Source organism: Herbidospora cretacea, from assembly GCF_001570605.1.
GTDB lineage: Bacteria > Actinomycetota > Actinomycetes > Streptosporangiales > Streptosporangiaceae > Herbidospora > Herbidospora cretacea.
On sequence record NZ_BBXG01000001.1, the window covers coordinates 1 to 115343 of the forward strand.

A 115343-nucleotide genomic window follows, 5' to 3' on the forward strand; every position below is an offset into this window, starting at 1 on the left:
GCCAGCACGCGGTCGGCCAGCTCGCGGACGGCGCCGGCGCCGCCCTCCTGGGTCAGCACGACGCGGGCGGCCCTGAGCACCTGGGCGTGGGAGCCGGGCACCGCGACCGGCCAGCCGACCAGCGACATGCAGCCGAGGTCGTTGACGTCGTTGCCGACGTAGGCGACCCGCTCGGGGTCGAGGCCCTCGATGGACAGCCAGTCGGCCAGCGCGTTGGCCTTGGCCGACAGGCCCTGCAGCACCGGCACGCCGAGCTTGCGGGCGCGGGCGGCGACGACGGGGTTCTGCTCGGTCGACAGCACCAGCACCTTCACCCCGGCGCGGGTCAGCAGCGAGACCCCCATGCCGTCGGCGCGGGAGACCGCGACCATCTCGCGGCCCTCGGAGTCGACGAACGCGCGGTCGTCGGTGTGGACGCCGTCGAAGTCGGTGACCACGGCGTCGACGTCGATCGGCAGCGGCTCGTCGACCACGTGGGCGAGCGCGCGCACGATCTCGAGGTCTTCGGGGGTGTCGACCTCGTGGGCGGTCACGCTCCTGACCGGCTGCACGGCGACGGTGCCGAAGAAGCGGTGCCCGGCCTCCTTGAAGCCCTCGGCGCGCATCACGTAGAAGGCGCCGGTCTCCCGGAAGTGGGGCTCGCGGTCCTGGCGGCGCGGGCGGGTGGCCGGGTCGTGGTTGATGCCGGCGCCGCCCTCCGTCCAGAGGAACTCGTAGGTCTCCAGGCCGGAGAACACGACGTCGGCCTCGCCCGACAGCACCCGCGCGACGGCGGCGTCGATGTCGGCCGGGTCGATGAAGACGCTGGTCGCCTGCACGAACACCACGACCTCCGGCGTCGCGCCGAGCGCGTCCAGGGCGTGGAGCACGGCCGACTCGCTGGAGGCGGTCGCGCCGGCGATCTCGGCGGGACGGTCGACGATCTGCGCGCCCGCGGCCTCGGCGGCGGCGGCGATCCCCTGATGGTCGGTGCTGACGACCACGGTGTCGACGGACTCGGCGCGGACCAGCGCGCTGACCGCCCGGGCGACCAGGGGGATCCCCCCGACGCGCTCCAGGTTCTTCAGCGGCACGCCCACCGAACCACCACGGGCGGGGACAACGGCCAAGACTCGCACGGGTCAACTCCTCAAAGGGTGGTAACCCCCCAGGTGGGGGTCCCAGGAAACCTAGTCACGAGTGTGACCAGAATGGGGCGGATGAGCTTAACGGTTATGGTCGGGCACGTTAACTTTGTGTGCCAAGCGCCTGGCATTGATCTTTTTGAACGCTCTGACCTGCGGCTTTCGCGTGGCGATTTGGAGGCTATCGCATGACAGAGTATGTCGTTTACCCCGCAATCCAAGCACCTATCCAAATGATCAAACTTAAGATAGAAGTCACATATGCGACGACTATTGCTGGTTGTGTGTTTACCTCTGGTTCTTCTGCCGGCCGCATGCTCCGACGCCCCTCAGGAAAGGCAGGCCCCGGTGACGACCGCGCTCACCCCCCGCATCGCCGACAGGACACCGCTGGACGACCGGCAGGACGCCCTGACGATCGCCTCCGCCGCGCTCGGCCGCGACGCGCAGGTGCGGGTGCTCAAACCGGCGGGCTGGACCGAGGGGTCGACCGGCTGGCCGGTCCTCTACCTGCTGCACGGCTGCTGCGAGCCCACCGGTGACACCTGGCTGACCAAGGGCGACGCCGCGCGGGTGACGGAGCGGCTGAGGGCCGTCGTGGTGGTCCCCGAGGGCGGCTCCGACGGCTGGTACGCCGACTGGCTCGACGGCCCGGCCTGGGAGACCTTCCACATGAAGGAGGTCCGCTCCCTCGTGGAGGACCTCTACGGCGTGGGGGAGCGGCGCGCCGTCGCGGGCCTGTCGATGGGCGGCCACGGCGCGTTCGGCTACGCCGCCCGCAACCCGGGCGTGTTCGAGGCGGCGGCGGCGTTCTCGGGCGTGCTCGACATCCGCATGGACGTGCCGGGGTTCTCCTCGTTCCTGCGCGACAACGGCGCCGAGCCGGACAAGCTGTGGGGCCCGCTCCCGGATCGCGAGGACAACTGGCGCGCCCACAACCCCGCCGACCTCGCGACCAAGCTCACGGGCCTGCGTCTCTACGTGTCGGCGGGCGACGGCGAGCCGGGCGAGCTCGACTCGGGCGGCGGCACCGACTTCGGCGAACAGTCGATTCTGCGGCAGAGCCAGCGCTTCGTCCGCGCGGCGAGAATCGCCGGGCTGAAAGTCGAGACGGATTTCTACGGCCACGGCCACCACGACTGGCCCTACTGGACGCGTGCGCTGGAGCGCGCCCTTCCCCTTCTCCTGCCGGAGGCGTGAGGCCGTAAGCCTCAGCGTCCCGGGCCTTCGCCTCCCGCCACGACATAGTGGCGGGGGGTGATCGCCGCCATTCGTCCCGGGAGCAGCCGCAGGCATTCCGTGTGCAGTTCTCCGGGCGTCAGCGCCGATTCCGCCCGGCAGACGAGGTCCCGATCGACCGATGCCGCTATTGCGCCCGCGTCGGTGACGAGTCGTGTCACTTCGGGTAATGACACCCATTGTCCGTCGGTGAACACCCAGGAATCGTCGCGCTCGATCGGTGCAATTCCTGATATTTCGGAAATGTCGTCGGCATTTCCGTCCGCGGCGGCGATCAATACTTTCGCGATGCCCTCACCGAGCGAAAAGGCGTCGTCCCGGGGCAGAACTCGGGGGTCGGCCCACAAGGTCAGATCCAATTCGCCGTGCAGCCGGTGCACCCACAGCGCCGTCCGGCACGGCAGGGTCGCCTCCGGCAGCCAGACCGCCCGCACCTCGTCGCCGGAGGTGGCCGGGCGGCCGGTCCGCCCGGTGCCGCTCATGTCGTTGAAGACCAGGTCGCGGGCGAAGAACAGGCCCCGGTCGCGCTGCACCCGTTCCATGATCGAGATCAGCGCGTCCGCGTCGAACCTGCTGTTCTGGTACGCCCCCAGCGCCGCCCCCCGCATCCCGGCCAGGACCTCCCCGAAATCGCGGGAGACGGGCACCGGGACGAGCGCGTCCTGGGCCAGCGGCCCCACGTACGACCGCAGGTCGGGCCGGAACCGGTTGGCCGAGATCGACAGCACCCCGGTCAGCGGCACCCCGCCGCGCACTCCGGCCAGCGCCGCGTAGGCGGCGAGCACGGCGGACGACGCGCTGACGCCCGTCCGGGCCGCGATCCTGGTCAGCGCGCGGGCCGCCCCGGCCGAGCGCACCCGGAGCCGGGGCAGCCGCCACTCGTGCCCGGCGTCGTCGACGGAGACCGCCAGGGTGGAGCGCGGCACCCGGGTCAGCGCGCCCTCCCAGTAGCGCAGCGCGGCCCCGGCCCGCTTCCGCCCGGCCGCCGACGTCTCGGCCAGCGCCACGTCGACCGGCTGCGGCGCGGTGACGGCCTCGAGCGGCTTGCCCACCACGATGTCGTCCCAGTCGGCCAGCAGCACGGCCAGCCCGGCCGCGTCGGCGGCGCTGTGGGTGGTCACCAGCGTCACCTGGTCGCCGGCCACCCCCACGCGCAGGGGCAGCTCGTTCTCCAGGTCGAACCGGACCGTGTGGTCGGCCGCCGCGCCCACGTGGACCTCGCCGGAGCCGTGCACGCGCTGCACGTCGCCGTGGAAGGTGGTGCGCAGCGACTCGTGCCGGGTCACCAGGGCCAGCACCGCCTCCTCCACCGGGACCCCGGCCGGGAGCGGGCGGACCACCCGGTAGTTCATGTGCTCCGGCGGGTCGGTGCGGACGCAGCGGACCATGTTGGCCTGGCCGTGCGTCAGCGGCCCCTCCCGGGAGGGCAGCCCGGAGAAATTCACTGGGAAGATCACTCCTGCCTCCCGTGGACGAGGGCGGCGGCCTCCTCGTCGGAGAGCTCGTCCAGCTCGGCGACGATCAGCTCCTCGACGGCGGCGGCGAGCCGCTCGACCGTGGGGGCGTCGAAGATCACCCTGATCGGCACCTCGACCCCCGTGATCGCCCGGATCCGGGCCAGCGCGCGGGCCGCGAGCAGCGAGTGGCCGCCGATGGCGAAGAAGTCGTCCAGGGCGCCGACCCCGGTGAGGCCGAGCACCTCCCCGTACACCTCCGCGACGAGGGCCTCGGCGTCGCCGCGCGGTTCGACGTGCCCGAGCGAGCCGCCCGCGTCGGGCGCGGGCAGGCCGCGCTTGTCGACCTTGCCGTGGGGGGTGAGCGGCAGCGCGTCCAGCCACATCCAGACCGAGGGGACCAGGTACGACGGCAGCGCCGCCGCCACCCACTCCCCGAGGTCGGCGGGGTCCGTCCGGGTGCCGGTGACGTAGGCGACCAGCCGGTCGGCGTCGGCGACCACGACGGCCCCGGTGACCGCCGGGTGGGCGGTCAGCCGCATCTCGATCTCGGCCGGCTCGACCCGGTGGCCGCGGACCTTGACCTGGTCGTCGGCCCGGCCGAGGAACTCCAGCCGCCCGTCGGCCAGGAACCGGGCCCGGTCGCCGGTCCGGTAGACCCGGCCGTGCCCGGTGGGCCGGAACCTCTCGGCGGTCAGCGCCGGCTGGTTCAGGTAGCCGTCGGCCAGCCCCGCGCCGCCCAGGCAGAGCTCGCCGGGCATCCCCGGCGGCACCGGCTGGCCCTGGCCGTCGAGGACCAGCGCGACCACCCCGCCGACGGGCCGCCCGATCGACGGCCGGTCCTCACCGGTGACGTCGCCGGCGGTGGCGATGATCGTGCCCTCGGTCGGGCCGTAGGTGTTCACCAGCCGCACCGTGTCGCCGAACCGGGCCCGCCAGCGCGCCACGGCGGCCCCGCTCAGCTCCTCGCCGCCGAGGATGACCAGCCGCAGCCGGGGCGGCCAGTCGACGTCGAGGGTGACCAGCTCGTGGAAGTAGGCCGTGGGCAGGTCGAGCACCGTCACGTCGCGCCCGCGCGGCGAGGCCAGGAACGCCGGCAGCGTCAGCGGCCCGCCGGGCAGCAGTTCGAGGGTGGCCCCGGCGGCCAGCGCCGGGTAGATCTCCTCGGCGTGGGTGTCGAAGGAGTAGGCCGCGAACTGCACCACGTGGTCGTCGGGCGTCAGCTCGTACGCCTCCCGCATCCACGCCACCCGCGCCGCCAGCGCCTGATGGCCGACCACGACCCCCTTCGGCGTCCCGGTGGACCCTGAGGTGAACAGCACGTAGGCCGCGTCCTCGTGGCTCCCTCCGGCCGCCTCCTCGCGCAGGAACGCCTTGCGCGCCTCCGGCAGCGCCGGATCGACCGGCAGGTAGGCCGCCCCGGAGGCCCACGCGCCCAGCAGGGCCCCGATCCCCTCGGGGGTCCGGTCGAGGCCGACCTCCCGGATCGTGCGGCCGTTCTCGTGGACGGCGATCGGCAGCTCCCCGTAGGCGACGGTGCGCCCGTCGGTCCGGACGGCCACCGCGTCGGGCCGTTCGGCGATCTGCCGGGCGATCATCGCGGGGACCCGTTCGGGGTCGGGCAGCTCGGGGCCGCGCCCGGCCCGGTCGAGGAACTCCCGGTCGGCCTCGGTGAGCAGCGGCAGCTCCGACAGGCGGCGCGCGGGGTCGGCGATGACGCCGCGCAGCAGCGTCTCCAGCCGCGCGGCCAGGCCCTGGGCCGTCGAGGCGTCGTAGAGGAGCGTGTCGTACTCCAGCTGGACGAGCAGGCCCTCGGGGTCCTGCCAGGCCTCCAGCAGCAGGTCGAACTTGGCCTGGGCGTGGCCGCTCGGCAGGTCGCCGACGGTCAGCCCGGCGAAGGGGCGCGGCACCCGGCCGGTCTCGTGGGTGTGCAGGATCGCCATGGTCTGGAAGACGGGGGTGCGGGTCAGGTCGCGCTCCAGCTTCAGCTCGGCGACCAGCTTCTCGAACGGCACGCCCCGGTGCTGGAAGGCGTCCAGGACGGCCGTCCGGGTCTTCAGCAGCAGCTCGGGGAAGAGCGGGTCGCCGGACAGGTCGCCGCGCAGGACCAGGATGTCGGTCAGGTAGCCGATCACCGATTCGAGCGCGACGGTGTCGCGTCCGGCGTTGGAGGTGCCGACGAGGATGTCGGTGCCGCCGGTGTGCCGGGCCAGCGTCGTCTGGTAGGCGGCCAGCAGCGTCATGAACAGCGTCACCCGGTGGTCCCGCGCCAGCGCGACCAGCTTCTCGGTCTCGGCCAGGCCGAGCCGGAACGACACGAGCGCGCCCGGCCCGGCGGCCCCGGTGCGCGGCCGGTCGGGGTGCAGGTCGAGCGGGGTCGGCCCGGCGAGCTGCCGCCGCCAGTAGTCGACCGCCTTGACCCCGTCGCGGGCCCGCTGCCACACCGCGACGTCGCCGAACTGGAGCGGCACCGGCGGCAGGGGGACGCCGGAGTAGGCGTCGGCGAGCTCGTCGAGCAGGATGTTCAGCGACACCCCGTCGCCGGTGATGTGGTGGGCGACCACGCAGAGCACGTGCCCGTCGGGCACCTCGACCACGGTGACCCGGATCGCCGGTCCGGCGGTGAGGTCGAACGGGGTGTTCACCCGGTCGGCCACCGGACGGGCGGGGTCGTCGGCGCTGATCCACTCGATGACGGGGGTGACGTCCTGGATCTCCACGACCGGCTCGCCGTCGACGGCCGGGAAGCTGGTCCGCAGGATCTCGTGCCGCGAGGCGACCGTGGTGAGCGCGTCCTGGAGCCGTGAGCGGTCGAGGTCGCCCCGCAGATGCCGGACCAGCCACATGTTGAACCCGGCGTCGGTGTCCGGGTGGAGCCGGTTGAGGAACCAGAGGCGCTCCTGCCCGGCCGACAGCGGCGGCGTCGTCCCGGCGGGACGCGGCTGCGGCACGTGGTCGACCTTCGGGCGGGCCCCGTCGACCTGGGCGGCCAGCCCGGCGACGGTCGGGTGGAGGAACACCGTGCTCACCGGCAGCCGGACCGGCAGCCGGGCGATCACCCGGGTGGCCAGCAGCGAGTGGCCGCCGAGCGCGAAGAAGTCGTCGTCGCCCCCCGGCATGGGGGTCTTCAGCACGTCCGCGAACACCTTGGCGACCAGCCGCTCGGTCCGCGTCTTCAGCATCCGGGACGGCGCGGTGGTCACCTCGGCCTTCGGCAGCGCCTTGCGGTCGACCTTCCCGTTCGGCGTCAGCGGCAGCGCGCCGAGCACCACGACCCGGCTCGGCACCATGTAGCCCGGGAGGACCTTGGCGGCCTCGTCGCGGACCTTCGCGGCGTCACCGGTCACGAACGCGACGATCGTGTCGTCCTGGACGGCCGCGACCGCCTGGCCGACCCCCTCGATCGACTCCAGCACGGTCTCGATCTCGCCGAGCTCGATGCGGTGGCCCCGGAGCTTGACCTGGTTGTCGGTCCGCCCGAGGAACTCCAGGGTCCCGTCGGCCAGCACCCGGACCAGGTCGCCGGTCCGGTAGAACCGGTCGGGCGTGAACCGCTCGGCGGTCAGCTCCGGCCGGTCGTGGTAGCCCGTGGCCACCCCGAGCCCGCCGATGCGCAGCTCGCCGGGCACCCCGACGGGCGCGAGGTCCTCACCGGCGACGACGCGGATCACCGTGCCGGGCGTCGGGCGGCCGATGCTGATCGCCTCGGCGTCGCGGGGGACGTCCCAGGTGGTCGAGTAGATGGTCGTCTCGGTGGGGCCGTAGCCGTTGATCAGCCGGTGGGTGCGGGCGGTCAGCTCCTTCGCCAGCTTGGGCGGCAGCGGCTCCCCGGCGGTGATCGCGGTGACCGGCGGCCATTCGGCGGTCAGCAGCACCCGCCACCCCGACGGCGTGGCCTGCACGTGGGTGACCCCGTGGTCGCGGATCAGGTCGGCGACGACCTGGGCGTCGCGGGCGTCCTCGGCGAAGACCACCCGCCCGCCGGTGATCAGCGGCAGGAACAGCTCCACCGCCGAGATGTCGAACGCGGTGCTCGTCAGCGCCAGCCAGACGTCGTCGGGCGTCGACCCCACGATGTCCCGCATGCCCAGCAGCAGGTTGGCCAGCGCCGGGTGCGGGACCACCACGCCCTTCGGCAGACCGGTTGACCCGGAGGTGTAGAGAATGTAAGCGGGCGCGTCAGAGGTGGTCGGAGTGAAGTCGGTCTCCGGGACGGCGAGATCCTCGTCGCGCAGGACGGCCTCCGCGCCTGAATCTTTCAGAATGTATTCAACGCGCGCCTGCGGATAGGCCGGGTCGACCGGGAGATAGGCGGCCCCGGCGAGGTGCGCCGCGAGCATCGCCACGATCGTCTGGACGCCGCGCGAGGTCCGGATCGCCACCAGTCTCACCGGCGGCAGCGACGCGGCGACCGACTTCGCCCACCGGAGCAGTTCGTCGTAGGTGACGTCGTCGACGGCGAGCGCGTGCGGCGTCCGCGCGGCCTGCTCGGCGAACAGGGACGTCCAGGTGGCGACCTCGTGGCCGGGGGCGCCGCGGCCCTGCTCGACCAGCCAGGCCCGCTCGCCGTCGGGCAGCAGGTTCACCGCGCCGAGCGGCCGGGCGGGGTCGGAGAGGAGGCCGCCCAGGAAGGCGCGGAACCGGTCGGCCATCCTGCGGGCCGTGGCCTCGGTGAACAGGTCGGCGCTGTAGATGAGCGAGCCGGTCATCGAGCCGTCGGCGTTGGGCCACAGGTCGAGCGACAGGTCGCAGCGGGCGCCGGCGTACCCGCTGACGAACGCCTCCGCGTCGAGACCGGGCAGGGGGCTCGCGATCGCGTCGGCGGTGTAGTTGTGCAGGGCGAACATGGTCTGGAAGACCGGGGTGCGGCTCAGGTCGCGGGGGAGGCCGAGGTCGGCGATCACGCGTTCCAGCGGGACGTCGGCGTGTGACATGGCCTCGATCACCGCCCGCCGGGTCGCCTTCACGGCGTCGGCGAACGTGCCCGCCGGGGCTAATCGGAGCGGGAGCATGCTGGTCAGGTGGCCGATGACGTGTTCCTGGCTGACGTCGACGCGCCGGGAGACCGGCGTGCCGACGCAGAAGTCGTCCTGGCCCGAGTGCCGGGCCAGGAACGCCGCGAACGCGGCCAGGTGGACCATGAACGGGGTGGCCCGCATGCTCCGGGCCGTCTCGGCGGCCTTCGCGACCAGTTCCGGCGGGAGCTCGACGAGCACCTCGCCGCCCCGCCCGCCGCGCCGCGCCGGGCGGGGCAGGTCGGTGGGCAGGTCGAGCACCGGGACGCCGCGCAGCCGCTCGGACCACCAGCCGGCGTCGCTCTCGGGAGCCCTCTCCACCTGCGGATTCACCGGTGGGAGCGCTCCAGAACCGCTGTAGGCGTCGGCCAGCTCGCGGGCCAGGATCCCCACCGACAGGCCGTCGGCGATGATGTGGTGCAGCGCGATCGCCAGCACGTGGTCATGGTCGTCCAGCTTGATCAGCACGACCTCGACCGGCGGCTTCGAGAGGTCCATCGCCGTGTTGGAGAGCGTCCGCACGATCGCCTCGGCCTCCTCGACGCCGGCCGCCGTGACCTGCGTGATCGGCACCGGCCCCGGGGGCAGCACCTCGGCCGCCGCGGTGGGGAAGCGGGTGCGCAGGCTCTCCTGCCGGGACGCCGCGGTCTCGAACGCCCGCGCCAGCCGCGCCGGGTCGAGGGGGCCGCGCAGCCGGTAGGCGTGGCACGTCGTGTAGGACGGGTCTGCTGGGTCGAGCTGGTGCAGGAACCACAGGCGTTCCTGCCCGGGGGAGAGGGCGCGAGCCAAGGGGAGAACCGCCAAACTAAAACTGGAAAGTTTGCTTACAGTTAGCGCGATCGGCGCCAGTGAACCACGCCGACGGAGGGCCCGACAAGCCCACGTTTCAGTCATTGTGTGCACGTGGCGGCCGTGCGAGACTGACGATCTCCGCTTAACTGTAAAGACTATTTACAGTAAGGGAAATTGACAAACCGTCGTCGGAAGAGTCATTTCGTGAGCACACTGTCGGCCGACAAGAAGGCCCTCCTCGCCCAGCGCTTACGACGCCGGGAGGAGACCCGGGTGATACCCCCGCGCGACCCGGCCGCGCCCCTCGTGCTCTCCCCGGCCCAGGAGCGATTGTGGTTCCTGGAGCAGTACCGGCCGGGCACCACCACCTACACCGTCCCGCTGACCGTCCGCCTTCAGGGCGACCTCGACGACGCGGTGCTCGAAGACGCCTTCCACCGGGTCGCGGCCCGGCACGAGGTGTTCCGCACCCGCTTCGCCGCCGACGACGAGGGCGTTCCGGTGGTCACCCTGCGGCCCGAGGCCGGCGCGGAGTTCCTGCTCCGGGACGCCGGGTCCGAGGACGAGGCCCGGGAGATCATCGAGACGGCGCTGAAGCGGCCGTTCGACCTGGAGCACGGCCCGCTGCTGCGCGCCCTGGTGGTCCGGCTCTCGCCGGCCGACCGGGTCCTGCTGCTGGCCGCCCACCACCTGGTCACCGACGGCTGGTCGCACGACATCGTGCTGTCGGAGCTGCTCGCCCTGGCCAAGGGCGACGCGCTGAAGCCCGCGCCGCAGGTCGCCTACGCCGACTACGCCGTCTGGCAGCGCGACCGCGACCACACCCGGGACGTCGCCCACTGGCGCGAGCACCTGGCCGGCGTCCCGGTGCTCGACCTGCCGACCGACCGGCCGCGCCCGCCCGAGATGGGCCACGCCGGGGCCATGTACGAGATCCCGGTGGACGTCGCCATCGCCCGCGACGGCACCGTGACCCCCTACATGGTCCTGCTGGCCGCCTTTCAGGTCCTCCTCGGCCGCTACACCGGCCAGGACGACTTCGCCGTCGCCTCCCCGAGCGCCGGCCGGAGCGTTCCCGAGCTCGACGACGTGGCCGGGATGTTCGTCAACACCCTGGCCATGCGGGCCGACCTCGCGGGCGACCCGACGTTCACCGAGCTGGTGGCCCGGGTCCGCGACCGCGCCCTCGACGCCTACGCCCACCAGGAGCTCCCGTTCGACCGCCTCGTCCAGGAGCTGGAGGTCGAGCGCGACGTCTCCCGCTCGCCGATCGCCCAGGTGACGATGGCGCTGCAGAACTGGCGCCAGGGCCTCGACGGCCACGGCCTGACCCTGACCCCGTTCCGGGTCGAGGCCGGGGTGAGCCGCTTCGACCTGTCGCTCTACCTGTACGAGCGGCCGGGCGGCTACTGGGCCCAGTTCGCGTACAACACCGACCTGTTCGACCGCGCCACGATCGAGCGCTTCGCCGGCCACTTCTCGGCCCTGCTGGCGCAGGTCGTCGCCGACCCGGGCCGCCCGATCTCGGCCTACCCCCTCCCGGCCGGGGAGGCGCTCGCCTTCTCCGACGGCGGCCCGGTCTCCCGGGCCGGGAACCTGCTGCACGACGTGGTCGACGGCCCCGCCGACCGGGTCGCGATCCGCTGCGACGGCGTCGACCTCACCTACGGCGACCTGGCGGACCGTTCCGACGCCCTGGCCGCCCGATTACGCGACCTGGGCGCCGGACGCGACTCCCGGGTCGCCGTCTGCCTGGAGCAGTCGGCCGAGATCGCGGTCGCCATCCTGGGCGTCCTGAAGGCGGGAGCCGCCTATGTGCCGCTTGACCCGGCGCAGCCCGACGACCGCCTCGCCTATCTCGTGGACGACGCCGGCATCGACGTCGCCGTCACCCGGCGCGACCTGCCCGGCGTCACGCACACGGTCACCCCCGGCGAACGCGGCCTCGCCGCGCTGCCCGAGGTCTCCGAGACCGACCTCGCCTACGTCATCTACACCTCCGGCACCACCGGCCGCCCCAAGGGCGTGGCGGTGCAGCACCGGCAGATCCTCACCTATCTCTCGGGCGTCCGCGAACGCCTGGCCCCCAAGGACCACGGCTCCTACGCCCTCCTCCAGTCGCTCAGCTTCGACTTCGGGATCACCGTCTTCTACCTGTCGCTGATGACCGGCGGCACGCTGACCCTGCTCAACCCGCGCCTGGCCGCCGACGAGCTCGCGGTGACCCTCCGGGACAGCGACTACCTGAAGATCACCCCGTCCCACCTGGCGTCGCTGCTGCCCGAGGCCGACGTCCTGCCCAGGGAACTGCTCCTGCTCGGCGGCGAGGCCTCGCCCGCGGAGTGGGCCGCGAGCCTGCGCAGGCCGGGCCTGCGCGTGGTCAACCACTACGGCCCCACCGAGGCCACGGTCGGCGTCACCACCCACGACGTCCACGACGACGAGAAGGGCCTGCTGCCGATCGGCCGCCCGCTGCCCGGCGCCCGCGTCCACGTCCTCGACCCGGCCGGGAACCCGTGCCCGGTCGGCGTCCCGGGGGAGATCCACCTCGGCGGCGACCGGCTCGCGCGCGGCTACCTGAACCGGCCCGCGCTGACCGCCGAGAAGTTCGTGCCCGACCCGTCCGGCGAACCCGGCGCCCGGATGTACCGGACCGGCGACCTCGGCCGCTGGCTGCCCTCCGGCGAACTCCAGTTCCTCGGCCGCCGCGACCTCCAGGTGAAGGTCCGCGGCTACCGGGTGGAGCTCGCCGAGATCGAGATCGTCCTGGCCGACCGCGAGGGGGTCGCCCAGGCCGTCGTGGAACTGCGCGACGACCGCCTCGTCGCCTACCTGGTCGGCGAATCCCGCGACCTGCGCGCCGAACTGGCCGACCTGCTGCCCGACTACATGATCCCCTCGCGGTACGTCTGGCTCGACGCCCTCCCGCTCAAGTCCCACGGCAAGGTCGACCGCGCCGCCCTGCCCGACCCCGGCACCGACCGCCAGGCCGAGTCGGTCTACGTCCCCCCGGCGAACGCCCTGGAACAGGCCATCGCCGACGTCTGGGCCGCCGTGCTCAACGTCGACCAGGTCGGCGCCGAGGACGACTTCTTCGCCCTCGGCGGCCACTCGCTGCTGGCCGCCCAGGTCGTGGCCAAGCTCCGCCGCGTCACCGAGCGCCCGGTGACGATCATGGACATCTTCAAGCACCGCACGGTCCGCGCCCTCGCCGCCCGCACGGACGACGGCCCCCGCCGCCTCCTGCACCGCCTCACCCCGCCCCGGCGCACCACCACGAACCTGGTCTGCGTCCCCTACGGCGGCGGCAGCGCCGCGATCTACCAGCCCCTCGCCGACGCGCTCCCCGAGCACGTCGCCCTCTACTCCGTCGCCGTCCCCGGCCAGGAGTGGGGCCTCGACGAGGAGGGGCGGCCGATCCCCGAGGTCGCCGACGAGTGCGCCAGGGAGATCCTGGAGCGCGTCCCCGGCCCGATCGCCCTCTACGGGCACTGCGGCCTGGGCGTCATGCTCGCCGTGGAGATCACCCGCCGCCTGGAGGCGGCCGGGCGCGAGGTCGAGGTCCTGCACCTCGGTGGCGTCTTCCCCTTCTCCCGCCCCGGCTCGCTGGCCGGGCGGGTGCGCACCATGGCCGAGAAGATGCGCTCCGACCGGATGTGGGCCAACGGCCTCATCGCCGCCGGTCTCGACGTCGAGGAGCTCGACGACGACCAGCTCAGGGCCATCATCAAGAACCGCCGCGAGGGCACCCGCGAGGCCGAGGCCTACTTCACGAGGCTCTGGTCGGAGACCGGCGGACCGGTGATCAACGCCCCCATCGTCGCCGTCGTCGGCGAGCGCGACCCGGCCACCGAGTTCTACCAGGAACGCTTCCGCGAATGGCTGCGGCTGGCCCCGGCCAGCTCGTGCGTCGTGCTCGACGAGGCCGGGCACTTCTTCCTCAAGCACCGCGCCGAGGAGCTCGCCGAGATCGTCACCACCCGCGAGGTCGTGCCCCGGACCGACGAGAGCACCTGGTGGACCCAGGCCACCTCCGCCGAGCCGGTCGCCGACGAGGGCCCCAAGCCCAGCATGAAGCGGTTCGGCGCGGTCGCCGCCGGTCAGCTGATCTCGATCATCGGCTCGGCCCTCACCGAGTTCGCCGTGCCGCTGTGGATCTACGTCACCACCGGCTCGCTGGTCAACTTCGCGCTGTTCTCCGTCATCGGCCTGCTCCCCGGCATGCTGGTCGCCCCGTTCGCGGGCGTGATCGTCGACCGGTACGACCGCCGCAAGGTCATGCTCGCCGGAGACGTCGGGGCCTGGTCCACCCAGCTCGCCCTGGGCGTGCTGCTGTGGACGGGGAACCTGGAGATCTGGGCGATCTACCCGCTGCTGGCGGCCCTGTCGGTCGCGCTGACCTTCCAGCGGCTCGCCTACGGGGCGTCGATCCCGCAGCTCGTGCCGAAACGGCTGCTCGGGCACGCCAACGGCGTCGTCCAGATGGTCACCGGGTCGGCCCAGCTCATCGTGCCGCTGATCGCCGCCGGGCTGATGGCCACCATCGGGCTGGAGGGCATCCTCGTCATCGACGTCGCCAGCTACACCTTCGCGATCGTCTCGGTGCTGCTGGTCAGATTCCCGCGCACGATGGGCCTGCGCCGCCGCGAGACCATCTGGGCCGAGATGGTGGGCGGGTTCCGCTACACCTGGTTCAACCGCAGCTTCCGCGCCATGCTGCTGTTCTTCGCCGGCCTCAACGTCTTCCTGTCGCCGCTGTTCCTGCTGCTCAGCCCGCTCGTGCTGGCCTTCGGCGGCAACGACCTCGACGACGTCGGGCGGGTGTCGTTCGCGGGCGGCGTCGGCGTGCTGCTCGGCGGGCTGGCCGTGGCGCTGTGGGGCGGCCCGCGCCGGCACCGGATGCGCGGCATGCTGCTGGCCACCCTCGGCCTGGCGGTCTTCTGCGCCGTCACCGGCCTCCAGCAGAACCTCGTGGTGATCGCGATCGGCGCGTTCGGCATGTCCCTGGCGCTGACCGTCGTCAACGGCGTCTACGCCACGATCATCCAGGTGAAGGTGCCCCAGCGCTTCCACGGCCGGGTCATCGCCCTGAACACCCTGGTGGCCTGGTCGACCCTGCCGCTGGCCTTCGGCGTGGTCGCGCCCTTCGGCTCGGAGATCATGGAGAACCTCGTCGACGGCCCGAAGGGCGCCGGAATCGCGTTCCTGTACGTCGTCTTCGCCGCCGCCATCGCCCTCATCGCCCTCGTGGCGCTGCGGATCCCGCGACTGGCCCGGTTCGACACCGACGTGCCCGACGCCCCGCCGGACGACCTCATAGGTCTTCAGGCGGTGGCGGACCGGCGAGAGGCAGCCGCATCACGAACCTGACGCCCTGGGCGTCGGACTCCACGCTGACCGTCCCGTAGTGGGCCTCGACGACCTCGCGGGCGATGGCCAGCCCCAGCCCGGTGCCGCCGCGCATCCGGCTGCGGGCCGTGTCGAGCCGGGTGAACCGCTCGAAGATGCGCTCGTGGTCGGCCTGCGGGATGCCGTCGCCGTCGTTGCCCACCGTCAGCACGGCCTGGTCGCCCTCGGTGACCAGGCTGACGGTGACCTCGCTGGCGGCGTGGCGGTCGGCGTTGTCGAGCAGCTCGCCGAAGGCCCGCGCGAGCTGCGGCTCGATCGCCTCGACGACCACGCCCGGTTCCAGGCGCAGCTTCCTCGGCATGCGCTCGGAGCTGGGCTTGATCCGCGCGCCGACCAGCCCGGCCAGGTCGACCCGCTCCCGCACGTTGGCGTCGGCCGAGCCCACCCTGGCCAGGAACAGCAGGTCGGTGACGATCGCCTCCAGCCGGTCGGTGTCGCGCAGCGCCGCCTCGATCGCCTCCGGCATGTCCTCGACGTGCAGCCGCCCGCTCTCCAGCTGGGCCCGGATCCCCGCGATGGGGGTGCGCAGCTCGTGGGAGGCGTCGGCGGCGAACTGCCGCTGCTGCTCGACCGCCCGCTGCATGCGGCCCAGCGTGGCGTTGGCGGTCCGGGCCAGTTTGGCGATCTCGTCGTTCCCCGGCGGGATCGGCACCCGCCGGGACAGGTCGCGGGCGGTGATCTCGGCCAGCTCGTTGGTGATGTCCTCCACCGGCCGCAGGGTGCGGCCGGTGATCCGCCAGGCCAGCCAGCCGATCAGCGCGGTCAGCAGCGCCACCTGCAGGGTGATCGCCAGGGCCAGGCTGCGGGTGGTCAGGAAGCTGGGGGCCTCGCGGGCGGCGTACACGACCTCGCTGTTGGGGTCGGGGGTGGCTCTTATACCGACACCGTAGACACAGTTCTTGTCGGGCAGCGGGCAGGAGGTGAAGCGGATGATGCGGTTGTCCGGGGCCGGCCAGACGGCGGTGACCGGCGGCAGGTCGCGCGCCGGGTTGCTCGACTCGATCACCCGGCCGCCGGGGGCGACGATCTGGACGTACACGATCCCGTCGCGGATCGGGATCGGGGTCGGCACCGTGCCCATGCGGATCTCGGCCGAGACCTGCGAGGCGACGTTCTGGCTCGACTCGAAGATGTTGTCGATCACCAGCCTGCGCGTGATCATGTTGCCGCCGACGCCGACCGGGATAAGGATCAGCAGCGCCAGGCCCACCGCGACGAGGGTGAGGCGTGCGCGAATCGATCGGGTCCGCAGCCAGGGGAGGGACATCCCTTGAGGCTACTCACCGTGATCTCATCACGCCGCCCCGGCAACACCAAAGGTCGGCCAAGCCCGATCCGTGATTCGGTCTCCGCTTTAAGCTGGACATCCTTCTGGAACATGGCCGAAACCTGACTACGCCAGTGTGGTGGTCTGCGGGAATGAGAGGAGGCTGGTCATGCTGCTGCGTCTTCGGGTGTCGCTGCCCGATCGGCCGGGAGTGCTCGGCCAGGTGGCCAGGGCCTTCGGGGTGATGGGGGCCGACATCCTCCAGGTGACCGTGCTCGAACGGGAGGCCGGACGGGCGATCGACGACTTCACGGTGTCGTGGTCGGCGGTGTTCAGCGCCGACGAACTGCGTGAGCGCATCGGCGTCGTGCCCGGCGTCAAGGTCGAGGCGGCCTGGCCGACCCGGGAGGCGCCCGGCGCCAACCCCGACTACGACCTGCTCGGCCACGTCGCCGCCGAACCGGCGCGGGCCGTGCTGACCCTGGTCGACGCGGTGCCCGACCTGGTCAGCGCCGAATGGGCGGTCGCGGTCGACGCCCAGTCGGGCGACGTCGTCCACGGGAGCTGGCAGGCCCCCGAGACCATCCACGCCACCCGCCTCACCGCGCCGCGCGCGACGACCTTCAGCGAGGGCACGCTCCACCTGCTCAGCGTGCCGATCGGCGACCTCCACCTGATCGTGGCGCGGCGGCAGGGCCCCGCCTTCCACCGGGCCGAACAGGACAAGGTCACCCGGCTGGTGAACGTCGTCGCGGTGCTCGCCCACGCCGGGGTGGGCCGTTGACCTACCTTCGGGGCGGGTCGATGCGCGCGCCGGTGTGCGTGAACAGCATCAGCCGCGAGACGTCGACGGCCACCCGGGCGTGCTCGCCCGCGCGCCACGACGGCCGGGCCCCGAGCCGGACGATCAGGTCGGCCCGCCGGTGTGACCCGAGCCCGTTGGGGCCGGGCTGCGGCCCCGACGGCGTCTCGTCGGCCTCGATGTCGGAGTTGAACAGCCGCCGCATCATCGACCGGGCCCTGCTGTGGCCGTTCGCGCCGTTGGCGAGGGCGAACCGGGGGTCGGGCGGCTCGGGCACGTGCACCGACGGGATCCCGGCCTCGACATAGGCCAGCCACTCGTGGCCGTGGTATTCGAGCGTCCGCACCCGGCCCATGAACACCGGGCCCTCCATGCCGTCGGGCATCGGCGCGAGGGCGTCGGGGCGGATGCCGACGATGATCTGGCTGCCGGTGTGCTGTGACACAGCGTAAGCGCGTGGATCGGTCCACGGGATTGTGATCTGGTGCGTTCCGAAGTCCAGCAGGATGTACTGGTTCTGAGGTGTACGCACCGTAGCCGCCAGCAGGTTGAGCTGCTGCGAGCTGAGGAACGCCGCGGTGAACGCGGTCGCCGGGTCGTTGTAGACCTGGGCCGGGGTGCCGATGTCCTGGAGCACGCCCCGGTTCATGATCGCGATCCGGTCGGCCAGGGTGAGGGCCTCGATCTGGTCGTGCGTCACGTACACGGTGGTGACGCCGAGGGCCCGGACGAGGGAGGAGATCTCCATGCGGAGCTCGGTGCGCATGCCGGCGTCGAGGTTCGAGAGGGGTTCGTCCATCAGGAAGAGCTTCGGCTGACGCACTATCGCCCTGCCCATCGCCACCCGCTGGCGCTGGCCACCCGAGAGCGTTCCAGGCCGGCGGTCCAGGGTCTCGTCGATGTGCAGCGCCTTCGACAGCTCCGTGACGCGGTCGCGCACCAGCTGCGGGTCGGCCTTGGCGATCTCCAACGGGAAGGACAGGTTCCCGCGAACGGTCCGGTGGGGATAGAGCGCGCCGTTCTGGAACACCATGGCCACGTCACGGTCGCGGGGCGCCAGATGGTTGGCGATCTTCCCGTCCAGCCACAGGTCGCCGTCGGTGATGTCCTCCAGGCCGGCGATCATGCGGAGCAACGTCGATTTTCCGCAACCCGAAGGGCCCAGTAACACCAGCAACTCGCCGTCCTCGGCGCGCAGGTTCATCCGGTCCACGGCCAGAAATCCGCCTGGGTAGACCTTGGTGACGTTGTCGAGGACGACTTGGCTCATAGGTTCTCGTTCCCTTCCGGGCGCGCAGTGCCCGGAGCCCGCCATCTGGGTGATTGATGAGGTAGTACATCGCGTGGGCACGGTCCATGTCCATACATGTTGTGAAAAATGGGAGGCCCGGGGGTTACGGGGGTGTTGCCGGGACCTGCGATGACCCAATGAAACGGGAGTGCCCCCGTGTTACGGGAGGCCCGAAAACCGGCCTGCCAGCCGGACTCCGCGTCGCCGAGCTTGCGGAACTTCCTGCGGCTTTTCATCACTCTGTCGGGCATCGGCTGACATTTCCCTAAACACCACCATGAAAGCTTCATTTGACTTCCGGGCCTGACAAGGGCGGATCAATGGTGAGCGGCCTGCTTTCCGCAATGCGAAGAACAGGTGAAGTAGCGTTCCTGGCCCGATCGCCGCCCGGCGGTGAGGATACGCGCATGAACAACGCCCGGCTCGCCGACATCGCGGTGCAGGCAGGGGTCAGTGAGGCGACCGTGAGCCGCGTGCTCAACGGCAAGGCGGGGGTCTCCCCGTCCACCCGGCAGGCCGTCCTCACCGCCCTCGACTTCATGGGGTACGAACGCCCGCTCCGATTACGCCAGCGCAGCAACGGCCTGATCGGGCTGGTCACCCCCGAGCTGGACAACCCGGTCTTCCCGGCCTTCGCCCAGGCCGTCGAGAAGGCCCTCGGCCAGCACGGATACACCCCCGTCCTGTGCACCCAGCTCTCCGGCGGCGCGCCCGAGGACGAGTTCACCGAGATGCTCATCGACCGGGGCGTCAGCGGCATCGTCTTCATCTCCGGCCTGCACGCCGACGCGACCGCCCGGATGGACCGCTACACCCGGATGACCGACCGGGGCCTGCCGATCGTCCTCGTCGACGGCTACAACGACACCATCCAGGCGCCCTTCATCTCCCCGGACGACCGCCTGGCCACCCGGCTGGCCGTGCGCCACCTGGTCGACCTCGGCCACGAGCGCATCGGCCTGGCCCTGGGCCAGAAGAGGTTCGTGCCGGCGCTGCGCAAGATCGAGGCCTTCCGCCAGGTCATGACGAAGAACGTCGACGACCTGATCGAACACAGCCTGGCCACCGTCGAGGGCGGCCAGGCGGCGGCCGGCGCCCTGTTCGACCGGGGCTGCACCGCCGTCTTCTGCGCCAGCGACCTGATGGCGCTCGGCGCGATCAGGGCCGCCCGCGAACGCGGGCTGAACGTGCCCGGCCACGTCTCGGTCGTCGGGTTCGACGACTCCCCGCTGATCCCGTTCACCGATCCGCCGCTGACGACCGTGCGCAAGCCCATCCGCGCCATGGCCTCGGCGGCGGTGGAGACCCTGCTGGAGATCGTCGAGGGGGCGCCGTCCAAGAACCTGGAGCTGGTCTTCCAGCCGGAGCTGGTGGTCCGCCGCTCGACCGGCGGCAGACACGGCAAATGAGAACGAAGGGCCCGTGACGTCCTGGGTTCGGTGTCACGGGCCCCCGTTTCCATGTCCGTGGTTCCGGGTTTCGGGCGCGGGCATGGTCGCCGGCTTCGGCCGAGGGAGGATGGCCTGGCCGGCGAAGCTGTCAGCGGAGAGCGGCGGCCTCCGCGGCGAGTTTCTCGATGACGGCGTAGTCACCGGCGGCCAGCGCGTCGGCCGGCGTGAGCCAGGTGCCGCCGACGCAGCCGACGTTGGGCAGCGCGAGGTAGTCGGGCGCGGTCGCCAGGCGGATGCCGCCGGTGGGGCAGAAGCGCACCTCGGGCAGCGGCCCGCCCAGCGCCTTGAGATAGGGGACGCCCCCGGCCGGCTCGGCCGGGAAGAACTTCATCTCGCGCAGGCCGCGTTCGAACAGCTCCATGACCTCGGTCGCCGTCGCCACGCCGGGCAGGAACGGCACTCCGGAGGAGGTCATCGCGTCGATCAGCGCCGCCGGGGAGCCCGGGGAGACCAGGAACCTCGACCCGGCCTCGACCGCGGCCTCGACGTCGGCGGGGCGGCGGACCGTTCCGGCGCCCACGACCGCGCCCTCGACCTCGGCGGCGATCCGGCGGATCGACTCGAGCCCGGCCTCGGTGCGCAGGGTGACCTCGATGACCGGCAGGCCGCCCGCCACGAGGGCGCGGGCCATCGGCACGGCGGTCGCGACGTCGTCGATCACGACGACGGGGACCACGGGGGCGAGGTCGAGGAGGGAACTCATACGTACTCCACACTAGTGGCCCGCTGCTGGAGCCAGGCGGCCGCACCCGTCAGTGCGGGCTGCTCGGCGACGATCAGCGAGGTGGCGATGGCGGTCAGGTAGTCGGAGAGGGCGGGGCCGGTCAGTTCGAACCGGGCCCGGAAGTCGCTGTCGCGGACCCGGTCGACGATCCGGGGCAGCACGCCGCCGCCCAGGTAGACGCCGCCGCGCGCGCCCAGCGTGAGGGCGACGTTGCCGGCGAACCCGCCGAGCAGGGCCAGGAAGACCTCGATCGTCTCGCGGCACACGGCGTCGTCGCCCGCCACGATCTCCGAGGCGCTCTTGCGGGTGGCCTTGATGCCGCGTACGAGAGAAAGACCCCGGTGGAGCCGGGGCAGCCCCGAGCCCGAGAGCAGGTGCTCGGCGTCGACGTAGGGCAGGCCGTCGCCGCGGAGGGCCTTGACGATCTCGAACTCCAGGTCGGTCACCGCCGGGACGGAGACGTGCCCGCCCTCGCCCGGCACCGGCACCCAGCCGTCACCGGCCGGCACCAGCCCGGCCACGCCCAGACCCGTGCCGGGCCCGAGCACCGCCTTCACCATCCCGGCCGAGGGGGAGGGCCCGCCCAGCGGCACCAGGTCGTCGCCCGCCAGGTGGGGCAGCGAGATGGCCAGCGCCTCGAAGTCGTTGAGCACGGCGGCCTGCGGGATGCCCAGGTCGGCGATCGATCCGGACCAGGACCCGTTCGTCAGCGTGTAGCGGTCGCCCTTGACCGGCCCGGCGATGGCCACGCACACGGCCCCCGGCCGCACCCCATCCGCGTGGTCGGCCAGATAGGCCGCGACGGCGTCCGGCAGACCGGGGTGTTCGGCCACGTTGAGGACGGCCACCGCCTCCGGCGCCGCACCCGGCCCGGAGACGATTCCAAAACGTGCGTTGGTGCCGCCGATGTCGGCGACGAGCCAGGGGTAGCTCACTTAGAACCCTCCGAAGATGCTGGCACCGCGTTCTGCGGGTCCAACCGTACGACGGAAGGCGGCAAAAAGCTCGCGTCCGGTTCCCACCCATTTGTCATCCGATTTCGCGGCGCCGTCGGGGGTCCGGCCGTTCAGGTCGGTCAGCGCGTCCAGGGTCCCGGCGGCCGAGTCGAGCCTGATGGGGTCACCGTCCCTGATCAGCGCGATCGCGCCTCCCTTGGCGGCTTCGGGCGACAGGTGGATGGCGGCGGGGACCTTGCCGGACGCGCCCGACATGCGACCGTCTGTGACGATTGCCACCTTCTGTCCACGGTCCAGCAGCACCGCCAGCGGCGGGGTGAGCTTGTGCAGCTCCGGCATGCCGTTGGCGCTCGGGCCCTGGTAGCGGACCACCGCGACGAAGTCCTGCCCGTCGAGATCGCCCTGCTCGAAGGCGCGCAGCAGGTCGAGCTGGTCGTCGAACACCTTCGCGGGCGCCTCGATCACCAGGTGCTCGGGCTTGACCGCCGACACCTTCGAGACGGCCCGGCCGAGGTTGCCGTCGACCATGTGGATGCCGCCGTCGGGCGAGAAAGGTTCATCGGCGGGGCGCAGCACCGACAGGTCGCCGCTGCCCTCGGCCCGCTCGGCCCAGACCAGCTCGCCCTCCTTGAACTCCGGCGCCGACCGGTAGAGGTCCAGCCCCCGCCCGGCCACGGTCAGCACGTCGGAGTGGAGCAGCCCGGCGTCCAGCAGCGTGCCGATGAACACCTGCATGCCGCCCGCGTCCTGGAAGTGGTTCACGTCGGCTTCCCCGTTGGGGTACATCCGGGTCAGCAGCGGGACGACCTTCGACAGCGCCGCCATGTCGTCCCAGGTCAGCGTGATCCCGGCGGCGTTCGCCATGGCGACCAGGTGCATGGTGTGGTTGGTCGACCCGCCCGAGGCCAGCAGCGCGACGACGGCGTTGACGACCGACTTCTCGTCGACGACGTGGCCGATCGGGGTGTACTCGTCGCCGTGGGCGGTCAGCTCCACCACCCGCCGCGCGGCGGCGGCGGTGAGGGCCTGGCGCAGCTCGGTGCGCGGGTTGACGAAGGTCGCACCCGGCAGGTGCAGGCCCATGACCTCCATCAGGAGCTGGTTGGAGTTGGCGGTGCCGTAGAAGGTGCAGGTGCCGGGGGAGTGGTAGCTGCGCGCCTCGGCGTCGAGCATCTCGGCGCGGTCGATCTTGCCCTCGGCGAACGCCTGGCGGGCCCGCGCCTTGGTCTTGTTCGGCAGGCCCGAGCGCATCGGCCCGGCCGGCACGAAGATCGCGGGCAGGTGGCCGAACCGCAGCGCCCCGATGAACAGGCCGGGCACGATCTTGTCGCAGACCCCCAGCAGCAGCGAGGCGTCGAACATGTCGTGGGAGAGGGCGATGGCCGTCGACATCGCGATCACGTCGCGGCTGTAGAGAGACAGCTCCATGCCCGCCCGGCCCTGGGTCACCCCGTCGCACATGGCCGGCACGCCCCCGGCGACCTGCGCGACACCCCCGGCCGCGCGCACCGCCTTCTTCAGCTCCGGCGGGTAGCTCTCGTACGGCTGGTGCGCCGACAGCATGTCGTTGTACGACGTCACGATCGCCACGCCCGGCCGCGTGGCGGCCCGGAGCAGCGGCTTGTCGTCCTCGGCGGCGGCGAACCCGTGGGCCAGGTTGGCGCAGCCCAGGTGGCCCCGTGCGGGCCCCCGTCGGCGCAGCTCGGCCGCGTCGGCGTCCACACGGGAAAGGTAGGCGGTGCGGGACTCCCGGCTGCGCTCGACGATGCGGTGGGTGACCTCGGCTACGGCCGGGTGTGTCATAACGTCCCCTCCTCAATACGGACAAGCAGGACATTAGCTTGAACTTTGGGTATTCATCAAGCTGACTTTTGTAACTTAGAATGAATAAGTAGGTGAACTTCGGTCAACCCCTATGCTTGAGGCGATGCCACGTATGTCACGGATTGCCACCACCGGTGAGGTGCTCCAGCTCGTCCGCAGCGGCGAGGCCACGACCCGGGCCGAGATCGGCCGGGTCACCGCCCTGTCGCGTCCCGCGGTCACCCATCGCGTCAACGAGCTGCTGCAACGCGGCCTGATCGTGGAGGACGCCGAGGGCCCGTCGACCGGCGGCCGGCCCCCGGTGCGGCTGCGGTTCAACGCCGCCGGAGGCGTCGTGGCGGTGGCGTCCCTGGGCGCCAGCCGCACCCAGATCGCCCTGTGCGACCTGGCCGGCGATGTGATCGAACGCACAGACCTGGTGATCGACGTCGAGGAGGGCCCCGACGCGGTGCTCGGCCTCGTCATGGACACGTGGGAGAAGCTGCTCGGCGACCGCGGCCCGGTCGTCGGCGTCGGCCTGGGCGTGCCCGCCACCGTCGAGTACGCCCGGGGCCGCACCGAGTCGGCCCGCGTGATGGCGTCGTGGACCGGCGTGGAGATCCCGCCGCTGATCGCCGCCCGCTTCCCGGTCCCGGTCCTGGTCGACAACGACGTCAACGTGATCGCGATGGGCGAGCACCGGGGCGTCTACCCCGGCGAGCGCGACCTGCTGTTCGTGAAGGTCTCCACTCGCATCGGGGCCGGGGTCGTCTCCAGCGGGAGCGTCATGCGCGGCGCGCTCGGCGCGGCCGGCGAAATCGGCCACATCCCGGTCCGCGACGGCGGCGGCGTCCTGTGCCGCTGCGGCAACCTCGACTGCGTCGACTCGGTCGCCAGCGGCACCGCCATCCTGGGCGAACTGCGGAGCCGGGGCCGCGACGTGCTCTCCCTCGCCGACGTGACCGCCCTGGTCCGCGCCGGCGACGCCGAGACGATGGCCGTCGTCCGCCAGGCCGGCCGGTGGCTCGGCGAGGTCATCGCGAGCGCCGTCAACCTGCTCAACCCGTCGGTCGTCGTCCTGGGCGGCGACGTGGCCGAGATGTTCCAGCCCCTCGTCTCCGGCGTCCGCGAGGTCGTCTACCAGCGCTCCACCCAGCTGGCGACCCGCAGCCTCAAGATCGAGCGCAGCCGCCTGGGCCCCGGAGCGGGCATCACCGGCTGCGCGCTGCTGGTCATCGACCGCATCCTGGACCCGGACGCGATCTGACGGCGACCTGTTCTTGATCAGGGCGAGTGAGAATCCGAGCATGAAACGCTTACTGATCACCGCCCTGGTGGCGGTCGTCGTCTTACCCGTGACCCCGGCCGAGGCCGCCGCCGATCCGGTGGCCATGGTGAAGAAGCAGGTGGGCGCCGGGCGGGGGGTGGCGTTCGTCGACACCACCTCGCTCGTGACCTCGGTCACCGAGAAGTTCGTCGTGCGCAAGGGCCGGCTTCAGTTCGGGCGCGGGGGACGGGTCGCCGCCTCCGACATCGGCGTGGAGCTGTTCGGGCCGGTGCCCGACCGCAATCCGGAGATCCTGACGCCCGGCCGGGCCATCATGATCGGGACGACGACCTACACCAAGGGGCTCGGCTTCGCGGTGCCCGCCGGGAAGACGTGGTTCGTCGAGAAGAAGGGCGGCACGCCCAGCGGGAGCTCCACGATCTTCGGCCAGCTCGTCAACCCCGGTGAGCCGGCGACGCTCAAGGCGCTGCTCGGCCGCGCCAAGCGGTCGGGTCGCGTGTACACCGGGACGATCGACCTGTCCGAACTGCACGCCGTCTCGCCCTGGTTCCGCCTGTCCGCCAGCCGGAGCGTGTTCCTGTCCGGGGCGCACCTGCGCTTCGCGCTCACGCTCGACGCCCGCTCTCTCCCCAAGCGCCTGGTGACGGACCTCAACGGGGGATACCTCTACCACAGCCACGACTGGGACCGAGTGGACATCCACACCGTCACCACGTACTCCGCCTGGGGGAAGAAGGTCTCGATCAAGGCGCCCCCGGCGGCCACGGTCTCCAACGTCCTGTCCAAGGAGTGACGCCACCCGTCAGTGGGCGCAGACCAGGCAGGCCAGGGCTTGTTCCAGGGCCTCCGGGGTCGCGGCCGGGGACGGCCACGGCAGTCTGACCAGGCGGTCGCGGCCCGCGCGGACGGTGGCGCCGTAGCGGTCGAGCTCCCACAGCCAGGCGTCCGGGGCGGGCTCGCCCGTCAGCTTCTCGACGGCCGCGACCAGTTGGGCGCGGTGGGCACTGTTGACGTGGTGGAGCATGCGTTCGGCCTGGTCGAGCAGCGGGTCGGGGTCGGCGTCGAGGTAGTCGTCGGAGTCCAGGACGCCTGACTCGGTGCCGGTCAGGTAGACGACGTCGGCCACGTCGACGCGGAGCAGCCGGGGGGCTCGGCCGGTGTTCTCGATGACGGCGAACAGGTCCTCGTCGGGGCAGCGTTCGGCGATGGCGATCGCCGTCTCGCGCACCTCGTGGCCGGGGACCGTGGAGGCCCAGCCGCGGATCTTCAGCATGCCCCGGGCGCGCTCGGTCTCGCCCAGGCTGCGGGTGGCGACCAGGTCGACGGTGACGGCCAGGTCGTCGCGGCAGCCGTACAGGACCTCGCCGGGTTTGACCAGCAGGACCGGGCGGCCCTGGGCGTCGACGCCGCCGCGCGCCGGGAGCGCCTTGAGCTCGGAACCGGCCACCGCGACGTGCGTCGGGGCGGCCGTGGCGGCCAGCGTCCGGACGCGTTCGGCGATCGGGGGAGCCGAGACGGGCTGGGTCATCGTGACTCTCCTTCTGGTCTGTTAAGGTAAGGCTTACCTTAATAAGGGTTACCTAACCACAGAGGAGTGCGCGTGCGCTACACGGGTCCGAAGGTGCGGTTGTCTCGGCGGGCGGGCGTCCCGCTGACCCGCAAGGCCGTGAAGTACTTCGAGGCGCGGCCCTACCCGCCCGGGGAGCACGGCCGGAAGACCAACCGCCGCAACGTCGGCGACTACGGCATGCGGCTGATGGAGAAGCAGAAGCTCCGCTGGTACTACGACGTGTCCGAGCGCCAGCTCCGCCGCTACTGGGACCTGGCCGTGCGCCGCCCCGGCCGCTCGGGCGAGGAACTGCTGGCCATCCTGGAGACCCGCCTCGCCTCGGTCGTCATGCGCTCCGGCCTGGCCGCCTCGATCTACGCGGCCCGCCAGTACGTCAACCACGGCCACATCACCGTCGACGGCCGCAAGGTCGACATCCCCAGCTACCTCGTGAAGCCCGGCCAGGTCATCGGCGTGCGCGGCAGGTCACGCCAGATGCAGCCGTTCGTGGCCGCCGCCGAGGGGACCTACGCCGACGACCGCCCGGCCGCCTACCTGTCGGTCGACCTGAAGGAGCTCACGGTCACGCTGGTGTCGGCCCCGACGCGCGAGCAGATCGCCGTCCCCGTCGACGAGCAACTCGTCGTGGAGCACTACTCTCGTTAGCCTTTGGCGAGCGTGCAAGCTGGGGAGACGGCTACCTGATTCCCTTCTGGGGCGTCATCGGGCCGTCGCCTGGGGCCTTCTGCGGGCGGGGGTCAGGTAGGGTCTTCGGTGATCTCGATGACGTGAAGCGGGTTCTCCAGGGCCCTCGACGGCCCTTTCCACTTCTCGGCGTTGACGGTCAGGATGGGGCAGACGCTCGCGTCGGCGATGGCGGCCACGTGCGCGTCCCAGGGATCCAGGCCGGTCGCGGCGATGACGCGGGCGAGAATAAACGCCTGCTCAACGTTTTGGAGCGGCGCGACCGTGACCACGTCCAGGTTGGCCACTCCGGCAAGGAGGTCCTCGGCGTCGGCGCTGTGGTGCAGCGTCGTCCCGACCCCTGCCAGGGCCAGAGCGGGGACGACGAGCGGCTGCCCACGGTCGTCACTGCGTTGCAGGAGGGTGATGAGCTCGGTCTCGCCTCGGGCGACCTCATCCAGGACGCTGAGGTCCAGGATCAGGGGGGTGGGGACGTGGGTCACGCGGCACCGGCGGTCGGGAAGCCGTGTTCGCGCATCTGCCGGTCGACTGAGGCCATCATCCGGTCGACCTTCTCCAGGATGTCCGGGTTGGCGGCGGCCTCGTCGAGCTTGTCCTGCCACGCCTTGGACGCTCGCAGGTCGCGGGCGTGGAGTGAGGCCAGCGCCGCCGAGACGACCGCGCTGACCGACGCGGCGCGGCCGGTCTGGACCATGCGTTCGGCAAAGGCGTTCAGGGCCGGGTCCACCGTGACGGTGATCCGCTTCTTCGTTTCACTCATACAAAAATCATACGGTTGGTGATCGCCTGCCACCAGCAGTTCCCGCACAATCGGCACTGCCGTTGGATCTGGAGTCGCCAGATCCAACGGTTGTATCGCCTGTGGGATGCTCGAATCGGATGTTCCAGACTCTTTCGTCATCCAGGTCCACCACGAGAATGCCCTGTCCGATCTACCCAGAGCGTGCTGTCGCTGGGGCAGAGTGCAGGCGCAGTGCTCTCGTTAGCCTTTGGCCGGGGATCGCCGTATTTCCCAGGGTCCCCGGGCATTCGTACGATCGCGATTACGCTCGCCTGCTGTTCCTGTTCCGCTTCCCCCGGGGGCAAAAACGGTGCGTGAGCGTGTCCGGTACATCATCGAGTCCAAGCGGTTCCAGCAGGCGATCATCGCCGTCATCCTGCTCAACTCGGCCACCCTCGGCGTGGAGACCTCCGCCGACGCGATGGCCCGCTACGGCGACCTGCTCCACCTCATCGACCGCGTCTCCCTGGTCATCTTCGTCGTGGAACTGGCCGCGCGGCTCTACGTCCAGCGCGGCCGGTTCCCCCGCGACCCGTGGAACGTCTTCGACTCCATCGTCGTGGCGGTCTCGCTCATGCCGGCGGCGGGCGGCCTGACCGTGCTCCGGTCGCTGCGGGTGCTGCGGGCGCTCCGGCTCGTCTCGGCCGTGCCGAGCCTGCGCCGGGTGGTGTCCGCGCTGCTCACCGCCGTTCCCGGCGTCGCCTCGATCGCGGCCCTGCTGGGCCTGGTCCTGTACGTCGCCGCGGTGATGGGCACCCGCATGTACGGCCACGTCGCCCCCGACTACTTCGGGAACCTCCAGACGTCGCTGTTCACCCTGTTCCAGATCATGACCGGCGACGGCTGGTCCGACATCACCCGCCAGGTCATGACGGTCTACCCGTCGGCCTGGATCTTCTTCGTCTGCTTCGTGCTGATCTGCACGTTCGTCGTGGTGAACCTGTTCATCGCGGTCGTGGTGAGCGCGATGGACGAGGAGGAGGTCGAGGTCAGCGAGCGGATCCTGGCCGAGCTGGCCGAGCTCAGGGAAGAGGTCAGGTCGCTCCGCGAGCCAGCAGGCGCCCCGTGATCTGGGGGAACCAGACCTGCCATCCGGCGACGGCGAGCAGGCCCAGCACCAGACCCCAGCCGGGCAGCGGCAGCAGGCCCAGCACGACCGGGCCGGCCACGGCGGGCAGCGTCCAGCCGAGCAGCCAGCCGACCGGAGGCCGCGCCGCCGCCGCGATGATCCCCGACGTGAGGAAGTAGACGATCGTCCCGCCGCAGAGGGTCCACCTCACCGCCTCCTCCAGGTGGCCCTCCGGATGGGCGACCAGTGCCCCGAGCCCCGCCGCGATGGCCGCGATCCCGGCGGTCATCGCGAAGTGGCCGGGCAGCGTGATCCGGGGCTTCATGTTGTGGACGGGGGTGGCCGAGGCCCCGTAGCGGAGGGTCAGCCACCAGAAGCAGACCAGCAGCCCGAAGCCCGCCATGGCCGACACGATCAGCGGCCGGGTCCACTCGATCTCCGAGGTGGACACCACCACCTGCATCACCGCCTCGCCGAGCACGATGATGACGAACAGGCCGAGCCGCTCGGCGAGGTGACGCTCGTTGAGCCGCGCCGGTTCCGGCAGCGTGAACGGCCTCCTGACCCGCCCGCGCGTCGCCGACCGCTGCCGGTGCTCCTCGAAGCGCCGGTTCATCCGGTTGAGCCGCTCCTCGCTGTCGCCGCTGCGCAGGAACGAGATGACCAGGTCGAGCGCGATGCCGATGCCCCACAGCCAATAGCGGGTGGGCGGGTGGTGCGCCCAGATCGAGATCACCCAGGGCGCCAGCCCGGCGCCGTTCTGCGCCGCGGGCCAGCCGCCGAAGAACGTGTTGGTGGAGCCCCAGGTCGAGGTGGCCAGGAGGCGGCAGTAGACGTAGGCGATGGCGAACGCGGTGCCGTGCGCCCCCGTGGCCTCCGGCACGCTCGCCGCCATGACCGCGATCCCGAACATCGCCGCGAGCATGGCCCGCTGACGGGTCTTCTCGCCCGCGACGTTGGCGTAGAGCGTGAAGGAGGTCCAGACGCTCCAGATGGCGTAGTAGAGGCCCAGGAACAGCAGCACCCGTTGCGGGTCGAGCGGGTGTTCGGGCGTGGGATGCAGGATGTGGGCCAGCTGCGCGACGGCCACCACGATGATCAGATCGAAGAACAGCTCAAGCCAGCTGGCGTGCCGCTCACCGGATTCCACCTCAGACACGGACAGGAATGTACGCGTGAGACCCGAGATGTCCTAACCGATGCCCAGGAGCCTCAGCTGCCTCGCGAGGGGTTCCGCGCCCCGGCGGTTGTCGATCTCCACGTGGGGCACCACCGGCGGCTCGTCGACCTTGATCGCCCGCAGGTAGCCGTCGAAGGCGGCCAGCTTGCCGCGGTCGCGCTCCAGGCCCCGGGCGACGATCCGTTCGCGCAGGGTGGCGGCGTCGGACCGCACCCAGAGCAGCCGGATGTCGCCGCCGCCGAGCTCCTCGGCCCACTCGTCCCACCGGGTCTTGCTGTGGACCTGGCTGGTGAAGGGGCCGCTCAGCAGCACGGGCGTGCCGTGGCGCCGGATCTCCCGTGCGGTGGCGGTCATACCGTCGTATTCGTACCTCTTTATATGGACGTCGTACCAGGGTCCCTCGCGCTCGCCCTCGTCACGCCCGGCGGCGGCCAGGATGCCGCTCACCATGCCGCCGTACATCGTGTCCTTGTCGAGCAGCGCCGGGACCGGATCGAGGCGGGCCAGCAGGGCCTCGCACAGGGTGGTCTTGCCGGACCCCGGGGGGCCCGCCACGATCCAGCAGGTCATCGATCGTTCCTCGGCGGCCCCATCGGCTCGATCTTCGGGTCGGCCCAGGGGCCGCCCATCGCCTCAGGGGTGGCGGTCAGCCGGTTGGCGGCCATGGCGCTCACCCGCAGGCCGAACAGGCCGTGGTCGGGATCGATCGCGACCAGGCCGTAGCCGGCGTCGACTTCCTCGTTCTTCAGCCGCAGTTCGCGCAGCGCCATGTCCATGGTGGCGCCGCGCGGCAGCCGTACCGTGATCAGTACCATCAGACCATCACTCCGCTCGCCCTCGCCCGCAGGGCCTCGACGATGCCGGGCACGTTCACGACTCCGTATCCGTAGTCGTAGTCATACCCCAGCACACCGCGATCATCGGCACTTCTCATCAGCAAAGTGCGCAAATGGGATGGTGACAGGACCGTGGACGGCACCCGCGACCGGATCGCCGCCACGACCCCGGCCGCGACCGGGCAGGCCGCGCTGGTGCCCGAGTCGGGCTCGCCCGGCCCGAAGGCCCCCGACCCGGCGAAATGGGTGTAGGCCGCCAGGTCGGGCTTCATCTCGGCCAGCCGCCCGGGGCCCTGGGAGGAGTAGCCGACCCGCTCGCCGGTGACGTCGACCCCGGCCACCGACAGCACCGAGGGGTGGGAGTTGGCGCCGGAGATCGGCCGGTCGGGGTAGGCGCAGCGGCCGTCGGGGCACTCCCGGCCGCAGTTCCCGGCGGCGAACAGGATGTCCGCCCCGGCGGCGGCCAGCGAGCCGACGATCAGGTTGAACGGGTGGGCGGCGTTGTCGGAGTAGTTGCCGGGGTGGCCGGGCGGGAAGTCCCACTCGGGGGAGAAGGAGCCCCAGGAGTTGGTCACCACCAGGGCCCGGGACTCGGCGGGCTGGGCGTCGAGGACGGTCCGCAGGTGGGCGAAGGCGGCCATCGCGTCGGACAGCAGGCCGTCGAGCGCCGATCCGCCGGGACGGCGGGACAGCAGCACCGGGATGTCGATCACCGACGCCTTCGGGGCGGCGATCAGCGCGTCGAACGCGCACATCGAGCCGTGGTCGACGTCGTAGGCGCCCGGCCGCCCGGAGACGCCGTCGGGCTTCCAGCTCCGCTCCCGGTCGAGGACGAAGTCGCGGCCCAGGGCCGCCGTCACATGGCGCTGGTTCACCCCGGTGTCGGTGACGGCCAGGGCGACCCCCGAGCCGTCGTACCCCTCGGCGTGGAGCCTCTCGACGGCGAGCAGCCGCTCCACGTCGCGCCAGTCGCCGACGGGACCGTCGCCGCCGCAGGTCAGCGAGGTCTGGATCACCGGGTCGGCGAACACGCCGACCACCCCGGCCCGGCCCGGCAGCAGGGCCAGCCGCGTCGACACCTCGTCGTCGGCGATCTCGCCCCGGACCAGCACCGACGCGTCACGGGGCGCCATCGAGAAGATCAGCGGCTGGTTCAGCGACAGCGGGTCGCCGCCCGCGCGGGCCGGGATCGGCCGGGGCACCGCGACCGGGGTGAAGGCAGGGTCGAGCAGCACGCCGGGGAGCCCGTTGACGACATCGCCGGCCGTGGCGGTCACGGCCGGGTCGGCGACCGCCGCGACCACGTCGGGGGAGAGGCGGAGCTGGACGAGCACGCGCATGGGGCAGGTTCCATCCGGTGAGGGGAGTCGACGCCCCTTAATCTCGCGTACGGCCGCCACCGGGTCCACCCTACGAACACCGGCCAATCCCCTCCGTAACCGCCGAAACCAGGGGCGCGGTACGACGATCTAACTTCCCGGCCTGTGCAGCACGACGAAGCCGTCCGCGCTGAAGACGATCCGGTATCCGTCGGCCTGGCGGGCCGACACCGCCCGTCCCTGGTCGGCGGCGCTCCGCCACGGATAGGTCCACTGCGAGAGGTCGGCCACCACCCAGGGCGCGCTCCGGGACCCCGGCTCCCAGAGCAGCACGGTCGTCCGGTGGGTCATCATCGGCCCGATGTGGTTGGCCGCCTCGACCACCGCGCCGTCGGGGACCCGGCCCATGGCCTCGTGGGCCGCCGCGGCGCGCGGGTACCTGTCGTAGAAGCCGGGGTCGGCGAGCTGGTCGAAGGCGAAGCGGGGGATCTGGGTGACCGCGACGGCCGCCACCGCGACCGCCCACGTGGTCATCGCGGCGCCGCTCGCCGGGACGCGCCTCAGCAGGCGCGCGGCGCTGTCGGCCCCGGCGCAGAAGACGATCACCACGACGAAGGCGTTGTAGTGGTGGTCCCACGACCACCAGAGGCTGTAGTCGGAGACGAGCCGCTCCAGCACCATCGGGGCCGCCGCGAGGATCAGCGGGGAGAACAGGCACAGGAACAGGGTCAGCCAGCAGAGCAGCACCAGCGTGTCGATCTTCATGGCGTCGCCGAACACCAGGTGGAGGGTGTGGAGAGGGTCGCGGACCAGCGTCCACAGCGCCGCCGGGAGCGAGTCGCCCAGGTGGTCGTAGCGCCAGTGGTTGTCGTCGGAGCCGCCCGCCAGCGGGATCAGCACCCCCCGGACCAGCGCGAGCCCGCCGATCCCCGCCGCCGCGACGATCGCGCCGTCGAGCCGGCGGCGCGACAGGGCCAGCGCGGCCCCGAAGCCGATCAGCATGAGGCCCATGTCCTCCTTGACGAGGAGCAGCCCGCACGCCGCCAGGTAGGCGGGCAGCCGCCGGCCCGCGTCGAAGCGCTCGATCATGACCGCGCTCAGCAACGGCACGAACATGACCTCGTGGACGTCGAAGTTGACCGCCTGCGCCACCGGCCACGACACCGCGTAGGCGCCGGCGACGAGATAGGCGGCGGCCACCCCGAGCCTCCTGCGCGCGAACAGCCACAGGGAGGGGATCGCCGCGGCGAACAGGACCGCCTGGCAGACGATCAGGGTGCGCGGCCCGTCGGCGATCCAGTAGAAGGGCGAGAGCAGCGCGTAGACGGGGGAGAAGTGGTCGGCCAGTTGCAGGGTCTCCGGCCCGAGGCCCTTGGACACCCCGACCGAGGGCGTGTACGGCGCCCCGAACGACGCGTAGCCCCGCACCGCCTGGTCGACGATCACCATGTCGAAGGTGGTCGCCCGGAAGGTCGCGAACCGCACCAGTCCCAACACCGCGTAGACCACCGCCGCCACCCAGGCCATCGACCCGACCCCGAGCCGGTGGGTGGTCAGATGGCGGGTGAGCGGGAGGAACACCCTCACATCGTCCCAGAGCCCGGACAGGAAAAAGCCCGTCCGCCTGGCCTCCGGGTGGCACATCCCCGTGGCGCCGAGGTCGGCGAGTTCGGCGCCACGAAGAACCGGAAGGCCAGGCGGACGGGAGTCCTGGGGTGTCCTAGGCCAGCGTGCTGAGAGTGGTGGGTGGTATCTCCACGGTTGTCGGGTTGGCCAGGACACGGTCGACCACGACCCCGGCCGCGCCGCGCGAGGCGGCGCCGAAGCCCAGGTCGGAGGCGACGAAGGTGCAGCGGGCGACGGAGCCGGTGACCCCGAGGCGGGCGAGCTCCGCCTGGGCGCGCGGGAGGATGTGCCCTTCCAGCCGCGCGAAGAAGCCGCCGACGACGATGACCCGGGGGTTGAAGAGCCGGACGAGGGTGGCCGAGCCGCGGCCCAGCCAGCGGCCGACCTCCGCCAGGGCGTGGTCGACCTGGGGGTCGCCCTGCGCCAGACGGCGTTCGATCTCGCTCAGGCGCTCCTCGGGGTCGCGGACGATGCCGTCACGCACCCCGTAGGCGTGGTCGGGGGTGACCATGCGGACCAGCGCGGCCAGGCCGACCTTGGTCTCCCAGCAGCCGATCCGGCCGCAGCCGCACCGCTCGCCGGAGGAGTCGACCATGACGTGGCCCACTTCGCCGGCGAAGCCGTCGGCGCCGCCGAGGAGGCGACCGCCGGCGATGATGCCGCCGCCGACGCCGACCTCACCGGTCAGGTAGACCATGTCGGCCGAGCCGGAGGCCACGCCGTTGGTGAACTCGGCCAGCGCCGCCAGGTTGGCGTCGTTGGCGACGGTGACCGGGACGCCGGGGGCGACCTCCCAGAGGCGCTCGGCGACCGGGACGCCGTACCAGCCGAGGTTGGGGGCGACGTGGACGACGCCGTTGGTGCCGTCTATGAGGCCGGGCACCGCGACCGTTATCCCGGCGACGCGGACGCCGAGCATGTGGAGCTCGGCTATCGCGTCGCGGGCGACCCGGGCCAGCTCGTCGAGCGAGGCCTCGGGCTCGCAGCCCATCGCGTCGAAGCCGACGCGCCGGTCCACCAGGACGCGGCCCGCCAGGTCGGTGGCGAAGGCGGCGATGTAGTCGACGTTGATCTCCAGCCCGAGGGCGCCGACCCCGGCGCCGTCGAGGGCCAGCGCCAGGCCGGGGCGGCCGACGGAGCCGGCGTACTGGGGGCCCATCTCGCGGATCAGGCCGCGCGCTCGTAATTCGCCGACGAGGCTGGTGACGGTGGCCTTGTTCAGTCCGGTCTCGGCGGCCACCGCGGAGCGCGACCGGGGGCCGTGCTCCTTCAGGTGGCGCAGCACGAGCGACAGGTTCGACCGGCGGATCATGGTCTGGTCCACGGGAACGCCGGTGGAGCCGTTCCTGCCGAGGGCGGGGCCAGAAGTCAGTCGCACGTCTTGCACCCCGTCGTTCCGCTCGTGACCGTTCGTCTCGAATTAATTTGCATGCCTTGCCGAATTAAATGTCCCTGACGGGTGTGCCACAAGTGTCGAACCGCTTCGCCTTGCATTACAGTTTCGTAACGTGGAACACTCGCCCGGTCGGTGGTAACCGAGGGCTGTACACCAGGATGACGGGTGTGTTAGAAATCGGTAAATTCCGTCAACGAGCACGCAAAACCTAGACGGATCGGCGAATGTCGATGACGTGGCACCGTCTCGTCTTTCGGCGGCACGACCGGCAGAACCAGTTGTGAATGAGGGCACAAGCGCGGCGGCGCGCGCCTTGCCTGACTGAATCCCCAGGTCAGGAAGGACCACCCCCCACATGACTCGACCTCACCTGCGGTCGCGGGCGTTACGCGCCCTGACCGCGATCATGGTGACGATGGGCGTTGTCGCGGCGCCCCAGAGCGCATACGCGGCAGACATCCCAGCATCGGACTATCAGCAGATCGCGCTCGCCACCGGACCTGGCGAGCTCGGCGAGGCGATGTCCCTGGCCGTCCTGCCGAACCGCTCGGTGCTGCACACCGCGCGCGGCGGCCAGGTGCGGATCACCGACGTCAACGGCAACACCTCCCTCGCGGGCACCCTCAACGTGTACACGCACGACGAAGAGGGCCTCCAGGGCGTGGCGGTCGACCCCGGCTTCGCCACCAACCGGTACGTCTGGCTCTACTACTCGCCCCGGCTGAGCACCCCCGACGGCGACGCCCCGACCACGGGTGACCAGAGCACCTGGAACACCTGGAAGGGCCAGTTCTACCTGTCGCGGTTCACCCTGAACACCAACAACACCCTGAACATGGCCAGTGAAGTGGTCGTGCTGCGGGTGGACAACGACCGCGGCCAGTGCTGCCACGCGGGCGGTGACATCGACTTCGACGCGGCCGGCAACCTCTACCTGACCACGGGCGACGACACCAACCCGTTCGAGTCGAACAGCTACACCCCGATCGACGAGCGCACCAACCGCAATCCGCAGTTCGACGCGCAGCGCTCCTCGGGCAACACCAACGACCTGCGTGGCAAGGTGCTCCGCATCAAGCCACAGGCCAACGGGACCTACACGATCCCGTCGGGCAACCTCTTCGCCCCGGGCACCGCGAACACCCGTCCCGAGATCTACGCGATGGGCCTGCGCAACCCGTTCCGGATGAGCGTCGACAAGGCGACCGGCATCGTCTACCTGGGCGACTACGGCCCGGACGCCGGTTCCAGCGACGCCAACCGGGGGCCGAGCGGCCAGGTCGAGTTCAACCGCATCGCCTCGGCGGGCAACTACGGCTGGCCCTACTGCACCGGCAACAACACCACGGCCGAGACCTACAACGAGTTCACCTTCCCGAGCGGCCCGTCGCAGGCCAAGTACAACTGCGCGGGGCAGCCGACCAACAACTCCTTCCGCAACACCGGCCTGCAGACCCTCCCGCAGCCGCGCCCGGCCTGGATCCGCTACGGCGGCGACGCGGGCTCCCCGGCGGAGTTCGGCGGCGGCTCGGAGTCCCCGATGGGCGGCCCCGTCTACCGGTACGACGCGAGCAGCACCTCCCCGGTCAAGTTCCCGCAGTCGCTCGACGGCCGCTTCTTCGCCGGCGAGTACGGCCGCCGCTGGATCAAGGCCATCGAGGTGACCTCCTCGGGCGGCGTGGGTGAGATCAGCGGGTTCCCGTGGACCGGCACCCAGGTCATGGACATGGCCTTCGGCCCCGACGGCGCCCTCTACGTCCTCGACTACGGCACCGGCTCGGGCAACCAGGCCCTTTACCGCATCGAGTACATCGGCGGCGCCAACCGCAACCCCGTGGCCAAGGCCGCCGGATCCCCGACCTCCGGTGTCGCCCCGCTCGCGGTGACCTTCTCCTCGGCCGGCTCGTCCGACCCCGAGGGCTCGGCGCTGACCTACTCGTGGAACTTCGGCGACGGCACCACCTCCACGGCGGCCAACCCGACCAAGACGTACACCACCAACGGCACCTACAACGTGACGCTGACGGTGCGCGACTCCGGCGGGCTGACCGGCACGGCCAACGTGACGATCACGGTCGGCAACACCGCCCCGACGGTGAACCTGCAGACCCCGCTGAGCGGCCAGCTGTTCAGCTTCGGCGACACGATCCCCTACACGATCTCCGTCAGCGACCCGCAGGACGGCACGATCGACTGCACCAAGGTGAAGTTCACCTACTTCCTCGGCCACGACAGCCACTCGCACCAGATCACCTCGAAGCAGGGCTGCTCCGGCACGATCACCGTCCCGACCGACGGTGAGCACGACGCCGCCGCCAACATCTACGGCGTCTTCACCGCCGAGTACACCGACAACGGCGGCCTGACCACCACGGTCACCCGCACCCTCCAGCCCCGGCACCGCCAGGGCGAGCACTGGGGCGCCCAGAACGGCGTCCAGACCGCCCAGCACGCGGCGGCCGAGGGCGGCACCACGGTCGGGTTCGTCGACAACAACGACTGGATCTCCTTCACGCCGTACAACCTGACCGGCGCGACCTCGCTCACGGCCCGGGTCTCCTCCGGCGGCGTCGGCGGCACCCTCGAAGTGCGCGCGGGCTCGGCGACCGGCACCCTGCTGGGCACCGCCACGGTGGCCAACACCGGGAGCTGGGACACCTTCGCCGACGTGACGGCCAACCTGAGCAACGTGCCGACCTCGTCGACGACCGTGTTCTTCGTCTTCAAGGGCGCCACCGGCCAGGGCAACCTGTTCGACCTCGACGCGTTCACCTTCAACGGCGGCACCTCCAACCCGCCGGCGGGGACAATCGAGGGCGAGGCGTTCACGTCGAACTCCGGCGTTCAGACCGCGGCCCACGCCGCAGCTTCTGGCGGTCTGACCGTGGGTTACATCGACAACGGCGACTGGGCGGGCTACTCGCAGGTGAGCACGTCCGGGAAGACCTCCTTCACGGCGCGCGTCTCCTCGGGCGGTCCCGGCGGCACCATCACGATCCGCTCCGGCAGCCAGACCGGGACGGTCCTCGGCACGGTCGCCGTCCCGAACACCGGCAGCTTCGACACCTTCGCCAACGTCTCCACCTCGCTCAGCGGCTCGGGCACCGGCGCGCTGTTCCTCACCTTCACCGGCGGGTCGGGCGCGCTGTTCGACATCGACACGTTCTCGCTCGGCAGCACCCCGCCGCCGGGCACGACGGTCGAGGGCGAGGCGTTCACCTCCACCTCCGGCGTGCAGCAGGCCACCCACACCCCGGCCTCGGGCGGGCTGACCGCCGGGCACATTGAGAACGGCGACTGGGCGGCCTACAACCAGGTCACCGTGAACGGCGCCACCCGCATCACCGTCAAGTACTCCTCGGCCGGACCCGGCGGGACCATCGAGGTCCGCGCCGGATCGGCCACCGGCACCCTGCTCGGCACGGTGGCGATCCCGCCCACCGGCGGCTGGGAGACCTTCGCGACGACCTCGGCCAACCTGACCGCCGGTTCCGCGACGGGCCAGGTCGTGCTCCGGTTCACCGGCGGCTCGGGCGCCCTGTTCGACGTCGACACCTTCACCATCCAGAAGTGAGGTGAGTCCATGAAGCGCTTACTGATGGGCGCGGTCGCCGCGGCGGCCGTCGTCGCCGCCACGCTCGTGCCGACGGCGGCCAACGCCGCCGACCCGGCCTACCAGGTGCTCGTCTTCTCCAAGACGGCGGGCTTCCGGCACGACTCCATCCCGCAGGGCATCGCGGCGATCCAGTCGATCGGCTCGGCCAACAACTTCACCGTCACCGCGACGGAGGACGCCGCGGCGTTCACCGCCTCGAACCTGGCCAACTACAAGGCCGTGGTCTTCCTGAGCACGACGGGTGACGTGCTGAACGGCACCCAGCAGACCGCGTTCGAGAACTACATCAACGGTGGCGGCGGCTACGTGGGCATCCACGCCGCGGCCGACACCGAGTACGACTGGGCCTACTACGGCAACCTGGTCGGCGCCTGGTTCCAGAGCCACCCGGCCATCCAGACCGCGACCGTCCGCACGGAGGACCGGGCCCACGCGGCCACGGCCCACCTGGGCGCGACCTGGTCCCGGTCGGACGAGTGGTACTCCTACCGCACCAACCCGCGCAGCAGCGTCAAGGTCCTCCAGAACCTCGACGAGGGCAGCTACTCGGGCGGCGGGATGGGCGACCACCCCATCACCTGGTGCAAGAACATCAGCAACGGCCGCAGCTTCTACACCGGCCTCGGCCACACCCAGGCCACCTACGGCGAGGCCAACTTCCGGACGCTGCTCCTCGGCGGCATCCGGTACGCGGCCGGCTGGGCCAAGCAGGACTGCCGCGTCGAGACCGGCTACACGCCGATCTACAACGGCTCCACCACCGGCTGGTCGCAGGCCGGTCCGGGCAGCTTCACCAACTCCGACGCGACCCTGAAGTCGACCGGGGGCCTGGGCCTGCTCTGGTACTCGGCCAAGGAGTACGGCTCGTACTCGCTGAAGCTCGACTGGAAGGCCGACGGCGACGACAACTCCGGCGTGTTCGTCGGGTTCCCGTCGTCCACCGACCCGAACTCGGCGATCAACAACGGCTACGAGATCCAGATCGACGCCACCGACACCTCCGACAAGACGACCGGTTCCGTCTACGGCTTCCAGTCGGCGAACCTCGCCGCCCGCGACGCCGCGCTCAACCCCCCGGGCGAGTGGAACGGGTACGAGATCCTCGTCGAGGGCGAGCGGCTGCGCGTCTACCTGAACGGCCGCCTGATCAACGACTTCACCAACACGGTGGCCAACCGGTCGCTGGCGCAGGGCTACATCGGCCTGCAGAACCACGGCACCGGTGACGACGTGTCGTTCCGGAACGTCCGCATCAAGGAACTGGGCGGCAACCCGCCCCAGCAGCCGGCCACGATCGAGGCCGAGTCGTACACCTCGAACTCGGGGGTCCAGCCCGCCGGTCACGCCACCGCCAGCGGCGGCACCACCGTCGGCTACATCGACAACGGCGACTGGGTCGGTTACGGCAACTTCTCCACCGCCGGGAAGAACAGCTTCTCCGCGCGGGTCTCCTCGGGCGGCCCCGGCGGCACCATCACGATCCGGGCGGGCTCCCAGACCGGCACGGTGCTGGGCACGGTCAACGTGCCGAACACCGGCAGCTGGGACACCTTCCAGACCGTCACCACCTCGCTGAACAGCAACGCCTCCGGGCCGCTGTTCCTCACGTTCAGCGGCGGCTCCGGCGCCCTGCTCGACGTCGACACCATCACCCTGGCCACCGGCTCCACGCCGACGCAGACCACGGTCCAGGGCGAGGCGTTCACGTCGCAGTCGGGCGTCCAGACGGCCGCGCACGGCCCCGCCGTCGGCGGGACCACGCTCGGCTTCATCGACAACGGCGACTGGGCCGGCTACAACCAGGTCACCGCCAACGGCGCCACCCGCGTCACGGTGCGCTACTCCTCCGGCGGACCGGGCGGCACCATCGAGGTCCGCGCGGGCTCCCAGACCGGCACCGTGATCGGCACCCTGTCGATCCCGAACACCGGCAGCTGGGACACCTTCCAGTCGGTCTCCGCGAACCTCACGAGCTCGGCCTCCGGGGCGATCTTCCTGAGGTTCACCGGCGGATCCGGCTCCCTCTTCGACGTCGACCAGTTCACGATCGAGAAGTAGCCGCTCCTGACGAGATGACGAAGGCCCCCCGGGAACTGTCCCGGGGGGCCTTTCGCCGTCTGGCACAGACATCCGCAGCCTGTCCTTTGGCTTCCGATCTTCGCGGTCGCACCGTTCAGCGGCCAGGGGCCTTTGTGTGCAGAACGGGTTATGTCTGCTTCGGGTGTGCCTGCCGGCGGTGGCGCCGCGGGACGAGTGCATCCTCTGGGGTGATCAGAGCTGTGCGCCGGCGCTTCTCGTGATCGGAATTGTCGTGATCGGTCGCTACCCTGTGGTCTCCGCTCATCAAGGGGAGAAATATGAGTCCGGTCACACCCGAGATGATCAACTATTACGTACAGCTCCTCAAGGACCTGAATCAGCTGGATCCCTATATCAACAACGCGATGTTCTGGATGGTGGTCCGAGGGCGGACAGAGCCCCTCACGGTCACTGATGTCGCGCGTCGGCTGGAGGTCGACCTCGACACGGCAATTCCCCGCACGGTGCTGGAGCCAGGGCGGGAGGAGGTCGTCGTTCTGGAACAGAGCGACGACGGTGTGGTCGTGCTGGGGTCCAACGCCTACATCGGCGATCCCGGCATCTGGGCCCGCCTGACCGAGAATGCGCAGGCGTGGGGTTTCTGGTGGCTGGTCAACAATGCCAACAGCTTGTTCTACGCCGCTGACGGCAAACTCATCACCGAGATGAACGTCTTCCATCCCAGCCCTGCGGAATGTACGGGCCGGAATACACGGGCACTGGACGATCACCTCGGTGCGATCAGGGCGCTCGTGGCACAAAGGGAGGCTGATGACCGGGCAGGGGCATTCGACGCTCCCCCCTATCCCAGATATCCGAACTTCCAGACCGCCCTGGCAACCGTGGAAGCGATGACAGGCGTTCGGTTGGACCTCGACCGGTTTACCCGAAAGCAACTGTCCATCCAAGCCCGCGGCCTGTAGTCGTCCCTCAGCGGCCTTGCTGCCGCCCGGTCGAGGGTCTTCAGTGGTCGGGTGTTGAATTGAGCGGCGACGGCGTCGAGGTTCTCGCGGGTGTGGACCGATAGGTCGGCGCCCATGGTGAAGTCGCTGATCATCGCCATGGACGCGGCACGGCGGGGCTGGCGCTGCTGGGCTAGGCGGCGGGGCCTGCGCATCGTGCGGCCGGTGCGCGGCGCCCGGGTCAGCTCGCGGCGCAGTTCACCGCGGCCGACCTTGCTCGGTCTGGGGTCCGGTCGCCGCGCGTCGGCTCGGGGCTGGTCCGCGTGTGGCCGGTACCGGGTGTTCATGGGATCCCGGTCGCGGCGGATCTTCGGCTGATGGTTGAGGGCGCACGGCCGCGCTCGGGACGCGGCAAAAGGAGGCACCGTCGGTCGTTTGACCGGCGGTGCCCCCTTCTTGTGTGACGTGTTCGGTTTCCAGCCGCTCCCGACGATCTGGCACGCTTCTAGAAGCCGCAGAGCTCCGCGAGGGACTTGTCCTCGGTCGCCTGCGAGTTGGGGGTCGGGACCTGCGTCGGCCTGGCCGCCGTCGGGGTCGGCGACGGGCTCGGCCGGGCCGGGCCGCTGCCGCTCGGCGAGGCGGTCACGCCCGCCTGGACGGGGGCCACGGCGCCGTTCGACTTGCGGATGGCCTGCGCCACCATCTTGTGGATCTTGGCCCAGTCGGCGCTACCCGGCCAGATCTGCGGCGGCACGAACTGGGTGCTGGTGATCTTGGCGTTCTTCACCTTCATGCCGAGCGTCACCAGGTGCTCCAGCAGCGGGCGGGGGATGTCGGTCCGGAAGAGCCGCTTCGCCGCCGACACGATCTTCGTGAAGTTGGCCAGCACGACCGGGGGCGACGCCTGCTGGGCCAGCGCGCCGATGACGCAGCGCTGGCGGCCCATCCGGGAGAAGTCGTCGCTGCCGACGCGGGAGCGGCCGTACCAGAGGACCTGCTCGCCGTTCAGGACGCGCTTGCCCGCCGCGATGGTCCCGGCGGTGCCGTAGACGCCGCCGTACTTGATGTCGGTCTGCACGTTGATCTCCAGGCCGCCGATGGCGTCGACCAGCGCGGCGAAGCCGTACATGTCGACCATGGCGTAGTAGTCGACGTGCAGGCCCAAGGTGGTGCTGATGGCGTCCTTGAGGGCGGCCGGGCCGCGTACCCCCAGGTTCGGGTAGTCCTCGGCGTACTGCCAGACCTCGTTCAGCAGGCCGCCGTTGGGCAGTTCGGCGCGGAAGCCGTTGGGGAACTGCCGGTTGAGCGGGCTGTTCTTGCTGAAGTGGACGTGCTGGAGGTTGCGCGGCAGCGCGAACAGGACCGTGTTGCCGGTCTGGATGTTGACGCTGGCCACCTGCATCGAGTCGGTCCGCACGCCGACCCGGTTGCCGGCCGCGTCGCCGCCGATGAGCAGGAAGTTGACCCGTTTCTTGCCGTTCCACGGGTCCTCGGCCTTGATGGGCACGGCGGTCGGGTTGCCCGCCTCGGCGTCGGAGGGGAAGCTCTCCAGTAGGTCCTGCGCGGCGTTGACCGTGGTCGCCGCGAACGCGAAGGGGGCCATCACCGCGACGCACAGCGCGCCCACGGCGATGCCCGACACGATCTGCCCCCGCTGCGGCAGCCGGTCGGGCTGCAGCGTGACGTAGGACATGAGCACCAGCCCGAACCACGCCACCGCGAGCACGGCCGACCCGACCAGGGCGGTCGTCAGCGTGCTCTCCCGGACGGCCGAGCCGACGTTGCCCAGGATCCCGAGGCCGAACACGACGGCCGCGACGAGGACGACGCCGAACGTGGCGAGGAAGATGTAGCCCTGCTTGCGCCGCCCGCTGCGCAGGTGCGCCGCGCCCGGCACGATCGCCGACACGGCGGTCCAGCCGATGACGCCGCCGGTGGTCAGCGGACGCCCGAACTGCGGCGCGCGGCCCCCCTTGCCGGGGCCCGCGGGCCTGGCGGGGCCGCCGGGCCGCTGGGGCGGCAGGGGAGCGGGCTTGCGCGGCGGTCCCGGCCGGGTGACCTCGTCGTCGGCGACCCGCTGCTCGGCCGGCGGACCCTGCACGGCCGGCGCGGGCGTGAACTGCGGCCCGGAGGCCGCGGCGCCCGAGTGCACGACCGTGTCGGGGCGGGCCGAGGCGCGCGGGCCGGCGTTCTTGGGGACCGGGTCGGGCTGCGGCCCGGCGGTCTTCGGGATCGCGGCGAAGGACCCGGTCTGCGGAGGCTCCGACGGACCCGAGGCCTGCGCGGGCTCGGTAGGCGGTTCTGCGGTCTTCTGCGGCTCTTCGGATGTTTCGTCAGCCGCCCCGCCGGGGAAGTCCTCGGAAGACTTCTGGGGGCGCTTACGGGTGCGTCTCTGACGTGACTCGTCTCCCGCGGCTCCCCCACGACCCATGGTCGACCGCTCCTCTGCTCGTTCTTGCCCCTGCGATGCCCAGGGATTCTAGCCCTCAAATCTGGACAACACTGAACACATCCGGAAAGAAGGCCTTGTCTAGGAGACGGCGTTCGCGGGCATCGCCCACGTGTTGCACTGATGCGTCCGCTGCTTCTGCCACCCCTGCCGGAACCACACCCCGTTGTTGGGCGGCGATCCGTGGTCGCGCGGCCAGCCGGGCTGGTCGCCGACGTTGCTCCAGAACGCGAACAGGTCGTCGCGCCGTCCGGCCGGAACGGGATAGGTCGGCGCGACCGCGCGCATGAACATCCCCGCGAAGCAGTTGGCCTGGAGTTCGAGCCGCCTGCTGAGCGCGAGCCGCTGACTCTCCGACGCCGACGCCAGCGTCCGCTCCCAGCGCGCCTGCGCGAGGCCGGTGAGCTGCTGCACGTGGTGGCCGTACTCGTGGCCCATCATCGCCGTGTAGGTGCCGTGCCAGGCGGAGAAGCTCGCGTACCCCGCGGCCTCGCCGTTGCCGTTCGCCATCGCCTTGGTGGAGGCGTAGACGGACATCGTGCGGGGGCAGTAGTAGGGCGCGGCGCTGTTGGACTGGGGGAAGTCCCCGCACGGCCCGCGGCCCTTGCCCGCCGCGATGACCCACTTCGGCCGCTCGAACGGGATGCCGACCTTCTCCAGCGCGGTCTTCCAGGCCTGGTCCATGCACTTGGCGGTCCGCAGGATGTGTGCCTTGATCTGGGCGTGCACGAACACGTTCGCGCCGCCGCCCCGGCAGCGGGTGCGGGGGAGGGGACCGGCCGCGTAGACGGTGTTCGATTTGAGCGAGGTGTTGAGCGGGGCCTTCTTCTGGGGCGCGCGGGTGGGCTCACCGGTGGGGCGGGCGCCGTCCCGCAGCGTCGTGACGACCGGCTCCCGCGAGGTCGCGCGGTCGCTCAGCGAGGCGCCGACGACGAGCACCGTGAACACGACGGCGATCAGCCCGAGGACGCCGCCGAGGATCGCCCCCGCGCTCGACTTGCGGCGCGGCTGCCACTGGTGAGGTAACTGGCGGGGCGGTCCGTAGGGTCCGGCGGGCGGGAGCCGCGTGCCGGGCGGGTACGGGTGCGGGGCAGGGTACCTCTGCGGGGGCTGTGGCGGGCCTCCTGAACCGTATGGGTGCCGCCCGGGAGGCGGCGGATACGGCTGGCCCATCTCTTTGACCCCCTTGGTTGAGAATGGGCAGAACAATACTGATTTCACACTCGTCACGGATGTCGCACCAGTCGGGCACGGCGCGTAATCATCCGAGGTGATCTCTGCGATGTTCCGGATTCGGACGGGTCGTCTGCCCTAGCGTCTTTGGCATGAATCTGCAACAGCTCCGCTATGTGGTAGCCACCGCAGAGCACCGCACCATGACCGACGCCGCACGGTCCCTCTACATCGCGCAGCCCGCGTTATCCCGCGCCATCCGGGACCTGGAACGCGAGCTCGGGATGACACTCTTCGCCCGCTCCGGGCGAGGGGTGGTCGTGACCGCGCAGGGACGCCGGGTCGTCAAGCTCGCCCGGGAGGCGCTCGACGCCGTCCGGGAGATCGAGGCGCTCGCGACCCAGTCGCACACCTCGGGTGCGGAACTGCGCATCGCGTCGACGCCGAGCCTGGAACCGGGGCTCGCGGGTCGCCTTCTGCCCGCCTATGTGGCGGAGCATCCTGGAATCCGCGTGCACATCGTCCGCTGCGACGGGCGGGAGAGCGTCGTCACCGCCGTCCGCGAGCAGCGGGCCGACCTCGGCCTGACCGATCTGCCGGTGCCCACCGACCTGGTCAGTCATCCGCTGGAGCGGCAGGAGATCGTGCTGATCTCGCCGCCCGGCCTCGACCTGCCCGACCCGGTGCCGATGAGCAGGCTCAACGGCATGCGGCTGGTGCTGCCCGGCCAGGGCAGCCCGCGCCGCCGGGAGTTCGACCAGATCTTCAGCTCGTACGGTGTCCGCCCCATCCCCGCGGTGGAGTCGGACGAGAGGGCCAAGTGGCTCCCGGCCGTGCGCGAGGGTCAGGCCTCGCTCCTGTGGTACCGCGGCATGGCCGAGCAGGCGGCCCGCGCCGGTCTGGTCGTGCGCTCGCTCGACCCGGCTCCCCGGAAGATCATCGCGATCGTGCACGCCCGCAAGCGGCTGCCCGCGACCGCGCTCGACTTCGTCACCCTCGCAGAAGGAGGATCCGCCGCTTAAAGGCTTGGACCGTTCCAAATCCGACTTGTCGGATTAGTGGGCCGGACCTGTGGGGGAACTTCTGGATCGGCCATTTCCCGAAGCACCACCGCAGTCCTGGCGACGGCGCGGAGCGAGACGCGGGCGGCCGCAGGCCGCCCGTGGCTCGCGCTGTGAACCTGCCCAAAAGAAGTAGGCTCCTTGGCGATGTCTACTCTGCGCCTTCGCGGCCGTGTGTTCGGTCCCGGCGACCACGCGATCATGGCCGTGGTCAACCGCACGCCCGACTCCTTCTACGACCGAGGCGCGACCTACGGTTTCGAGGCCGCCCTCGACGCCGCCTCCCGGCAGATCGCCGAGGGCGCCGACATCGTGGACATCGGCGGCGTGAAAGCGGGGCCCGGCGACGACGTCGACGTGGCGGAGGAGATCCGCCGGGTCGCCGACCTCGTGGCGGCCGTCCGCGCCCGCCACGACGACGTGATCATCAGCGTCGACACCTGGCGCGCCGAGGTCGGCGAGGTCGTCGCGGCGGCCGGCGCCGACCTGCTCAACGACACCTGGGGCGGCGTCGACCCCGGCCTGGCCGACGTGGCCGCCAGGCACGGCATCGGCCTGGTCTGCGCCCACGCCGGACGCGTCGAGCCGCGCACCCGCCCCCATCGGATCGCCTACGACGACGTGGTGGGCGACGTGGTGGCGTACACGACCGACCTCGCGGAGAAGGCGCTCGCCGCCGGGGTGGCGCGCGACCGGATCCTGATCGACCCCGCCCACGACTTCGGCAAGAACACCTACCACTCCCTGGAGCTCAGCCGCCGCCTCGACGAGATGGTCGCGACCGGCTGGCCGGTCCTGGTGGCCGTCTCCAACAAGGACTTCGTCGGCGAGACCCTCGGCGGCCTCCCCGTCGACCGGCGCCACGCGGGCACCCTCGCGACCCTGGCGATCTCGGCGCTCCAGGGCGCGCGGGTCTTCCGGGTCCACGACGCGGCGTCGGCCCGCAAGGTCCTGGACACCGTCAGCCGTACATCACCGACAGGAACCTGACCAGGATCGCCTCCCTGGTCTTGGCCGGGAGGGCGTCGAGGACCGCGTTGACGGCGGCCATCTCGGGCTGGTCGCGGGAGGTCAGGTCGATGCCGACCGAGGCGGCCAGTTCCACGAAGGTGGGGTCGTCGAGTTCGTCCAGGTTGAGTGAGGCGATCAGTTCGGGGAGGCCCTCGGGGACGAGCGCCGGGCCCTTCTGGCGGGCGGCCTCGGCCGACTCGGCGATCACGGCGAGCATCGCGTCGACCCGCTCCAGCGTCACGCCGGTCACGGTGATGTGGATGTTGGCGGGGATCCCGGCGTAGGAGAGCTGGGGCTGGAGGAACCAGCCGCGCCTGCGCGCCTCGTCGGCGAGCACGAACACGTCGACCTCGGGCGAGCCCGCAATCGCGACCAGGGCGGCCTGCGGGTCGCCGAGCACCCGCAGCCCGGGGATCTTCGCGGCGCCCTCGGCGATCCGGCGGGTGGCCTCCAGGGTGGTCCGGCCCAGTTCGATGTAGCCCTCGCGGCCCAGCGCGTGGAGGGTGCCCCAGGCGCCGCCGAGCGGCCCGGCCGAGCGGGAGCTCTGCACGGTGGCGTTGATGATCGTGTAGCCGGGCCAGCCGGCCGAGGCGAAGTAGGCCTTGCGGCGCAGTGCGGCGTCCTTGAACAGCAGCACGGACGCGCCCTTGGGGGCGTACCCGAACTTGTGCAGGTCGCAGGAGATCGACGTGACACCCGGCACGGACAGGTCGAACGGCGGCACCTCGGCCCCGGCCTCCCGCAGCCACGGCAGCAGCCAGCCGCCGACGCACGCGTCGACGTGGCAGGGGATGCCGCGCGCGGCGGCCAGGGCCGCGACCTGCTCGACGGGGTCGATGACGCCCTGCGGGTAGGAGGGCGCCGAGACGACCACGAGCACCGTCTGCTGGGTGATCGCGGCCTCCATCAGGGCCGGGTCGACGGTGAAGGTCTCCAGATCGACCGGGACGGCGACCACCTCGACCCCGAGGTAGTGGGCGGCCTTGTGGAAGGCCGGATGCGCGGTGACCGGAACGACCATCTGGGGGCGCTCGATCCCGGCGGCGTCCCGGGCGGCCTTGACGGCCAGCATGATCGACTCGGTGCCGCCGCTGGTGAAGATCCCCGGCGCGCCGGGCTGGCCGAGCTCGGCCGCGACCGCCCCGACCACGTCCTTCTCCAGGGCGACCATGCTCGGGAACGCCGTCGGGTCGAGCATGTTGACCTCGAGCATCCCGGCGTAGACGGCCGCGCCGGCCTCGTGGACCTCGGGACGGCCGGTGTCGTACACGTACGCGGTGACCTGCCCGCCCCGGACGGGGAGGTCGGCCTCCTGTGCCTCGGCCAGCCGGGCGAGCAGTTCCTCAGCGGCCACGCCGCGGTGGGGGAGCATGCGATCACTTTACGGAACCCCACGCGTATCACGTGAGAAGGTGGCACCCAGGGCACAGCGGACAATTGTCCGTTCCGACGACAGATGGGACCTGTTTCATGCGAGTGGCAGCCTTCGTTGCCGGCCTCTTAGCCGTGCTGGTGGCGGCTCCGCCCGCCGTCGCCTCGACGGCCCCCAAATATCCGACCTCGTTCTCCCTGCCGGACGGCTTCACGCCCGAGGGCATCGCGATCGACGAGGGACGCTCGGCCTACTTCGGCTCCCGCACGACCGGGGCGATCTACAAGGCCGACCTGCGCACCGGGCAGGGCAAGGTGATCAACGAGGGGCCGGGCACGCCGTCCCTGGGCCTGAAGGTCAAGCGGAACCGGCTGTTCGTGGCGGGCGGCACCGCCGGGACCGCCCGGGTGCTCGACGCGCGGACCGGGAAACTGCTGAAGAGCTACACGCTGGCGACCGGCAACTCGTTCGTGAACGACGTCGTGCTGACCCGCGACGCGGCCTACTTCACCGACTCGACCAATCCGGTCCTCTACCGGCTCGACCTGCGCCGGTGGGGCCGTCTCCCCGCCGAGGCCGTCACGATCCCGCTGACCGGCGACATCGCCTACACGACCGGCATCAACGTCAACGGGATCGAGCAGACGCCCGACGGCAAGGGGCTGCTGCTGATCCAGTCGAACACCGGGAAGCTGTTCCGGGCCGACAAGAAGACCGGCGCGACCAAGCAGGTCGACCTCGGGACCGAGCTGCTGACCAACGGCGACGGGCTGCTCCTGGAGGGGCGCAAGCTGGTCGTCGTCCAGAACTTCCTGAACACGGTGACCTGGGTCGGCCTCGACCGCCGGGCGACGAAGGGCGCCGTCGACCGCAAGGTGACCGACCCGAGGTTCGACGTCCCGACGACGGTCGCCGCCTTCCGCGACCGCCTCTACCTGCCGAACGGCCGCTTCAGCACGCCCCCGACCCCGACGACGCCCTACACCGTCGTGGCCATCGACCGCCACTGACGCACGATGGGGGCATGGCGACCGACGTAGCCGCGACCGTCTGCGACTGGGAGGACGACCTCCGCCGCGCGGGCCGGGCCGCTCCCGCCGAGCTCTCGATGATGTTCCGCGTGGGCGCGCCGGCGCTGGCCCTGGCCTTCACGGCCGGGGCGGTGCCGGCCGCCGCGCTCGCCCCCCGGCCGCAGATCCCGGTGATCGTGCTGGTCCTGGTCTCGGCGGCGCCGTGGTGCCGCTGGCTGGTCAAGGGGGACGACGGGCCGACGTGGTGGTTCGCGGCGGCGGTGCTGGCGCCGCTGGGGGCCGCCGCGCTGATCGGGCCGGGCAGCCCGGTCGCGTCGCTGCTGATGCTGGCGGTCGGGCTGCTGCTGGTGGCGCTGAACGTCGGGTTCGCGCCGTTCCCCCTGGCCGCCGCGGTCACCGGGGCGACCTACCTGACGACGCTCCTCGTCGTGGTCGTCCTCGAACCGGTCGTCGTGGTGGCCGCCCACCTCGGGTTCGCCCTCACATTGGCCGCCGCCTACGCCGTGCGGGTCTGCCACGACTCCAGCCGCCTGGTCGCCCAGGCCCTGGAGGCGCTGGCCCTCCAGCGGGCCGCCGACCAGCGGCGGATCATGGCGCAGGACGTCCACGACGTCGTCGGGCACACCCTCGCCGTCACCATGCTCCACATCACCGCCGCCCGGATGGCGGTCAGACGCGACCACGCCGCCGACGCCCTCGAAGCGCTCGAAGAGGCCGAGCGGCACGGCCGGGCGAGCCTGGCCGACCTGCGGCGGCTGGTGAAGGTGCTGCGGTCGGGGGAGGAGACGCCGGGCGGGCCGCAGCCGGGGCTCGCCGACGTCGAGGCCCTGGTCGACAGCTTCCGGGGCGCCGTCGATCTCACCTTCTCCCTCGACGGGCCGGCGGTCGTCGATCCGGGGGCGGAGCTGGCGGCGTACCGGATCATTCAGGAAGCCCTGGCCAACGCGGTCCGGCACGGAACCGGGACGGCCCGGGTGTCGCTGACCCTGGCCGGTGGCGAACTGGTCGTGGAGGTCGGCAACCCCGTGGGGAGCGTGCGGGACGACGGGCCGGGGAGCGGGCTCGCGGGCATGCGCGAACGCGCCTCGGCCGCCGGGGGCGAGTGCGCCGCCGGGATGCGCGACGGGGAGTGGCTCGTGTCGGCGAGGATCCCGGCATGATCTCCGTGCTGCTGGTCGACGACCAGCCCCTGGTACGCGCCGGCCTGCGCCGCATCCTCGAACCCGAGGGGACCTTCACGATCGCGGGCGAGTGCGACGACGGCGACCAGGTCGCCGACGCGGTCGCCCGCTGGAAGCCCGACGTGGTCGTGATGGACGTCAGGATGCGCCGGGTCGACGGCGCGGAGGCGACCCGGCGGCTGGCCGGGGCCGCGCCGGTCCTCATCCTCACGACCTTCGACGACGACGGCACCGTGGCCGCCGCCCTGGGCGCGGGCGCGGCCGGGTTCATCCTCAAGGACGCGCCGGGCGAGGACATCGTCCGGGCCGTCACGATGGTCGCCGAGGGCGGGTCGTGGCTGGACCCCCAGGTGGCCGGGCCGGTGCTGACCGCCTTCCGGCGGGTGGCTCTCAAGGACCAGAAGGGCCGTTCGGCGGCGGAGCGGCTGACCCAGCGCGAACGCGACGTCCTGGCCCGGATCGCCCGGGGCGCCACCAACGCCGAGACGGCGGCGGCCCTGCACATCTCCGAGGCGACGGTGAAGACCCACCTGGGCAACATCCTCACGAAGCTCGACCTCAGGGACCGCCCGGCCGTCATCGTGTACGCCCACGACCACGGCCTGGCCTGATCACCACCAGATCGTCGCGAGCCAGACCTCGACCGCCGCGAGCACGATCAGCGTGACGTTCAGCCCGGTCTCCCGGACCTCGCCCCGCGACAGGTGCAGCCCAGTGGCCAGGACCTGGAGCACCGTGAACCCGATCGCGGCGGCGAGCGCCAGGCCGGGCAGGATCCCGGTGAGCGGCGGCAGCACGAGCCCGGCCGCCCCGAGGACCTCCATCACGCCGATCGCCCGGACCATCGGCATCGGGACGGTGTCGACCCAGCCCATCATGGGCGCGAGCCGTTCCTTGCTCTGGACGACCTTCTTGCCCCCCGCGTAGAGGTAGAACAGGCCCAGCAGTCCGGCGACGATCCAGTAGGCGATGGTCACGGCGTTCCTCCCTTGGCAGCGCCAGGCCATGATGGAGGAGCGCCGGACGCCGTACAAAAGGAACATCGGTGTGCGCAAGTAACCGGGAGTGGCCGTGTCACAGCACGAGAAGACCTGTCTGATCAGGGGAGACGCCGGTCGGACGGTCCGCGCCATCCTCGACCGCATCGGCGGCAGGTGGACCCTGCTGATCGTCGCCACCCTCCACGGGAGGCGGCTGCGCTTCGGCGAGCTGCGGCAGCACATCCCCGGCATCTCGCAGCGGATGCTGTCGCTGAGCCTGCGCCACCTCGAACGCGACGGGCTCGTCACCCGCACGGCCCACGCCGAGGTGCCGCCCCGGGTGGAGTACGAGCTCACGCCGATGGGCCAGAGCCTGATCGTCCCGGCGGTCACCCTGGCCGAGTGGGCGGCCGAGCACAACCCCGGCATCGAACGCAGCCAGACAGCCTACGACTCCCGGTCAGACCGGTAGCCGGACCGTCGCCCGCAGGCCAGGGCCCGCGTCGTCGAGGACGATCGTGCCGCCGTGGGCCTCGACGACCTCACGGGCGATGGCCAGGCCCAGGCCCGTCCCGCCGTCGTCGCGGGCCCGCGCGCTGTCCAGGCGGGTGAAGCGGTCGAAGACCCGTTCCCGGTCCTCCTCGGGGATCCCCGGCCCGTCGTCGGTCACGGTGATCACCGCCTGCGGGCCGGCCTTCCAGAGGCCCACGGCGACCTTGTCGTGGGCGTGCCGGACCGCGTTGTCGATCAGGTTGACCAGCACCCGGCCCAGGTCCATCTCCGCCCCGATCACGACCACCGCCTCGGCGGGGATGTCGGCGTCCAGGCCGTAGCGGGAGGCGGTCCGGGTCACCAGCCGGCCCAGCTCGACCGGTTCGTGGCGCAGCGCCCGGCCCTCGTCGAGGCGCGCCAGCGCCAGCAGGTCCTCGGCCAGCTTCGACAGGCGCAGCGTGTCCTCCAGCACGCCCTCGGCCGTCTCGCGCCAGTCCTGGCCGTCGGGGTGGCTGAGCGCCACTTCGAGCTGGAGGCGCATGCTCGCCAGGGGGCTGCGCAGCTCGTGGGCGGCGTCGCTGACCAGGGCGCGCTGGCGGGCCCCGGCCTCGTCCAGGCGGGCCAGCATGTCGTTCAGCGTCATCGCCAGGGAGTGGACCTCGTCGTCGGCCTCGGGCACCGGCAGCCGCCGCGACGCCGACGAGCCGGTGATCTCGGTCGCGCCGCGCCGCAGCGCGCCGATGGGGCTCAGGGTCTGCCCGATGATCATCCACGACGCCCCGGCGAGCAGCACCAGCAGCAGCGGGGTGCCCAGCAGCAGCACGTGGCCGGTCGCCTTCAGGGACCGTTCGACCTCGCTGAAGGAGCGGGCCGCCAGCACCGTCACGCCGTTGTCCGCGCTCATCACGGTGACCCGCAGCACGGCGGGGATCCCGTAGGGCCGCCCGTCGAGGAACTGGGGCTTCCCTGACTCGACCGCGCTCCTCCTCGGCGCGGCGGGCAGCAGCGGGACCGTGCGATCGGTGGACGGCGTCGCCGAGGTGATCCGCCCGTTCCTGTCGATGACCTGCACGATCGTCGCCTTCGTCGGCACGATCTCCCCGTCGAGCCGCCCGGCGTCGGACAGCGCCACGATCTCCCGGGCCCGCGAGGTCACCTCGTCGTCGATCGTGGTGATCAGCGACCGGCCCAGGACGTTCACGAACACCCACGCCGCCGCGCCCAGCCCGACGGCGAGCGCGGCGGTGGCCATCAGGGTCAACCGGACCCGCAGGCTGCGCCGCCGCCACCACCGGAACGGGTTAACCGCCATCGCTGGCCAGCCGGTATCCCGCGCCCCGGACCGTCTGCACGGCCCCCCGGCCGAAGGGCGCGTCGATCTTGCGGCGCAGGTAGCCCACGTAGACCTCGACCACGTTGGGGTCGGTGTCGTAGGTGTCCCAGACGTGTTCCAGGATCTCGGCCTTGGAGACCACCTCGTCCGGATGGCGCAGCAGGAACTCCAGCAGCGCGAACTCGCGGGGGGTCAGGTCGACCGTCTTCTCGCCGCGCCGCACCAGCCGCCGCGCCGGGTCGAGGGTCAGGTCGCCGGCCCGCAGCACCGAGGGCCGCCGTCCGCCGCCGCGCCGCAGCAGCGCCCGGAGCCGGGCGACCAGGACGACGTAGGAGAACGGCTTGGTGAGGTAGTCGTCGGCCCCCAGGTCGAGGCCGTCGGCCATGTCGTACTCGCCGTCCTTGGCCGACAGCATCAGGACCGGCACCCAGTTCTCCGCCTCCCGCAGGCGCTTGCAAACGTTGTAGCCCGACAGGCGGGGCAGCATGATGTCGAGCACGACGATGTCGTACTCCCCGGTCGAGGCCAGGTGGAGGCCCTCTTCGCCGTCGTGGGCCAGGTCCACGGCGAAACCCTCGGCGCGCAGGCCCCGCTGCAGGGCCGCCGCCATCCTTCGTTCGTCCTCCACCACCAGAACGCGCATTTCCCCATTTTGCGGGTTGTGGGCTGTGACGTGGCTGAGAGGAGTCTCAGCAGGTCTCAGCCTCGCCTCAGGGCCGGTTGCGCATGGTGGGTGCACGTCCATCAGATTGGAGTGCATGAGATGTCCACGAGAGCACGCGCCGTGAGGTGGGGGGTCCCGGCCGCCGCGATCCTGGCCGTGGCGGGCGCCATCGGGGCGGGCCCCGTCATCGCGGCGGTCCAGGGGGACCCGCAGCTGCCGGAGCTGACCGCCGACCAGCTGCTCACCGAGGTCGCCACCCGGTGGGGCGGGGCGGGCGCCGCGCCGCCGATGTCCGGCACGATCGTCGAGACCGCCTCCCTCGGCATCCCCGGCCTCCCGGCCGTGCCGGGCGGCACCAGCCCGCTGGCGCTGCTGTCGGGGTCCCACGAGCTCAAGGTCTGGTACGGCTCCGCCGACCAGTTCCGCCTGGCGATCCCCGGGACCATGAGTGAGCAGAACCTGATCCACAACAAGGGCGAGACCTGGTGGTGGGACAGCGCCGCCAACACCGCCACGAAGATCAAACTCCCGGCCGAGGCGACGGCCCCCGCCCCCGCGCCCCTCCCGACCGCCGTGACCCCGCCCGACGCGGCCCGCATGGCCCTGGCCATGGCCGAGTCCGACACGGCCGTCAGCGTGGGCAACGACGCCACGGTGGCCGGGCGGGCGGCGTACGAGCTGGTCCTGGCGCCGAAGGCGGCGGAGTCGCTGGTCCGGGACGTGCGGCTGGCCGTCGACGGCGAGACGCTGGTGCCGCTGCGGGTCCAGATCTACGCCAAGGGCGCCGCCGAACCGGCCTTCGAGGTCGGCTTCGACTCCATCACCTTCGCCAGGCCCGCGCCGGAGAACTTCACCTTCACCCCGCCCGCCGGGGCGACCGTCACGGAAGGCGACCTGCCCGCGCTCACCCGGCAGCGCCCCCAGATGCCCGCCGGCGGCGACCCCGCCGTCACGGGCAAGGGCTGGACCTCGGTCGTCACGCTGCCCTTCGACGCGGCCAAGCTCAAGGACAACCCGATCCTGGCCGGGGCCAAGCAGGTCGAGGGCGGCAGGGTGATCACCACCAAGCTGGTCTCCGCCCTCATCACCGACGACGGCCGCCTCCTGGTCGGCGCGGTCACCCCCGAGACCCTGGAGAAGGCCGCCGGATGAACGCTCCCGCGATAGCCACGCGGGGCCTGACGAAACGCTTCCCGGGAGGTCAGGTCGCCGTCGACGGCGTCGACCTGGCCGTCCCCGGCGGTTCCGTGTACGGCTTCCTCGGCCCCAACGGATCAGGCAAGACCACCACGATCCGCATGCTGCTCGGCCTGGTCACCCCGACCGAGGGCACGAGCACCCTGTTCGGCGGCCCCGCCCGCGCCGCCCTGACGAGGGTGGGCGCACTGGTCGAGGGCCCGGCCTTCTACCCCTGGCTGACCGGCGCCGCCAACCTCCACCGGCTCGACGCCGCCAACCCGGTCGCCGACCCGTCCTCGGCGAAGCGGCGCGTGGCGGAGTCGCTCGACCGGGTGGGCCTCACGGCGGCGGCCGGCAAACGCTACAAGGCCTACTCACTGGGCATGCGCCAGCGCCTGGCCATCGCCGGCACCCTGCTGAGCCGCCGCGACCTGCTGATCCTCGATGAGCCGACCAACGGCCTCGACCCCCAGGGCACCCGCGAGGTCCGCGGCCTGATCAAGGACGTCGCCGCCGGCGGCACGACCGTGTTCGTGTCCTCCCATTTGCTGGCCGAGGTCGAGCAGATGTGCACCCACATCGGCGTGATGCGCACCGGCCGCCTGGTCGCCCAGGGCTCTCTGGGGGAGCTGAGGTCGGGTTCGTCCCCCCGCGTCGAGGTGGAGACCTCTGACGTGACGGCCGCAGCGTCGGCGCTGACCGGCCTCGGGCTGGAGAACGTGGCCTCCGCGCCGGGCCGCGTCGGCGCGGAGATCGGCACGCTGGCCCCCGAACACGTCAGCGACCTGCTGTTCAAGGCGGGGGTGTCGATCCGCGGCTTCCAGGTGATCAGGCCCAGCCTGGAGGACGTCTTCGTCGGCCTGACGGGGGAGGGCTTCGATGTCGACTCATGAACAGACGTTCGCCACGCCACCGAACGTGGAGGACAGCCCGCCGACCGGTCCACGTGGCAGGCCGGCCACCGAAGCGGGGTCAGAAAGGGTCTCGGGCGAAAGGGCCCTGGTCCCGGCAGGAAGCTCGGTAAGGGGTACCGGGGCGTCGGAGGGCGAGACGGGCCCGGGGGAGGTGGTTCCGGTTCCGACCGGAGACCTCGCGATGTCCGATGCGGGGGTGCCGGGCCACGAAACGGTGTCCGGCGAAATGCCGGCCGGGGGGCCGGGAAGCGGCATGGCGAGGTCCGGTGCGGGGGCCCGGGCGGCGGCGTGGGGGGCGACGCTTCGGCTGCTGCGGTCCGAGCTGGGGCTGATCTTCCGGAGGCCGCGTACCGTGGCGATGCTCACGGTCGTGGCGGTGGTGCCGGTGCTCTGTGGGGTCGCCATCCGGCTCGTGGGGGGTGACGGTGAGGCGATCATGGCGCAGGTGGCCGGGAACGGGCTGGCGCTCGGCTATGTCGCGTTCTCGGTCATGGTGCCGCTGATCCTGCCGCTGGTCGTCGCGGTCGTGGCGGGGGACGCCCTCGCGGGGGAGGCCGGGCTCGGGACGCTGCGCTACCTGCTCACCGCGCCGGCCGGGCGCACCCGGCTGCTGGGGGTGAAGTTCACCGGGATGGCCCTCTTCGCGCTGGCCACCTCGCTCGTCGTCGTGGTCTCCGCGCTGGTCACCGGGCTGCTGCTGTTCCCGGTCGGGCCGGTGACCCTGCTCTCCGGGACGACCGTGCCGCTGCTCGACGGGCTGCTCAGGATCGGCCTGATCGCGCTCTACGTCACGCTCGGCATGGTCGCGCTCGGCACGCTCGCCCTGGCGGTGTCGGCGTTCACCGACACCGCCATCGGGGCGATCGTCGCGTCGATCGTGGTGATCCTGGTCAGCCAGGTCCTGGCGCTCGTGCCGCAGCTCGACGCCGTCTCGCCCTTCCTGCTGCCCACGTGGTTCCAGCGGTTCGACGGGGCGCTCCGCGAACCGCTGGCCACGGGGGACATGGGTCAGGGGGTGCTGGCCTTCGCCGCGTACATCGCGATCTTCGGGTCGATCGCGTGGGCGCGGTTCACCTCCAAGGACGTCACCGCTTAGGCGGCAGGCTTGCGGCGCAGGGCCGCGATGGCGACGCCCACCCCGGCGAGGCCGACGACGACGCCGATCCCGCCGATGAGGCGGGCGGTGCCGTCGGCGCCGCCGGAGGCGTCGTCGTGGGCGGCGGCCACGGGGGAGGCGGCCACGGCCGGGGCGGTCGCCGGGGCGGAGGCGGCCGGGCTGGCGGCGGCGTGGTGGTCGTCACCCTCGGCCGGGGTCAGCTTCAGGGTGGGGACGGGGTGTTCGGCCTCGCCGCCGTCGGTCTTCGGCTCGTCCTTCCACTCGACGACCTCGCCGCTGCTGTAGGTCTGCTTGGTCGGGAAGTAGAGGTGGTCGGTCGTGGTGGGCAGGCCGCCGAGGGAGACCTCGAACTCCTGGAACTCGCCCGGCTTCACCTCGCCGCCCGACCAGGTGATCTTGGTGACGGCCTCGGTGATCTCGCCGTACTGGGACTGGACCGGGGTGGGCAGCTTGCCCTCGGTGACCTCGGCCTTCCAGCCGGGGACGGGCTTGACCGAGACGAACGGCAGCGGGGCGTCGACCGGGAAGGTGACCTCGATCTTGGTGGTCGAGGCGTCGTCGCGCTCGTTGGGGACGCGGAAGGCGACCTTGCTGAAGCTGCCCTGCGCCACGGAACCGGGCTGGATGGTGACGTGGGCCAGGGCGGGGAGGGCGAAGCCGAGCGTGAGGGCGGTCGCGGTCGCGGTGATCGTGAGGGCGCGGCGGATGATGGACATGACGAAGACTCCACTGGTCTCGCGGAAGGGAAGAGGGGACGGGTCTACAGCCCGGCCAGTGGAGGGCCTCGCCTGATGACGGCGTGCCGGAGGGGGCGTACAGAGGAGAAGGGGACGGCGGTCGCGCGGACCCGCACCTGACGCGGCAGCGCCGGAACCCGCGGCGCGGCGAGCACCCGCCAGGCGCCCACACCGAGCCGCCGCAGCACCGCCCACAGGGCGGCCTCGCCCCGGGCGAGCCACCAGGCGGCCACCAGCGAGGCGGTCAGGTGGGCCAGGATCATCCCGACCGACACCCCGAGCCCGCCGTGCCCGTGGTCGGGATCGATCAGCACCCGCGCGGTCTGCCCTTCGGTGAAGAGCTCGTGCAGCAGGGCCTGCATCCCGACCAGCAGCCCGGCGATCACGCCATGAGACCGCTCCCGGCCCGCCAGCGCGCAGGCCCCGGCGAACACCCCGGCCATCCCGAGACCGAGCGCGCCGAGCGCGGGCCCGTCACCCCCGCCGGCCTGGTGGCCGACAGCGGCGAGCGCGACACAGACGGCGGCGAAGGCGGCGGACCGGGCCAGCCGCAACCCGGGCCCGGCGGAGCGGCTCCGGCCGCGATCGTTCGTGATCGGGGGCCGGCCGACTCGTGGGCGATGGCCACGATCGTCCGCATGCGTCACCGGCGTGACGGCGGTGATCGGATGGCTCTTCGGCATGGCGGCCACATCTTCTCACGCTTTCACGCGGTGTCACCCTCACGCCCGAATCGATCCCGTCAGGAGCAGTGCGATATTTCGGTTTTTGTCGCTAATGTGGCCGCGCGAACCAAGAACGTTTTCGAGGTGGGTGACATGCGGCACTTCTTCGGGCTGCTGGTCGGGATCGTCGTCGCCGCCGCGCTGCTGTTCGGCGGGGGGTGGGCCTCGCGGGAGTCGCTGCGGGGATCCGTCAGCGACGTCGACCCCATCCGGGACAACCGCATGCTGATCGCGCTGGGGATCATGGCCGTCGTCGGTCTCCTCCTCGGGCTGGTGATCGCCGGCCGGATCTCGCCGCTCGCCACGTTCGTGCCGTCGATGGTGCTGCTGGCCTGGACGGTCGTGTACGCCATCGACGTCTCCCGCGCCACCAGCCTGGCCCCCACCGGCGCCTCCCTCCAGAAGGAGATCGCCGAGGCCGGCCAGGGGATGCTCGCGCTGCTGTCCTCCGGGGTCTACGGCCTGGTGGGGATCGCCCTGTTCGTGCCGGTGCTCATGCCGTCACGGTGGGCGGGTCCGCATCGGGAGTACGACGAGGAGTACGAGGAGCAGCCGGAGTACTACTGAGGTAGAGGTGGGCCACCACGTCCTCGATCGACTCCTGGCCGGGGACCAGCGCCCGCAGCTCCGCCACGCTCCCGTCGAAGGCCAGCCGGCCGTGGTCGATCAGCAGCACCCTCCGGCAGAGCCGTTCGATGTCGCCCAGGTCGTGGGTGGTCAGCAGCACCGTCGTGCCGCGTTCGGCGTTCAGCCGGGCCAGGAACGACCGGACCTCCGCCTTGGCCACCACATCGAGCCCGATCGTCGGCTCGTCGAGGACCAGCACCTCGGGGTCGTGCAGCAGCGCGGCGGTGATGTCGCCGCGCATCCGCTGGCCCAGGCTGAGCTGCCGGACCGGCGTCCGCAGGAACGGGGCCAGCTCCAGCACCTCGGTCAGTTCGGCGAGCCGCTGCCGGAACCGGTTCCGATCTACTTTGTAAAGGAGCCGGACCAGTTCAAAGCTGTCCCGCAGCGGCAGGTCCCACCAGAGCGTCGTCCGCTGGCCGAAGACCACCCCGATCCGCCGCGCCAGCGCCTTGCGCTGCCTCGTCGGGTCGAGCCCGGCGACCAGGGCCCGGCCGTGGGTGGGCGTGAGGATGCCCGTGAGCATCTTGATCGTGGTCGACTTCCCGGCGCCGTTGGGGCCCAGGCAGCCGACGAACTCCCCGGCCCCGACCCGGAAGGATAGGTCGCGGACGGCCGGGACGAGCGTGCCGCGCACCTTGAAGTCGCGGCCCAGCGAGATGGTCTCGATCATCAGCTTCCCGTCGATCGGTAGCGGCGGATGCCCGCCCGCCAGGCCAGCGCGGCGCAGCCCGCCAGCAGCAGGGCGGCCAGGGGCGCGGCGAAGCGGAACCAGGCCGGCAGGCCGAGGGGGTCGGGCCGGTCCAGGACGTACAGGGCGGGCTGCCAGTTGACGAAGGCCAGCGGGACGATGAAGGTCACCGCGCGGACGAGCTGATCGCCGTAGACCGACAGGGGATACTGCGTCAGCGTGACCCCGCCGTAGGTGAAGGCGTTGGCGATCTCGGGGGCGTCGACCAGGAGGAACTGGAGCGCGGCCCCGAGCGTGAACACCGCCGTGAAGATCACCACGCCGGTGAGGATCATCAGCGGCACCATCCACGCCCGCGACCACGGCACGACCGGCAGCGCCAGGCTGAGCACGATCACCGCCTGGGCCAGCCGGCCGATCCGGTGGGCGCCGAAGCCGTCGGCGGCCATCTGGACGAACGGGGAGACCGGCCGGATCAGCATGGTGTCGAAGGTCCCGGCCTTGATGTGCTGGCTGAGGCGTTCGATGTTGCCGAAAAGCGTGTCGGCGACGGCGAAGGCGACGCCGCCGGTGCCGTACAGGAACATGACCTCGCGGAGCGAGAAGCCGCCCAGGGTGGTGACGTGGAGGAAGACGATGCCGATGGCGACGGCGTCGAGGGCGTTGATCGCGAACGAGCTGACGATCGAGACGGCGAACGAGGTCCGGTATTGGGCGGAGGCGCGGGCCCACGTCCAGGCCAGCAGCAGGTAGCTACCCACCCTGCACCACCACCTTGCGGCGGGCCGCGACGGTGAGGAGCGCGCCGAGGCCCATCAGGGCCACCGCCCAGAGAAGCTGGAACCCCAGCGCCTGGAGAGGTGGTTCGGCGCCGAGCCACACGTCGGCCGGGACCTGGACCATCGCCGCGAACGGCAGCGCCTCGGCGACCGTGCGCAGCCAGCCGGGGAACAGCCCGAGGGGGAGCACCATCCCGCTGAAGAACATGGTCAGCAGGGCCGACAGGGTGTGGATCCCCCGGTCGTCGGTGGTCCAGCAGGACGTGAGCGTGACGAGGTAGCGCCAGCCGAAGCTGACCACGACGCCCAGCGCGAAGGACAGCGGGAACCAGGGGGAGACCGGCGCGACCATCGTGAACAGGGCCGCTCCGATGATCGTGGGCGGCAGGCTGCGCGCCAGGGTCAGGTAGGCGGCCCGGCCGAGGTCCTCGGCGAGGCTCCAGGCCAGCAGGGGAGCCGGTCTGACCAGGTCGAACGCGATGTCGCCCGACCGGATGCGGTCACCGAACGACAGGCCCCGGCCGAACACCTGCATGGGGCCGATGAAGGCCTGGGTGAGGAAGCAGAAGGTCACGGCCTCCGCGAGGGTGTATCCGGCGAGGCCGGGGCGGGCCTCCCAGAGGGCGATCAGGACGTATGCCCGCAAAACGCCGAAGACGGTGTTGGTGAAGGCTCCGGCGAGCGCGGCGGCGAGATAGGTGCTGTGCCGGCGGAAGCCGTATTGGAATAGGCGCAGGTAGAGGACGAAGGCGGCCACCTCCCGCCCTGGATCGTAACCCTGGAATTCACCCCTGCCGATCTACGTAACCCCTGTGTAACATCCTGGGTTACCTAACTAGGCATAAGGGAACGAAACGGACAAGGAGGTTCCGCATGAACGCTGAGATCGATGGAGACGTTCGCCCGGAATACCCTTTGAGCTGGCAGGCCATCGCGGCGAACGGGCTGATGATGGGCACGATGAAGCCCATCTCCGCCGTGCTTCTCCGCACGACCACGAGCATGGTCCTGACCAACCGGTTGATCCAGCTGAGCGGACGCCTGCCCAGCATGGTCCCGGCCACCGTTTCGATCGAACAGGAGTCCTTCGGCGCCTGCTCGGGCGAGTGGGTCCGGGGATCCGGGCACCCCGACTCTGACCTGAGCGAGCTCGACGAGGACAAGGTGGTGCTCTACCTCCACGGGGGCGGCTACTTCTTCTGCTCCCCGGTCACCCACCGGCCGATCACCTGGCGTCTGTCGGCCGTGACCGGGCGGCCCGTGCTGGCGCTCGACTACCGGCAGGGGCCCCAGCACAAGCTGGCCGAGTCGCTCGCCGACGCCATGGACGCCTACCGGGCGCTGCTCGACCGGGGATACCCGCCGGAGGGGATCATCTTGGCGGGTGACTCAGCCGGCGGACATCTCACGCTGGCCACGCTGCTCTCCCTGCGGGACAACGGGCTGCCGCTTCCGGCGGCGGCCATTGTTCTGTCTCCGTGGGCCGATCTGAGCGACGAGCGCAAGAAGGCCAACCGCTGGGCCGACCCGATGCTGTCGGCCGGCCGGGTGGAGTGGCTGTCGCGGCGCTGGACCGAGGGCCTGGACAACCGCGACCCGCTGGTGTCGCCGGTCTTCGGCGACTACACGGGCCTGCCGCCGCTGATGATCGTCACCAGCACGACCGAGGTGCTCCGCGAGGAGGCCCACCGGGTCGCCGAACGGGCCCGTGCCGACGGAGTGCCCGTACGGTATGAAGAGTGGCGGAAGATGCCCCACGTCTTCGCCATCCTGGCCGACATCGTCCCGGAGGCCCGGGAGGTCTTCCCGCACATGGGGACCTTCGTCGAGGCGGTCGAGGCGGCGGCCAAGGAACGCAGCGGCGACACCGCCGCCGCGTGACGGTGGTGACTGTTGATACCGCTGTGACCTGCGGATAGTTACCCCCGGGTCCCATTGAGCTAACCCGTTATGCCGCTTCTGTTCAGTTGGAGGCGCGGACCGTTCCATCCGGCCACAGTGTCCTGTGCGTACTTCTTTGATCGGAGAGGTAACTTCCGGATGGCACGAGGCGGAACGGGCCCCCAGAACGGCATGCCCCCCGGCGTGCGGCCGCTGACGGTGGGAGACCCGGTCATCATTGGCCGATATCTGCTGCTCGGCCGTCTCGGCACCGGCGGCATGGGCGTGGTCTATCTCGCGGAGCCGCCCGAGGGCGGCCTGGTGGCGTTGAAGACCCCCCACCCGATGCACCTCTCCGACGCGACCTTACGCGCCCGGTTCACCGAGGAGATCGAGTTCTCCCGCCGCGTGGTCCCCTTCTGCACCGCCGCCGTGATCGAGGACGGCAGCGACCACGACCGCCCCTACCTGGTCACCGAGTACATCGCCGGGCCCGGCCTCGCGCAGGTCGTGTCCGCGCGCGGCCCCCTGACCCCCGATCTGGCCTACGGCGTCGCCCTCGGCACGGCCGCCGCGCTGGTGGCCACCCACGACGCCGGGCTCGTCCACCGCGATCTGAAGCCGGGGAACGTGCTGCTCTCCCCGAGCGGCCCGTTCGTGATCGACTTCGGCATCGCCCGCGACCTCGACACGCTGGTCGCGCACACCCAGGCGGGGCAGATCATGGGCAGCCCCGGCTGGGTCGCGCCCGAGCGGCTGACCGGCGGCCCGGCGATCCCCGCCTCCGACGTGTTCGCCTGGGGCTGCCTGGTGGCCTTCGCCTCGACCGGCTACCACCCGTTCGGCGCGGGCGAGGCCGAGGTCGTGATGCGCCGCATCCTGCTGGAGGAGCCCCGGATCGCGGCCGTCCCCAAACTGCTCTGGGACACCGTCAACGCCGCCCTGCGCAAGGAGCCCGCCGAACGCCCCGACGCCGCCGAGCTGCTCTCGGCGCTGCTGGCCGCCGGAGGGGTCGGCCTCCCGCCGGACGCGCGGGTCGCGGTCGCGGAGGTCATGGACGAGATCTGGCAGCCGGTGCCCTATCCGAAGGGCCGGGTCAAGGAGGTCTCCAAGGCCGTCGCGGTCGCCGAGACCGGCGCGAGGGGCCGCCGCCGCCGGTCCGGCTCGGCCACCCAGCACGCCGGATACGCCGCCCTGGCCACGGTCACCATCGCGGCCTTCACGGTCGTGGCGGCCACCAGCTCCCCGGCCGGGGGAGTCCAGACCGCCGAGCCGCCGCCGGCGGTGCCGATGGTCGTGCTGCCCAACGAGGAGGGCGCCTCCCCGGAGGTGCTCGGCACGTCCCGGCCGCCGATCGAGGGCGAGGTCCCGCCGGGCGGCGAGACCAGCCCGGAGGTCACGGTGACCACGACCCGGACGATCACCCCGTCGTGGCCGGTCGGCGAGGACCCGTGGGGCACGTCCTTCCCCTCGCCCCCGCCGGGCGGGGGCTGGACCCAGGGCCCGCCGGACAACCCGGGCCCGACGACCACGCCGACCCGGACCCAGCGGCCGCCGACCCAGCGCCCGACTCCGACCGGCGGCATCACGACGGAACCGCAGTGGGGCGACGAGGAGTCCCCGCAGCCGTCGGAGAGCCCCTCGCCGTCCCCGTCGCCGAGCCCGTCGCCGAGCCCGTCCCCCTCGCCGTCCGGCGCGTGATCGCGGGGTCCTAGTGGAACTGGTCCTCCTCTGTCGAGCCGCGCAGGGCGGTGGTCGAGGAGTCGGGTGAGATGGCCGTGCTGACCAGGTCGAAGTAGCCGGTGCCGACCTCGCGCTGGTGCTTGGTGGCGGTGTAGCCGCGCTTCTCGGCGGCGAACTCGGCCTCCTGGAGGCCCACGTAGGCGGTCATGCCCTCTTCGGCGTAGCCCTTGGCCAGGTCGAACATGCCGTAGTTCAGCGAGTGGAAGCCGGCCAGGGTGATGAACTGGAACTTGTAGCCCATGTGGCCGAGCTCGCGCTGGAACTTGGCGATCGTGGAGTCGTCCAGATGCTTGCGCCAGTTGAACGACGGCGAGCAGTTGTAGGCCAGCATCTGGTCGGGGTAGCGGTCCTTGATCGCCTCGGCGAAGCGGCGGGCGACGTCCAGGTCCGGCGTGGCCGTCTCCATCCAGAGCAGGTCGCTGTACGGCGCGTAGGCCAGCCCCCGCGCGATGCAGGGCTCGACGCCGTTGCGCACATGGTAGAAGCCCTCGGCGGACCGTTCCCCGGTGGTGTAGGCGCGGTCGCGCTCGTCGACGTCGCTGGTCAGCAGGGTCGCGGCCTGGGCGTCGGTCCGCGCGATGACCAGAGTGGAGACGCCGCAGACGTCGGCCGCCAGGCGCGCCGCGTTGAGCGTCTTGACGTGCTGCGAGGTCGGGATGAGGACCTTCCCGCCGAGGTGGCCGCACTTCTTCTCGGAGGCGAGCTGGTCCTCCCAGTGGACGCCCGCCGCGCCGGCCGCGATCATGCCCTTCATCAGCTCGAAGGCGTTGAGCACGCCGCCGAACCCGGCCTCGGCGTCGGCCACGATGGGCGCCAGCCAGTGGGGCGCGTCCTCGACGCCCTCGGCCCAGGTGATCTGGTCGGCGCGCAGCAGCGCGTTGTTGATCCGCCGGACCACGGCCGGCACCGAGTTGGCCGGGTAGAGGCTCTGGTCGGGGTAGGTGTGCCCGCCGAGGTTGGCGTCGGCGGCGACCTGCCAGCCGGACAGGTAGATGGCGTTGAGACCGGCCCTGACCTGCTGGACCGCCTGGTTGCCCGTCAGGGCGCCGAGGGCGTTGACGTAGTCCTCGGTGTGCAGGAGGTCCCAGAGGCGCTTGGCGCCGAGGCGGGCGAGGGTGTACTGCTCCTGGACGGATCCGCGCAGCCGCACGACGTCGTCCGGGGTGTAGGTGCGGTCGATGCTGGACCACCGAGGATTGGTGTCCCAGTCATGGCGCAGCTCGGCGGCGGCTGACCTGAGGCGTTCCGACATCATCTTCCCGTCACTCCCTTGTTGCGTTGGGTCGTCACCTGGGGGTGCTTGTTTCGAGTTTGTGTTGATGTCAAGAGACACGACAAGCCGATATGTCTAGAAATATGGCCAATTCTTCGCGGGAGCGGAATCTGGTGCCCAGATTGACGTGAGAAGAAACATCGAATTTTCTGTTTGGACTAGACCAATCGATGTGAGCTGAGTCACTGGCCCTGGAAGATGTCCCGAAATTTCGCATACGCTGACAAGATGCCCTCCGTACTCAGCGAAGAACCGCTGTCTTTGACGCAGGAGATCGACCTGCTCGCGTTCGGGCAGCGCCTCAAGCACCTCCGCCGTCAGCGCGGGCTGACCCTCTCCGACCTCGGCGAACGGGTCGGCCGGGCGCCCAGCCAGCTCTCCCTGCTGGAGAACGGCAAGCGGGAACCCAAACTGTCGTTGCTGAAGTCACTCGCCGCGGCGCTGGGCGTCCCGGTCGAGGAACTGCTCCGCCGGCAGGCCCCCAACCGCCGCGCCCAGCTGGAGATCGCCCTGGAGGAGGCCCAGCGCGACCCCATCTACACCTCGCTCGGCCTGGCCAAGCTGAAGGTCTCCGCACGCGTCCCCAACGACGTGCTCGAACACATCCTCGGGCTGTACGACGAACTCAAGGCCCGCCAGGCCAAGGGCACCGCCACCCCGGAGGAGGCCCGCGCCGCCAACGCCGAGCTGCGCCGCAAGCAGCGCGAGGCCGGGAACTACTTCGAGGACATCGAGCGCGCCGCCGCCGAGGCCCTGCTGGCGGTCGGCTACCGCTCCGGCGCCCTGTCGCAGAGCACCATCCAGGCCTTGGTCGCCTACTACGGCTTCACCGTCCACTCCGCCCCCGACCTGCCCCGGTCGGCCCGCTCGGTGACCGACCTGCGCAACCACCGCATCTACCTCAAGCACGAGCAGCTCGGCATGCACACCCCGCGCACCGTCCTGCTCCAGACCATCGGCCACATCGCGCTGGGCCACCACAAGCCGCGCGACTTCGCCGACTTCCTCCGCCAGCGCGTGGAGGCCAACTACTTCGCCGCGGCCGTCCTGGTCCCCGAGGCCGCCGCCGCCCCCTTCCTCCAGGAGGCCAAGCGCGACCGCGCCCTGTCGGTCGAGGACCTGCGGGACGTCTTCGCCGTCTCCTACGAGATGGCCGCCCACCGCTTCACCAACCTGGCCACCCACCACCTCGACCTGGTCTGCCACTTCGTCCGCAACGACGCCGGGGGGATCATCTACAAGGCGTACGAGAACGACGGGATCATCTTCCCGGCCGACGAGCAGGGCGCGATCGAGGGCCAGCGGCTGTGCCAGCAGTGGTCGGGCCGCCAGGTGTTCCGCTCGCCCGACCGCTACTCGGTCTACCACCAGTACAGCGACGGGCCCACCGGCACCCACTTCTGTGTCGCCCACGTCGACCCCTCCCACGAGAAGGACTTCGCGATCACCCTGGGCGTGCCGTTCCGCGAGTCGCGCTGGTTCCGGGGCCGCGAGACCACCCGGCGGACCAAGTCGAACTGCCCCAACGGCGACTGCTGCCGGCGTCCCCCGGCCGAGCTGGTGCAGCGCTGGGAGGGGTTCGCCTTCCCCTCGGCCCGCGCGAACTCCCACGTCCTGGCCGCGCTCCCGCCCGGTTCGTTCCCCGGTGTCGACGAGGTCGACGTGTACGCGTTCCTGGAACGCCACGCCGCCGATTAGAACGGTCACGCCACCCCATAAGGTGTGTCCGTGACGTTCAGGGGGGAGGGCGGGCGTGCTGCCTGAGGTGCTGGCGTGGTCGGGCAGCCGATCGTCGTCGGCGTCCGACTGGCCCCTGTCCACGGTGCTCGCCGCCAAGGGGGCCACGACGATCAGCGTCGTCCTCCCGGCCAGGAACGAGCGCGAGACGGTCGGCGAGATCGTCGCGGCGATCCGGCGCGACCTGCCCGGCCTGGTCGACGAGCTCGTGGTGATCGACTCCCGCTCGACCGACGACACGGCCGCCGTGGCGTCGCGGGCGGGCGCGCGGGTGATCGCCCAGGACGAGATCCTGCCCGACCTGAAGCCGCTCGACGGCAAGGGCGAGGCCCTCTGGAAGTCGCTCGCGGTCACCACCGGTGACCTGCTGGTCTTCATCGACTCCGACCTGCGCGAGTTCGAGACCTCCTTCGTGACCGGCCTGCTGGGGCCCCTGCTGGCCGACCCGACGGTGGCGTACGTGAAGGGCTGCTACGACCGCCCGTTCGGCGCCGAGCAGACCGGCGGCGGCCGGGTGACCGAGCTGGTCGCCCGCCCCCTCATCAACCTCCACTGGCCCGAGCTGGCCGGCTTCGTCCAGCCGCTGTCGGGGGAGTACGCCGGCCGCCGGACCGCCCTCGAACGGGTCCCGTTCGTGACCGGCTACGGCGTGGAGCTGGGCCTGCTCATCGACCTGCTGGACCTGTGCGGCCTCGACGCGCTCGCCCAGGTCGACCTCGGCCGCCGGGTCCACTCCCACCAGTCGACCGAGGCCCTCGGCGGGATGGCCGCGCAGATCATGCAGACCGCCTGGTCCCGCCTGACCGGGGTGCCGCTGGGGCGCAGCCAGCTGCGGCTGACCCAGTTCCGGCGCTCGGCCTCGGGGCACGAACCGGTCGAACACGATGTCTCCGTGGCCCAGCGACCTCCGATGGCGAGCGTTCTATCCTGAGCTGGTGCCAGCTGACTGGTTCCACACGATCACGCCGCAGCCTCACCCCCTGACGCTGGACGAATACCGCCTGCTGCCCGGCGACCTGCGGATCGAGATCATCGACGGCTACGTCGCCCACCGGCCCGACCCCTCGCCCGGCCACCAGGCCGCCGCCCGGGGACTGGCCGACCTGCTGGAGAAGCACGCCCGCGAGGCGATGAACCGGGGCTACGGCTGCCTGACCGTCAACACCTCCGTCGACCTGTGGCTGCGCGATCTGCCGCTGCACGTCCGGCGGCCCGACGTCGCGCTGTTCCGCTGCCTGAACGGCGACGGCACACTGCGCCCCGTCGACGTGGTGCTCGTCGCGGAGATCGTCGAGGCCGGGTCGGAGACCACTGACACCTGCGACAAACACACCGAATACGCACGGGCCGGGATCCTGCACTACTGGATCGTGCGGCTCGACTCGGGCGGGATCGCCCTGATCGAGCGTTATCGGCTGGATCCGGCGACGATGGCGTACCGGCACATCGGCACGCTCATGCGCGACGAGGGCGGCTCGCCCGAGATCAGCGCGCCGATCGCGATGGTCATCGACTGGCCGGAGCTCCCAGGGTCGACGCCAGCTGGGCCGGGCTGAGCCGGGCCGAGCCCATGTAGTACAGGACCGTTCCCCGCGCCAGTTCGGCGTCCCAGGGCGGGTTGACCAGCAGCGTCGCGCCGTCACGGGCGGCCAGCAGGGTCGCGCCGTGGTGGCGGCCCAAAGCGGTCTGGCAGTGTTCGACCGTCACCGGGCCGACGGTGAGCCGGACCGAGTAGGTGTCGGCGCCGCCGTGGGTCATGAGCTGGGCGTAGAGGTCGCTGATCCCCGGATCCTTGAGCTCCTCGGTGATCATGTGCGGGGTGTGCCACTGCACGCAGCGGACCTGGTCGCTGACGTACCGGACGTGCCTGACCCGCGACAGGTCGCGCAGCGCCACCACCAGATGGGCGGCGGTGATGACGTGGTCGGCGGTCAGCGCGACGGCGAGCGCCTCGTTGTCGTCCCGCGCGTCGACCAGGACGCTGTGCGCCTTGTGGACGCCCGCTCTTCGCAGGGTCCCCTCGTCGGCCAGGTCGCCCCGGACGAAGTCCACGTCCTTCTCGGGCATCGGGTGGGTCCGGGTCTCGTCCCAGGCGCAGACGACCACCTTCGTCCCGTCGGCCGACAGTTCGTCGACCATCGTCTCGGTACGCCCCGGGCTGTAGCCCAGCAGCACGACGTGCCCGGACAGGTGGACGGTGACCGAGCCGTGCATGCGGCGTCCCCTCGTTCGTTCGATCCGGGTGGCGAGGCGGGTGAACAGCGTCGTCAGCGCGGCGATGCCGCCGACGATCACGTAGACGCCCACGGCGTGGCCCGCCGGCGACTTGGGGAACAGGTCGCCGTAGCCCACGGTCGAGGTGGTCACGACGAACCACCACCAGAAATTGCCCGGCGAGGTGATGTCGGCGCCTGGTTCGGCCATCGTCATCAGGGGCCAGCTCGTCAGGAACACCACGGCCAGCACGAGCACGGGTGTCCACCAGGTGCTGATCCGGGCCAGCAGCCGCGCGATGAAGATCGGCATATGAAACCCCATTCCGGTGCAGGTCACCTTATATGGGGACAAGCCGAAAATGGAGGAGCCGCGGGCCTTCCGGCGGCGCCCGGAAGACCCACGGCTCAGATCGTGGTGGTGCGGTCGGCTACGGGTACGAGACCACCTTCGCGGGGATGGTCGCCGTGCCCTGCGCGGGGCCGCCGGTGGTGTTGATGACGTGGTTGATGATGCCGTTGCCGCCGAGCGAGACGCCCAGGAGGCTGTGGAACTTCACCGTGGACCTGATCGGCACCTCGAAGACCCGGTCGACCTGGATGGTCGGGTCGACGTTGAAGTAGACGTAGGAGCCCATGCCCCAGCCCTCGTGGACCTGGACGTTGTCGCCCACCTTGTAGGCGGCCCAGCCCTTGACGGTGCCGTTCATGTAGGCGGCCTGGTTCGGCGGGTCGTAGGCCTTCTCGTTCTGGAAGAAGATCGTCCGGCCGCGCTCGCCGTACCACTCGACGTCGTACTTGCGGTAGTGCTCGACGAACAAGCCGGTGGCCAGCACGTCGTCACCGTTCACGATCAGGCCGGTCTCGGCCGTGTTGACGTTCCAGCCGATGCCCTCGCCGTGGTCGCCGCGCCACAGCCAGGTGTGGTCGATGATCACGTCGTCGCTGTTGACGATCACGCTGGTCTCGGCGTTGCCCGCGAAGGCGCCGCCGATGCGGACGAACACGTCCTGCAGCGTGGTCGGGTTGGCGGCGTGGTCGGCCGAGGAGCCGGTCGGGCCGACCTCGATGAGGACGGGGGACTTCTGCGGACCGGCGTCGATCAGGAAGCCCGCGAGGCGGACGCCGTCCACATCGGCGACCTTGACGGCCACCGAGGCGTTCTCCGGGATGATCGTCGCCAGGCCGAGGCCCAGGACGACGGTGTTGGCCCGGGTGATGTTGATGGGCGCGCTGATCCGGTAGATGCCGGGGGTGATCAGCAGGTTCAGGCCCTGGGCGAGGGCGGCGTTGATGCGGGCCGCCGAGTCGCCGGGCTTGGCGACGTAGAACTGCGACAGCGGCAGCGAGGTGCCGGGGGTCGCGCCGTTCGCCCAGCTCTGGCCGCGGGCGTTGGTCCGCAGCGAGGGCAGGAAGACCCGGTAGGCGCCCGAGCCGTCGACGTACAGATACGGCTTCTCACGGCTGATCGGGGTGTTCTGCAGCGTCGTGTAGACCGGCTCGGGGAAGCCGTTGGCGGGAGCTCCTGCCACGCCCGAGAAGACCATGTTCCACACGCCGTTGGTCCAGCCGCCGATGGTGGAGTCGCGGGTGTACCACTGCTGCTGCGAGTAGGGCCCGACGGTGCCGTCGACGCGCGAGTCGGCGATGTAGCCGCCGGACGCCCAGCCGTAGCCGGTGGGGGCGAGGTTCAGGCCGCCCTTGATCCACATGCGCCGGAACGGCGCCGCCTGCGACACGGCCCACTGGTTGGTGCCGCCGGTCGGCTGCACCGACAGGTTCTCGGTGGAGCGCCAGAAGTTCTGGGTGGCGTTGCCGCCGAACCAGCCGGCGTCGACGGTGATGCCGCCGTTGATCGTCACGTCGCCGGGGTTCTGGCCCAGGCCGTAGATCGAGGTGTAGAACCCGACCCTGGCGTTGACGTTGTAGGTGCCCGGCTTGAACAGGAAGGCGTGCCGGCCGGTGCCGAACTGCGCCGACTCCTGCTGCGTGAACACCGAGTCGAGCTGGCTCTGGATGGTGGCCGTCGGCGTCGAGGGGTCGTAGACGTGGACGTTCGATCCAAGGTCCCCGCCGCCCTGGATCGGGCCGCCCGGGTCACCCGGGTCCACGGGACCGCTTCCGGTGTAGACGGCGACCTCCCAGAGTGAGTAGCCATAGCCGGTGGCGCGGGCTGTGCCGTTCACTCTGACGTAGCGGCCGTTGCCCGTCACGGTGTGCGACTGCACGCCGCCGGTCGAGCCGGTCACCGACTTGAGGGTGGTCCAGGTCGTGCCGTTGGTCGACGACTGGAGCTGGAACGCGGAGGCGTACGCGCCCTCCCAGCGCAGGTCGATCTTGCAGATGTCGACGGCGGAGCCGAGGTCCACCTGCACCCACTGCGGGTCGGCCGCCTGGCTCGACCAGCGGGTGGCGTTGTTGCCGTCGAACGCGGCCGAGGCCGGGAACCCGGCGCCCTGCAGCGAGGAGGCGGTGGCGGGCTTGTTCAGCGCCGCGTTGGTCGTCCCGCAGGTCCCGCCGCTGGAGCCGTCCGGCCCGAAGACCTGGAACTCCCACAGCGAGTATCCCCACCCGGTGGCCCGGGTGACGCCCTGCATCCGGACATAGCGGTAGGTCCCGCTCACCGCGTAGGTGTCGGTCCCGCCGTCACCTCCGGTGACGTTCTGGACATCGGTCCAGGTGGTCCCGTTGGTGGAACCCTGGATCTTGTACGCGCTCCCGTACGCGCCCTCCCACAGGAGGGTCACCCGGTTGATCGCCTGCGCCGATCCGAGGTCGACCTGGAGCCATTGGTCGTTGGTGTAGAGGCTGGACCAGCGGGTGGCGGTGTTGCCGTCGACGGCCGCCGAGGCCGGCGTCCCGCCGTTCTCGGCGGATGATGACGTCGCGGTTTTGCCCTGCGAGAGCAGGACGTCGGCGAAGGCTGGGCCGGCCGGTAAGGCGACCAGCGTGGCGGCCACGACCGCCGCCGCCGTGCCCCAGGCGGCCAGCCTGGACAGACCTCTCATGCGTGTTCTCCACGTGAAGGGGGGTGTGAAGGGTCTTTCTCAATGCCTTATTTCGATCCTTGATTTAACTTAACGGGAACATGGACGTCAAGGGGTAGCCTGTGGCGATGACGACCTTCAACCCTGAATTGCCCGCCGAGATCCGAGACGTCCGGGAGTGGGTCCACGCGTTCGCCCGGGACGTCGTCCGCCCAGCTGGGACGGTGTGGGACGAACGCGAGGAGACCCCGTGGCCGGTGCTCCAGGAGGCGGCCAAGATCGGCCTCTATTCGATGGATTTCTTCGCCACGCAGTGGTTCGAGGAGAGCGGCCTCGGCCTGCCGGTCGCCTTCGAGGAGCTGTTCTGGGGCGACGCGGGGATCGGGCTTTCCCTCACCGCCACCGGCCTGGCCGCCGCCGCCCTTTCGGCGAACGGGACCGACGAACAGGTGGGAACCTGGCTGCCGGTGATGTTCGGGACACCTGACGACGTGGCCGTCGGCGCCTTCTGCGCCTCCGAGCCGGACGCCGGATCGGACATCGGGGCCATCCGGACCCGGGCCGAGCTGCTCCCCTCCGGTGACTTCCGCCTGAACGGGACCAAGACGTGGGTGTCGAACGGCGGCATCGCGGCGGTCCACATCGTCGTGGCGACCGTGGACCCGTCACTGGGGGCGCGCGGGCAGGTGACGTTCGTCGTACCGCCGGGAACCCCCGGGTTCTCGCAGGGTCAGAAGTTCAGGAAGCACGGCATCCGCGCGTCGCACACCGCAGAAGTCGTCCTGGACGACGTGGTGCTGCCCGCCTCCTGCCTGCTGGGCGGGGTCGACAAGATGGAGGAACGCCTGGCGCGGGCCCGGTCGGGTCAGAGGTCGGGCGGACAGGCCGCGCTGCGGACCTTCGAGGCGACCCGGCCCGTGGTCGCGTCGATGGCGGTCGGGATCGCGCGGGCCGCCTTCGAATACGCGCGCGACTACGCGGGGGAGCGGCGGCAGTTCGGCCGGGCCATCGGGGAGAACCAGGCGGTGGCGTTCCTGCTCGCCGACATGGCCACCCGGATCGAGATGGCGCGGCTGATGACGTGGAAGGCGGCCTGGATGGGGCGGCAGGGGGCCGGGTTCTCCCTGGCCGAGGGGTCGATGTCGAAGCTGGTGGCGGGCGAGACGGCGGTGTGGGTGACCGAGCAGGCCATCCAGGTGCTCGGCGGGGCCGGGTACACGCGCGACCATCCGGTGGAGCGGTTCCACCGGGACGCCAAGATCTTCACCATCTTCGAAGGGACGTCGGAGATCCAGCGGCTGATCATCTCGCGCGCGGTGACGGGCCTGGCGGTCCGCTAGCCGTTGCCGGAGTCGTAGATCAGCCACCGCTCGGCCGGGTCGTCGCGGCCCAGCCAGTAACTCCGGCCCTTTGGGCCGCTCGGCGTGTCCGGGGTCTCGTGCTGCCGTCGCAGGTCGAACAGGACGCCGACGTTGACGACGTCCCGGAACCTTCCCCGGGGATCGCGATCCTCGCTCACGCCGACGATCGTGACGTTGTCCACGGTCCAGTCGCAGCGGATGCTTCTGGTGAGTTCCGCGAATTCCGGCGTCGAGAGGTCTTCCATCCGCTCGGCGTCATGGGCGTTGACGGCGGCCAGGTAGGCGGTGACGGTCCGGTCGGGCGGGTCGGCCGGTGAGGGGATCGCGATGGGGGACGCCGTCTGCGGACAGTTCTCGGCGCATCCGGTGACCCCCAGAACGGACCCGAGAACCAGCGCCAGACCGATGCGGACGGGTCGGTCTGTTCGCCTTCCGCCGGCCCTCACGCGGCGACGCGGCCCGCGAGGCGTTCGTAACGCTGTTTGGCGGCCTGGGGGGAGCCCAGGCCAAGGGCGTCGGCGATCGCCTGCCAGGTCAGCCCGCGCCCGCGCGCGACCAGCAGGAGGCTGGCCTCCAGTTGGTCCATTTCGCCTCTGACCAGGGGCATCAGGGTGAGCGCCGCGGTGAGGTCGGAGGCGTCGACCTCCGGTTCGCCGGGGTCGGGGGCCGCCGTGCCGGCGGCCAGCATGGTGACGAGGCGGACCGCTTCGTGGGGGCCGAGGACCGAGGGGTGGACCTGGCGGGAGCGCTGGGTATCGGTGGCGGCGTGGCGGGTGGCGATGTGGAAGAGAGAGTCGTACACGTCTGCCATCTTGGGCTATTCAACGGAATGTTGTCAACAGAATGTTGAAGATCGGTGAGGAGGTGTACGACCTCACTTGTCGGGCACCCGGGTGGTTATGGGTGAGAACCGTGGCATCAACGGCGAGAGCGAGATCGTGGCCGAGAGATCGGGCGCGGAGACGGAGACCCCCGAGCACCCCATTCCCCGGGACCTCGAACCGTTGACCGACCCGGAGACCGACCCGGACACGGACGAGGAAGCTGGCGAGGAGGCTGGCGAGGACTCCGACATGCCCGAACCCGAGCCCGAGGTCGGCCCCGCCTCCTGACCGATCGTGGAACACGGGATGTTCCAGCTATGAGCTCAGTGACTGGCCGTCGGCGACGTGCGAGCAAATGAGGTCCCCGTCGTGCATCGCTGACCGACCTCGGAAAACGGCGCCCCCGTTCGCCGATACGAACGGGCACGACTGTCATCCCCAGACCCATGGCTGCGGTCCGAGCCCGAGTAGCGCGGCCTTCCGAAGCGGTGTCGTGGTCAGGCCACGACGGCCAGCAGGGTGGTCGCGGCCTCGGTGAGTTCCGGGTCGCCGCTCGTCGTGGCTCTGCGGCGTGCCTCCTCAACGGGGATCCCACGGGTGGCCAGACGCCAGAAAGTGTCCTGGTCCATGGTGACCTCGGCCGCCGGTTCACCGGCTCCCATCCGCCACCGGCCGTCCCGCCGCACCGCCGACCACGCGCGTGCGCCGACCTTCAGCGCGACGGAGGCGCCGTCGGGTCGTGCGAGATCCCTGAGGGTGAAGGGCAGCGCCCGGGCGAAGGTGTCGACGACCGGGTCGGTGAGCTCCCGCGCCCCCGGGCGGCCCACCGCGTCGCGGATCTGCTGCTGGTGCACCCAGAACTCGGTGAACTCCCGGGCCACGTCCAGCCACGCCGGGCTCGGCACGTCCGTCGCCGCCCACGAGACGTCCAGGTCGGCGGGGGTGTCGAGGTCTTTCCGGTGCCAGTACGCGTCCAGCTGGACCCCCAGGTGCCGGATCAGATCCGTCACGACCGCCGACGAGAAGGCGCGGGCCGCTTGCACGAATTCGTCGTTCACCCGCGCAAGAAACGTCGGCAGGGTCTCACCCTCACGAAAGCCGCTTCCATGATGGCCGTCGCGGCTGCCCGACAGGCGGCGGCCGTAGTCGTGGAGGACATGGGCCGCGATGTCATGGACCGTCCATCCCGGGCAGACGGTCGGGCGGGTCCAATCGGCGGGGGACAGCCCTTCGAGCAGGTCCAGCAGCAGCCGTCGCTCGACGGGGAACAGGTGGCGAACGTCGATGGGGTCCCCGAAGATCGTCATGTGCCCAGCTTAGGACGGCCTGCTCTGTCGACTCGGGGACGGACCCGTGCTCCGGCCGAAGGAGTTCGCGCTCTATCCCGACGGGCCCGGCTCGGTTCTCCTGCGGCTGATGCGCAACCGGAACCTGGGCGGACCGGTACGGCCCAGACCTTCCAGGTGTGCACCGGGCGGTGCCTGGCCGCCTCCACCTACGGCGGCGTGGGACGTGCGCCGGCTCACGGCGGCCCAGCTCGGCCGCGTCAGCGCCTTCGCCGCTACGGCTTCGCCCGGACCGGCAGGATGACGGCCGAAGGACGCCGGGGATCGTGGAAGACCTGCTGGTCGGCGGCTCTGAGGGTGGTCGCGGTGGCGCGGGGCTCGCCGGTGCCCGGGTTGCGGTTGTAGCGGGGGAACGCCCCGCTGGAGACCTGGACGCGGATGCGGTGCCCCCGCCTGAACAGGTACGCGGTCGGCCAGAGGTCCACCGAGGCGGCGGTGACCTCGTCGGCGCCGTTCAGGCTGATCAGGCCGTCGCACACGTTGAACGAGCGGCCCTTCTCGTCGACGTCGCACAGCCGGGCGAACACGTCGGCGTGCGGCAGGCTCGACCGGAAGAAGATCTCGGCTCTGATCTCACCGATGACCTCGACGTCTTCGGTGAGTGGCGGGGTCGTGTAGGTCAGCACGTCGCCGCGCGCTTCGAGGGCCGCGTTGTCGACCCGGCCCGCCTTCTGGCCGAAGACCATCCGGACACCGCCCACGGCGGGGGTGGGGTCGGCGGGGTCGTACCGATAGCCGTCGGGTGGGGACTCGGCGGGTTCCTCGGGGGACAGGCCCGCGCCGGGCTGGAGGTGGAACCTCGTCGGTTCGTATCCCGGTGGCGGCCAAGACGGGAAGTCGCGCCAGCGCTCCTCGCCCATGACGTAGAGGCGGACCGGGGCGCGTTCGGGCGGGGTCTCCCCCCGGGCCAGGGCCAGTCCGAAGGTGAGGGTCTCCTCGATGAGCGTCTCGCCGACGCCGGGGGAGGAGTGGGTCCAGGGGCCGACGGTGAGGCGGGCGCCGGTGAGGGCGCGGAAGTCGCGGAGCTGGCCGGGCAGGAAGATGTCGTACCAGCCGCCGACGGTGCTGACCGGCACCCGGATGTCGGCGACGCGGTGCCGGTGGTCGAGTTTCTCCCAGAAGGGGTCGTCGGCGTCGTACACGAGGATGTTCTGGATGTAGTCGCTCGGGTGGGAGCGGTTCAGGGGGAGGGTGCGGAGGGCGCGCTGCGTCTTCCGGGAGCCGAGCAGCATGCGCAGCAGGGCGAAGCGCCGCTCCTGGCCGTCGACCATGACGCCCCACGAGAACGGCGTCTCCAGCGAGAACCCGTCGGCGCGCAGGAACTCCCGGGTCAACGCCGACTCGGAGACGCCCGGGATCATGGCCTTGACCTGGGGCGGCAGCGAATCGGCCACCGACCACTGGGTGAATCCGAGGTAGCTCATGCCGTACAGGACCATCGCATCTCCGAACCACGGCTGCGCGACGACCCACTCCAGCGTGTCGAGGCCGTCGTCGCGCTCGCGCCGCAGCGGGTCGAACGGGCCGTCCGACCCGAAGGTCCCCCGCGTGCTCTGTACGAGAACCTGGAAACCGCCCTTGACCAGTGGTCCGGCCATCATGCGGGCGGTGAGGGCCCGGCCGTAGGGCGACCGCATCAGCACGGTCGGCAGGCCGTCGCCGCCGGTCGTGGGCGTCCACCGGTCGGCCAGCAGCACCGCTCCGTCGCGCATCGGGATGCGCAGGTCACGCTCGATCCTGTGATTCGCCACGTCAATTCCCGCATTCTCTGGTTCGCGGGCCATAAATGGCCGGAATTGATTGTAACTTTCATCGACATATTTGACGGTGGTTGGGGCTGATCGTAGCGTTCGGTCATCGCCTGTGCGCGCCTCTTGGAAATGCGCGCACTTCCTGACAGGAGAGGCCCATGACAGAACGACGTGCCCGTCGGCGCCTGACCGCGTTTCTGCTGGCCGCCCTATTCGGTGCGCTCACCTTCACGCCCCCCGCCCATGCGGCCACCAGCTGCGAGCTGTCGTTCAAGGCCAACTGGCGGGGGATGGTCGGCACGCAGCACCTGTGGCAGGTCGACACGAAGTTCCACAACATCGGCACGGCCGCGTCGACCAACTGGGACGCGGTCATCGGCTTCGCCTATTCCCAGGGCGCGACCCTTCAGCGCTTCTGGAACATCAAGAGGTTGTCGACGTATCAGTGGGTTCCCGCGTCGTGGAACAAAGTCATCCCCGCGGGCCAGAGCGCGACCTTCGGGTTTGAAATCCTCGTGCCGAATGAGACTCTCTCGCCGCTGCCCACCGCCGTCGGGTGTTCCATCACCTATTAGTTCCGCCGCGCTTTTCTCCAGGCGGCGCAGAATTCGGGCAGCGAGTTGTGGCGTTCGGCCGGGTCGGGGTGGCAGGCGCGGGTGACCACCTCCCGCAGAGGGCCTCGGAGGTGCTCGCTGAAGAAGATCTGGGCGGTGCGGCCCATGGTGAACACGCTGGTGCGCTGGTCGATGAGGGCGCCCCGGATGAACTCCTCCGGGGCCATGAAGCGGGAGGAGCCGAACATGCGGCCCATCTCGTTGCGGGAGGGCCCGGGGCGGTAGTGGTCCAGGTCGATCAGGGACAGCCGGTGGGTGGTGAAGTCGTACAGCAGACAGCCGTCGTAGAAGTCCCCGGCCACCTCTCCTGCCCCGCCGAGCAGGTCGTGGACGTCGACGATCGTGTCCAGAGCGGCTAGGAGGCGGTCGCTGCGCAGGCTCCGGAAGCGCTGGAACGAGGAGGCCGGGTCGTCGCGCTGGCCGCGGGGGACTCCGACCAGTTCTCCGGCGGCCCAGTCGTAGACGAGCATCGGGCCGTGGGCGGAGTCGATGACGGCACGGAGGGCCGGCAGAGCGGGGTGCCGGTGGGTCCGGGCGAGGCGGACCGCGTTGTGGAGCAGGTCGACGCGCTGCGCGTGGTCGAGGAAGGGGGTGTGGTCGGGGTGTCCGGCGGTCTTCACGAAGTAGCGCTCGCCGCCGACGGCGACGCCGTAGGAGACGTTGCCGGAGTCCTGCCGGTCGAAGCGGGCGAAGATCGTTCCCAGCCGGTCGAGGTGGTTTTCCGGAGGCTCATCGGTGAGAGCGGGCGTCCACACGGGACCATTGTGATCGGCATGAACGGTGGCCGGCCGGCGAGGCGCTGCCCTCCTTGATCGGCCGGGCCGAACGGGTGATCACGGAGGCACGTGAAGCGCTCTCGATGGCGCCTCACGTGCCCTCAGCGGCAGCCATGAGGGACGAGGTGAGGCCGACCCTCACACCTCCCTTTCCGGATGGCCGCCTGGGATCGGTCCCGCCCCCTCGTCGCGGCCGGCGAACTCGCGCAGCCCTTTGGGGGAGTGGGCGCCCCGCAGGCCGGCCTCGCGCATGAGGCGTTCGATGCGCTTGTGGTTGACCTTCTCGCCGAGCCTGAGCCGTAAATACGCGTGGACGCGCGGTGAGCCGTAGCTTCCGCGCGAGTCGGCATGTATCTGACGGATCAGCTCCATGAGGTGTCCGTCGCGCAGTTCGCGCGGTGACTCCGGCCGTTTGAGCCATTCGTAATAGCCCGATGTCGATACCCGGAGCACCCGGCAGGCCGTCGCCACCGGAACGTGGTCGGCGGCGAGTGCGCGGATCAGCCCGTAGATCACTCCGGCTGGACGCTTGCCCAGAGCGAGATGCGCCGCGCGCTGGAGAATGTCGTTGTCCCTCCGCAACTGCCTGATGCCGCGGCGGAGTTCGGCCAGTTGGCCGGCGGTGCCGGGTCGCGGGTCGGCGCCGTCCTCCTGCAGCCATTTCTGCAGGCACGATCGGCTGATGCCCAGGTCTTCGGCGAGCCGGACGAGTGGTTTGTCGCCCTGGCGCGCGAGCTCGACCGCGTGGCGGCGGAACTCGGGAGGATGCGGGGAGGGCATGCGGGACGTACCTCTCTGGTGATCAAAGCTTCAGGTCACGTGTCCGGAGGACGGGGAAGAACCCCCGCTCCCGTCGCCTCATGGCGCCGCCGGGAAGGCCGTGCCGGGTGATCCAAGAGCGGCGTCCGGCCGCCAGAGCCAGTTCTGCCGGGTGTACAGCGGCCGCAACCCGGCCCTGATCATGTTGTTCAGCGACGGGTTGACCCCGCCCGTCGCCGGTTGGCCGGTCTCGGCGACCAGCCAGCGGCAGCCGGCGTTCGCGGCCTCTTTGGCGCGGATCGCCAGCAGAGCCGACTGAGCCCCGCGGTTGCGGTACTCGGGCAGGGTCGAGCCGCTGTTCAGAGAGCCGACCTCGCCGTGCACGAACAGATTGGCGCCGGCCACCATACGATCGCCGTCCCAGACGGCGAAGGGCCGGGTGTCCGGGTGCTCCACCCCGGCCGCGAGCATCTCCGCGATGCCCTTCTCCGGCATGTCGAAGCCGCGGGTCACGACAGACGCCCACTCCTGGGCGTCGCCGGGGGCGACGGGTCCGACGCGCAGGCCGGTCGCGCCGGGGCTGAAGTCGTCGATCGGGCACCACAGTTTGACTATCCGGCCGCCCTCCCGCAGCTGGTGCGTGGCACGGATGTCGTCCCAGTCGGACGGCAGGACAGACGGGGCGAACTGGAGAGTCGCGCCGGTGCTGCCCTCGCCGCGGTAGAAGTCCAGGATCCGATCGACGAGTGCGGCGGTCACCGGCTCCTCGAAGCCGAACCCCAGGGCCTTGCTCCAGAAGTCCGTCGGGTCCTCGCGCATCGACAGGGCGACGCCTCCGCCGATACGCGTGGTCGTGATGCCGAGTTCGGTCCGCACGGACAGCGGAGCGTTCGCCTGATAGAGGTACATGAACTCCGCCTCGGTGCCTTCGGCCAGGGCGGTCTGCTTCAGAGACAACGTGATCTTCCCCGTTGGATGTGCGTTGTGGAACCTGACGGAAGCAAGACGCGACGACCGAGGCGGAAAGTTCGATTTCCGGCTACCCGGGTTCCGGGGCTTTCCGGCGGGGCAGCGGATGGAACAGCCGAAGCTTGTGGACGCGGCCTCCCACCAGGTGGTTCACCCAGACGACCGTGGGCGGGCAGTGGAAGGGGTCGTCGGGCGGGCTGATGAGCTGGTTCTCCCAGATGACCACGTCACGGCCGATCACGACGTCGGCGACGCGCTGTCGCACGCCGATGTTCAGGTCGCGGTTCATCGCCCCCACCAGGTAGTCGAAGCCTGTCGTGACCAGGCCCTTCATCATGGTGATCTCCACGTCGGGCAGGCAGAGGTCGGCCAGCGCCTGTCCGAACGAGCCTTCGCGGGCGGCCCGCATCGTCTCCTCGGCCTGTCTGCGGGACCGCTGGATCGGGGCCGTCATGTCGTCGTGGGGCAGGTCCGCCGTGGCCAGCAGTGCTTCCGACAGCTTGGTCCGCGCCTGGCTGAGCCGGCTGCGCACCGTGCCGACGGGGATGCCGCACACCTGCGCGATGTCCTCGTAGGAGGTGATGTCGGTGAAGTAGCGCAGCATCGTCACCAGACGCAGGCGCGGTGACAGCTCGTCCAGGGCGTGCCAGACCCAGTCCCGCTGGGCGCAGTGGTTCAGCAGTCCCTCAGGGTCGCGATCAAGGCGAGTAAGGAGCAACGGCTCGACTTCCTCGACGGGTACGGGCCTCGTCGTGCGCATCTGTGTCAGGCAGGCCGTGCGGACGATCGCCCGCAGCCATGGCTTCAGGGCAGCGGGATCGCGCAGATCTCCGATGCGGCGCAACGCGATCAGGACGGCTTCCTGGACGGCGTCCTCGGCGTCAGGACAGTATCCGAGGATGTTGAACGCCACCGCCCGCATGTCCGCCTGATGTGTGGCCAGCAACAGACCGAGCGCGTGCACATCGCCGGATTGGGCCTCGCGGACGAGGTCTGTCTCGGCGGGTGAGGCGTTCTTCATGCTTTCAGGCTATTCACACCGTGTGACTACGTTCGACGCCTGCCTGTCATCATCGCAGGTCGTGGGCGGTGTGTGAGTAAAAGTACACACTCGCGGTGGTCCGCCGTCCGCTACGCGGGTTCAGGCGGCTTGCGGCGGCACGGCCGGGGCACCTCGACTTCCGGTGAAGTGCCCCGGCGCTGCACGATCTACCAGCGAGGGCCGGAATGGAGCTGGCCGCGGACCGCTCCGTCGGGGAACTGGGCGGTGTGCAGGTTGGCGTACCAGTTCTTCGGCTTGCTCTTGATCTGCTTGAGCAGGCTGCTCTTGACGCTGACCGAACCCGTGGCGGTGTTGCCGTGGATGTGGCCGTTGGACAGCAGGTCGATGACGACGGGACCGTTCACGCCCGCCTTGCCCTTGTGGATGTGGAAGGCGGTGGGCTTGGCGGTCTTCTTCCACCGCACGATGAAGTAGAGACGGCTGCCGCTGATCCGGAACTTGGCGACGGCCAGGCCGTCCCGGTCGTTGACCTTCTTGCCGGGTTCGCGCACCTCGTTCCGGCCGAGGAGGGTGGCGGAGTAGTAGTGACTGCCGCCCGAGCTGACCGTAGAGGAGACGGTGAGGCTCCGGGTGGCAGCGGTCGAGGGCGTCGCGGTCACCGCGCCGATGGTCACCGCCGCGACCGTTGCCGCCGTTACCGCGCTACCGACCGCGCGCCACGACATCCGTCCGCCACGCACCGGCTTACCTGAATTCATCATGGCCTCTCTTCGCTGTTCCGTCGAATCTGTTTGACGCTGCCGACAGCAAGGATGACGATAGCGGTATTGGTGTCGATGAATTGACCAAAAGCGTGTGATCAATGCCATTCGGCTTGCGTGGATGATTGCGTATTCGCAGCTCAGGGCCCATGAGAAGCTCACCTGTGCGGTTGGGGAAAAGAGTGTCGGAAGATGCGATGATCATCGGATTCCGATGTTCGGAAAGCCATTCTTCCCCCCTTTCTCCGGACACCTTTCCTGAGGTCACTCGAAGGCGAGTTCTCGCGGGAAAGGGTAAATGCCGATGTCGGCACAAGGGCTTTGAACACGTGCTGCGCCCTCACTGCGGGCATTCGGTGTCCGGCACGTGCCGGCTGCGCCGGTTCCCGCGTGAAGAAGGCCGGGAATCTCACCAGGTGCTCGTGTCGGTCTGTCGTGACACTCCGACGCCGCGAGGGATGCGTGGAGGGAGATCGAGCCCCATGGATACCCGGGTTCGGCCCGCCGACTGCACGAGGTCTTTCATCGCTGTCCAGGGTGAAGGCATGCCGGGAGGCCCGGCGCCGTTCACGCGCCGGGCCACCGGGTGTCGCTTCGCCCGCCGGATCGCGGGGCGCGGTAGGCCGCCTGGTTCAGGCGAGGGCGATGGTGTCGCCGTCGACCTTCTGGTCAGGGATGTCGGAGGTCTTGGCGAGGACGACGCCGGGCTTCGCACCGGCGGAAACCGTGGGGGCACCGGTGGCCGTGGAGGTGTGGCCGCCGCAGGCTGCCAGCGCGGTCATCCGGCCGGCGCCTCCCGTACCCAGGAGAACGGCCCGTCGTGAGGCCGGACGCTGCGCGTGATCTCCCGTGGGCCCGCCTCAGTGTCGGCCGACACGAGCGGGGGTGGCTGTGCCGTGGACGCGCTTGGCGTGCGAGGCGTACAGGCGAGGAGCCACCAGCGGCATGACCAGCCGGGCCAGGAGCGGTGCGTGGGAGAGGACTGCCCTGACCACTTCGGGGTCGCCCTCGTACATGGTCATGCCGAGGACGAGCGGAAGATCCTTCTTGGAGCTCTTCGAAAGGCTGTGCTCGCCGAGTTGAGCCCATTCGGCGGCGGTGACGACCTTCTCGGCGAGCGGAAGGATCTCGTTCTCCTCCGTGGACATGTGTTCCAGCAGCCGGTCGAACAGCACCTGGAAGGCCCCGGCGAGGGCTTCGCCGTTCCGGGTCGTGGACTTCCAGGCCGGCAGCAGCATGTTCACCAGTTCGAGGGCGGCCTCGATCCCGTGGTGCTGTTCCTCCATCGTCGGCACGATGGCCAAGGCCTGGGCGCCGCCGCGATCGAGGAGGAGCGGCCACAGAATGACGTCCTCACCCTCATGGTGCAGATGCAGGACGTGACAGAGCCGCTCGGCATGTCTCGCGACGACCGCGGAGCGTGCGGTGTCACCTGACGCCACGTCCCGGACGAGCCGGGGGAGGAGCTCGAACTCCCGGTGCATCATCGTGTGCACCATGTACATGTCTCGTACGTCGGCCATGGGCTCGTTCACTGCGACCTCATCGAATCGTTCTTGTGGACATTCCTGGCCGGCCGCAGAAGACCAGGCACAGGATCTGGAATTTCTCGTACTTCCCGACGGACGTCGCGCGCGCCCGGAGCATGGCGTAACCGTCGCCTGAATAATTCAGTTCGGCGGACGCGTACTTCTTGTTGGCCAGGGACCTGATGGTGCAGTTGAAGCCGTCCGTCGCGCACGAGACGTCGAATGAACGGCAGACCTCTCGCGCTTGCCGAGGGAGTCATGCTCAGCACGAGCGCCCCGGCCGCCATCGTCGTGACGAGTGCGAAGGAAATCCCTGGTTTTCATGTCCCTGCTTCCGTGGTCTCCGTGTTCCGCTCCTGCCGGAGCGGGCCTCGCCACGCTGGTGGGCGAGGGGAGCCAGTTCCCGGGCATCAAGATGCAGCCGTCACAGCGAAAAGTTCGATATCCCGGAGACGAGTTCCGGAGAGCTGTCACCAGCGCGGGGAAGCCCGTCACGGTCGAGGCATCGGGCTGGACCGCCTGTTCAGCGCCAGCACCGATCCCGGGTGGTGACGTGGCTGGGCGGCGACTCCTCCACCTACGACGCCGGAGAGCGACTGGCGACGCGGATGGTTGGCGGCAAGGCCGGGACGGTCAGTGGTGAGCCGACCAAGGCGACAGCCGACAGGTACACCACGATGGTGTGCGACGGAGGACGAGTCGCCCCGGCTGGATCGTCGGGTGACGGCTACATGGAAATGCCCCGGCTATGAGATGTCACGACTGAGGAATCCCGGGTGTTCAGATGGTTCATGGCGGAGAGGGCATCAGGAAAAACCTCGCTGACATGGCGCGGGCAGGTTCCTCGTCTACACATCTGATCGATTGGCTGAGGAATCTGTGAATGGCTCGATGAGGGCGGAGGACGATCTTTGACGTGGGAACTCTCAGGCTGAACTGCTGAGGTCGTCGACGCAGCGGCTGCCCATAACCGACGGAGAGAGACTAGGTGGATACAGAGACAGAGCGCATCCTGGCCCGTGCCGGATGGAAGCCGGGTCGCCAGGTCGACACGTCGGCCTGGCTGAGTCGCCTGGAGGCGGACGGCTTCGTCATGCACGACGCGGCAGAAAGGTTCCTCCGGGAGTTCGGCGGCCTCGTCGTGCCGCATGGCGGACCGGGGATTTCCCCGGGTTCGGGAGGAAGCGGCCGAATCGGAAAGGCTCTCCGTCGCGTGCGCGCCGTCCACGAAGGTGGGCGGGTCGACGAAAGTGTGGCCTGAGGTCGCCCAAGAGGATCGCAGACCCGATGACAGGAAACAGCGCCCCGGCCGGTGGCGAGGGCGCTGTGACCTGAAACGTCAGAACGATCCCGAGGTCGTCCCTCCCGATCCGCTCACCGGTGCGGTGAACACCGTGTTCCCGCCCGGTTCCCAGGCGTCAGCCGTGTCCGGGAACCCGGCCTCCTGCCGTTTCACGCACTTCCACTCGACGGACACCCCAGGCGGCAGCTTGGAGACGGTCCCCGTCCACGTCGGATAAGCGGTAGGCGACAGCTTCACCGCGCTAGCCACCGACCAGGAACCGAGCTGCGGCACGTTCCCCACCGCGTACACCGACTGCCCGGAGACAGTCGTCCCGGCAGCGCAACTGAACGTCATGGAAGACGGCGTCTGCCCGATGGTGAACGCAAACGTCTTGGCAGTCCCGACAGCCACAGACGCCGACTTGGCGACGATGACCCCACCGCCGGCGTTGTACCACCCGCTGGAAGCGGCGTCGAACGCGGCTTTGGACGAGTACTGAGTCAAAGCAGACCCGTTCAACGTCACGGCGCTGGCCTGCGTGTCCGCCACCAGTTCCACCACGTTCGACCGCGACGCCACAGCTCCCGTATACGTCCCGGAAGAGGCCGCAACCGTTACGGTCGCCACCGACCCGGAAAGCGACTGACTCAGAGAAGTGGTCCGCACCGAACCGGTCTTGTAGCCCGTCGTAGCCCCGTCATCCTCGTAAAGGGTGAAAGAACTTGCGCTCGGCGAAGCGTAGACCCGCGCGATCAGCTCGTTCCGGGAAGAGGCGTCGGTCCGCTTCCCGAGGACGTTCATGGTCTTGTCGTCCACGAACATCTTGGGAATGATCGCCCCGGCCCGCGCAAATGTCGGCAGCCGGAATTCACCGTTCACCCACAACGGCCGGTCGTTGAACCACTGCCCGGTCGACACGAGCTTCTCGCCGGTCGCGTAGTCATACCAGGTCCCCGCAGGCAGGTACATGTTCCGCGACCGCTCGTCCTCCCCGGCCACCACCCCCACCAGCAGGTCCTTGCCGATCATCTTCTGGTGGCCCATCTCCCGGACGGCGGCGTCGTTCTGGTAGTGGTAGACCAGCGGCGGGACGACGGGCTCCCCGGTCAGGTAGGCCCGATGCGCAAGCGAGTAGTAATAGGGCGTCAGTTCATACCGCCGCCGCAGGTTCCCGAGGTTGCTCGCCACGTCCCCGATCGAGTCGGGCGAGGTCGCCGCGCAGTTGCACAGGTTCTCCGTGTGCGGGCGCAGCGGCACGTCGAACCACGCCCCGTTGGCGAACCACTGGGTGTAGAGCTCGTCCAGGTCGGAGTCCAGCATCTCCCGCCGGAACCCGCCGATGTCGGAGCCGTAGTAGTCGATGCCGGACATCGACATGTGCATCTGGGCGTTCTGCTGCTGCGCCAGCGCCGTCAGCTTCGACCCGATGTCGGCCGACCACATGGCCACGCCGTGCCGTTGCATGCCGCCTGCGCCCGACCGCGCGAGCATGAACGGCCGCTTGCTTCCGGACGAGGTGTAGTTCCGCGCGATGCTCTCGGCCCACTTCAGGTTGTAGACGTTGTGGTAGTCCGCGTGCGCGTGCTTCCCGGGCAGCACGCCGGACGTCCAGTCGGCGGCGTCGTACATCTCCGGTTCGCCCAGGTCCAGCCAGTGGCCCAGGATGCCCTGGGTGCTGAGGGCGGCGCGCTTGAGGCCGTGCCAGTAGTCGCCGGCCGCGTTCTGCGTCCAGTCGATCATCCCGCCGCGGCCCCACCAGTCGTTGGTGGTCAGGTACGTCGGCGCGCACGAGGAACAGCCCGCCCGCACCAGGTAGCCCCGCGAGGCCATGTCGGCGTGCTCGGGGCGGTTCTTGCCGATGTACGACTCCTCGATCGTCATCAGCCCGACGCCCTGGTTCGTGGCGTAGTCGGCGATCTTGGTGGAAGGTGAAGGGAAATCACCGGTGTCCCACGTCAGCGACCCCATCAAGGTGTTGTCCGACCCGGCGGTCACCCCGCCGAACCACGGCAGGTCGAGCACGAACCCGTCCACCGGGAACTTGGCCGTCCGCAGGCCGGCGAGGCGGGTGTCGATCTCGGCCCAGTTGTCGTAGCCGAACTCCGACACCCACAGGCCGAACGCCTTCTTCGGCGGCACCGGCGGCCTGCCGGTCAGCTCCAGGTAGTCCTTGCGCAGGTCGGGGAGGTCGGGGCCGGTCATCGTGTACCAGCGGATCTGGTCGCCCCAGGTGTCGATGGTCCACGGGTCGCCGCCCAGGTTCCACTCCTGCTTGTAGACGTGGTCGAGGAACAGGCCGTAGTTCAGGTTGGACGCCCCCACCGCGAACAGCACCGGGATCTGGGTGTTCCCGACCGGGCCGTTGTCGGGGTCCCAGACCATGGCGTTGCCGTAGGCGCCGCCGGGGGAGCGGGTGCGGCCGACCCAGTCGCCGTCGGCGCTGCCGCCGGTGAAGAACTGCTGGCCGAGCCCGTACGCGTGCTGGACGGAGCTCTTCGTCACCGAGAGCCCCTTCCACGCTTGCGCAAGATTTCTCGGGCAGGCCTCGTACAGCAGCCGGGTGGGGTCGGAGACTTTCACGCACAGCGTGCCGGAGGTGACCTCCACTTTCATGGACGCCGTCGTGATGACGTTCCCGACCTGACTGAAGCTCGACGGGCCGGTGTAGTCGGTCTTGAGCACCTGCGGCGTCGTGAAGATCGGCGACCCCGTGCCGGGGCTGGTGCCCTGGGCCAGTTCGAAGTGGACCAGGTCGTCGTCGAGGAACTCGGCGATCAGGTAGGTCGACCCGCTGGTGAACTGCACCCGCTGCACGGCGGCCTGCGCGGGCAGGGCGACGAGGAAACTGCCGATCAACACCGCCAGGAACACGAGACGTCTCATGGCCGCGCCACCACCAGGTTGTCGAGGTTGATGCCGTTCGACGCGTATTCGATCTTCACCGACCGAGCTCCGGCCGTGAGGTTCGTGGTCAGCGTCGCCGTGCCCCAGGTGTCCCAGTTCGCCAGGGCCGGCAGGTTGAGCGTTCCCGCCGACACCCCGTCTACGTAGACGGTCCGCGTCGAGGCGACGGTGGTCGAGTAGCGGAACTTGAGCTGGTGGCTGCCGGTCGCGTCGGCCCGCACCGCGAACGTCACCGAGTCGCCCGATGAGGCGAACCCGTCGACGAACCCGGTCCCGGTGTACCCGGTGTGGTTGGTGTTGGTCGAGACGCCTGCCCCGGCGGCGAACTCCGCCTCGTAGGCGGCCTTGTCCACCCCGTTCAGGGTGACCGACCGCGCCGACGCGCTGGAGGCCAGCTTCACGTACGTGAGCTGCTGCACCGGATCCCACCACCAGCCCTCCGAGGCCGACTGGAGCGCGGCCAGCGAGGCCCGCGCGGTCGCGCCGGTCACCGACGACGGCTGGGTGGAGGCCACCTGAAGCGTCGACGTGGTGGTCAGCGCCGGCACCGAGACGCCGACGGTGTGGGAGGCCCAGTTCTCCGCCACAGAGAGGGTCCGGGACAGCCCGGCCGAGTCCTCGAAGTACGAGTACGACGAGTTGCCCGACGGATAGACGCGGAACACCAGGTTCGCGTACGAGGAGACGCTGTTGGAGATGTTCCCGCCCAGCTCGTAGGCGGCGTTCAGGTTGAGCGGGATGATCGCCCCGGCGCGGGCGTACACGGGGATGGTGTCCAGTCCGGCGTTGTAGGTCTTCGTCCCGGGCCCGGTGAACCGGCCGCCGTTCCACAGGTCGTACCACTCACCCGCGGGCAGGTACACGTTCTTGGACGTCGCCCCCGCCGTGGTGATCGGCGCGACCAGCAACTGGGGGCCGAACATGTACTGCTGGTCGAGCGCGGCGGCCGTCGCGTCGGCGGGATAGGCGTAGCTCATCGCCCGCATCATCGGCGCGCCCGTCAGCGACGACGACTTCGCCTCGGTGTACAGGTAGGGGATCAGGTTCATCCGCACGTTCGCGAACTTGCGGAAATAGGGGATCACGTTCGTGTTCCCGGTCCGCGCCTGCACGTTCCACGGCGTCCGCGCCTCGGAGACGCCGGGGTTGGCCGTCTCCGAGTGATACTGCATGACCGGCGAGAACGCCGCCTGGGCGGCCGAGCGGAGGTAGAGCTCCGCGCTCGGGAAGCCGCCCGTGAAACCGGCCAGGTCCCACGCGGTGTACGGCACCCCCGACTGCCCGGCCGACAGCTGCGCCCTGACCGCCTCCTGGAAGGCGGGGAACGAGGAGTTCTGGTCGCCGGCCCAGAAGATCGAGGTCGACTGCGCCCCGGCGGTGCCGGCCCGGCTGAAGATCGTCGAGTCGGGCTTCTTGCCCTTCACGTACGTGTTGTAGGCCGACAGGTAGGAGTTCGGGTAGGCGTTGTGCATCTCGTCGCCCTTGCGGCCGTCGGCGAAGCCGACCCCGCGTCCGAAGATCGCCTCAGAGCCGTCGGTCTTGAAGCCGTCGATGCCGACGTCGTCCATCAGGTAGTCGCGCTTGCTCATCCACCAGGTCCGCGCGGCGGCCGAGGTGAAGTCGGGCACCATGCTGTCGCCGAACCACTGCCCGGTCGGCACCCGGTAGGGCGAGCCGCCCGGCTGGGTGGCGACGTAGCCCTGCGCCTGCGCGTAGGCCTTGTCGTTGAGGTGCTGCTGCGGCGCGGTCGACGGGTTGGTGTCGAAGTTCTCCTTGAACACCGGGATCTGCCAGAGGATGACCTTGATGCCCTTGGAGTGGGCGTCGTCCACCATCGCCTTGGGGTTGCTCCACGCCGTCCCGGCCGGGAACGTCAGATCGCTCAGCGCGAGTTTCCCGCTGCCCGGTTTGGGGGTGTACGTCGCCCCGTGCCAGACGTAGAACGTCGCCTCGTCGCTCCACTGCTCCAGCACGATCGCCGAATGCGGGATGTCGTTGGTCCCCGGCTTGGCCAGCTCGGCCGTGACCTCCGCCTGGGTGTTCCACTCGTTGGCCGACATCCACAGCCCGAACGCCCACTTCGGCGGCAGCTGCGGGCGGCCGGTCACCGCCGTGTAGTCGTCGACGATGTCGGCGGGCGTGCCCGCGAAGAAGTGGTAGTCGAGCGTCGAGTTCAGCGCCCCGCCGGTGTCGACGGAGAAACCGGCCAGGTCGCTCAGGTGGGTGTTCAGGTTGAAGATGGAATAGCGCGTCGAGGGGATGTAGACGCCGTAACCGGCGGAGTTCAGGAAGAACGGCGTCGACAGGTAGGTGCGCCGCCACGACCCCTGGTCGCGATACTGGTTGTAGACGTAGTTGTGCACGTCGGTGCCGCGCTGGTCGAGCCGGTCGTACCGTTCGCCGAAGCCCTCGAACCGCTCTCCGGCGGGGGAGAGGAAGTGGTCTTCGATCTTCGTGACCGTGGAGACGCCGTCGCTGGCCCACCCGATGTTCCGGAACACCGCCGGGTCGTACTGCCGCGTGATCAGCGTCGTCCCGTCGCCCTTGTAGACCGACAGGCGGTAGGGCGTCTTCTGGATCTTCAGCACCAGCGAGGACGTCGAGATCTGCAACGTCGACGCCGAGTTGGTGACCGTGTAACCGGACACGCCGGTGATGTTCAGCCCGCTGCCGGAGGGCGCGATCTGGGTCCGGAACCGGTCGAGGGCGGGGAACGCGAAGCGGATCTTCGGGGTGAACGACCCCGCCGAGTCGCCGGTCGTCACGTCGACCGAGGTCCCGTTGTTCACGTAGGAGACGACGTTCGTGACGGTCGACCACGACGTCACCTTGAACGTGAACGGGCCCACGCTGCGCTGCCCCGAGCCGTTGACGTCGGCGTTGATCGTGTACGAGATGGCGTCGCCCCGCGCGAACGAGCCCATCGGGATGCGCCAGTAGGTGTTGTTGCCCTGGTTGTAGTCCCAGGCCGCCCCGATCGGGGTCTGGGCGACGCCGTTCTTGGTCCAGGTGATCCAGACGGTCTGCCCCGGCTCGATCGGCCAGGTCGTGGCCTTGAGGGTGACGGCCTCCCCGGCCATCGGGTCGCGGGGAGAGCGCTCGGTCGGCTCGGTGGAGTAGAGGTCGTCGATGCCGGTCGGGTTGTGGTGGACGCCGTCGAGAGCGGCTGCGGGAAGGGCGTGGAACATCGTGGCGAGCAGAGCCAGGACCACGACGGTGACGCCCGAGCGTAACCGGATCACAGGAACACTCCTCTCAAACGCGGCCAGTGCTCGGAGGCACAGAGCACCGGAGGACGCTCGATGGGCGCGGGAAGGGTGACCTCCCGCCCACCGGGCAGCACCTCGCCGGTCCACACGTCCACCCACTCACCGGAAGGCAGGTAGGCGGCGATCTCGGTGGCGCCGGGGGTGGTGACGGGGACGACGAGCAGCGCGTCGCCCAGCTTGAACTGCAGGGGGTGGGACCACAACTCGCGTTCCATGTGGTCGAAGAACAGACCCCGCATGAGGGGCTTGCCGCCGCTCACCGCCACCGCCGCCTGCTCGGTCAGGTAGGGCACCAGACGCTCCCTGAGCTGCGCGAACTCGCGGAAGATCGGGATGACCGCCGGATCGCCGGTCTGTTCGGCGATGTTCCAGGGCGTGCGGTCGCGGATGGGGGTGCGGTGGTGGTTGAACTCGGAGTGGTACTGCATGATCGGCATGAACGCCGAGGTCCCGGCCGCGCGCAGGTAGAGCTCGGCGGTGGGCAGGTCGCCGGAGAAGCCGGCCAGGTCCCAGCCCCAGTAGACGATCCCGCACGCCGAGGCGGTGATCCCGGCGCGGATCGAGGCCTCGAAGGCCGTCCACGTCGAGTCCTCGTCGCCGGCCCAGAACGCGCCGTGCGGCTGCGAACCGGTGAAACCGGCCCGGCTGAAGGTGACCGGAGCCTTGCCGTGACGGCGCAGCAGGTCGCCGAAGGCACGGGCGTAGTGCACGGGGAACAGGCCGTTGCCGTCGTCGCCGCGCCTGCCGTCGGCGTAGCGGAGGTCGTGGCCCCAGGCGTGTTCGCCGCCGTCGGTCTTGAAGCCGTCGACGCCCAGCTCGGAGACGAGGTAGGCCCGTTTGGCGGTCCACCAGTCGCGGACCTCCGGCGAGGACAGGTCGGGCATCAGCGCCAGCGGGAACCACCAGCCTCGGTTCCGGTAGGGCCTGCCGTCCGCCTCGCGGACGCCGTAACCCTTGTCGACGAGCTGTTTCGCGTCGACGGCGGCCTGGTGGCGCGGGTGGGGGCGCATTTTCTGGAGCGGGATCTGCCAGAGCAGGACCTTGACGTCCCGGGAGTGCAGCTCGTCGATCATGCCCTTGGGGTCGGGCCACGGCCCGTCGGCGGGGAAGGTGTAGTCGGCCAGCGTGTGCGGCTCCTCGGAGGGTTCGTAGACCGCGCCCCGGAAGGCGGTGAAGGTCGACTCGTCCGACCAGGCCTCGATGACCAGCGCGCCCACGGGGATGTCGTGCTCGCGGTGCTTGTCCATCTCGTGGAGCACCCGGGCCTGGGTGTTCCACTCGTTGCCGCTGGCCCACAGCCGGAACACCCACGACGGCAGCTCGGTGGGACGCCCCACTTCGTCAAGGAACTGCGTCAGCACTGCGGCGGGTTCGCCGTCGTAGAAGGCGATCTCCAGGTGGTCGCCGGAGATCTCGGCCTCGATGGTCAGCAGGTCGCCTTCGCTGGAATACCAGGTGCGCCGTGACGTGCGCACATGAAAACCCCACGACGAGTCGCCCACGACGAAGGCGAAGGGCATCGGCAGGTACGTCCGGTTCGCCGCCCCCTGCCCCTTGTACTGCTCGAACACGACGGCGTCGAGGTCGTTGCCCCGCTGGTCGACCGCGTTGAACCGCTCCCCGAACCCGACCAGATGATCGTCAGGGGACAGCCGGACCGCGAACCGGGCGCGGAGTGGCCCGTCCGCGTCGACCAGCCACTCGACCGATCCGGGCACCACCCGGTCGGTCCCGCTGACGCCGATCTTCCCGGGGACCCACCGCGCCGCCGACACCTCGAACCACCGGGTGGTACGCCCCGGCTCCCGGAACCGGTAGCGGTAGCGCTCCCCGAACGCCAGCGGGCCCGTCGTCACCGTCCACGACCCGGTGGCGGCGCGGGCCGCCTTGGCCTGGGCGGCGGCCAGGTGCCCGCCGTCGGTGACGACCAGTCCCTCATTCGCGTACAGGGGCGTCATGGGCAGCTCGGCGCCGTCCCACTCGCAGACGACCTCGGTGGCCGACGACCTCACCCGCAGCTCGACGGCCTCACCGTCGAGGGGGACCAGGGGAACCCGCTGGTCCTCGGAGACGGCGTAGGGGTGGCCCGAACCGAAGGGACGATGACGGATCAAAGTTCGGCTCCCAGCATCAGGTACATGCCGTGCGACCACAGCAGGGGGGTGGCGACCGGCCCCCAGCGGCGCAGCCACTCGTCATGGCGGTCGGGGAAGAGCAGCACGTCGGAGACCTGCTCGGGGAGGTCGCCGTTGGGCAGCGCCTGGGCGGCCATCCAGTCGAGGTAGCGGCGGGCCTCCTCGGGCCGCCCGGCCGCCGCGTGGTTCAGCCCGAGGAACCCGGCCAGCAGCACCCACCGGCCGCCGCCGTAGAAGGTGTCGGCGCGGTAGCGGTACACGCCGCCGTCGACGGAGAGCTGCCGCTCGACCTCGGCGACGGTCGCGACGGCCACCGGGTGGTCGGGGGCGTACAGACCGAAGGGGGCGACGCACGCCAGCAGGCTGCCGTCGACCTCGTCGGACCCCAGCCATTTGCGCAGGTGGCCCCGGTCGGAGACGCCCTCGGCGGCGATCAGCGCCTCGATGCCGCCGATCGCCTCCTTCACCTCGGCGTCGGCGACCCCGAGCGAGACGGCGGCCCGCAGCCCGGCGTGGACCGCGCCGAGCGTGGCCACGTGGCGCTGCTCGACGTGCTCCTCCCACCAGTCGTAGCAGGGGCTGTCCCAGAACGCCGCCAGGTAGCGCGACGTCACCCGGACGGCCTCCATCGGGACGTCCAGGGAGTGGCGCCGGGCGTGCTCGGCGAGCTGCCACAGCCACGTGCCGTAGCCGTCGAGCTGGTGGTCCCACCACTCGTCGGTGCCGTCGGCGCCGTCCAGGGTGAACCGGGTCGGCAGCATCTCCCCAGGTGAGAGAGGCCCGTGGCGGCGGGAGATCAGGTCGTCGACCTGCGCGGTGCGCGCGGTGACGACCCGCGCGCACCACTCGTGGAAGGCGGTGACCGAGGCCTCCTCGCCCGCCCGGGACATGCCCTCGGCGATGAACGCGCCATCGCGAAGCCAGGCATATCCGGCATAGGCCGAGAAGGTCGGGCACGCCGGGTAGGCCCCCGAGGGCGACTGATTCTCGCGGATCACCTGGACACTGCGAGACATCAAGTCGATCATGCTGGTTCTCTCCTAGCCGAGAAGGGCGTCGACCTTGGACGCGGCTTCGGTCAGGGCCTCTTCGACCGACTTGCGGCCGGCCGCGGCCTCGGTGAGCTCCTGGGTGACGGCGTCCTGCATCTCCTGCTGGCGGGCGATGACCGGCGGCAGCGCGATGCTCTTGAGCGAGTCGAAGACCGCCTGGCGGTTGGCCGGGACCGGGTCCTTCAGGTAGCCCGCCAGCACCGACTGGTCGGAGACCGGCGGGAGCTCCCACGAGCTGGCGATCCGGGTGGTCGCCGCGACGTTCGAGCCGCTAAGGAACTTGGCCCAGGCGTACGCCTCACGCGGGTGCTTCGTCGTGGCCGAGGCGGCGACCGAGTTGTGGAAGACGGCGCTGGCCTTCTGGGTGTCGCCGGGCTCGACGACGACGTCCCACTGGAACGGCACGTCCTTCAGCCCGGCGAACTGCCAGATGCCGTTGTGCCACATCGCGAGCTTGCCCGACTTGAAAAGGTTGGTGTCGTAGTCGGCGGTGCCGCCGATCTCGGCCTCGGTCGGCATGGTCTTGCCGACCTTGTCGACCAGCCACTTCGCCGCCTTGACGCCCTCGGGGCTGTTGAAGGTCGACTTGCCGCCGCCCATGAACTCGCCGCCGGCCTGCTTGAGCGCCTTGTAGAACTCGAAGAAGGTGACCGGCTGGAAGTCGCCGAAGACGCCCTTCGCGGTCAGCTTCTCGGCCGCGGCCTTCTCGTCCTCCCAGGTCCAGTCGGCGGTGGGCAGCGGGACGCCGGCCTTCTCGAACAGGTCCTTGTTGTAGAGCAGGACGACGGTGGAGAACGATGCCGGGAGCGCGAACTGCTTGCCCTCGTGCTTGAAGGCGTTCAGCGACTCGGGGGCGTAACCGGAGGTGTCGGTGTCGCCGCCCGCCGTGCCCAGGTCGAGCAGGCTGCCCGCGCCGGCGTAGGTGACGAAGTTCTCGTAGTTGAGCTCGAAGGTGTCGGGGGCGGTCTGGCCCGCGATGCTGGTCTGGAGCTTGGTGAAGTACTGGTCGTAGGGGGCCGTCTCGACCTGCACGTCCACCGTGGGGTTCTCCTTCTCGAACGCCGCCACGATCGTGTCGAGGTCCTTCACGTGGTCGGGGGCGGCGGAGAAGGTGAAGTAGCGGAGGGTGACCTTGCCGCCTGCGGCGGGCTCTTCCGTACGGGTCGCCGACCCCTGCGAGCAGGCGGTGGCGAGCAGGGCGGTGATCAGGGCCGCCGCGGCGACCCGGGCTGATCCGGCCATGGTTGTTCCTTTGTTTCGGGGGGTTATTTGAGGCCTGACTGGGCCACGGAGGCGATGACGTGCTTCTGGGCGAACAGGTAGAGGATGAGGATCGGGACGACGCTGACCACCGACCCGGCCATCACGACGTTCCACTCGGTGGTGAACTGGCCGTGCAGGTTGGCCAGCCCGAGGGGGAGCGTCATGAACTCGGGCGACCTGATGATCACCAGCGGCCACAGGTAGCTGTTCCAGCTCGCCATGAAGCCGAAGATCGCGAATGTGGCGAGGGCGGGCCTGATCAGCGGCAGCACGACCAGCGCGAAGATCCGGAAGTGCCCGGCGCCGTCGAGCACGGCCGCCTCGTCGAACTCCTTGGGCACCTGCTGGACGGCCTGGCGCAGCAGGAACACCCCGAACGCCGAGGCGATCGTGGGGGCCAGGACCGCGAAGTAGGTGTCGGTCAGGTTGAACGTGCGCATCTCGATGAACAGCGGCACGACCAGCACCTGGAGCGGCACCATCAGCGTGGCCAGGTAGACCGCGAACAGCGCGCCCCGGCCGGGGAAGGGCAGCCGGGCGAAGGCGTAGGCGGCCATCGAGCTGGTGACCAGCTGGAACACGGTCGAGGCGACGGCGATCCAGAGGCTGTTGAACATGATCCGCCAGAACGGCATGGTCTCCAGCAGCCGCGCGTAGCCGTCGAGGGTGGCGTTGTCGGGCGTGAAGTCGGGCGGCGTCTGCAGGACGGTCCCCGCCGGGGTCAGCGAGGTGATCACCGCCCAGGCGAACGGGAACAGCATGACCAGGGCGCCCAGCCCCACCAGCAGGTATTTCAGCGACCTAGCCATAGTTCACCCACCGGCGCTGGCCCCGGACCTGGACGAGCGTGACCACCAGCACGACCGCGAACAGCAGCCACGACAGGGCGGACGCCTCACCGGCGCGGCCGTATTTGAAGGTCAGGTTGTAGACCTGCTCGACGACGACCTGGGTCGCGCCGGCCGGTCCGCCGCCGGTCATGACATGGACCTGGTCGAAGACCTGGAACCCGTTGATCAGCGAGATGACGACGACGAAGAACGTGCTGGGGGACAGCAGCGGCAGCGTGATCCGGCGGAACCGCTGCCAGGCGTTCGCGCCGTCGACCCGGGCGGCCTCGATGTACTCCTTCGGGATGGCCTGGAGCCCGGCCAGCAGGATGATCATCACGAAGCCGAGGTCCTTCCAGGCCGAGGCGAGGATGATCGAGGGCATCGCCCAGTCGGGGTCGGTCCACCACCCCGGCCCTTGGAGGCCGACCAGGCCGATCGCCCAGTTGACGATCCCCGACGCCGGGTTGAGCAGCCACTTCCACAGCAGCGCCACGACCACCCACGACGTGACGACCGGCAGGAAGTAGATCGCCCGGAAGATGTCGCGGCCCTTCATGGCCCGGTTGAGCAGCATCGCCAGGCCGAGGCCCCCGGCGTAGACGAGGGGGAGGTATCCGGCGATGAAGTAGAGGGTGTGGCCGAACGCGGCGCGGGTCTCCTCGCTGCCGAGAAGATAGGCGTAGTTGTCCAGGCCGACCCACTTCATCGGCGTGATGAGGTTCCACTCGTGCAGCGACGTCCAGAGCGAACCGGCCATCGGGATCAGGGTGAAGAGCAGGAGCGGGACCGCGCTGGGGAGCAGGAAGACGGCGACCGTGAGGGCGTAGCGGAGGCGCTTCCTCGGCGGGCGGACCGGCTGCTTGGCGGCGGTCTGCGGAGGGGCCTCGGTGAGGGTCACCGGACACCTCCCCGCCGGGCTGCGGCCCGGGACATCGTCTTTTCGTGCGTCATGAGCTCGCCCCGATCAGCCGGGCGCGCACCATCCGGCCCTGCTCCCCGGCCGCGCCCTCGGTGTCGAAGGGGGTCGCGAGCACCAGCGCCGCCGCGCCCTGGGCCCAGGAGGTGTCGTCCCAGCTCTCGACCTCGATCTCGATGTCGCGGCGGCCCGGCATGAGCTGGCGGCGGACCGCTTTGTCGAAGCCGTCGCGCCAGTAGGGCCAGTGGGCCGTGCCCTCGCCGAGGACCACGACCACCTCGGGGTCGACGACGTTTATCAAGCCCGCCGTCGCCCGGCCGAGGATCGTACCGGCCTCGGCGAAGACCTCGCGGGCGCGGGGATCGGACCCGGCCAGGGCGCCCAGTTCGTCGACCGTCATCACGTCGAGGCCGCGTTCGCGGGCCGAGGTCACCAGGCCGGCCGCGCCGACGACGGCCTCCAGGCACCCGTACGCCCCGCAGCCGCACAGCGGTCCGTCCACAGCGACCGGGACGTGCCCGAACTCGCCGGCGCCGCCGCGCGCGCCCCGGTAGACCCGGCCGTCGGCGACGATCGCGGCGCCGACGCCGCGCCCTATGGTCAGAACGAGGAAGTCGCGGTGGGTGCGGCCCCGGCCGTAGAGGCGCTCGGCCACGGCCAGCGCGTTGACGTCGTTCTCCAGCAGGACGGGAAGCTTGAGGCGGCGGCGGAGGCGGTCGCCGACCGGCATGGCCTGCCAGCCGAGAGTGGGGGCGTTGCAGGTTCCGACGGCCTGGTCGTCGACGCTGCCGGGGACGCAGACCCCGACGCCGAGCAGGGGAGGGACCTGGTCCAGCACGCCGGCGACGGCCTCGGCCAGCTCGCCGAGCGCGTCGGGGGAGGAGGGGTCGAAGGGGCTCTCCCAGGAGCCGAGGACCTCGCCGTCGAGGCGGACCTCGACGATGACCAGGTGCTCGGCGGTCACCTTCACGCCGAGCGCGCGCCCGGCCGAGCCGACGAGGCCGAGGCGCTGGGCGGGGCGTCCGCCCCGGGACGGCTGGAGGTCGAGTTCCTCCAGCATGCCCGCCGCCATGAGGGCCTTGGTGAGCTGGGTGACGGTCGCGGGGGAGAGGTCGAGCTCCTTGGCCAGCTCGGTGCGGCTGAGCGGCCCGACCGTGCCGAGCAGGGCGAGGATCGCCGTCCGGGTGAGGTCACCTCGATCGGTCGCAGCCATCGGGCTCACTTTCTTTATTGGTAAAGTTAGTCCCGAAATATGGCTGCTCAGCAAGGTACTGTCAAGACTCCGAAACCAGATCGAAACCTGTTCAGTGGCGGGTGCAGGGACGCACGACGGCGATCGGGCAGCGGGCGTGCCGGAGCACCCGGCGGCTGACCGACCCCATGACGGTCGACCCGGCCCGGCCTCGGCCGTGGGAGCCCACCACGACCAGGTCGGCCTCGCGGGAGGCGTCGACCAGCGCCTCGACCGGGTGCGCGGTGCGCAGGTCGTCGAAGACCGGCAGGGCCGGATAGCGCGTGCGGTGCCGGGCGAGCTGGTGGGTGGCCACCGCCCGCTGGCCCGCGCGGACGGCGTCGACGTCGATCGTGATCTCCGGGGCGTAGCCGTGCGACGGGAGGGTCCAGGCGTTCAGGGCGCGGATCCCGGCGTTGTACCGGCTGGCGTGCTCGAAGGCGTAGGAGATCGGGTCCTGGCAGTCGGCCGCCTCGTCCAGGCCGATCACGACCTCGCCGACGCGGCGGCGGGGCCGGTCGCGGACGATCACGACCGGGCCGGCGGCGTGCCCGGCGAGCTGCATGCTGACCGATCCCAGAATGCTCCCGGCGGTCCTGGCCATGCCCCGGCTGCCGAGCACCAGCGCGGCCGACTCGTCGGCCATCCTGCGCAGCACGTCGGCCGGCCGGCCCTCGGCGTTCTCCAGCCGCATCCCGAGCCCGGGGCTCCGGTCGCGCGCGGTCTTCTCGGCCTCGGTCAGGATCCGGGAGGCCAGGTCCGCGAACTGGTCGTCGAGCGCGGAGGCGTCGACGAGCCGGTACGGGTACCGGTCGATCACGTGGACGATGCGCAGCATCGCCCCCCGGCGGGCCGCGTCGTCGGCGGCCCACTCGACGGCGGCCAGCGACGGCGGCGAGCCGTCGACACCGACTGTTACATCCCTCATGACTCCCCCTTGGGTTTCGCCCTGTCCTCCATGACAACGCTTGAGCTGGGCAAATACCCAGGGTCGAAAGTCCCTAATAGGACAAAGAGGGACTTTGGTCCCTACCTGGCCAGAAAAGGGATGCATAGGTTGAAGACATGATTCGTGTCTTCCTTGTGGACGATCATGAAGTCGTGCGGCGCGGTGTGGCGGCCCTGCTGGAGGCCGAGGACGACATCCGCGTCGTGGGCGAGGCCGGATCGGTCGCGGCGGCGATCACGCGCATCCCCGCGCTCCGGCCCGACGTGGCGGTCCTGGACGTCCGCCTGCCCGACGGCAACGGCGTGGACGTCTGCCGCGAGGTCCGCAGCGCCGTCCCCGAGCTGCCGTGCCTGATGCTGACCTCCTATGCCGACGACGACGCCCTGTTCCAGGCCGTGATGGCCGGGGCCTCGGGCTACGTCCTGAAGCAGATCCACGGATCCGACCTGGTGGGCGCGGTGCGCGCGGTGGCGGGCGGCCGGTCGCTGCTCGACCCGAAGGCGACCACGACCATGCTGCGGCGGCTGCGGGAGGGGACCGCCCGCCGCGACCCGCTCGCGGCCCTGACCGACCAGGAGCGCCGGATCCTGGAGCACATCGGCGAGGGCATGACGAACCGGCAGATCGGCGACCAGATGTTCCTGGCCGAGAAGACGGTCAAGAACCACGTCTCCCGGCTGCTGGGCAAACTCGGCATGCAGCGCCGGACCCAGGTGGCCGTCTACGCCGCCCGGATGCAGTCGGACGGTGTCTAGCTGAGGGGGACCTGCCACAGCAGGTGGGTCCCGCAGCCCTCGCGGGGGGCGGCCTCGAAACGGCCGCCGAGCATCTTCGCGCGCTGCTCCAGATTCCGCAGTCCGCTGCGCCGCCCGTGGGCCGGCAGGCCGACGCCGTCGTCGTCGACGGTCAGGACCACCTCGTCGCCCGCCTCCAGTGACACCTCGACCCGGTTGGCCGCGGCGTGCCGGACCACGTTCGACAGCGCCTCGCGCAGGACCGCCAGCACCTGGTCGCCGATCTCCTCGGGCACGCCGTAGTCGAGCTGCCCGTCCAGCCGCAGCACCGGCCGGAACCCCAGGTCCCCGTACGTCTTGTCGATCAGCTCCGCCACCCGGGAGCGCAGCCCCGACTCGTCCGGCCCCAGCGGGCCCTGGAGGGCGAAGATCGTCGCCCGGATCTGCCGGATGGTCGCGTCGAGCTCGTCCACCGAATGGCGCACCCGGGCCGCCGCCTCGGGGTGCTCCACCAGCCGGACCGTGCTCATCAGGGTCATCGCCACCGCGAACAGCCGCTGGATCACCACGTCGTGCAGGTCCTTGGCGATGCGGTCGCGGTCCTCCAGCAGGTTGATCCGCTCGGCGTCGCGCCGCGTCTCGGCCAGTTCCAGGGCCACGGTGGCCTGGGCCGCGAAGGACGTGAGCATCTCCATCGACGACGCGCCGAACGGGATCCGGCCCGGCCGCTTCCCCAGGCCGAGGACGCCGCGCACCGATCCGGCCGAGCCCAGGGGGATGGCGGCGGCCGGCCCGATGGGCAGGCCCCGGATGGTCTCGTACCCGGCGGCGGTCATGTCGGTGACGAAAAGGGCCTCTCCGGTCTTGTAGGCCTTGCCCGCCAGGGACGTGTCGAGTCCGACCTCGCCGCCGATCAGCTCGCCGATCCCTTCGGCGACCAGCGCCCGGAGCGAGGTGCCGCCCTCGACCGGGAAGAACACCAGGGCGGTGTCGGAGTCGGCCATCTCCTTGATCCGCTTGGCCACCTGGGCCAGGACGTCTCCGGGCCCGGCTCCGGAGAGCAGGCTCGTGGTCACGTCGGCGGTGGCCTGCAGCCAGAGTTCCCGGCGGCGGGTCTCCTCGTACAGGCGGGCGTTCTCGATCGCCACGCCCGCCGCGGTGGCCAGGGCGACGACGACGGCCTCGTCCTCCTCGTCGAACTCGCCGCCGCCGCGCTTCTCGGTCAGGTAGAGGTTGCCGAAGACCTCGTCGCGGACCCGCAGCGGCACGCCCAGGAAGGATCCCATCGGGGGGTGCCCGTCGGGGAAGCCTTGGGACTCGTCGTGGTCGGCGATCCGCGACAGCCGCAGCGGTCTCGGCTCCTTGATGAGCTGGCCCAGCACGCCCAGGCCGTGGGGCCAGTGCTCGATCCGGGCGATCTCCTGCTCGCTGAGGCCGACGGGGAGGAACTCCACCAGCGTGTGTTCGTCGCCGATCACGCCGAGGGCGCCGTAACTGGCGTCCACGAGGCGGGTGGCGGTCTCGACGATGCGCCGCAGCACCGTCTCCAGTTCGAGGTCGCCGCCGATGAGGACCACGGCCTCCAGCAGGGTGTGGACCCGGTCGCGGGTGGCGAGCACGGCGTCGAGTCTCGTCTGGAGCTCCGAGAGGAGTTCGTCCAGCCGCATGCTTGGAATCAATGGACGGGACATAATCCCATCCTGCTTCCCTTATATGGACATATCGCCCAATCTTGGGTCAGTAGATCCATTGAACCGAGGGGCCCAGCCGATGGGCGGTCCAACCGACCGTCAAGCCACGTCGAGGTCCGATCTTGCGCCGCCGCCCCCGGGGAGGGATCTTGCTGGGGTAACCCGATCTTCCTGAGGAGACCCCACGATGCTGCCTCTCCACCTGCGCCGCCAGGGATTCGAGCCCGATCCCGAGCTGACCGCCGTCCGCGAGCAGGAGGGCCTGACGCGGGTGCCCACCCCCTACGGCCGCGACGCCTGGCTGGTCACCCGCTACGACGACGTGCGTGACGTGCTCAGGAACGCCGAGCTGTTCAGTTACGGCCACGGGATCAACATCCCGCCGATGAACGAGGAGCAGACCAGACGCCTGAAGGCGGGCGCGCTGCTGATGATGGACCCGCCCGACCACACCCGCTTACGCCGCATGCTCACCCCCGAGTTCACCATGCGCCGCATCCGCCGCCTGGAACCCCGGGTCCGCGAGATCGTGGCCGCCCACCTCGACGAGATGGAGCGCACCGGTCCTCCCGCCGACCTGGTCGCCGGGTTCGCCACCCCGATCCCGTCGCTGGTCATCTGCGAGCTCCTCGGCGTCCCCTACGCCGACCGCGACGGCTTCCAGGCCCGCAGCCGCGCGGCCCTCGACTTCAACCTGGCCCCGGAGGCGCGCGGCCGGGCGCAGGTGGAGTCGTCCGCCTACATGGGCGAACTGGTCGCCCGCGCCCGCGTCGAACCGGGCGACGACCTGCTCGGCATGCTGGTCAGGGAGCAGGGCGACGACGTGACCGACGTCGAGCTGATCGGCCTGGGCGGCCTGCTGCTGCTCGCCGGGCACGAGACCACCGCCAGCATGATCGGCCTGGGCACCCTGGCCCTGCTCCGCCACCCCGACCAGCTCGCCACGTTCCGCGAGGACCCCGCCAGGGTCGACGGCATGGTCGAGGAACTGCTCCGCTGGCTCACGATCATCCACGCGGGCGCCGTCAAGGTCGCCACCGCCGACACCGAGCTCGCCGGGGTGAAGATCGCCAAGGGCGACGCGGTCGTGGTCTCCCTCCCCGCCGCCAACCGCGACCCCGCCCTCACCGAGAACCCCGACGTCTTCGACGTCACCCGCCCCGAGGTGGCCCACGTGGCCTTCGGCTACGGCGCCCACCACTGCATCGGCGCGCCGCTGGCCCGTATGGAGATGCGCATCGCCTTCCCCGCCCTCTTCGACCGCTTCCCGGACCTGCGCGAGGCGGGCGAGCCGGAATTCCGCTCCTTCAACGCGGTCTACGGCCTCACGAAGTTCCCGGTGGCGTGGTAAAAGCCTCTTTCTCCGTTACGGCTCCGCCCACCACGGCCCCGCCCGCCGTCGCCGGCGCGGGCGGCGGCCCGGCGCTCCTCAGCCGCTCGGGCGGGCGCCGTCACCGGGGGACGCGGGCCGTCTCGACCCAGACGGGCGGCGGCGGGGCGTCCAGGCCGATCAGGGCGGCGATCAGGCGGCAGGACTCCGGCTCGGCCGGCCACGGCGTGTGCCCGTCCGTCAGGACGATCACCACGTTGGGCCGGTCGGGCCCGGCCAGGGCGGCGGCGATGCCCACCCGCATGTCGGTGCCTCCGCCGCCCGCCAGCGTCACCTGGTCGGCGGAGGTCACCCGCGAGACGGCGTGGACGTCGGCGTCGCAGGCCAGCACCGTCACCCGGTTGCCGTGCACGCCGACCTCCCGGAGCACCCCGGTCACCTCGGCCAGCGCCGCCGCCAGCTCGTCGTCGCCCATCGACCCCGACGTGTCGACCACGATCGCCACCCGGGGCAGCGGACGCCGCAGGCTCGGCAGCACCACCCCGCGCATGGCCGCCGACCGGCGCGAGGGGCGGCGGTAGGTGTAGTCGACCGCGCCGCCCGCCCAGGCGACCGCCTCCCGGACCGCCCCGGTCAGCACCTGCCGCCAGTCGACGACCGGTTCGAGCACCTGCTCGGCCCAGCGCCGCCACCCCTCCGGCAGGGTGCCCCGGCCGCGCCGGTGGGCCCGCATCGCCTCGGCGGTGTGCCGCCGCAACGACTCGGCCTCGACCGGCCCCACCACGGGCGCGCCCCCGGCGACCTCCCACGGCGAGGGCCTGCCGTGGGCCCCGGAGCCGCAGTCGAGAAGGTGGTCGTGCGGCGGCAGGGCCGGCACGTACTCCTCGAACAGCCGCCCCGGCTCCAGGCCGAACAGGCGCGGCTCCATCCGCCCGGCGGGCAGCGGGAGCCGGTCGGCGAGGAGGTCGTCGTTGATCTCGCAGTCCTGGGCGATGTTCACCCTGGCCCGGTCCCGCTGGTCGGCCGGGGGCAGCCGCCCGGCCCGGCCGTGGTGGTCGCGCAGCAGGTGGGCGACCTCGTGGATCCAGACGGCGGCCAGCTCGCCGACGGGCGTGGCGTCGACGAAGGCGGGGGAGACGTAGCAGCGCCAGTGCCGGTCGACCCCCATGGTGGGCACCTGCGCGCTGGGGACGATCGAGAGGGCGTACAGGGCGGTGGCGAAATAGGGCCGGTCGGTGGCCGCCCGGTACCGGGCGGCCAGCAGCTTCACCCGGTCCACGGCCGGCTCACAGCGCGCCCGACAACTGGAGCAGGTCGATGAAGGCGTCGATGCCCGGCGGCACCGGCCACGACAGGTCGCGCATCGCGGCCAGGTCCATCGCGGCCCGCGCCGCCACGTCGGGGACGCCCGCGTCCACCGCCTTGGCCAGCACCGTCCACCCGGCCTCCCAGCGGCGCTGGGTCAGGTCGCCCTGGACGGCCGCCACGACGGCGGTCAGGAAGGCCAGCTGGCGGTCGCCCCGGTCGGGCAGCCGGAAGGCGTCGGGATCGGCGAGCACCCGGTTGGGGTCGGGGAGGTCGAGTTCCTCCAGGTAGGAGATGAGTTCGACGCCCGCGCCGTCGCCCACCGCGCCGACCAGCGCCGCCGCCAGCGCCTCCCGCCCGGTCCCGGCCGCGTAGGCGACGGCGAGGAGCTTGAGGGCCATCTCCCACGTGCGCGGCGACGGCCACGCCCCGCCCCGGCTCTCCGCGTCGGCGGGCAGGTGGTGCACCAGCCCGGGGCGGGCGGTGAGGAAGCCCGACACCGCGCCCCGCGCCCGCGCCACCGCGCCCGAGACCCGGGCCGGGTCGACAGCCGGGACGCGCGCCGCCGGCCACGTCCCGGCCAGGCCACGGGCGACCGTCGCGGGGTGGTGGGTCCAGCGGAGATGGACGAAGCGGTTGGCCAGCGGCGGGCTCAGGTGCCAGCCGTCGGCCGCGCTCGACGGCGGGTTCGCGGCGGCCACGATCCTGACCGGCTCCGGCAGCGTCAGGCTGCCGACCCGCCGCTCCAGCACCACCCGCAGCAGCGCGGCCTGCACGGCGGGCGGCGCGGACGACAGCTCGTCGAAGAAGACCAGCCCGCGCCCGGCCGCGCTCATCCGGACGGCCCAGTCGGGCGGCGCCATCGGCACGCCCGTCACCGCCGGGTCGTCGCCGACGATCGGCAGCCCGGCGAAGTCGGACGGCTCGTGCACGCTCGCGATCACCGTCTCCAGCGGCAGCCCGAGCCCGCCCGCGAGCTGCTCCAGCCCGGCCGACTTGCCGATGCCCGGCTCACCCCACAGCAGCACCGGCAGGTTCGCCGACACCGCCAGCGCGAGCGCCTCCAGCTGGGCGCTGGCGGCCGGTTCGGTCCGGAAGACCCGCAGCCGCCGGTTCAGCTCGTCGGCCGCGGCCAGATCGTCGGTCATGCCTCGTCGTCTTCCTCGTCCTCGTCGTCGTAGCTCTCGTAGTCGAGGCCGATGCCCGGGTGGTCGCGGTCGATCTCCGCGCGGAGGGCGGCCAGGTCCCTGCGCCTGCGGCGGCGGATCAGGTCGGCCAGGGACCAGCCCTCCCAGTCGGTCACGTCGATCCTGGCTCCGGCGGCGCGCAGGGCGTCCACCAGCGCGGGGGTGCCGTAGGCGGCGACCGCGTGGTGCAGCGGGGTGCGCTCCCGGTAGTCCTCGGCGTTCACGTCGAGGCCCGCCGCAAGGAGGCGGGGGAGCAGGCGCTCCCAGTCGACCAGGTGCAGGACGTGGAGGAGGGTGCGCTGCCGCCCGTCGCGGACGTGGGGGTCGACGCCCGCGTCCAGGAGGCGGAGCACGGCCTCGGTGTCGCCGTGCTGGGCGTGCGTGAACAGGGCGCGCCGCTGGAAGCGGAGCTTCCTGGGCAGCCTGCCCAGGCCGGTGGTCCAGGACTGCTGCACGGCGAAACACCCGGCCACCGCCCCGCCCAGGGCGCGCATGGCGCGTTCGCGGCGCTGCTCGTCCTCGTCGTGGGGGAGCTGGAGGGCGCCGCCGCCGGAGACGACCTCGTGCCAGCCGCCGCCACACCGCACCCGCACCGGGACGGGCGGCTTCGGTCCCCGCGGGCCGGACGCGACCGGCGGCAGATCGGGGAAGAGGGCCGCGCGGACCAGCGGGTGGAGCTCGTCGGGGGTGAGCAGACCGGCGCGCAGCAGGTCGAGATCGGGCAGTCGGCGCCAGTAGACCTCGGTCAGTTCGATGTGGGGGCTGTCGGCCCGCTCGCCGACGACCCGCACGGTCAGGCCCGCCGAGTCAGGTTCGAGCAGGATCGTGTACGGCCACTCGGGGCACTCGACGCAGAACCCCTCCTTCACGCCGAGCGCGGTCAGCCGGGCGACCTCCGCGCCCAGCCGCGCCACGTCCAGCGGCATCCTGGCCAGCATCTCCACGTGGCCGTCCTGGCGGGAGCGCCCCGGGACGAGTTCCAGCTTCAGCCCGGCCGCCGTGAACGCCTCCTCGATCCTGCCCGCGAGGTAGAGGGCGGTCGCGTCGCCGCCGCTGCCGCCCCGCTCTCGGAGTTCGGCCGTGCGCCGGGCGTCCCAGAGGTGGCGGGCGGCCGACCAGTCGGCGTGTTCGCCGGCGGAGTCGTCGTCGTAGGGGTCGCCGAGGCGCAGCGTCAGGCGTTGCGGGGCCTCGCTCAGGGAGGGCGTGGTGACGTGGAGCTCCTGGCCGGACCTGTAGCGGGCCAGGGTGATGTGCAGGCGGGTGGCCATGGTCCCGGCGCTGTGGGTGCCCCGGGGCACATGCCAGCGGAGCAGATCCGGCACGAGATGGCGCATGTCCTCGGCCAGTTCGGAAGGCCCGTCGGCCGGGTCAAGGGCGGTGTCGAAGCCGGTGTCGAAGGCGATGTCCACGCCCGCGACGGCGCACGCGCCCCGCCAGTCGCCGGCCAGGCGGCGCTCGGTGGCCTGGGCGATCATCCAGCGGGGGACGGCGTGGCGGCGGGCCTGGTGCCAGCGGCGCAGTTCCTCGCGGGCCGCGTCGACGGTCATCGGTAGAGGCTTCCGATCGCCACCAGGTCGGGGTGGCCGGGACCGGCCGGGCGCAGGCGCGCGGTGAACGACCGCTTGACCTTGCGCGGCAGGCCGGGGCCGAGCCCGACGTACTCCAGGCGGGTGTCCTCGGGGACCCGCGTCAGCAGCGCCTTCGCGCCCCGGCCGGTGAGGCCGGTGTGGCGGAGCTCCAGGCGGCGCAGCGGGCTGCCCGGCAGGGCGGCGGCCAGGGCGTCCGCGCCGTCGTCGCCGGTGGTGTTGGGGGGCGCGCCGAGGCTGCGCTCCGACGGGGGCCGTCCGAGATCGAGGGACTCGATGCCCGCCAGCGCGGCGGCCAGAGCCGTCGCGCCGCGCGGGCCGACGCCGTTGCCGCCGAGGCCGAGCCGCACCGTCCTGGCCGGGTCGACGGCGGCGGCGAGCGCCGCCGCGCCGTCGTCGCCCAGGTGGTTGGCCGGAAGGTAGAGCTCCCGCACGCCCGCCTCGGTGATCAGCGCGGCCAGCAGCGGCGCGGCGTCGGGGCCGAGGCCGTTGCCGCCGAGGAACAGCCGCTCCAGCGGCGTCTCCCTGTTGGTGAGCGCGGTGACCAGCACGTCGAGGGAGTCCAGGGACAGGCCGGTGTTGACCAGGTCGAGGGTGCGCAGTGTGGTGTTGCGGCCGAGCATCGCGGCCAGCGCCCGCACGCCCTCCGCGCCGATCGGGTTGCGCTTGAGCCACAGCGCCCGCACGGTGCCGTCGGCGCTCAGCCGCTCGGCGAGCGCCGCCGTGCCCTCGGGCCCGATGCGGTTGCAGCCGAGGTAGATCGTGCGCAGGCGGTGCCCGCCGGCGAGGGCGTCCGCGACGGCGCGCGCCCCCTCGTCGCCGATCGCGTTGGTGCCCAGCAGCAGGTGGACGGCGTGCGGCGAGGCCGTCGCCACCGGCAGCAACCTGGCCGCTCCCGGCGCGCCGAGCCCCTGCTTGCAGAGGTCCACCCGGCCGTCGGGGCGCAGCGCGCCGAGCGGGAACACCTCGTCGGCCTCGACCGCCTGACCGTCGGCCAGCCGGGTGAGCAGCGGGAGGAGGTCCGCCGCGCTGGCCGGGGGGACGTCGGGGTGCTCGATGGCCGGGCAGCGTACGGGCACAGGCTTCACGGTCACCACTCCACCGGTCGGAAGTCCTTCAGGAAATGTCCGGACAGGGGATGGCCGCCGACCCCCCGGACGATCGGGTCGTACACCCGCGCCGCCCCGTCGACGACGTCGAGCGGCGGCCGGAACCTGCTGTTCGCCTTCTCCGGGTGAGGCCGCTCGTCGGTGCACCACCCGGTGTCCACGCTGTTCATGTGGATCCCGCTCGCGGCGTAGTCGGCGGCGGAGGTCCGGGTGAGCATGTTCAGCGCGGCCTTGGCCATGTTCGTGTGCGGATGCCGGACGGTCTTGTTCTCCCGGGAGAAACTGCCCTCCATCGCCGAGACCTGCACGACGTACCGATCGGGATGCGGCGAGGCCTCCAGCAGTTCCCGCAGCCGCGAGGTCAGCAGGAACGGCGCGAACGAGTTCACCAGCTGCACCTCCAGCCACTCGGCCGCGTCGACCTCGTGCAGCCGCAGACTCCAGCTGTTCCGCTCCCGCAGATCGAGCGGCTGCCCACTCTCGTCGAGCAGTCCAGCGGGAAACAGCGCCTCGACCTCCTCGGCCGAAGGTGACGCGGCCGGCGGGAAGGCGGCCGTGGCGATCGCATCGTCGCTTCGGGCGGCGATTTCGGATCGTGGCTTCGGCGTAGGGCCGACTTGCCGGTCGGTGCTGGTCGTGAGGTGGATGGTCGCGGCCAGGCCCTCCAGGGGAAGGGTCTCGGCCGCCAGGACCTCGCGGTGGTAGGCCGCTGGGCGGCGGATCGTCTGGGCGGCGTTGTTGATCAGGATGTCGAGGTGGTCGAAGCGCTGGTGGACGGTCTCCAGCAGGGCCGCCACCCCCGGCAGGTCGAGCAGGTCGACGCCGTGGACGTGGAGCCGGTCGAGCCACTCGCCCGCGTCCGGGACCGCTGCGAAACGGCGTGCCGCGTCGGCGGGGAAGCGGGTGGTCACCAGGACCTCGGCGCCGTCGCGCAGCAGCTTCAGCGCGGTGTGGAACCCGATCTTCACCCGCCCGCCGGTGATGAGGGCGCGGCGTCCGCGCAGGTCGCAGCGGGCGGTCCGGCGGGTCAGGTTCTCCTCGGCGCACTCGGGACAGAGCAGGTGGTAGACCGGGTGGACCATCCCGTAGACGGCCTTGCAGGTGTAGCAGCGCCGGGTCCCGGCCAGCGGGCGCGGCCCCGCCGGGGAGACCGTCTCGGGTGCGGGCCCGGGGTTCTGGCTGCGGTGCCGTTCGGTCGCGGCGGAGACCAGGTCGTCGTGCTGCCTGCGGTCGGCGTGGCGGGCCGCTTTGCGGGCCTTCTTGCCCGCGCGGTAGACCTGCGCGACGGCTTCCCGGACCGGCGCCCAGCGCGGGTCGTCGGGGTCGGCGGCGCGGGCTTCCGCGAGCACCCGCAGGCAGGTCTCCACGTCAGAACCCACGCGTCCCCCTCCGGCGAAGAAAAATGACACGGCCGACCGGATTCGAACCGGCGTCCTCCGCATCGCATTGGGGCGCGACGACCTCTGCGCTACGACCGTGCCGCCGGAAAGGCTAGCGCACCTGACCGACAATCCGGATCTTGTTCGCGTATCCGGAAAGACGCGACCGGCCTGCTTCCTCCTCCTTCGCGGGAGACGCGTCGACCGGCCGCGGCGCCCCATGCGTGTCCTTCCGGAGATGCCGGACACATGCTGCTTAACCTGGGAAAACAGTTCGGTATTCAGGGGGAAGACCCATGCGCAAATCGCCTCACATCACGTCGCTGGCGAAGGTACGGCCCATGTTCGAGAACGAGCTCGGGTCGATCACCATGGTCGACGAGAAGGTGATGCCGATCCTGGAGCGGCTCTCGCTCAAGCGGCTGGTGCTGGAGCCGGGCGCGATCCGCGAACCGCAGTGGAACGTCAACGCCAACCAGCTCGGCTACTGCGTCTCCGGCACGGTGCTGGTCTCGATCCTGGGCAACGTCGACACCTTCGCGACGTTCGTCGTGGAGGCCGGGCAGATGTACCACGTCGAGTCGGGCGCGGTTTACCACATCGAGAACATCGGCCCCGACCGGGCGGAACTGGTGCTGGCCCTGCGGAACGAGCGCCCGCAGCACTTCTCGGTCCGCGACAGCTTCAACGCGATGACCGACGCGGTGCTCGGCAACACCTTCGAGCTCCAGGCCTCGGCGTTCGCCGCGTTCGACCGGACGCCGGCCCAGCAGATCGTGCGGCGGAACGGGTCGGTCGACGTCCCGGTCAACGCCAGGATGACCAACGCCCGGCTGTTCGACATCGAGAGCCAGGCGCCGGTGCTGACCTACCCCTACGGCGACGCGCGGATGGCGCGCTCACAGTTCTGGGCCGCGCTCGACGACATCTCCATGTACTCGCTGCGCGTCAAGGAGAGCGGGATGCGGGAGCCGCACTGGCATCCGGTCACCGCCGAGATGGGCTACGTCGCCAAGGGCCACGCCCGGATGCGGGTGCTCGACCCCGACCTCGGCCTCGACGAATACCTGCTCGGCCCCGGCGACCTCTATTTCGTGCCGCGCGCCTACCCGCACCACATCGAGGTCATCGGCGACGAGGAGATCCAGTTCCTCATCTTCTTCGACCAGCCGATGCCCGCCGACATCGGCTATCGCGCCACCGCGACGGCCTTCTCACGCGAGGTCCTCGCCGCGAGTTTCGCCATTCCCGAAAGGGAGCTGCCGGAATTCCCCTTCACCCCGGTCGACCCGCTCTTCGTGCCGCGCGTCAATCCGAGCGACCCCGTGAGCAAATAGGGCCAGCAGAAACAGCACCACGGTGAGCCGGAGGTCGGCGTCCAGGAGGAGACAGACGGCGGCCAGCACCACGCAGATCCGCAGTTTCGCCCGGACGGTCATCACAGCAGCATCGTGATCGGCAGCGAGCAGCCCAGCAGGGCGACGACCGCGGCGGCGACGCCGGCGATCCACGTCGTGAGGGGCGCGTTCACCAGCGGGCCCATCAGCGCGCGGTCGCGGCAGAAGTACACGAGCAGGAACAGCACCACCGGAACGCCGAGCGAGATGACCACCTGGCTCAGCACCAGCAGGTCGGTGAGCGGGACCCCGGACAGCAGCGCCAGCACGGCCGGGGTCATCGTCACGATCCGGCGCAGGTGGACGGGCACCCGCACGTCGAGGAACCCGCGCATCACGACGTCACCGGCGAGCGTCCCGATGCCGGAGGACGACAGCCCCGACGACAGCAGCGCCACCGCGAACGCCAGCGCCGCCAGCCCCCCGGCCCGCGCGGCCAGTTCGGCGTGGGCGGCCGGCAGGTCGCCGGTCCAGGCGCCGCCGCTCGCCACCCCGAGCCCCGCGCCGAGGGCGATCATCGACACGTTGACGACCGTGGCCACGCCGAGGGCGAGCGAGCAGTCCCACCGCAGGATCCGCCGGACCAGCCCCGGCTGGGCGCGGGCCGCCTCGGTCGTCATCCCGCGCCCCTGCACCAGCGCGGAGTGGAGGTAGACCGCGTGGGGCATGACGGTCGCCCCGACGATGCCCATGGCCAGCAGCAGCGCGCCCGCACCACCCAGGTTGGGCACCAGCCCCGCTGCCAGCCCGGCCGCCGACTGATGGCCGGTCGCGATGATGTCGTAGCCGACCCCCGCGCCGACGAACATCAGCGCCGCCGCGCTCATCAGCTCGAACGGGCGGGTTCGCCCCTTGCGCCGCATCTCCAGCATGGCCAGGGAGATCACCGCCGTGGTGATCGCCGACAGCCAGACGGGCATGCCGAACAGCAGCTGCATCCCGATGGCCGCCCCGACGAACTCGGCCAGGTCGGTGGCGAGCACGACGATCTCCGCCTGCGCCCACAGCAGGAGGCTGCCGCGCCTGCTGAACCGCCTCCGGCACAGCTCCGGCAGGCTCAGCCCGGTCGCCATGCCCAGTTTGGCCGCCTGGAACTGCACCAGGATCGCCACGAGGCTGGCGACCACGACGACCCAGACGAGCAGGTAGCCGAGGGTCGCCCCGGCGGTCAGGTTGGTGGCCACGTTCCCGGGGTCGACGTAGGCGATGGCCGCCACGAACGCCGGGCCCAACATGGAGGTCAGCGCGGGAATTTTCCGTGATGATTGATGTATGCCGGATTTAGTGGGATTGGGGCGAGCAATCATGGTGATTTCCCTAATTGTCGGGTAGTTGAAATCGCCACACCGAGTCAAATGTTCCCGCGTCGTGTAAGTAATGAAACGCGAGGTAATAAGGCCCGCAATTCCGGATATATGTAGAAAATGGCTGATGTGCGGGAGGCCTTCTACCGGGTGCTGCGCCACCACGGCGTGAAGGCGGTCTTCGGCAACCCGGGATCCAACGAGCTGTCCTTCCTGACCGGGCTGCCCGGCGACCTGCCGTACTACCTGGCTCTCCAGGAGGGCGCCGCCATCGCGATGGCCGACGGGTTCGCCCAGGCCAGCGGCACGACCGGCTTCCTGAACGTGCACGCCGCCGCCGGCACCGGCAACGCCATGGGCTGCCTCACCAACGCGGCCGCGAGCCACACGCCGATGGTCGTGCTGGCCGGGCAGCAGGCCCGCCGCTACGTCCCCGTCGAGAGCATGCTCACCAACGTCGACCCGACGAGACTGACCGATCCGCTGGTCAAGTGGTCGGGTGAGCCGCTGCGCCCGCAGGACGGCCCCGCTCTGCTCTCCAAGGCGCTGATGCTCGCGCGGAGCTCACCGCGAGGTGTGGTCTATCTGTCGATCCCGCTGGACGATTGGAGCCGGCCCGCCGACGAACCGGCGCTGACCCACCTCATGGCCCGGTCGGTCGAGGGCACCCCGGTCGTCCGGTCGCTCGACGAGGTGGTCGAGGCGCTCGACCACGCCGAGACGCCCGTGCTGGTCCTCGGCCCCGGCGCCGACACCGACGAGGGGTTCGAGGCGGCCGTCGCGCTGGCCGACAAGATCGGCATCCCGGTCTGGACCGCCCCCAGCGCCCCGAGAGCGCCGTTCCCCACCCGCCACCCCTGCTACCAGGGCATTCTCCCGTCGGCGGCCGGCGCGCTGGCGGCCCGGCTCCGGGGCCACGACGTCGTGCTCTGCGTCGGCGCGCCCGTCTTCCGCTACCACGCCCCCAGTCAGGCCGACTTCCTGCCGAGCGGGACCCGCCTGTACGCCATCACCGACGACCCCGGCGAGGCCGCCCGCGCCCCCATGGGCCGCATCCTCGTCGGCGACCCCGGCGACGCCCTGGTCAGACTGGTCGGGCTGTGCGAGAGGAGCGACCGCCCGCTGCCCGGGAGCCGCCTGTTCGCCGAACCCGAGCCGTTCACCGCCGAGGCCATCCTCGACGCCGTCGACCAGGGCAAACCCGCCAACGCGATGATCGCCTTCGAGTGGACGTCCGCCGACCTCATCAGGGACCGGCTCACCCTCACGCGCCCGAAGTCGCTGTTCTACCCGGCGGCGGGCGGCCTCGGCTGGGGCCTGCCGGCCGCGATCGGCCTGTCGCTGGCCCGCCCCGACCGCCCGGTCATCGCCCTGATCGGCGACGGCGCGATGCACTACACGCCCTCGGCCCTGTGGACCGCCGCCCGCCACCACGTCCCGGTCACCTTCGTGATCTGCGACAACCACCGCTACCGGGCGCTGGAGCAGTTCGCCGACCTGCTGGGGGTGCCCCGGGGCGACTACCTCGACCTCGGCGGCATCGACCCGCTGGCCGTCGCCGGGGGCTACGGCATCGAGACCCGCCACGCCGAGACGCTCAAGGACCTCACCGAGTTCGTCCACGAGGGCATCCACGCGGAGGAACCCCGCCTGGTGCTCGTCGACCAGCGCTGACCCTGGGGGAGAAGTGCCGAAAACGATCCTGGCTCTCGCGATGATCCTGACCACCACGAACGCCGTCCCGGCCGAGGCCGCGCAGCAGCGGGTCTGC

The 115343-nt window shown here is 70.9% G+C and carries 93 protein-coding genes, 1 tRNA gene and 1 pseudogene (1 of these 95 running past the window's edge); 35 read left to right on the forward strand and 60 right to left on the reverse strand.

Features of this window, described 5'->3' with window-relative positions:
* Positions 1–1118 (reverse strand): acylneuraminate cytidylyltransferase (locus AW270_RS00005; protein WP_157521588.1); only part of this gene is annotated, 1118 nt, incomplete at its 3' end.
* Between the two features lie 354 nt (positions 1119–1472).
* Here AW270_RS00005 and AW270_RS00010 point away from each other — a divergent pair.
* Positions 1473–2324, forward strand: coding sequence for an alpha/beta hydrolase (locus tag AW270_RS00010; protein ID WP_061288764.1), 852 nt, complete (start codon positions 1473–1475; stop codon positions 2322–2324).
* Between the two features lie 11 nt (positions 2325–2335).
* Here the strand turns inward: AW270_RS00010 and AW270_RS00015 are convergent, their stop codons facing one another.
* Positions 2336–3820, reverse strand: a complete 1485-nt coding sequence (locus AW270_RS00015) for a condensation domain-containing protein (RefSeq protein ID WP_061288767.1) — start codon at positions 3818–3820, stop codon at positions 2336–2338.
* Positions 3817–9621 (reverse strand): non-ribosomal peptide synthetase, encoded by a 5805-nt coding sequence (locus AW270_RS00020; protein ID WP_061288770.1) that lies wholly within the window; start codon positions 9619–9621, stop codon positions 3817–3819. Before AW270_RS00020 ends, AW270_RS00015 begins: the two co-directional genes overlap by 4 nt.
* Before the next feature lie 207 nt (positions 9622–9828).
* On the opposite strand from AW270_RS00020, the gene AW270_RS00025 reads away from it, so the two are divergent.
* Positions 9829–14994: a non-ribosomal peptide synthetase/MFS transporter gene (locus tag AW270_RS00025; RefSeq protein WP_061288773.1), complete on the forward strand. Its 5166-nt coding sequence runs from the start codon at positions 9829–9831 to the stop codon at positions 14992–14994.
* On the opposite strand, the gene AW270_RS00030 is transcribed toward AW270_RS00025, so the two are convergent.
* Positions 14939–16300, reverse strand: coding sequence for a sensor histidine kinase (locus AW270_RS00030; RefSeq protein ID WP_061288776.1), 1362 nt, complete (start codon positions 16298–16300; stop codon positions 14939–14941). The two genes, AW270_RS00025 and AW270_RS00030, sit on opposite strands and share 56 nt — an antisense overlap.
* A 169-nt stretch (positions 16301–16469) precedes the next feature.
* Here AW270_RS00030 and AW270_RS00035 point away from each other — a divergent pair, with 169 nt between their 5' ends.
* Entirely contained in the window at positions 16470–17084 is a 615-nt protein-coding gene (locus tag AW270_RS00035) for an ACT domain-containing protein (protein ID WP_061288779.1), read from the forward strand.
* Between the two features lies 1 nt (position 17085).
* Here the strand turns inward: AW270_RS00035 and AW270_RS00040 are convergent, their stop codons facing one another.
* Positions 17086–18372, reverse strand: coding sequence for an ABC transporter ATP-binding protein (locus AW270_RS00040; RefSeq protein WP_061288782.1), 1287 nt, complete (start codon positions 18370–18372; stop codon positions 17086–17088).
* Positions 18373–18800: 428 nt separating this feature from the next.
* On the opposite strand from AW270_RS00040, the gene AW270_RS00045 reads away from it, so the two are divergent.
* The gene (locus tag AW270_RS00045; protein ID WP_061288783.1) at positions 18801–19802 is read left to right on the forward strand and encodes a LacI family DNA-binding transcriptional regulator; all 1002 of its coding nucleotides are present in this window, start codon (positions 18801–18803) and stop codon (positions 19800–19802) included.
* 130 nt (positions 19803–19932) lie between these two features.
* Here the strand turns inward: AW270_RS00045 and eda are convergent, their stop codons facing one another.
* The 3 genes from eda to edd are packed head-to-tail and all read right to left on the reverse strand — an operon-like array spanning position 19933 to position 23327.
* Positions 19933–20547 (reverse strand): bifunctional 4-hydroxy-2-oxoglutarate aldolase/2-dehydro-3-deoxy-phosphogluconate aldolase, encoded by a 615-nt coding sequence (eda, locus tag AW270_RS00050; protein WP_061288785.1) that lies wholly within the window; start codon positions 20545–20547, stop codon positions 19933–19935.
* Positions 20544–21503 carry a glucokinase gene (locus tag AW270_RS00055; RefSeq protein ID WP_061288787.1) on the reverse strand — a complete coding sequence of 320 codons (960 nt, stop codon included), beginning with the start codon at positions 21501–21503 and terminating at the stop codon, positions 20544–20546. The genes eda and AW270_RS00055 overlap by 4 nt, the downstream gene beginning before the upstream one ends.
* A complete protein-coding gene (gene edd, locus AW270_RS00060; RefSeq protein ID WP_061288790.1) occupies positions 21504–23327 on the reverse strand; it encodes a phosphogluconate dehydratase in 1824 nt (607 codons plus the stop codon).
* A 133-nt stretch (positions 23328–23460) separates the two neighbouring features.
* On the opposite strand from edd, the gene AW270_RS00065 reads away from it, so the two are divergent.
* Both AW270_RS00065 and AW270_RS00070 read left to right on the forward strand, forming a co-directional pair.
* Entirely contained in the window at positions 23461–24594 is a 1134-nt protein-coding gene (locus AW270_RS00065) for an ROK family transcriptional regulator (protein WP_157521619.1), read from the forward strand.
* A 40-nt stretch (positions 24595–24634) separates the two neighbouring features.
* Positions 24635–25408 carry a hypothetical protein gene (locus AW270_RS00070; RefSeq protein ID WP_061288796.1) on the forward strand — a complete coding sequence of 258 codons (774 nt, stop codon included), beginning with the start codon at positions 24635–24637 and terminating at the stop codon, positions 25406–25408.
* A gap of 9 nt (positions 25409–25417) precedes the next feature.
* Here the strand turns inward: AW270_RS00070 and AW270_RS00075 are convergent, their stop codons facing one another.
* Positions 25418–26143, reverse strand: a complete 726-nt coding sequence (locus tag AW270_RS00075; RefSeq protein WP_061288799.1) for a DUF2470 domain-containing protein — start codon at positions 26141–26143, stop codon at positions 25418–25420.
* 72 nt (positions 26144–26215) lie between these two features.
* On the opposite strand from AW270_RS00075, the gene rpsD reads away from it, so the two are divergent.
* A complete protein-coding gene (gene rpsD / locus AW270_RS00080) occupies positions 26216–26830 on the forward strand; it encodes a 30S ribosomal protein S4 (protein WP_061288802.1) in 615 nt (204 codons plus the stop codon).
* Between the two features lie 92 nt (positions 26831–26922).
* On the opposite strand, the gene AW270_RS00085 is transcribed toward rpsD, so the two are convergent.
* On the reverse strand, positions 26923–27351 hold the full coding sequence (locus tag AW270_RS00085) for a PIN domain-containing protein (protein ID WP_061288805.1): 429 nt from the start codon (positions 27349–27351) through the stop codon (positions 26923–26925).
* Positions 27348–27629 carry a hypothetical protein gene (locus AW270_RS00090; RefSeq protein WP_061288808.1) on the reverse strand — a complete coding sequence of 94 codons (282 nt, stop codon included), beginning with the start codon at positions 27627–27629 and terminating at the stop codon, positions 27348–27350. The genes AW270_RS00085 and AW270_RS00090 overlap by 4 nt, the downstream gene beginning before the upstream one ends.
* Positions 27630–27960: 331 nt before the next feature.
* Between AW270_RS00090 and AW270_RS00095 the strand changes: the two genes are divergently transcribed.
* The gene (locus AW270_RS00095; protein ID WP_061288809.1) at positions 27961–28719 is read left to right on the forward strand and encodes an ion transporter; all 759 of its coding nucleotides are present in this window, start codon (positions 27961–27963) and stop codon (positions 28717–28719) included.
* Here AW270_RS00095 and AW270_RS00100 read toward each other — a convergent pair.
* From AW270_RS00100 to AW270_RS00125, 6 genes are all read right to left on the reverse strand, one after another.
* Positions 28685–29878 carry a low temperature requirement protein A gene (locus tag AW270_RS00100; protein WP_061288810.1) on the reverse strand — a complete coding sequence of 398 codons (1194 nt, stop codon included), beginning with the start codon at positions 29876–29878 and terminating at the stop codon, positions 28685–28687. The genes AW270_RS00095 and AW270_RS00100 overlap by 35 nt on opposite strands.
* Positions 29879–29911: 33 nt before the next feature.
* Entirely contained in the window at positions 29912–30469 is a 558-nt protein-coding gene (locus AW270_RS00105; RefSeq protein ID WP_061288812.1) for a P-loop nucleotide/nucleoside kinase family protein, read from the reverse strand.
* Positions 30466–30714, reverse strand: a complete 249-nt coding sequence (locus AW270_RS00110) for a hypothetical protein (RefSeq protein ID WP_061288813.1) — start codon at positions 30712–30714, stop codon at positions 30466–30468. Before AW270_RS00110 ends, AW270_RS00105 begins: the two co-directional genes overlap by 4 nt.
* The gene (locus AW270_RS00115; RefSeq protein ID WP_061288816.1) at positions 30714–32075 is read right to left on the reverse strand and encodes a S8 family peptidase; all 1362 of its coding nucleotides are present in this window, start codon (positions 32073–32075) and stop codon (positions 30714–30716) included. The genes AW270_RS00110 and AW270_RS00115 overlap by 1 nt, the downstream gene beginning before the upstream one ends.
* Positions 32076–32204: 129 nt before the next feature.
* On the reverse strand, positions 32205–33635 hold the full coding sequence (locus tag AW270_RS00120) for a DUF2079 domain-containing protein (RefSeq protein WP_245674498.1): 1431 nt from the start codon (positions 33633–33635) through the stop codon (positions 32205–32207).
* Between the two features lie 139 nt (positions 33636–33774).
* Complete coding sequence (locus AW270_RS00125; protein WP_245674499.1) at positions 33775–35058, reverse strand: ROK family transcriptional regulator; 1284 nt, start codon at positions 35056–35058, stop codon at positions 33775–33777.
* Positions 35059–35431: 373 nt separating this feature from the next.
* On the opposite strand from AW270_RS00125, the gene AW270_RS00130 reads away from it, so the two are divergent.
* The 3 genes from AW270_RS00130 to AW270_RS00140 all read left to right on the forward strand — a co-directional run bounded on the left by AW270_RS00130 (position 35432) and on the right by AW270_RS00140 (position 41694).
* Complete coding sequence (locus tag AW270_RS00130) at positions 35432–38650, forward strand: carbohydrate-binding protein (protein ID WP_061288817.1); 3219 nt, start codon at positions 35432–35434, stop codon at positions 38648–38650.
* Between the two features lie 9 nt (positions 38651–38659).
* On the forward strand, positions 38660–40750 hold the full coding sequence (locus tag AW270_RS37165) for a ThuA domain-containing protein (protein ID WP_082801185.1): 2091 nt from the start codon (positions 38660–38662) through the stop codon (positions 40748–40750).
* 299 nt (positions 40751–41049) lie between these two features.
* The gene (locus tag AW270_RS00140) at positions 41050–41694 is read left to right on the forward strand and encodes a hypothetical protein (protein ID WP_157521590.1); all 645 of its coding nucleotides are present in this window, start codon (positions 41050–41052) and stop codon (positions 41692–41694) included.
* Between the two features lie 122 nt (positions 41695–41816).
* On the opposite strand, the pseudogene AW270_RS42250 reads toward AW270_RS00140, so the two are convergent.
* The 3 genes and pseudogenes from AW270_RS42250 to AW270_RS00150 all read right to left on the reverse strand — a co-directional run.
* A pseudogene (locus tag AW270_RS42250) lies at positions 41817–42076 on the reverse strand (IS30 family transposase); the annotation flags it as partial.
* Between the two features lie 102 nt (positions 42077–42178).
* Positions 42179–44104 carry an LCP family protein gene (locus AW270_RS00145; protein WP_082801186.1) on the reverse strand — a complete coding sequence of 642 codons (1926 nt, stop codon included), beginning with the start codon at positions 44102–44104 and terminating at the stop codon, positions 42179–42181.
* Between the two features lie 99 nt (positions 44105–44203).
* On the reverse strand, positions 44204–45070 hold the full coding sequence (locus tag AW270_RS00150) for a neutral zinc metallopeptidase (protein ID WP_245674500.1): 867 nt from the start codon (positions 45068–45070) through the stop codon (positions 44204–44206).
* 377 nt (positions 45071–45447) lie between these two features.
* Between AW270_RS00150 and AW270_RS00155 the strand changes: the two genes are divergently transcribed.
* Both AW270_RS00155 and folP read left to right on the forward strand, forming a co-directional pair.
* Positions 45448–46317 (forward strand): LysR family transcriptional regulator, encoded by an 870-nt coding sequence (locus tag AW270_RS00155; RefSeq protein ID WP_061288819.1) that lies wholly within the window; start codon positions 45448–45450, stop codon positions 46315–46317.
* A 186-nt stretch (positions 46318–46503) separates the two neighbouring features.
* Positions 46504–47346, forward strand: coding sequence for a dihydropteroate synthase (folP, locus tag AW270_RS00160; RefSeq protein WP_061288821.1), 843 nt, complete (start codon positions 46504–46506; stop codon positions 47344–47346).
* Here folP and AW270_RS00165 read toward each other — a convergent pair.
* The gene (locus AW270_RS00165; protein WP_061288823.1) at positions 47318–48739 is read right to left on the reverse strand and encodes a pyridoxal phosphate-dependent decarboxylase family protein; all 1422 of its coding nucleotides are present in this window, start codon (positions 48737–48739) and stop codon (positions 47318–47320) included. The two genes, folP and AW270_RS00165, sit on opposite strands and share 29 nt — an antisense overlap.
* Before the next feature lie 104 nt (positions 48740–48843).
* On the opposite strand from AW270_RS00165, the gene AW270_RS00170 reads away from it, so the two are divergent.
* From AW270_RS00170 to AW270_RS00180, 3 genes are read left to right on the forward strand one after another with little or no spacing between them, the layout of a single operon-like run.
* On the forward strand, positions 48844–49749 hold the full coding sequence (locus AW270_RS00170; protein ID WP_218009032.1) for an SMP-30/gluconolactonase/LRE family protein: 906 nt from the start codon (positions 48844–48846) through the stop codon (positions 49747–49749).
* A gap of 14 nt (positions 49750–49763) precedes the next feature.
* Positions 49764–50930, forward strand: a complete 1167-nt coding sequence (locus AW270_RS00175; protein WP_061288832.1) for a sensor histidine kinase — start codon at positions 49764–49766, stop codon at positions 50928–50930.
* Positions 50927–51562 (forward strand): response regulator transcription factor, encoded by a 636-nt coding sequence (locus AW270_RS00180; protein ID WP_061288835.1) that lies wholly within the window; start codon positions 50927–50929, stop codon positions 51560–51562. The genes AW270_RS00175 and AW270_RS00180 overlap by 4 nt, the downstream gene beginning before the upstream one ends.
* Here AW270_RS00180 and AW270_RS00185 read toward each other — a convergent pair whose 3' ends face one another.
* Entirely contained in the window at positions 51563–51928 is a 366-nt protein-coding gene (locus AW270_RS00185) for a DoxX family protein (protein ID WP_061288838.1), read from the reverse strand.
* Between the two features lie 94 nt (positions 51929–52022).
* Between AW270_RS00185 and AW270_RS00190 the strand changes: the two genes are divergently transcribed.
* Positions 52023–52403 (forward strand): winged helix-turn-helix transcriptional regulator, encoded by a 381-nt coding sequence (locus AW270_RS00190; RefSeq protein WP_061290046.1) that lies wholly within the window; start codon positions 52023–52025, stop codon positions 52401–52403.
* Here the strand turns inward: AW270_RS00190 and AW270_RS00195 are convergent.
* Positions 52392–53735, reverse strand: coding sequence for a sensor histidine kinase (locus tag AW270_RS00195; protein ID WP_061288841.1), 1344 nt, complete (start codon positions 53733–53735; stop codon positions 52392–52394). The two genes, AW270_RS00190 and AW270_RS00195, sit on opposite strands and share 12 nt — an antisense overlap.
* Entirely contained in the window at positions 53725–54399 is a 675-nt protein-coding gene (locus AW270_RS00200) for a response regulator transcription factor (RefSeq protein ID WP_061288844.1), read from the reverse strand. The genes AW270_RS00195 and AW270_RS00200 overlap by 11 nt, the downstream gene beginning before the upstream one ends.
* A 120-nt stretch (positions 54400–54519) precedes the next feature.
* Between AW270_RS00200 and AW270_RS00205 the strand changes: the two genes are divergently transcribed.
* The 3 genes from AW270_RS00205 (at position 54520) to AW270_RS00215 (ending at position 57609) form a co-directional block, all read left to right on the forward strand.
* Positions 54520–55572, forward strand: a complete 1053-nt coding sequence (locus AW270_RS00205; RefSeq protein ID WP_063819037.1) for a LolA family protein — start codon at positions 54520–54522, stop codon at positions 55570–55572.
* On the forward strand, positions 55569–56492 hold the full coding sequence (locus tag AW270_RS00210; protein ID WP_061288850.1) for an ABC transporter ATP-binding protein: 924 nt from the start codon (positions 55569–55571) through the stop codon (positions 56490–56492). Before AW270_RS00205 ends, AW270_RS00210 begins: the two co-directional genes overlap by 4 nt.
* Before the next feature lie 274 nt (positions 56493–56766).
* Complete coding sequence (locus tag AW270_RS00215) at positions 56767–57609, forward strand: ABC transporter permease (RefSeq protein WP_063819038.1); 843 nt, start codon at positions 56767–56769, stop codon at positions 57607–57609.
* Here AW270_RS00215 and AW270_RS00220 read toward each other — a convergent pair.
* Positions 57606–58346 carry a YcnI family copper-binding membrane protein gene (locus AW270_RS00220; RefSeq protein ID WP_061288855.1) on the reverse strand — a complete coding sequence of 247 codons (741 nt, stop codon included), beginning with the start codon at positions 58344–58346 and terminating at the stop codon, positions 57606–57608. The two genes, AW270_RS00215 and AW270_RS00220, sit on opposite strands and share 4 nt — an antisense overlap.
* Positions 58347–58390: 44 nt before the next feature.
* A complete protein-coding gene (locus AW270_RS00225; protein WP_245674501.1) occupies positions 58391–59050 on the reverse strand; it encodes an MFS transporter in 660 nt (219 codons plus the stop codon).
* Positions 59051–59185: 135 nt separating this feature from the next.
* On the opposite strand from AW270_RS00225, the gene AW270_RS00230 reads away from it, so the two are divergent.
* Positions 59186–59659, forward strand: a complete 474-nt coding sequence (locus AW270_RS00230) for a hypothetical protein (protein WP_061290049.1) — start codon at positions 59186–59188, stop codon at positions 59657–59659.
* Here AW270_RS00230 and AW270_RS00235 read toward each other — a convergent pair.
* From AW270_RS00235 to AW270_RS00245, 3 genes are read right to left on the reverse strand one after another with little or no spacing between them, the layout of a single operon-like run.
* Positions 59586–60389, reverse strand: coding sequence for an ABC transporter ATP-binding protein (locus AW270_RS00235; RefSeq protein ID WP_061288861.1), 804 nt, complete (start codon positions 60387–60389; stop codon positions 59586–59588). The genes AW270_RS00230 and AW270_RS00235 overlap by 74 nt on opposite strands.
* The gene (locus AW270_RS00240) at positions 60389–61168 is read right to left on the reverse strand and encodes an ABC transporter permease (protein WP_061288864.1); all 780 of its coding nucleotides are present in this window, start codon (positions 61166–61168) and stop codon (positions 60389–60391) included. Before AW270_RS00240 ends, AW270_RS00235 begins: the two co-directional genes overlap by 1 nt.
* Positions 61161–61943, reverse strand: a complete 783-nt coding sequence (locus tag AW270_RS00245) for an ABC transporter permease (protein ID WP_245674502.1) — start codon at positions 61941–61943, stop codon at positions 61161–61163. The genes AW270_RS00240 and AW270_RS00245 overlap by 8 nt, the downstream gene beginning before the upstream one ends.
* 116 nt (positions 61944–62059) lie before the next feature.
* Between AW270_RS00245 and AW270_RS00250 the strand changes: the two genes are divergently transcribed.
* Positions 62060–63067 (forward strand): alpha/beta hydrolase, encoded by a 1008-nt coding sequence (locus tag AW270_RS00250; protein ID WP_061288868.1) that lies wholly within the window; start codon positions 62060–62062, stop codon positions 63065–63067.
* Positions 63068–63226: 159 nt separating this feature from the next.
* Complete coding sequence (locus AW270_RS00255; RefSeq protein WP_169807229.1) at positions 63227–64768, forward strand: serine/threonine-protein kinase; 1542 nt, start codon at positions 63227–63229, stop codon at positions 64766–64768.
* 10 nt (positions 64769–64778) lie between these two features.
* Here the strand turns inward: AW270_RS00255 and aceA are convergent, their stop codons facing one another.
* Positions 64779–66062: an isocitrate lyase gene (gene aceA / locus AW270_RS00260; protein WP_082801223.1), complete on the reverse strand. Its 1284-nt coding sequence runs from the start codon at positions 66060–66062 to the stop codon at positions 64779–64781.
* A 249-nt stretch (positions 66063–66311) separates the two neighbouring features.
* On the opposite strand from aceA, the gene AW270_RS00265 reads away from it, so the two are divergent.
* From AW270_RS00265 to AW270_RS00275, 3 genes are read left to right on the forward strand one after another with little or no spacing between them, the layout of a single operon-like run.
* Complete coding sequence (locus AW270_RS00265; RefSeq protein WP_061288876.1) at positions 66312–67781, forward strand: helix-turn-helix domain-containing protein; 1470 nt, start codon at positions 66312–66314, stop codon at positions 67779–67781.
* Between the two features lie 55 nt (positions 67782–67836).
* Entirely contained in the window at positions 67837–68751 is a 915-nt protein-coding gene (locus AW270_RS00270) for a glucosyl-3-phosphoglycerate synthase (protein WP_061288879.1), read from the forward strand.
* Between the two features lie 4 nt (positions 68752–68755).
* A complete protein-coding gene (locus tag AW270_RS00275) occupies positions 68756–69376 on the forward strand; it encodes a Uma2 family endonuclease (RefSeq protein ID WP_218009034.1) in 621 nt (206 codons plus the stop codon).
* Here the strand turns inward: AW270_RS00275 and AW270_RS00280 are convergent.
* Both AW270_RS00280 and AW270_RS00285 read right to left on the reverse strand, forming a co-directional pair.
* Positions 69327–70346 (reverse strand): potassium channel family protein, encoded by a 1020-nt coding sequence (locus tag AW270_RS00280; RefSeq protein ID WP_061288883.1) that lies wholly within the window; start codon positions 70344–70346, stop codon positions 69327–69329. The genes AW270_RS00275 and AW270_RS00280 overlap by 50 nt on opposite strands.
* A gap of 118 nt (positions 70347–70464) precedes the next feature.
* Positions 70465–73041 carry a discoidin domain-containing protein gene (locus tag AW270_RS00285; protein WP_061288884.1) on the reverse strand — a complete coding sequence of 859 codons (2577 nt, stop codon included), beginning with the start codon at positions 73039–73041 and terminating at the stop codon, positions 70465–70467.
* A gap of 107 nt (positions 73042–73148) precedes the next feature.
* Here AW270_RS00285 and AW270_RS00290 point away from each other — a divergent pair, with 107 nt between their 5' ends.
* The gene (locus tag AW270_RS00290; protein WP_061290055.1) at positions 73149–74360 is read left to right on the forward strand and encodes an acyl-CoA dehydrogenase family protein; all 1212 of its coding nucleotides are present in this window, start codon (positions 73149–73151) and stop codon (positions 74358–74360) included.
* Here AW270_RS00290 and AW270_RS00295 read toward each other — a convergent pair.
* Complete coding sequence (locus AW270_RS00295; protein ID WP_061288886.1) at positions 74357–74827, reverse strand: hypothetical protein; 471 nt, start codon at positions 74825–74827, stop codon at positions 74357–74359. The two genes, AW270_RS00290 and AW270_RS00295, sit on opposite strands and share 4 nt — an antisense overlap.
* On the reverse strand, positions 74824–75192 hold the full coding sequence (locus AW270_RS00300) for a DNA-binding protein (RefSeq protein ID WP_439649028.1): 369 nt from the start codon (positions 75190–75192) through the stop codon (positions 74824–74826). The genes AW270_RS00295 and AW270_RS00300 overlap by 4 nt, the downstream gene beginning before the upstream one ends.
* 88 nt (positions 75193–75280) lie before the next feature.
* Here AW270_RS00300 and AW270_RS00305 point away from each other — a divergent pair, with 88 nt between their 5' ends.
* On the forward strand, positions 75281–75493 hold the full coding sequence (locus AW270_RS00305; protein WP_061288890.1) for a hypothetical protein: 213 nt from the start codon (positions 75281–75283) through the stop codon (positions 75491–75493).
* A gap of 209 nt (positions 75494–75702) precedes the next feature.
* On the opposite strand, the gene AW270_RS00310 is transcribed toward AW270_RS00305, so the two are convergent.
* Positions 75703–76512 (reverse strand): maleylpyruvate isomerase family mycothiol-dependent enzyme, encoded by an 810-nt coding sequence (locus AW270_RS00310; protein WP_061288893.1) that lies wholly within the window; start codon positions 76510–76512, stop codon positions 75703–75705.
* Between the two features lie 254 nt (positions 76513–76766).
* On the reverse strand, positions 76767–78302 hold the full coding sequence (locus AW270_RS00315; protein ID WP_218009036.1) for a CocE/NonD family hydrolase: 1536 nt from the start codon (positions 78300–78302) through the stop codon (positions 76767–76769).
* 158 nt (positions 78303–78460) lie between these two features.
* On the opposite strand from AW270_RS00315, the gene AW270_RS00320 reads away from it, so the two are divergent.
* Positions 78461–78877 (forward strand): cellulose binding domain-containing protein, encoded by a 417-nt coding sequence (locus tag AW270_RS00320; protein ID WP_061288900.1) that lies wholly within the window; start codon positions 78461–78463, stop codon positions 78875–78877.
* On the opposite strand, the gene AW270_RS00325 is transcribed toward AW270_RS00320, so the two are convergent.
* The 7 genes from AW270_RS00325 to AW270_RS00350 all read right to left on the reverse strand — a co-directional run bounded on the left by AW270_RS00325 (position 78874) and on the right by AW270_RS00350 (position 84719).
* Positions 78874–79671, reverse strand: coding sequence for a hypothetical protein (locus AW270_RS00325; RefSeq protein ID WP_061288903.1), 798 nt, complete (start codon positions 79669–79671; stop codon positions 78874–78876). The two genes, AW270_RS00320 and AW270_RS00325, sit on opposite strands and share 4 nt — an antisense overlap.
* Before the next feature lie 159 nt (positions 79672–79830).
* Entirely contained in the window at positions 79831–80472 is a 642-nt protein-coding gene (locus AW270_RS00330) for an IS3 family transposase (RefSeq protein WP_061288904.1), read from the reverse strand.
* A gap of 78 nt (positions 80473–80550) precedes the next feature.
* Positions 80551–81408, reverse strand: a complete 858-nt coding sequence (locus AW270_RS00335) for a GNAT family N-acetyltransferase (protein WP_218009037.1) — start codon at positions 81406–81408, stop codon at positions 80551–80553.
* An 82-nt stretch (positions 81409–81490) separates the two neighbouring features.
* The gene (locus AW270_RS00340; protein WP_061288907.1) at positions 81491–82441 is read right to left on the reverse strand and encodes an RNA polymerase sigma factor; all 951 of its coding nucleotides are present in this window, start codon (positions 82439–82441) and stop codon (positions 81491–81493) included.
* A 188-nt stretch (positions 82442–82629) separates the two neighbouring features.
* Entirely contained in the window at positions 82630–83097 is a 468-nt protein-coding gene (locus AW270_RS00345; RefSeq protein WP_061288910.1) for a CHRD domain-containing protein, read from the reverse strand.
* Between the two features lie 719 nt (positions 83098–83816).
* Complete coding sequence (locus AW270_RS38285; RefSeq protein WP_157521591.1) at positions 83817–83966, reverse strand: hypothetical protein; 150 nt, start codon at positions 83964–83966, stop codon at positions 83817–83819.
* Between the two features lie 78 nt (positions 83967–84044).
* Positions 84045–84719, reverse strand: a complete 675-nt coding sequence (locus tag AW270_RS00350; protein WP_218009038.1) for a hemerythrin domain-containing protein — start codon at positions 84717–84719, stop codon at positions 84045–84047.
* A gap of 982 nt (positions 84720–85701) precedes the next feature.
* Between AW270_RS00350 and AW270_RS42010 the strand changes: the two genes are divergently transcribed.
* On the forward strand, positions 85702–85974 hold the full coding sequence (locus AW270_RS42010) for an SUKH-3 domain-containing protein (protein WP_082801189.1): 273 nt from the start codon (positions 85702–85704) through the stop codon (positions 85972–85974).
* Positions 85975–86052: 78 nt separating this feature from the next.
* On the opposite strand, the gene AW270_RS00355 is transcribed toward AW270_RS42010, so the two are convergent.
* From AW270_RS00355 to AW270_RS00395, 9 genes are all read right to left on the reverse strand, one after another.
* Positions 86053–88881 (reverse strand): TIM-barrel domain-containing protein, encoded by a 2829-nt coding sequence (locus AW270_RS00355; RefSeq protein WP_061288913.1) that lies wholly within the window; start codon positions 88879–88881, stop codon positions 86053–86055.
* A complete protein-coding gene (locus AW270_RS00360; RefSeq protein WP_061288916.1) occupies positions 88878–92144 on the reverse strand; it encodes a TIM-barrel domain-containing protein in 3267 nt (1088 codons plus the stop codon). Before AW270_RS00360 ends, AW270_RS00355 begins: the two co-directional genes overlap by 4 nt.
* Positions 92141–94285, reverse strand: coding sequence for a glycoside hydrolase family 31 protein (locus AW270_RS00365; RefSeq protein WP_061288919.1), 2145 nt, complete (start codon positions 94283–94285; stop codon positions 92141–92143). Before AW270_RS00365 ends, AW270_RS00360 begins: the two co-directional genes overlap by 4 nt.
* Positions 94282–95322: a glycoside hydrolase family 15 protein gene (locus AW270_RS00370; protein ID WP_169807230.1), complete on the reverse strand. Its 1041-nt coding sequence runs from the start codon at positions 95320–95322 to the stop codon at positions 94282–94284. The genes AW270_RS00365 and AW270_RS00370 overlap by 4 nt, the downstream gene beginning before the upstream one ends.
* 24 nt (positions 95323–95346) lie before the next feature.
* On the reverse strand, positions 95347–96600 hold the full coding sequence (locus AW270_RS00375; protein WP_061288924.1) for an ABC transporter substrate-binding protein: 1254 nt from the start codon (positions 96598–96600) through the stop codon (positions 95347–95349).
* 23 nt (positions 96601–96623) lie between these two features.
* Positions 96624–97430: a carbohydrate ABC transporter permease gene (locus AW270_RS00380; protein WP_061288927.1), complete on the reverse strand. Its 807-nt coding sequence runs from the start codon at positions 97428–97430 to the stop codon at positions 96624–96626.
* A complete protein-coding gene (locus tag AW270_RS00385) occupies positions 97423–98352 on the reverse strand; it encodes a carbohydrate ABC transporter permease (RefSeq protein ID WP_063819039.1) in 930 nt (309 codons plus the stop codon). Before AW270_RS00385 ends, AW270_RS00380 begins: the two co-directional genes overlap by 8 nt.
* A gap of 49 nt (positions 98353–98401) precedes the next feature.
* Positions 98402–99583 (reverse strand): ROK family transcriptional regulator, encoded by a 1182-nt coding sequence (locus AW270_RS00390; RefSeq protein WP_061288930.1) that lies wholly within the window; start codon positions 99581–99583, stop codon positions 98402–98404.
* Positions 99584–99674: 91 nt separating this feature from the next.
* On the reverse strand, positions 99675–100529 hold the full coding sequence (locus AW270_RS00395) for a universal stress protein (RefSeq protein WP_061288933.1): 855 nt from the start codon (positions 100527–100529) through the stop codon (positions 99675–99677).
* A gap of 137 nt (positions 100530–100666) precedes the next feature.
* Between AW270_RS00395 and AW270_RS00400 the strand changes: the two genes are divergently transcribed.
* Positions 100667–101305: a response regulator gene (locus AW270_RS00400; protein ID WP_061288936.1), complete on the forward strand. Its 639-nt coding sequence runs from the start codon at positions 100667–100669 to the stop codon at positions 101303–101305.
* On the opposite strand, the gene AW270_RS00405 is transcribed toward AW270_RS00400, so the two are convergent.
* A complete protein-coding gene (locus tag AW270_RS00405) occupies positions 101302–102951 on the reverse strand; it encodes a sensor histidine kinase (RefSeq protein ID WP_275477737.1) in 1650 nt (549 codons plus the stop codon). The genes AW270_RS00400 and AW270_RS00405 overlap by 4 nt on opposite strands.
* Positions 102952–103162: 211 nt before the next feature.
* On the opposite strand from AW270_RS00405, the gene AW270_RS00410 reads away from it, so the two are divergent.
* On the forward strand, positions 103163–104326 hold the full coding sequence (locus tag AW270_RS00410) for a cytochrome P450 (RefSeq protein ID WP_061288942.1): 1164 nt from the start codon (positions 103163–103165) through the stop codon (positions 104324–104326).
* Between the two features lie 100 nt (positions 104327–104426).
* Here the strand turns inward: AW270_RS00410 and AW270_RS00415 are convergent, their stop codons facing one another.
* The 6 genes from AW270_RS00415 to AW270_RS00440 form a co-directional block, all read right to left on the reverse strand.
* Positions 104427–105584: a vWA domain-containing protein gene (locus tag AW270_RS00415; protein WP_082801191.1), complete on the reverse strand. Its 1158-nt coding sequence runs from the start codon at positions 105582–105584 to the stop codon at positions 104427–104429.
* A 7-nt stretch (positions 105585–105591) separates the two neighbouring features.
* Positions 105592–106758 (reverse strand): AAA family ATPase, encoded by a 1167-nt coding sequence (locus AW270_RS00420; RefSeq protein ID WP_061288945.1) that lies wholly within the window; start codon positions 106756–106758, stop codon positions 105592–105594.
* Positions 106755–108344 (reverse strand): ankyrin repeat domain-containing protein, encoded by a 1590-nt coding sequence (locus tag AW270_RS41680; protein ID WP_061288950.1) that lies wholly within the window; start codon positions 108342–108344, stop codon positions 106755–106757. The genes AW270_RS00420 and AW270_RS41680 overlap by 4 nt, the downstream gene beginning before the upstream one ends.
* Positions 108341–109477, reverse strand: coding sequence for a leucine-rich repeat domain-containing protein (locus tag AW270_RS00430; RefSeq protein ID WP_245674504.1), 1137 nt, complete (start codon positions 109475–109477; stop codon positions 108341–108343). Before AW270_RS00430 ends, AW270_RS41680 begins: the two co-directional genes overlap by 4 nt.
* Positions 109474–110871, reverse strand: a complete 1398-nt coding sequence (locus tag AW270_RS00435) for an SDR family NAD(P)-dependent oxidoreductase (protein ID WP_245674505.1) — start codon at positions 110869–110871, stop codon at positions 109474–109476. The genes AW270_RS00430 and AW270_RS00435 overlap by 4 nt, the downstream gene beginning before the upstream one ends.
* 27 nt (positions 110872–110898) lie before the next feature.
* Positions 110899–110970: transfer RNA gene (locus tag AW270_RS00440), tRNA-Ala, on the reverse strand.
* Positions 110971–111167: 197 nt separating this feature from the next.
* Here AW270_RS00440 and AW270_RS00445 point away from each other — a divergent pair.
* Positions 111168–112208 carry a cupin domain-containing protein gene (locus tag AW270_RS00445; RefSeq protein ID WP_061288954.1) on the forward strand — a complete coding sequence of 347 codons (1041 nt, stop codon included), beginning with the start codon at positions 111168–111170 and terminating at the stop codon, positions 112206–112208.
* A gap of 101 nt (positions 112209–112309) precedes the next feature.
* On the opposite strand, the gene AW270_RS00450 is transcribed toward AW270_RS00445, so the two are convergent.
* Positions 112310–113503, reverse strand: coding sequence for an Nramp family divalent metal transporter (locus AW270_RS00450; RefSeq protein ID WP_061288957.1), 1194 nt, complete (start codon positions 113501–113503; stop codon positions 112310–112312).
* 189 nt (positions 113504–113692) lie between these two features.
* On the opposite strand from AW270_RS00450, the gene mdlC reads away from it, so the two are divergent.
* Positions 113693–115246 (forward strand): benzoylformate decarboxylase, encoded by a 1554-nt coding sequence (gene mdlC, locus AW270_RS00455; protein WP_061288960.1) that lies wholly within the window; start codon positions 113693–113695, stop codon positions 115244–115246.
* A 13-nt stretch (positions 115247–115259) separates the two neighbouring features.
* Positions 115260–115343, forward strand: the beginning of a protein-coding gene (locus tag AW270_RS00460; RefSeq protein ID WP_218009040.1) for an alpha/beta hydrolase. 696 nt of this gene lie beyond the right edge of the window; the window shows 84 of its 780 coding nt (coding positions 1–84); the start codon lies at positions 115260–115262; the stop codon falls past the right edge of the window.

Bases quoted from the DNA above. Each gene is read 5' to 3' on its own strand.
- AW270_RS00030 (WP_061288776.1), bottom strand. From the start codon at position 16,300: ATGTCCCTCCCCTGGCTGCGGACCCGATCGATTCGCGCACGCCTCACC.
- AW270_RS00035 (WP_061288779.1), top strand. From the start codon at position 16,470: ATGCTGCTGCGTCTTCGGGTGTCGCTGCCCGATCGGCCGGGAGTGCTC.
- AW270_RS00040 (WP_061288782.1), bottom strand. From the start codon at position 18,372: ATGAGCCAAGTCGTCCTCGACAACGTCACCAAGGTCTACCCAGGCGGA.
- AW270_RS00045 (WP_061288783.1), top strand. From the start codon at position 18,801: ATGAACAACGCCCGGCTCGCCGACATCGCGGTGCAGGCAGGGGTCAGT.
- eda (WP_061288785.1), bottom strand. From the start codon at position 20,547: ATGAGTTCCCTCCTCGACCTCGCCCCCGTGGTCCCCGTCGTCGTGATC.
- edd (WP_061288790.1), bottom strand. From the start codon at position 23,327: ATGACACACCCGGCCGTAGCCGAGGTCACCCACCGCATCGTCGAGCGC.
- AW270_RS00065 (WP_157521619.1), top strand. From the start codon at position 23,461: ATGTCACGGATTGCCACCACCGGTGAGGTGCTCCAGCTCGTCCGCAGC.
- AW270_RS00070 (WP_061288796.1), top strand. From the start codon at position 24,635: ATGAAACGCTTACTGATCACCGCCCTGGTGGCGGTCGTCGTCTTACCC.
- AW270_RS00075 (WP_061288799.1), bottom strand. From the start codon at position 26,143: ATGACCCAGCCCGTCTCGGCTCCCCCGATCGCCGAACGCGTCCGGACG.
- AW270_RS00090 (WP_061288808.1), bottom strand. From the start codon at position 27,629: ATGAGTGAAACGAAGAAGCGGATCACCGTCACGGTGGACCCGGCCCTG.
- AW270_RS00105 (WP_061288812.1), bottom strand. From the start codon at position 30,469: ATGACCTGCTGGATCGTGGCGGGCCCCCCGGGGTCCGGCAAGACCACC.
- AW270_RS00110 (WP_061288813.1), bottom strand. From the start codon at position 30,714: ATGGTACTGATCACGGTACGGCTGCCGCGCGGCGCCACCATGGACATG.
- AW270_RS00115 (WP_061288816.1), bottom strand. From the start codon at position 32,075: ATGCGCGTGCTCGTCCAGCTCCGCCTCTCCCCCGACGTGGTCGCGGCG.
- AW270_RS00130 (WP_061288817.1), top strand. From the start codon at position 35,432: ATGACTCGACCTCACCTGCGGTCGCGGGCGTTACGCGCCCTGACCGCG.
- AW270_RS37165 (WP_082801185.1), top strand. From the start codon at position 38,660: ATGAAGCGCTTACTGATGGGCGCGGTCGCCGCGGCGGCCGTCGTCGCC.
- AW270_RS00140 (WP_157521590.1), top strand. From the start codon at position 41,050: ATGAGTCCGGTCACACCCGAGATGATCAACTATTACGTACAGCTCCTC.
- AW270_RS00145 (WP_082801186.1), bottom strand. From the start codon at position 44,104: ATGGGTCGTGGGGGAGCCGCGGGAGACGAGTCACGTCAGAGACGCACC.
- AW270_RS00155 (WP_061288819.1), top strand. From the start codon at position 45,448: ATGAATCTGCAACAGCTCCGCTATGTGGTAGCCACCGCAGAGCACCGC.
- folP (WP_061288821.1), top strand. From the start codon at position 46,504: ATGTCTACTCTGCGCCTTCGCGGCCGTGTGTTCGGTCCCGGCGACCAC.
- AW270_RS00165 (WP_061288823.1), bottom strand. From the start codon at position 48,739: ATGCTCCCCCACCGCGGCGTGGCCGCTGAGGAACTGCTCGCCCGGCTG.
- AW270_RS00175 (WP_061288832.1), top strand. From the start codon at position 49,764: ATGGCGACCGACGTAGCCGCGACCGTCTGCGACTGGGAGGACGACCTC.
- AW270_RS00180 (WP_061288835.1), top strand. From the start codon at position 50,927: ATGATCTCCGTGCTGCTGGTCGACGACCAGCCCCTGGTACGCGCCGGC.
- AW270_RS00195 (WP_061288841.1), bottom strand. From the start codon at position 53,735: ATGGCGGTTAACCCGTTCCGGTGGTGGCGGCGGCGCAGCCTGCGGGTC.
- AW270_RS00200 (WP_061288844.1), bottom strand. From the start codon at position 54,399: ATGCGCGTTCTGGTGGTGGAGGACGAACGAAGGATGGCGGCGGCCCTG.
- AW270_RS00205 (WP_063819037.1), top strand. From the start codon at position 54,520: ATGTCCACGAGAGCACGCGCCGTGAGGTGGGGGGTCCCGGCCGCCGCG.
- AW270_RS00210 (WP_061288850.1), top strand. From the start codon at position 55,569: ATGAACGCTCCCGCGATAGCCACGCGGGGCCTGACGAAACGCTTCCCG.
- AW270_RS00215 (WP_063819038.1), top strand. From the start codon at position 56,767: ATGGCGAGGTCCGGTGCGGGGGCCCGGGCGGCGGCGTGGGGGGCGACG.
- AW270_RS00220 (WP_061288855.1), bottom strand. From the start codon at position 58,346: ATGTCCATCATCCGCCGCGCCCTCACGATCACCGCGACCGCGACCGCC.
- AW270_RS00225 (WP_245674501.1), bottom strand. From the start codon at position 59,050: ATGCCGAAGAGCCATCCGATCACCGCCGTCACGCCGGTGACGCATGCG.
- AW270_RS00230 (WP_061290049.1), top strand. From the start codon at position 59,186: ATGCGGCACTTCTTCGGGCTGCTGGTCGGGATCGTCGTCGCCGCCGCG.
- AW270_RS00235 (WP_061288861.1), bottom strand. From the start codon at position 60,389: ATGATCGAGACCATCTCGCTGGGCCGCGACTTCAAGGTGCGCGGCACG.
- AW270_RS00250 (WP_061288868.1), top strand. From the start codon at position 62,060: ATGAACGCTGAGATCGATGGAGACGTTCGCCCGGAATACCCTTTGAGC.
- AW270_RS00255 (WP_169807229.1), top strand. From the start codon at position 63,227: ATGGCACGAGGCGGAACGGGCCCCCAGAACGGCATGCCCCCCGGCGTG.
- aceA (WP_082801223.1), bottom strand. From the start codon at position 66,062: ATGTCGGAACGCCTCAGGTCAGCCGCCGCCGAGCTGCGCCATGACTGG.
- AW270_RS00265 (WP_061288876.1), top strand. From the start codon at position 66,312: ATGCCCTCCGTACTCAGCGAAGAACCGCTGTCTTTGACGCAGGAGATC.
- AW270_RS00280 (WP_061288883.1), bottom strand. From the start codon at position 70,346: ATGCCGATCTTCATCGCGCGGCTGCTGGCCCGGATCAGCACCTGGTGG.
- AW270_RS00285 (WP_061288884.1), bottom strand. From the start codon at position 73,041: ATGAGAGGTCTGTCCAGGCTGGCCGCCTGGGGCACGGCGGCGGCGGTC.
- AW270_RS00290 (WP_061290055.1), top strand. From the start codon at position 73,149: ATGACGACCTTCAACCCTGAATTGCCCGCCGAGATCCGAGACGTCCGG.
- AW270_RS00300 (WP_439649028.1), bottom strand. From the start codon at position 75,192: ATGGCAGACGTGTACGACTCTCTCTTCCACATCGCCACCCGCCACGCC.
- AW270_RS00305 (WP_061288890.1), top strand. From the start codon at position 75,281: ATGGGTGAGAACCGTGGCATCAACGGCGAGAGCGAGATCGTGGCCGAG.
- AW270_RS00310 (WP_061288893.1), bottom strand. From the start codon at position 76,512: ATGACGATCTTCGGGGACCCCATCGACGTTCGCCACCTGTTCCCCGTC.
- AW270_RS00320 (WP_061288900.1), top strand. From the start codon at position 78,461: ATGACAGAACGACGTGCCCGTCGGCGCCTGACCGCGTTTCTGCTGGCC.
- AW270_RS00330 (WP_061288904.1), bottom strand. From the start codon at position 80,472: ATGCCCTCCCCGCATCCTCCCGAGTTCCGCCGCCACGCGGTCGAGCTC.
- AW270_RS00340 (WP_061288907.1), bottom strand. From the start codon at position 82,441: ATGAAGAACGCCTCACCCGCCGAGACAGACCTCGTCCGCGAGGCCCAA.
- AW270_RS38285 (WP_157521591.1), bottom strand. From the start codon at position 83,966: ATGACCGCGCTGGCAGCCTGCGGCGGCCACACCTCCACGGCCACCGGT.
- AW270_RS00355 (WP_061288913.1), bottom strand. From the start codon at position 88,881: ATGAGACGTCTCGTGTTCCTGGCGGTGTTGATCGGCAGTTTCCTCGTC.
- AW270_RS00370 (WP_169807230.1), bottom strand. From the start codon at position 95,322: ATGTCTCGCAGTGTCCAGGTGATCCGCGAGAATCAGTCGCCCTCGGGG.
- AW270_RS00375 (WP_061288924.1), bottom strand. From the start codon at position 96,600: ATGGCCGGATCAGCCCGGGTCGCCGCGGCGGCCCTGATCACCGCCCTG.
- AW270_RS00380 (WP_061288927.1), bottom strand. From the start codon at position 97,430: ATGGCTAGGTCGCTGAAATACCTGCTGGTGGGGCTGGGCGCCCTGGTC.
- AW270_RS00390 (WP_061288930.1), bottom strand. From the start codon at position 99,583: ATGGCTGCGACCGATCGAGGTGACCTCACCCGGACGGCGATCCTCGCC.
- AW270_RS00395 (WP_061288933.1), bottom strand. From the start codon at position 100,529: ATGAGGGATGTAACAGTCGGTGTCGACGGCTCGCCGCCGTCGCTGGCC.
- AW270_RS00400 (WP_061288936.1), top strand. From the start codon at position 100,667: ATGATTCGTGTCTTCCTTGTGGACGATCATGAAGTCGTGCGGCGCGGT.
- AW270_RS00405 (WP_275477737.1), bottom strand. From the start codon at position 102,951: ATGCGGCTGGACGAACTCCTCTCGGAGCTCCAGACGAGACTCGACGCC.
- AW270_RS00410 (WP_061288942.1), top strand. From the start codon at position 103,163: ATGCTGCCTCTCCACCTGCGCCGCCAGGGATTCGAGCCCGATCCCGAG.
- AW270_RS00420 (WP_061288945.1), bottom strand. From the start codon at position 106,758: ATGACCGACGATCTGGCCGCGGCCGACGAGCTGAACCGGCGGCTGCGG.
- AW270_RS41680 (WP_061288950.1), bottom strand. From the start codon at position 108,344: ATGACCGTCGACGCGGCCCGCGAGGAACTGCGCCGCTGGCACCAGGCC.
- AW270_RS00445 (WP_061288954.1), top strand. From the start codon at position 111,168: ATGCGCAAATCGCCTCACATCACGTCGCTGGCGAAGGTACGGCCCATG.
- AW270_RS00450 (WP_061288957.1), bottom strand. From the start codon at position 113,503: ATGTTGGGCCCGGCGTTCGTGGCGGCCATCGCCTACGTCGACCCCGGG.
- mdlC (WP_061288960.1), top strand. From the start codon at position 113,693: ATGGCTGATGTGCGGGAGGCCTTCTACCGGGTGCTGCGCCACCACGGC.